Source organism: Paenibacillus sp. T2-29, assembly GCF_052921365.1.
Genome location: NZ_JBREVE010000004.1, coordinates 55,181 through 170,523, shown reverse-complemented (window position 1 = coordinate 170,523; position 115,343 = coordinate 55,181). Strand labels below are relative to the sequence as shown.

At 46.9% G+C, this 115,343-nt stretch carries 110 protein-coding genes and 2 riboswitches (1 of these 112 cut by a window edge); of the genes, 84 read left to right on the top strand and 26 right to left on the bottom strand.

Translation table 11 applies throughout. The features are described from left to right. A protein-coding gene (locus tag ACU1JV_RS13550; RefSeq protein ID WP_165079842.1) for a LacI family DNA-binding transcriptional regulator crosses the window boundary here: on the top strand, window positions 1-942 show its 3' portion. It extends 72 nt beyond the left edge of the window; 942 of the gene's 1,014 nt are visible here — the last part of the coding sequence; its start codon lies beyond the left edge, outside the window; it ends in the stop codon at window positions 940-942. Between the two features lie 180 nt (window positions 943-1,122). Here ACU1JV_RS13550 and ACU1JV_RS13545 read toward each other — a convergent pair whose 3' ends face one another. Beyond that, window positions 1,123-2,079: a sugar kinase gene (locus ACU1JV_RS13545; protein ID WP_013373616.1), complete on the bottom strand. Its 957-nt coding sequence runs from the start codon at window positions 2,077-2,079 to the stop codon at window positions 1,123-1,125. 340 nt (window positions 2,080-2,419) lie between these two features. Between ACU1JV_RS13545 and kduI the strand changes: the two genes are divergently transcribed. The 8 genes from kduI (at window position 2,420) to ACU1JV_RS13505 (ending at window position 10,994) form a co-directional block, all read left to right on the top strand. Beyond that, window positions 2,420-3,250, top strand: a complete 831-nt coding sequence (gene kduI, locus ACU1JV_RS13540; protein ID WP_013373615.1) for a 5-dehydro-4-deoxy-D-glucuronate isomerase — start codon at window positions 2,420-2,422, stop codon at window positions 3,248-3,250. 79 nt (window positions 3,251-3,329) lie between these two features. Further along, complete coding sequence (locus tag ACU1JV_RS13535; protein WP_013373614.1) at window positions 3,330-3,974, top strand: bifunctional 2-keto-4-hydroxyglutarate aldolase/2-keto-3-deoxy-6-phosphogluconate aldolase; 645 nt, start codon at window positions 3,330-3,332, stop codon at window positions 3,972-3,974. 49 nt (window positions 3,975-4,023) lie between these two features. Then, complete coding sequence (gene kduD, locus ACU1JV_RS13530) at window positions 4,024-4,800, top strand: 2-dehydro-3-deoxy-D-gluconate 5-dehydrogenase KduD (RefSeq protein WP_413987163.1); 777 nt, start codon at window positions 4,024-4,026, stop codon at window positions 4,798-4,800. Window positions 4,801-5,048: 248 nt separating this feature from the next. After that, on the top strand, window positions 5,049-6,287 hold the full coding sequence (locus tag ACU1JV_RS13525; protein ID WP_264216955.1) for a CynX/NimT family MFS transporter: 1,239 nt from the start codon (window positions 5,049-5,051) through the stop codon (window positions 6,285-6,287). Further along, window positions 6,268-7,419 (top strand): winged helix-turn-helix domain-containing protein, encoded by a 1,152-nt coding sequence (locus tag ACU1JV_RS13520; RefSeq protein ID WP_264216954.1) that lies wholly within the window; start codon window positions 6,268-6,270, stop codon window positions 7,417-7,419. The genes ACU1JV_RS13525 and ACU1JV_RS13520 overlap by 20 nt, the downstream gene beginning before the upstream one ends. Window positions 7,420-7,511: 92 nt before the next feature. Next, a complete protein-coding gene (locus tag ACU1JV_RS13515; protein ID WP_413987162.1) occupies window positions 7,512-8,879 on the top strand; it encodes an MFS transporter in 1,368 nt (455 codons plus the stop codon). Window positions 8,880-8,927: 48 nt separating this feature from the next. Continuing rightward, the gene (locus tag ACU1JV_RS13510; RefSeq protein WP_413987161.1) at window positions 8,928-9,518 is read left to right on the top strand and encodes a GNAT family N-acetyltransferase; all 591 of its coding nucleotides are present in this window, start codon (window positions 8,928-8,930) and stop codon (window positions 9,516-9,518) included. A 315-nt stretch (window positions 9,519-9,833) separates the two neighbouring features. Further along, entirely contained in the window at window positions 9,834-10,994 is a 1,161-nt protein-coding gene (locus ACU1JV_RS13505; protein WP_413987160.1) for a cation:proton antiporter, read from the top strand. Between the two features lie 111 nt (window positions 10,995-11,105). Here the strand turns inward: ACU1JV_RS13505 and ACU1JV_RS13500 are convergent, their stop codons facing one another. Continuing rightward, window positions 11,106-11,741 (bottom strand): NAD(P)-dependent oxidoreductase, encoded by a 636-nt coding sequence (locus tag ACU1JV_RS13500; protein ID WP_413987159.1) that lies wholly within the window; start codon window positions 11,739-11,741, stop codon window positions 11,106-11,108. Between the two features lie 260 nt (window positions 11,742-12,001). Here ACU1JV_RS13500 and ACU1JV_RS13495 point away from each other — a divergent pair, with 260 nt between their 5' ends. Further along, window positions 12,002-12,955 (top strand): alpha/beta hydrolase, encoded by a 954-nt coding sequence (locus tag ACU1JV_RS13495; protein WP_013373604.1) that lies wholly within the window; start codon window positions 12,002-12,004, stop codon window positions 12,953-12,955. 96 nt (window positions 12,956-13,051) lie between these two features. Here ACU1JV_RS13495 and ACU1JV_RS13490 read toward each other — a convergent pair whose 3' ends face one another. After that, a complete protein-coding gene (locus ACU1JV_RS13490) occupies window positions 13,052-13,549 on the bottom strand; it encodes a DUF1036 domain-containing protein (protein ID WP_058711218.1) in 498 nt (165 codons plus the stop codon). Window positions 13,550-13,856: 307 nt separating this feature from the next. Between ACU1JV_RS13490 and ACU1JV_RS13485 the strand changes: the two genes are divergently transcribed. The 3 genes from ACU1JV_RS13485 (at window position 13,857) to ACU1JV_RS13475 (ending at window position 17,888) form a co-directional block, all read left to right on the top strand. Further along, window positions 13,857-14,414 (top strand): glycerol-3-phosphate responsive antiterminator, encoded by a 558-nt coding sequence (locus ACU1JV_RS13485; RefSeq protein WP_019688909.1) that lies wholly within the window; start codon window positions 13,857-13,859, stop codon window positions 14,412-14,414. Window positions 14,415-14,465: 51 nt separating this feature from the next. Next, the gene (gene glpK, locus ACU1JV_RS13480; protein WP_413987158.1) at window positions 14,466-15,959 is read left to right on the top strand and encodes a glycerol kinase GlpK; all 1,494 of its coding nucleotides are present in this window, start codon (window positions 14,466-14,468) and stop codon (window positions 15,957-15,959) included. 225 nt (window positions 15,960-16,184) lie between these two features. After that, a complete protein-coding gene (locus ACU1JV_RS13475; protein ID WP_413987521.1) occupies window positions 16,185-17,888 on the top strand; it encodes a glycerol-3-phosphate dehydrogenase/oxidase in 1,704 nt (567 codons plus the stop codon). Between the two features lie 150 nt (window positions 17,889-18,038). Here ACU1JV_RS13475 and ACU1JV_RS13470 read toward each other — a convergent pair whose 3' ends face one another. Beyond that, on the bottom strand, window positions 18,039-18,716 hold the full coding sequence (locus tag ACU1JV_RS13470; RefSeq protein WP_013373600.1) for a CidB/LrgB family autolysis modulator: 678 nt from the start codon (window positions 18,714-18,716) through the stop codon (window positions 18,039-18,041). Further along, window positions 18,713-19,084, bottom strand: a complete 372-nt coding sequence (locus tag ACU1JV_RS13465) for a CidA/LrgA family protein (protein WP_013373599.1) — start codon at window positions 19,082-19,084, stop codon at window positions 18,713-18,715. The genes ACU1JV_RS13470 and ACU1JV_RS13465 overlap by 4 nt, the downstream gene beginning before the upstream one ends. Before the next feature lie 131 nt (window positions 19,085-19,215). On the opposite strand from ACU1JV_RS13465, the gene cidR reads away from it, so the two are divergent. Then, window positions 19,216-20,121, top strand: a complete 906-nt coding sequence (gene cidR, locus ACU1JV_RS13460) for a cidABC operon transcriptional activator CidR (RefSeq protein ID WP_413987520.1) — start codon at window positions 19,216-19,218, stop codon at window positions 20,119-20,121. 63 nt (window positions 20,122-20,184) lie between these two features. Here cidR and ACU1JV_RS13455 read toward each other — a convergent pair whose 3' ends face one another. After that, on the bottom strand, window positions 20,185-20,358 hold the full coding sequence (locus ACU1JV_RS13455) for an aspartyl-phosphate phosphatase Spo0E family protein (protein ID WP_013373596.1): 174 nt from the start codon (window positions 20,356-20,358) through the stop codon (window positions 20,185-20,187). Window positions 20,359-20,492: 134 nt separating this feature from the next. Further along, the gene (locus ACU1JV_RS13450) at window positions 20,493-21,569 is read right to left on the bottom strand and encodes a diguanylate cyclase (protein WP_413987157.1); all 1,077 of its coding nucleotides are present in this window, start codon (window positions 21,567-21,569) and stop codon (window positions 20,493-20,495) included. 167 nt (window positions 21,570-21,736) lie between these two features. Here ACU1JV_RS13450 and ACU1JV_RS13445 point away from each other — a divergent pair, with 167 nt between their 5' ends. The 3 genes from ACU1JV_RS13445 to ACU1JV_RS13435 are packed head-to-tail and all read left to right on the top strand — an operon-like array spanning window position 21,737 to window position 25,254. Then, a complete protein-coding gene (locus ACU1JV_RS13445; RefSeq protein WP_413987156.1) occupies window positions 21,737-24,109 on the top strand; it encodes an ATP-dependent DNA helicase in 2,373 nt (790 codons plus the stop codon). Continuing rightward, the gene (locus ACU1JV_RS13440; protein ID WP_040102632.1) at window positions 24,099-24,608 is read left to right on the top strand and encodes a MarR family winged helix-turn-helix transcriptional regulator; all 510 of its coding nucleotides are present in this window, start codon (window positions 24,099-24,101) and stop codon (window positions 24,606-24,608) included. Before ACU1JV_RS13445 ends, ACU1JV_RS13440 begins: the two co-directional genes overlap by 11 nt. A 37-nt stretch (window positions 24,609-24,645) precedes the next feature. Continuing rightward, window positions 24,646-25,254: a pentapeptide repeat-containing protein gene (locus tag ACU1JV_RS13435; RefSeq protein WP_025676762.1), complete on the top strand. Its 609-nt coding sequence runs from the start codon at window positions 24,646-24,648 to the stop codon at window positions 25,252-25,254. Window positions 25,255-25,331: 77 nt separating this feature from the next. On the opposite strand, the gene ACU1JV_RS13430 is transcribed toward ACU1JV_RS13435, so the two are convergent. Further along, window positions 25,332-25,925, bottom strand: a complete 594-nt coding sequence (locus ACU1JV_RS13430; RefSeq protein ID WP_025676764.1) for a hypothetical protein — start codon at window positions 25,923-25,925, stop codon at window positions 25,332-25,334. Between the two features lie 212 nt (window positions 25,926-26,137). Between ACU1JV_RS13430 and ACU1JV_RS13425 the strand changes: the two genes are divergently transcribed. After that, on the top strand, window positions 26,138-27,094 hold the full coding sequence (locus tag ACU1JV_RS13425) for a nucleoside hydrolase (protein WP_165079829.1): 957 nt from the start codon (window positions 26,138-26,140) through the stop codon (window positions 27,092-27,094). Window positions 27,095-27,229: 135 nt separating this feature from the next. Here the strand turns inward: ACU1JV_RS13425 and ACU1JV_RS13420 are convergent, their stop codons facing one another. After that, on the bottom strand, window positions 27,230-28,414 hold the full coding sequence (locus tag ACU1JV_RS13420; RefSeq protein WP_446724572.1) for a sensor histidine kinase: 1,185 nt from the start codon (window positions 28,412-28,414) through the stop codon (window positions 27,230-27,232). A gap of 371 nt (window positions 28,415-28,785) precedes the next feature. Between ACU1JV_RS13420 and ACU1JV_RS13415 the strand changes: the two genes are divergently transcribed. From ACU1JV_RS13415 to ACU1JV_RS13360, 12 genes are read left to right on the top strand one after another with little or no spacing between them, the layout of a single operon-like run. After that, window positions 28,786-29,391, top strand: coding sequence for a hypothetical protein (locus ACU1JV_RS13415; RefSeq protein WP_137079450.1), 606 nt, complete (start codon window positions 28,786-28,788; stop codon window positions 29,389-29,391). After that, a complete protein-coding gene (locus ACU1JV_RS13410; protein WP_090737809.1) occupies window positions 29,375-29,887 on the top strand; it encodes a hypothetical protein in 513 nt (170 codons plus the stop codon). Before ACU1JV_RS13415 ends, ACU1JV_RS13410 begins: the two co-directional genes overlap by 17 nt. A gap of 14 nt (window positions 29,888-29,901) precedes the next feature. Then, window positions 29,902-30,279, top strand: coding sequence for a DUF4280 domain-containing protein (locus tag ACU1JV_RS13405; protein WP_165079827.1), 378 nt, complete (start codon window positions 29,902-29,904; stop codon window positions 30,277-30,279). 52 nt (window positions 30,280-30,331) lie between these two features. Next, window positions 30,332-33,082, top strand: a complete 2,751-nt coding sequence (locus ACU1JV_RS13400) for an NlpC/P60 family protein (protein ID WP_165079826.1) — start codon at window positions 30,332-30,334, stop codon at window positions 33,080-33,082. A gap of 45 nt (window positions 33,083-33,127) precedes the next feature. After that, window positions 33,128-34,591 (top strand): discoidin domain-containing protein, encoded by a 1,464-nt coding sequence (locus ACU1JV_RS13395; protein ID WP_238791001.1) that lies wholly within the window; start codon window positions 33,128-33,130, stop codon window positions 34,589-34,591. A gap of 26 nt (window positions 34,592-34,617) precedes the next feature. Next, window positions 34,618-36,030, top strand: a complete 1,413-nt coding sequence (locus tag ACU1JV_RS13390) for an NADase-type glycan-binding domain-containing protein (protein WP_058830284.1) — start codon at window positions 34,618-34,620, stop codon at window positions 36,028-36,030. A 24-nt stretch (window positions 36,031-36,054) separates the two neighbouring features. Then, entirely contained in the window at window positions 36,055-37,173 is a 1,119-nt protein-coding gene (locus tag ACU1JV_RS13385; protein WP_058830283.1) for an N-acetylmuramidase domain-containing protein, read from the top strand. A gap of 53 nt (window positions 37,174-37,226) precedes the next feature. Then, a complete protein-coding gene (locus tag ACU1JV_RS13380; protein ID WP_058830282.1) occupies window positions 37,227-37,835 on the top strand; it encodes a hypothetical protein in 609 nt (202 codons plus the stop codon). Between the two features lie 28 nt (window positions 37,836-37,863). Then, window positions 37,864-38,997, top strand: a complete 1,134-nt coding sequence (locus tag ACU1JV_RS13375) for a hypothetical protein (RefSeq protein WP_058830281.1) — start codon at window positions 37,864-37,866, stop codon at window positions 38,995-38,997. A 17-nt stretch (window positions 38,998-39,014) separates the two neighbouring features. Continuing rightward, window positions 39,015-41,033: a DUF4163 domain-containing protein gene (locus tag ACU1JV_RS13370; RefSeq protein WP_413987153.1), complete on the top strand. Its 2,019-nt coding sequence runs from the start codon at window positions 39,015-39,017 to the stop codon at window positions 41,031-41,033. Between the two features lie 21 nt (window positions 41,034-41,054). Next, window positions 41,055-42,449 (top strand): hypothetical protein, encoded by a 1,395-nt coding sequence (locus ACU1JV_RS13365; RefSeq protein ID WP_165079822.1) that lies wholly within the window; start codon window positions 41,055-41,057, stop codon window positions 42,447-42,449. 28 nt (window positions 42,450-42,477) lie between these two features. Beyond that, entirely contained in the window at window positions 42,478-42,624 is a 147-nt protein-coding gene (locus tag ACU1JV_RS13360; protein WP_165079821.1) for a hypothetical protein, read from the top strand. Window positions 42,625-42,871: 247 nt separating this feature from the next. Here the strand turns inward: ACU1JV_RS13360 and ACU1JV_RS13355 are convergent, their stop codons facing one another. After that, a complete protein-coding gene (locus ACU1JV_RS13355; RefSeq protein WP_013373576.1) occupies window positions 42,872-43,216 on the bottom strand; it encodes a hypothetical protein in 345 nt (114 codons plus the stop codon). A 225-nt stretch (window positions 43,217-43,441) separates the two neighbouring features. Beyond that, window positions 43,442-43,798, bottom strand: a complete 357-nt coding sequence (locus ACU1JV_RS13350) for a hypothetical protein (RefSeq protein WP_016324872.1) — start codon at window positions 43,796-43,798, stop codon at window positions 43,442-43,444. Between the two features lie 82 nt (window positions 43,799-43,880). Here ACU1JV_RS13350 and ACU1JV_RS13345 point away from each other — a divergent pair, with 82 nt between their 5' ends. From ACU1JV_RS13345 to ACU1JV_RS13295, 11 genes are all read left to right on the top strand, one after another. After that, window positions 43,881-45,341, top strand: coding sequence for a lipase family protein (locus ACU1JV_RS13345; RefSeq protein ID WP_413987152.1), 1,461 nt, complete (start codon window positions 43,881-43,883; stop codon window positions 45,339-45,341). A 39-nt stretch (window positions 45,342-45,380) separates the two neighbouring features. Beyond that, entirely contained in the window at window positions 45,381-45,677 is a 297-nt protein-coding gene (locus tag ACU1JV_RS13340) for a WXG100 family type VII secretion target (RefSeq protein WP_013373572.1), read from the top strand. A gap of 504 nt (window positions 45,678-46,181) precedes the next feature. Further along, window positions 46,182-46,526, top strand: coding sequence for a hypothetical protein (locus tag ACU1JV_RS13335; RefSeq protein WP_013373571.1), 345 nt, complete (start codon window positions 46,182-46,184; stop codon window positions 46,524-46,526). A gap of 175 nt (window positions 46,527-46,701) precedes the next feature. Further along, window positions 46,702-47,775, top strand: coding sequence for an ABC transporter substrate-binding protein (locus ACU1JV_RS13330; protein ID WP_013373570.1), 1,074 nt, complete (start codon window positions 46,702-46,704; stop codon window positions 47,773-47,775). Then, a complete protein-coding gene (locus tag ACU1JV_RS13325; RefSeq protein ID WP_025676789.1) occupies window positions 47,775-48,704 on the top strand; it encodes a nucleoside hydrolase in 930 nt (309 codons plus the stop codon). Before ACU1JV_RS13330 ends, ACU1JV_RS13325 begins: the two co-directional genes overlap by 1 nt. Window positions 48,705-48,731: 27 nt before the next feature. After that, on the top strand, window positions 48,732-49,553 hold the full coding sequence (locus ACU1JV_RS13320) for an ABC transporter permease (protein WP_013373568.1): 822 nt from the start codon (window positions 48,732-48,734) through the stop codon (window positions 49,551-49,553). 6 nt (window positions 49,554-49,559) lie between these two features. Next, window positions 49,560-50,348, top strand: a complete 789-nt coding sequence (locus ACU1JV_RS13315; protein ID WP_013312456.1) for an ABC transporter permease — start codon at window positions 49,560-49,562, stop codon at window positions 50,346-50,348. Window positions 50,349-50,364: 16 nt separating this feature from the next. Then, window positions 50,365-51,423, top strand: a complete 1,059-nt coding sequence (locus ACU1JV_RS13310; RefSeq protein WP_137079442.1) for an ABC transporter ATP-binding protein — start codon at window positions 50,365-50,367, stop codon at window positions 51,421-51,423. A gap of 28 nt (window positions 51,424-51,451) precedes the next feature. Next, window positions 51,452-53,179 carry an adenine deaminase C-terminal domain-containing protein gene (locus ACU1JV_RS13305; protein ID WP_413987151.1) on the top strand — a complete coding sequence of 576 codons (1,728 nt, stop codon included), beginning with the start codon at window positions 51,452-51,454 and terminating at the stop codon, window positions 53,177-53,179. A 306-nt stretch (window positions 53,180-53,485) separates the two neighbouring features. Beyond that, window positions 53,486-53,962 (top strand): Dps family protein, encoded by a 477-nt coding sequence (locus tag ACU1JV_RS13300; protein ID WP_040102650.1) that lies wholly within the window; start codon window positions 53,486-53,488, stop codon window positions 53,960-53,962. A gap of 150 nt (window positions 53,963-54,112) precedes the next feature. Further along, window positions 54,113-55,276 carry a nitric oxide synthase oxygenase gene (locus tag ACU1JV_RS13295; RefSeq protein ID WP_413987150.1) on the top strand — a complete coding sequence of 388 codons (1,164 nt, stop codon included), beginning with the start codon at window positions 54,113-54,115 and terminating at the stop codon, window positions 55,274-55,276. A gap of 12 nt (window positions 55,277-55,288) precedes the next feature. Here ACU1JV_RS13295 and ACU1JV_RS13290 read toward each other — a convergent pair whose 3' ends face one another. Beyond that, window positions 55,289-55,462 (bottom strand): hypothetical protein, encoded by a 174-nt coding sequence (locus tag ACU1JV_RS13290; protein ID WP_172800021.1) that lies wholly within the window; start codon window positions 55,460-55,462, stop codon window positions 55,289-55,291. 121 nt (window positions 55,463-55,583) lie between these two features. On the opposite strand from ACU1JV_RS13290, the gene ACU1JV_RS13285 reads away from it, so the two are divergent. After that, window positions 55,584-56,042 carry a hypothetical protein gene (locus ACU1JV_RS13285; protein WP_413987149.1) on the top strand — a complete coding sequence of 153 codons (459 nt, stop codon included), beginning with the start codon at window positions 55,584-55,586 and terminating at the stop codon, window positions 56,040-56,042. A 69-nt stretch (window positions 56,043-56,111) separates the two neighbouring features. Here ACU1JV_RS13285 and ACU1JV_RS13280 read toward each other — a convergent pair whose 3' ends face one another. The 5 genes from ACU1JV_RS13280 to ACU1JV_RS13260 form a co-directional block, all read right to left on the bottom strand. Beyond that, a complete protein-coding gene (locus ACU1JV_RS13280) occupies window positions 56,112-56,549 on the bottom strand; it encodes an AbrB/MazE/SpoVT family DNA-binding domain-containing protein (RefSeq protein WP_013373561.1) in 438 nt (145 codons plus the stop codon). A 184-nt stretch (window positions 56,550-56,733) separates the two neighbouring features. After that, window positions 56,734-57,453: a 3-ketoacyl-ACP reductase gene (locus tag ACU1JV_RS13275; protein WP_013373559.1), complete on the bottom strand. Its 720-nt coding sequence runs from the start codon at window positions 57,451-57,453 to the stop codon at window positions 56,734-56,736. A gap of 119 nt (window positions 57,454-57,572) precedes the next feature. Beyond that, the gene (locus ACU1JV_RS13270) at window positions 57,573-58,424 is read right to left on the bottom strand and encodes a DUF4097 family beta strand repeat-containing protein (RefSeq protein WP_413987148.1); all 852 of its coding nucleotides are present in this window, start codon (window positions 58,422-58,424) and stop codon (window positions 57,573-57,575) included. A gap of 4 nt (window positions 58,425-58,428) precedes the next feature. After that, window positions 58,429-58,980: a DUF1700 domain-containing protein gene (locus ACU1JV_RS13265; protein ID WP_025676804.1), complete on the bottom strand. Its 552-nt coding sequence runs from the start codon at window positions 58,978-58,980 to the stop codon at window positions 58,429-58,431. Beyond that, window positions 58,973-59,302 carry a PadR family transcriptional regulator gene (locus ACU1JV_RS13260; RefSeq protein WP_013373556.1) on the bottom strand — a complete coding sequence of 110 codons (330 nt, stop codon included), beginning with the start codon at window positions 59,300-59,302 and terminating at the stop codon, window positions 58,973-58,975. The genes ACU1JV_RS13265 and ACU1JV_RS13260 overlap by 8 nt, the downstream gene beginning before the upstream one ends. 380 nt (window positions 59,303-59,682) lie before the next feature. On the opposite strand from ACU1JV_RS13260, the gene ACU1JV_RS13255 reads away from it, so the two are divergent. Next, on the top strand, window positions 59,683-60,216 hold the full coding sequence (locus ACU1JV_RS13255; protein ID WP_025676806.1) for a DUF6985 domain-containing protein: 534 nt from the start codon (window positions 59,683-59,685) through the stop codon (window positions 60,214-60,216). Window positions 60,217-60,304: 88 nt separating this feature from the next. Here ACU1JV_RS13255 and metE read toward each other — a convergent pair whose 3' ends face one another. The 4 genes from metE to ACU1JV_RS13235 form a co-directional block, all read right to left on the bottom strand. Then, a complete protein-coding gene (gene metE / locus ACU1JV_RS13250) occupies window positions 60,305-62,623 on the bottom strand; it encodes a 5-methyltetrahydropteroyltriglutamate--homocysteine S-methyltransferase (protein WP_413987147.1) in 2,319 nt (772 codons plus the stop codon). Window positions 62,624-62,781: 158 nt separating this feature from the next. Beyond that, a riboswitch (cobalamin riboswitch) is annotated at window positions 62,782-62,977 on the bottom strand. Between the two features lie 189 nt (window positions 62,978-63,166). Beyond that, complete coding sequence (nrdG, locus tag ACU1JV_RS13245; RefSeq protein WP_090737846.1) at window positions 63,167-63,664, bottom strand: anaerobic ribonucleoside-triphosphate reductase activating protein; 498 nt, start codon at window positions 63,662-63,664, stop codon at window positions 63,167-63,169. Next, on the bottom strand, window positions 63,661-65,610 hold the full coding sequence (locus ACU1JV_RS13240) for an anaerobic ribonucleoside triphosphate reductase (protein ID WP_413987146.1): 1,950 nt from the start codon (window positions 65,608-65,610) through the stop codon (window positions 63,661-63,663). Before ACU1JV_RS13240 ends, nrdG begins: the two co-directional genes overlap by 4 nt. Before the next feature lie 292 nt (window positions 65,611-65,902). Continuing rightward, window positions 65,903-66,373 (bottom strand): AbrB/MazE/SpoVT family DNA-binding domain-containing protein, encoded by a 471-nt coding sequence (locus ACU1JV_RS13235; RefSeq protein WP_013373551.1) that lies wholly within the window; start codon window positions 66,371-66,373, stop codon window positions 65,903-65,905. Between the two features lie 233 nt (window positions 66,374-66,606). Between ACU1JV_RS13235 and ACU1JV_RS13230 the strand changes: the two genes are divergently transcribed. Continuing rightward, window positions 66,607-69,528 carry a glycoside hydrolase family 3 C-terminal domain-containing protein gene (locus tag ACU1JV_RS13230; RefSeq protein WP_413987145.1) on the top strand — a complete coding sequence of 974 codons (2,922 nt, stop codon included), beginning with the start codon at window positions 66,607-66,609 and terminating at the stop codon, window positions 69,526-69,528. 66 nt (window positions 69,529-69,594) lie between these two features. Further along, window positions 69,595-70,092, top strand: a complete 498-nt coding sequence (locus ACU1JV_RS13225) for an Rrf2 family transcriptional regulator (protein ID WP_413987144.1) — start codon at window positions 69,595-69,597, stop codon at window positions 70,090-70,092. A gap of 87 nt (window positions 70,093-70,179) precedes the next feature. Here ACU1JV_RS13225 and ACU1JV_RS13220 read toward each other — a convergent pair whose 3' ends face one another. Continuing rightward, window positions 70,180-71,271, bottom strand: a complete 1,092-nt coding sequence (locus ACU1JV_RS13220; protein ID WP_413987143.1) for a diguanylate cyclase — start codon at window positions 71,269-71,271, stop codon at window positions 70,180-70,182. Between the two features lie 224 nt (window positions 71,272-71,495). On the opposite strand from ACU1JV_RS13220, the gene ACU1JV_RS13215 reads away from it, so the two are divergent. Genes ACU1JV_RS13215 through ACU1JV_RS13205 form a run of 3 tightly spaced genes read left to right on the top strand, consistent with a single transcriptional unit; the run spans window position 71,496 to window position 75,476 of the window. Then, window positions 71,496-73,130, top strand: coding sequence for a spore germination protein (locus ACU1JV_RS13215; protein WP_330706272.1), 1,635 nt, complete (start codon window positions 71,496-71,498; stop codon window positions 73,128-73,130). Further along, window positions 73,108-74,349, top strand: a complete 1,242-nt coding sequence (locus ACU1JV_RS13210; RefSeq protein ID WP_413987142.1) for a Ger(x)C family spore germination protein — start codon at window positions 73,108-73,110, stop codon at window positions 74,347-74,349. Before ACU1JV_RS13215 ends, ACU1JV_RS13210 begins: the two co-directional genes overlap by 23 nt. A 26-nt stretch (window positions 74,350-74,375) precedes the next feature. Further along, window positions 74,376-75,476, top strand: a complete 1,101-nt coding sequence (locus tag ACU1JV_RS13205; RefSeq protein ID WP_413987141.1) for a GerAB/ArcD/ProY family transporter — start codon at window positions 74,376-74,378, stop codon at window positions 75,474-75,476. Between the two features lie 120 nt (window positions 75,477-75,596). Here the strand turns inward: ACU1JV_RS13205 and ACU1JV_RS13200 are convergent, their stop codons facing one another. Then, entirely contained in the window at window positions 75,597-75,914 is a 318-nt protein-coding gene (locus ACU1JV_RS13200) for a hypothetical protein (protein ID WP_043921433.1), read from the bottom strand. A 188-nt stretch (window positions 75,915-76,102) separates the two neighbouring features. On the opposite strand from ACU1JV_RS13200, the gene ACU1JV_RS13195 reads away from it, so the two are divergent. The 6 genes from ACU1JV_RS13195 (at window position 76,103) to ACU1JV_RS13170 (ending at window position 81,411) form a co-directional block, all read left to right on the top strand. Then, window positions 76,103-76,498 carry a Fur family transcriptional regulator gene (locus ACU1JV_RS13195; RefSeq protein WP_013373543.1) on the top strand — a complete coding sequence of 132 codons (396 nt, stop codon included), beginning with the start codon at window positions 76,103-76,105 and terminating at the stop codon, window positions 76,496-76,498. Beyond that, window positions 76,474-77,313, top strand: a complete 840-nt coding sequence (locus tag ACU1JV_RS13190) for a winged helix-turn-helix domain-containing protein (protein ID WP_413987140.1) — start codon at window positions 76,474-76,476, stop codon at window positions 77,311-77,313. Before ACU1JV_RS13195 ends, ACU1JV_RS13190 begins: the two co-directional genes overlap by 25 nt. A gap of 145 nt (window positions 77,314-77,458) precedes the next feature. Beyond that, the gene (locus tag ACU1JV_RS13185; protein WP_413987139.1) at window positions 77,459-77,872 is read left to right on the top strand and encodes a BlaI/MecI/CopY family transcriptional regulator; all 414 of its coding nucleotides are present in this window, start codon (window positions 77,459-77,461) and stop codon (window positions 77,870-77,872) included. Window positions 77,873-77,875: 3 nt separating this feature from the next. Then, window positions 77,876-78,736: a M56 family metallopeptidase gene (locus tag ACU1JV_RS13180; protein WP_413987138.1), complete on the top strand. Its 861-nt coding sequence runs from the start codon at window positions 77,876-77,878 to the stop codon at window positions 78,734-78,736. 120 nt (window positions 78,737-78,856) lie between these two features. After that, window positions 78,857-79,264, top strand: coding sequence for a DoxX family protein (locus tag ACU1JV_RS13175; RefSeq protein ID WP_413987137.1), 408 nt, complete (start codon window positions 78,857-78,859; stop codon window positions 79,262-79,264). 158 nt (window positions 79,265-79,422) lie between these two features. Next, window positions 79,423-81,411 (top strand): methyl-accepting chemotaxis protein, encoded by a 1,989-nt coding sequence (locus ACU1JV_RS13170; RefSeq protein ID WP_413987136.1) that lies wholly within the window; start codon window positions 79,423-79,425, stop codon window positions 81,409-81,411. 85 nt (window positions 81,412-81,496) lie between these two features. Here the strand turns inward: ACU1JV_RS13170 and ACU1JV_RS13165 are convergent, their stop codons facing one another. Further along, the gene (locus tag ACU1JV_RS13165; RefSeq protein ID WP_413987135.1) at window positions 81,497-82,483 is read right to left on the bottom strand and encodes a DMT family transporter; all 987 of its coding nucleotides are present in this window, start codon (window positions 82,481-82,483) and stop codon (window positions 81,497-81,499) included. Between the two features lie 179 nt (window positions 82,484-82,662). Here ACU1JV_RS13165 and ACU1JV_RS13160 point away from each other — a divergent pair, with 179 nt between their 5' ends. The 19 genes from ACU1JV_RS13160 to ACU1JV_RS13070 all read left to right on the top strand — a co-directional run bounded on the left by ACU1JV_RS13160 (window position 82,663) and on the right by ACU1JV_RS13070 (window position 102,454). Then, entirely contained in the window at window positions 82,663-83,520 is an 858-nt protein-coding gene (locus ACU1JV_RS13160) for a LysR family transcriptional regulator (protein ID WP_064961617.1), read from the top strand. A gap of 69 nt (window positions 83,521-83,589) precedes the next feature. Beyond that, the gene (locus tag ACU1JV_RS13155) at window positions 83,590-84,303 is read left to right on the top strand and encodes a pirin family protein (RefSeq protein WP_025675828.1); all 714 of its coding nucleotides are present in this window, start codon (window positions 83,590-83,592) and stop codon (window positions 84,301-84,303) included. Window positions 84,304-84,318: 15 nt separating this feature from the next. Beyond that, window positions 84,319-84,657 (top strand): hypothetical protein, encoded by a 339-nt coding sequence (locus ACU1JV_RS13150; protein ID WP_013373533.1) that lies wholly within the window; start codon window positions 84,319-84,321, stop codon window positions 84,655-84,657. 179 nt (window positions 84,658-84,836) lie between these two features. After that, complete coding sequence (locus ACU1JV_RS13145; protein WP_058830265.1) at window positions 84,837-86,465, top strand: spore germination protein; 1,629 nt, start codon at window positions 84,837-84,839, stop codon at window positions 86,463-86,465. Then, window positions 86,465-87,682, top strand: coding sequence for a Ger(x)C family spore germination protein (locus tag ACU1JV_RS13140; protein ID WP_016324850.1), 1,218 nt, complete (start codon window positions 86,465-86,467; stop codon window positions 87,680-87,682). Before ACU1JV_RS13145 ends, ACU1JV_RS13140 begins: the two co-directional genes overlap by 1 nt. Further along, window positions 87,675-87,899 carry a hypothetical protein gene (locus ACU1JV_RS13135; protein ID WP_013373530.1) on the top strand — a complete coding sequence of 75 codons (225 nt, stop codon included), beginning with the start codon at window positions 87,675-87,677 and terminating at the stop codon, window positions 87,897-87,899. Before ACU1JV_RS13140 ends, ACU1JV_RS13135 begins: the two co-directional genes overlap by 8 nt. A gap of 43 nt (window positions 87,900-87,942) precedes the next feature. After that, window positions 87,943-89,100, top strand: coding sequence for a GerAB/ArcD/ProY family transporter (locus ACU1JV_RS13130; protein WP_016324849.1), 1,158 nt, complete (start codon window positions 87,943-87,945; stop codon window positions 89,098-89,100). A gap of 101 nt (window positions 89,101-89,201) precedes the next feature. Beyond that, entirely contained in the window at window positions 89,202-90,059 is an 858-nt protein-coding gene (locus ACU1JV_RS13125; protein WP_013373528.1) for a uroporphyrinogen-III synthase, read from the top strand. Between the two features lie 198 nt (window positions 90,060-90,257). Further along, a complete protein-coding gene (locus tag ACU1JV_RS13120) occupies window positions 90,258-90,812 on the top strand; it encodes an LOG family protein (RefSeq protein WP_413987134.1) in 555 nt (184 codons plus the stop codon). A 57-nt stretch (window positions 90,813-90,869) separates the two neighbouring features. Continuing rightward, a riboswitch (cobalamin riboswitch) is annotated at window positions 90,870-91,055 on the top strand. A 308-nt stretch (window positions 91,056-91,363) separates the two neighbouring features. Beyond that, complete coding sequence (gene cobJ / locus ACU1JV_RS13115) at window positions 91,364-93,172, top strand: precorrin-3B C(17)-methyltransferase (RefSeq protein ID WP_090737877.1); 1,809 nt, start codon at window positions 91,364-91,366, stop codon at window positions 93,170-93,172. A gap of 92 nt (window positions 93,173-93,264) precedes the next feature. Next, entirely contained in the window at window positions 93,265-94,335 is a 1,071-nt protein-coding gene (locus ACU1JV_RS13110; protein ID WP_413987133.1) for a sirohydrochlorin chelatase, read from the top strand. Next, on the top strand, window positions 94,332-95,111 hold the full coding sequence (gene cobK / locus ACU1JV_RS13105; protein ID WP_025678201.1) for a precorrin-6A reductase: 780 nt from the start codon (window positions 94,332-94,334) through the stop codon (window positions 95,109-95,111). The genes ACU1JV_RS13110 and cobK overlap by 4 nt, the downstream gene beginning before the upstream one ends. A gap of 164 nt (window positions 95,112-95,275) precedes the next feature. Further along, window positions 95,276-95,920, top strand: coding sequence for a precorrin-8X methylmutase (locus tag ACU1JV_RS13100; RefSeq protein WP_013373522.1), 645 nt, complete (start codon window positions 95,276-95,278; stop codon window positions 95,918-95,920). 74 nt (window positions 95,921-95,994) lie between these two features. Further along, a complete protein-coding gene (locus ACU1JV_RS13095; RefSeq protein ID WP_025678203.1) occupies window positions 95,995-97,140 on the top strand; it encodes a cobalt-precorrin-5B (C(1))-methyltransferase in 1,146 nt (381 codons plus the stop codon). Then, on the top strand, window positions 97,133-98,389 hold the full coding sequence (gene cbiE / locus ACU1JV_RS13090) for a precorrin-6y C5,15-methyltransferase (decarboxylating) subunit CbiE (RefSeq protein ID WP_413987132.1): 1,257 nt from the start codon (window positions 97,133-97,135) through the stop codon (window positions 98,387-98,389). Before ACU1JV_RS13095 ends, cbiE begins: the two co-directional genes overlap by 8 nt. 29 nt (window positions 98,390-98,418) lie before the next feature. Then, window positions 98,419-99,135 carry a precorrin-2 C(20)-methyltransferase gene (cobI, locus tag ACU1JV_RS13085; RefSeq protein WP_025719607.1) on the top strand — a complete coding sequence of 239 codons (717 nt, stop codon included), beginning with the start codon at window positions 98,419-98,421 and terminating at the stop codon, window positions 99,133-99,135. Continuing rightward, on the top strand, window positions 99,132-99,926 hold the full coding sequence (gene cobM / locus ACU1JV_RS13080) for a precorrin-4 C(11)-methyltransferase (protein ID WP_013373518.1): 795 nt from the start codon (window positions 99,132-99,134) through the stop codon (window positions 99,924-99,926). Before cobI ends, cobM begins: the two co-directional genes overlap by 4 nt. After that, window positions 99,919-101,007, top strand: a complete 1,089-nt coding sequence (locus tag ACU1JV_RS13075; protein WP_013373517.1) for a cobalt-precorrin 5A hydrolase — start codon at window positions 99,919-99,921, stop codon at window positions 101,005-101,007. The genes cobM and ACU1JV_RS13075 overlap by 8 nt, the downstream gene beginning before the upstream one ends. Continuing rightward, window positions 101,000-102,454: a cobyrinate a,c-diamide synthase gene (locus ACU1JV_RS13070; RefSeq protein ID WP_413987131.1), complete on the top strand. Its 1,455-nt coding sequence runs from the start codon at window positions 101,000-101,002 to the stop codon at window positions 102,452-102,454. Before ACU1JV_RS13075 ends, ACU1JV_RS13070 begins: the two co-directional genes overlap by 8 nt. A 104-nt stretch (window positions 102,455-102,558) precedes the next feature. Here the strand turns inward: ACU1JV_RS13070 and ACU1JV_RS13065 are convergent, their stop codons facing one another. After that, entirely contained in the window at window positions 102,559-103,008 is a 450-nt protein-coding gene (locus tag ACU1JV_RS13065) for an AbrB/MazE/SpoVT family DNA-binding domain-containing protein (protein ID WP_013373515.1), read from the bottom strand. Between the two features lie 430 nt (window positions 103,009-103,438). Between ACU1JV_RS13065 and ACU1JV_RS13060 the strand changes: the two genes are divergently transcribed. The 10 genes from ACU1JV_RS13060 (at window position 103,439) to ACU1JV_RS13015 (ending at window position 112,087) form a co-directional block, all read left to right on the top strand. Further along, window positions 103,439-104,077, top strand: coding sequence for a ThuA domain-containing protein (locus tag ACU1JV_RS13060; RefSeq protein WP_017428602.1), 639 nt, complete (start codon window positions 103,439-103,441; stop codon window positions 104,075-104,077). Between the two features lie 105 nt (window positions 104,078-104,182). Further along, a complete protein-coding gene (locus ACU1JV_RS13055) occupies window positions 104,183-104,542 on the top strand; it encodes a phasin family protein (RefSeq protein WP_013373513.1) in 360 nt (119 codons plus the stop codon). A gap of 1 nt (window position 104,543) precedes the next feature. Next, a complete protein-coding gene (locus ACU1JV_RS13050) occupies window positions 104,544-106,214 on the top strand; it encodes an ABC1 kinase family protein (RefSeq protein ID WP_013373512.1) in 1,671 nt (556 codons plus the stop codon). A 23-nt stretch (window positions 106,215-106,237) separates the two neighbouring features. Then, complete coding sequence (locus ACU1JV_RS13045; RefSeq protein WP_025677527.1) at window positions 106,238-106,810, top strand: hypothetical protein; 573 nt, start codon at window positions 106,238-106,240, stop codon at window positions 106,808-106,810. Window positions 106,811-107,082: 272 nt separating this feature from the next. Beyond that, complete coding sequence (locus ACU1JV_RS13040; RefSeq protein WP_025677528.1) at window positions 107,083-108,531, top strand: SulP family inorganic anion transporter; 1,449 nt, start codon at window positions 107,083-107,085, stop codon at window positions 108,529-108,531. A 219-nt stretch (window positions 108,532-108,750) separates the two neighbouring features. Beyond that, window positions 108,751-109,416: an amino acid ABC transporter permease gene (locus ACU1JV_RS13035; protein WP_413987130.1), complete on the top strand. Its 666-nt coding sequence runs from the start codon at window positions 108,751-108,753 to the stop codon at window positions 109,414-109,416. Further along, window positions 109,397-110,074, top strand: coding sequence for an amino acid ABC transporter permease (locus ACU1JV_RS13030; protein ID WP_117288753.1), 678 nt, complete (start codon window positions 109,397-109,399; stop codon window positions 110,072-110,074). The genes ACU1JV_RS13035 and ACU1JV_RS13030 overlap by 20 nt, the downstream gene beginning before the upstream one ends. Before the next feature lie 17 nt (window positions 110,075-110,091). Beyond that, on the top strand, window positions 110,092-110,847 hold the full coding sequence (locus tag ACU1JV_RS13025; protein WP_117288751.1) for an amino acid ABC transporter ATP-binding protein: 756 nt from the start codon (window positions 110,092-110,094) through the stop codon (window positions 110,845-110,847). 18 nt (window positions 110,848-110,865) lie between these two features. After that, the gene (locus tag ACU1JV_RS13020; RefSeq protein WP_305165807.1) at window positions 110,866-111,741 is read left to right on the top strand and encodes a cysteine ABC transporter substrate-binding protein; all 876 of its coding nucleotides are present in this window, start codon (window positions 110,866-110,868) and stop codon (window positions 111,739-111,741) included. Window positions 111,742-111,979: 238 nt separating this feature from the next. Next, window positions 111,980-112,087, top strand: a complete 108-nt coding sequence (locus tag ACU1JV_RS13015; RefSeq protein WP_016822819.1) for a putative metal homeostasis protein — start codon at window positions 111,980-111,982, stop codon at window positions 112,085-112,087. Window positions 112,088-112,201: 114 nt separating this feature from the next. On the opposite strand, the gene ACU1JV_RS13010 is transcribed toward ACU1JV_RS13015, so the two are convergent. After that, window positions 112,202-113,437: a peptidase gene (locus ACU1JV_RS13010; RefSeq protein ID WP_413987129.1), complete on the bottom strand. Its 1,236-nt coding sequence runs from the start codon at window positions 113,435-113,437 to the stop codon at window positions 112,202-112,204. 411 nt (window positions 113,438-113,848) lie between these two features. Here ACU1JV_RS13010 and ACU1JV_RS13005 point away from each other — a divergent pair, with 411 nt between their 5' ends. Continuing rightward, complete coding sequence (locus ACU1JV_RS13005; RefSeq protein ID WP_413987128.1) at window positions 113,849-115,333, top strand: phytoene desaturase family protein; 1,485 nt, start codon at window positions 113,849-113,851, stop codon at window positions 115,331-115,333. The last annotated feature ends 10 nt before the right edge of the window (window positions 115,334-115,343 follow it).

Below are 115,343 nucleotides of genomic sequence, written 5' to 3'. Positions count from 1 at the left end.
AACAAACGATATAAATATATGAGCGACCAAACCAAGGACCGGATCGCCGAGGTTATTCAAGAGCTGAACTATCAGCCTAACGGGCTGGCCCGCAGCTTGAAGCAAAACCGGACGTTTATGGTGGGAGTCATTGTGGCCAACATTGATTATACGCTGTCGATTCAGTCTATCCGTGCGATTGAGGAGGAATTGCAGCGCTTTGGCATTCAGGTGATCATTTGCAACGCCGATGAAAACCCTGACAAGGAAAGCCAGTATATTGAGATGCTCAAGGCCCGTCAAGTGGACGGCTTAATCATCTTCCCGACAGGAAAGCATGCAGACATTTACAACCAACTCATTCGGGGAAAATATCCATTGGTGTTTTTGGACCGCCTGGTGGACGGTGTCAATACACGCAGCCTGCTGCTGGATAACGAAATGGCGATTAAGCTGGCGATTCAGGAACTTGTGGCTCACAAGCATGAACGAATTGCGTTGATTACTTTGCCCCTTGGCTTGAATCGGATTACTCCACGAGTGGAGCGGCTCAGCGGATATAAGAAGGCGCTTGAGGAGCATGGCTTGTCATTTCGTGAAGAATATATGCACAGTGTACCAAGAGAAGAAATCCAGCAGACATTGAAGGAACTGTTCCAACTGCCGGAGCCGCCGACTGCACTGTTGGCCGGGAATGATATCGTGTTGGCTGAGGTGTTGAAGTATGTGAATGCCCGCCGTATACGTATTCCGGCAGAATTGTCCATTATCGGGATTGACGATGCGGAGTTTGCCCATATTTACAATCCGCCCATTACGACCATTACACAACCGATTGCGGATATGGGGAAGCAGGCGGCAAAAACGCTGCTGTCCAGCATTGAGGAAGGCGGCGAATCGGTCCCGATTATTTATCGATTTGTGCCGGATATCCATCGGGGAGAATCCGTCAAAACGCTGTAGACGAGTATATGTCATATATATAAAAATAGCCCGTATTCCTTTGTACGACCTAAGTATGCGTATGCTGCTCAGATCGTACAAATGCGAATACGGGCTATTGGAAGTTAAGGCTGACTTAGGATTCGGCCTTGTTGAGCTTGCGCTCATAGCGGTGAAGGTTATGCGGGGAATGAACCCAAACTAATTGGTGCTGGCGCTGAGCAAAAAAGATTCCAATTCGGCTCGCGTCGGATAGCCGTCCATGTCTCCGGCTGACATGACAGCCAGCGCACCAAGTGCATTACCGCGCTTGACTGCTTCAGCCAGGGGTAATCCTTCCAGTAGTGCGCTGATAACACCTGCGGCAAAGCCGTCACCTGCGCCGACAGTATCCACGACATGATCTACGCGGAAACGCTTGACATATCCCTCTGCATCTGCGGATTTGTAATAGGCGCCTTCGGTTCCCAGCTTGATGATCACCAGCGAGGTGCCGCGATCGAGGTAGAACGAAGCGATATCTTCAGGCGAAGTATAGCCTGTTAGTATTTTACCTTCATGAATGCCTGGCAGCAGCCAGTCGCAACCCTCGGATGCTTCGTTAATCGCCTCCACCATGGTTTGTGTGTCAGGCCATAACTTGGGTCTGAGGTTGGGATCGAAGGATACTGTTTTGCCTGCCTTTTTCATAAACTGCTTTGCATGTCGGGCGAAGTCGCGGCATTCAGGGGAAAGTGCGACAGAAATACCTGTAAAGTGCAGGTGGCGAGCCCCGGCAAAGTAAGCTTCGTTAAAATCAGCAATGCTCAGTGTGGAAGCGGCGGAATGCCTGCGGAAATATTCGACCTCAGGGTCGCCGCTGGTAACTTTGGATTTAATCAGCATCCCGGTAGAGTGGTCTTTGGTAAACATGACATTTTGGGTGTCAATCTTCTCTTGACGCAGTGCATCGGCAATGAACTTGCCGAACGTATCCTCGCCAAGTTTGGTCACGAGTCCGGCTCGTAGTCCCAAACGCGACAAACCGGCCGAAACATTCGTCTCTGCTCCGGCCAGCGCTTTGGTGAATGAACGCACCTCATCCAGAGAGCCTGCTTCATTGGCGTAAAACATGGCCATGGGTTCTCCGAAGGTAACAGCATCCAATGTTGCGGTCATTTGAATTCCTCCTTATGTTTAGTAAACTAAATCTGTAAGCGTATGCACCACTTGAATAAAATGAAATTATCACATAAATCGGTTTTTCACAATGAGTAAGTTGATATATTTGCTAAAAACTTTTTGGTTAAAATAGATAAAAAAATATGTTCTTGTTTATCAAAAGGTAAAAAGTATGTAAAAATTCGCGAATATTAAGGATTTTTCTAGGAATGATGAAGTTTTGGGTTGACACCCTCTTAGATAATTATTACAATTCTAGCTAAGAAGTAGAGTTAGAAACCGCTTTTATAACAATTCCGTTGATAAAAAAGTTTATCTAAACAGGAGGAATGTTTTTATGGAAATGCGTTATTCAACTCATCCCGAACATGCCAAGCATTTTACAACTGAAGAGTTGCGTCAGCACTATCTGATTCAGGAGCTTTTTGTACCTGAGGAAGTAAAGCTGGTCTATACGCATGAAGATCGTGTCATTATCGGGGGCATTCACCCCGTGAATAAATCTGTTGCACTGGAAGGTAACGATCAAATCAAAGCGGAAACTTTCTTGGAGCGCCGTGAACTGGGTGTTTTTAATGTCGGCGGCAGTGGTACGGTCAAGGTGGATGGTGAAACTTACGAGCTGGCCACAAAAGACTGTCTTTACGTAGGTAAAGGTGCCAAGGAGTTGATCTTTGAAAGCGATTCCAGCGAAAAACCTGCGAAGTTTTATATCGTTTCAGCCTTGGCTCATACCACGTATCCGACGACGAAGCAGTCTTTTGCCGATGTTCCGTCTGAAAGTTTGGGTTCGCAGGAAACCGCCAATAACCGCACGTTACGTCGCTTTATCCATGATGAAGGCATTCAAAGCTGCCAGCTGGTTATGGGTATGACCACATTAGAGAACGGCAGTGTGTGGAACTCTATGCCAACACATGTTCATGACCGTCGCATGGAAGTGTATTTCTACTTTGAGCTGGATGAGAACGCCAGAATGTTCCACCTGATGGGTGAGCCGAACGAAACGCGCCATCTGGTCATGAAAAATGATGAAGCCGTTATTTCTCCACCTTGGTCTATCCACTGCGGTGCGGCTACGGGTAGCTATACCTTCATTTGGGGCATGGCCGGTGAAAATAAAACATACAAGGACATGGATCAGGTAGCCATGAGCGAGCTGCGTTAATCCGGTCATTGCATTGGAACGTAGACCTGCAAGCGGCTGAGGAACCATGGTCATCCCATTCGTGGAAAGGATCAGGAACATGACGAAAAAGAAAGTTTTGGAACATATCACTTCGGTTGGGGTTGTTGCAGTCATTCGGGGAAACACAGCGGAGGAAGCGTATCAAATGTCCAAAGCCTGTATTGAAGGCGGCTTGGATAATATTGAGCTTACGTTTACCACGCCGGATGCGGATCAGGTCATTCGAAGATTGAGAGACGAATTTAAGGATCGGGCCGTTATTGGTGCAGGAACTGTACTGGAGTCACTGACGGCGAGAATTGCTATTCTGGCCGGAGCAGAATTTGTTGTGAGTCCTTCTTTTGAAGAAGAAACAGCGAAGCTATGCAATTTGTACGCGATTCCTTATATGCCTGGCTGTATGACGCTGAATGAGATCAAGGAAGCCATGAAATTGGGCAGCGATGTCGTGAAGTTGTTCCCGGGCAATACGATGGGGGCGGACTTTGTTAAGGCCGTCAGAGGGCCAATGCCTCACGTACAGATTATGCCAACGGGTGGCGTTGATCTGGATAATATGGAAACCTGGCTGCGTAACGGATGTGTGGCTGTGGGAATTGGAGGCAATTTGACGGCTCCAGCCAAGGAAGGTCGCTACGACTTGATCACAGAAAATGCAGCGCGTTATGTAGCTAAATATAAAGAAGTACGTGCAGCGTTGTAGGCTTCAGGAAATATAGGTTTTTATACTAATTTGTGATGGAGGCGTAGGCATGGGTCTGGACAATTTTTCATTGGATTTTTTCAGTCTTAAAGGTAAAACGGCGATTGTAACAGGAGGCAACAGTGGATTAGGTCAAGGATATTCCGTAGCTTTGGCCAAAGCAGGCGCAAACCTGTTCATTGTAGCTAACAATGATGATTATGAAGAAACAAGACTTCTGCTGGAGCCAACGGGTGTAAAGTTTGCCTTTTACCAGGCTGACCTGACTGAAAAAGCATCCATTAAAAAACTTGTAGAAGAGTGCGTCAAGGAATTTGGCAAAATTGATATCCTTGTTAATAATGCGGGTACGATCCGCCGCGCTCCTTTGCTGGAGTATAAAGATGAAGATTGGGACGCTGTTATGGAAATCAATCTGAATGCTGTATACCATTTGAGCCAGGAAGTGGCGAAGATAATGGTAGAGCAAAAAAGCGGAAAGATTATCAATGTCGCTTCTATGCTTGCTTTCCAAGGCGGCAAGTTCGTTCCGCCGTATACAGCAAGTAAGCACGCAGTGGCTGGCTTGACCAAGGCATTTGCAAACGAGCTGGCGGTTCATAACGTTCAGATTAATGCGATTGCCCCTGGTTATATTGCTACGGCGAACACAGCTCCAATTCGTGCGGATGAAAGTCGCAATCAAGAAATCTTGTCGCGTATTCCTGCTGGTCGTTGGGGTGATCCGTCTGATCTGATGGGGGTTGTTGTTTTCCTTGCCAGTCAGGGTTCGAACTACATGAACGGTCATATCTTGGCGGTGGATGGCGGCTGGCTGGTACGTTAAGCAGCGCTACTCACATCGAAGTGATGAACTGAAAGCTGCCTCAAAAGGAAATCATCCTTTCAGGCAGCTTTTATTTGTTTAATGAAGCGATAAGCTGAACTTGAGATTGAGGACGCTGTGTCGATCCGTCCTATGCATATGACACGAATGCCTTTATAATTTAATGAGATAAAAATTGCCTAGGCTCCAGCCGTTACACTTGGTTGGAGCCTTTGAGCATAATACAGAATGGATTGGAGAATGGAGAGATGAGTTCACAGCAACACCAACGAGCTTTGGTATACAAATCTTTGTGGCATGCAGGTCCTTGGGTGCTTGCCGCAGGGATCATCCTGGTGGGTGCCAATCTGCGCGCCTCGATTACTTCGGTAGGACCTCTTATCGGTTTGATTAAGGATTCTTTGCATATTTCGAATACACTAAGTGGTCTGTTAACGACATTACCGCTGCTTGCTTTTGCACTGTTGTCGCCTTTTGTAGCCAAACTGTCGCGCCGCTTCGGGTCTTCCCTTATTATTTTTGCAGCCTTGCTGCTGTTGACCACAGGTATTGTGGTGCGCTCGACGCTGGGAGTGACCTCATTATTTGTCGGGACTGCGATGCTGGGACTGGCTATTGCTGTATGTAATGTTTTGCTGCCCAGTTTGATCAAAGAGGAATTTCCCCGCAACAGTGGACTAATGACCGGCGTATATTCCGTATCCATGAATGTGGTCGCTGCAACAGCATCCGGTCTGAGTATACCACTGGCACTGAACGGAGGAATGGGCTGGCGCGGTGCTTTGGGAATTTGGGCGATTGTCGGTGTCGTAGGTATTTTACTCTGGGTGCCCCAGCTTCTTAAGGCGCGCCGAACGGCTAATCAAGCGGCAGTGTCTGCCCGAACAGTGAATGTGTATAAATCGTCTTTGGCTTGGAAGGTGACGCTGTTCATGGGGCTGCAATCTGCCCTCTTCTATGTTCCTGCTGCCTGGTTTCCCGAAATGATGAGCGGACAGGGAATGGATTCAGAGACTGCGGGATGGATGCTGTCTGTGCTGCAATTTTCACAAATGCCATTTACTTTTATTGTGCCTATTTGGGCGGCGCGAGTGAAGGATCAGCGGCTATTGGTTCTGATTATGGCAGTGCTCTATTTTATCGGTCTGGGTGGATTTCTGCTCGGGGCTACACAGTGGAGTGTGGTTTGGGTCATTTGTATTGGTATAGCGGGTGGTTTTGCTTTTCCGCTAGTCATGATGTTCTTTAATTTGCGGACGCGAACACCGCAGCAGGCGGCAGAGCTGTCAGGTATGGCGCAATCCTTTGGTTATTTGCTGGCAGCGACAGGACCGACACTATTCGGTTATTTGCATGATGCGACACAAGGCTGGACAATTCCGCTACTTTTACTTTTGTGCCTGAGTGTGCTGCTTATGTTTATAGGCCTGGGTGCAGCCAAGAAACGATATGTCGGAGGCGAGGTGGATGATCAGGCTGCAATTTGATGCAGATGGCTACAGTGTGGTCTATAATGCAGATCGTGTTATGTTGTTGGCTAAAGAGTTTGCGTTGTTGCGCTTTCTATATGATAACCGGAATCAGGTGTTCACCCGGGAACAACTGCTGGATCGTGTGTGGCCGTTGGAATATCCAGTGGAGCGTACCGTGGATGATCATATCTACAGATTGCGCAAAAAACTTAAGGCATGGACTGGGCTTCGTATTCATACGGTCAGAGGGTATGGCTACAGCTTGACCTTGACTGACGTGCAGCAACAGAACCATCCGTCCTTGCACGATCAGGAGGTGCAAGACGCCGTACATGGACTATTCCGCAAATACCAGCTGTTGGGACAGGGAAATTCCATCGTAGCACTGGCTGCCCAGCAGGAGCAGATGGGTTTTCAAATGTCCTCCTTTTATCAAATGTATACCCGTTTTGTACAGGCAGATGTGGCTTGGTTCTTGAAGCAGGAGGATTTTGTACCCGCGGACCGTTTGTATTGGATGTTGCTGCTATATACGGGCACAGCAGGGGTAACGGATGAGGGGCTTGCTCTATGTGAGCGTGCGCTTGTCAGTGGATTGCTGTCCAGTGACCAAGAGCGCGAATTACGCATCCTCAATATCCTGGAGGCTTATGTGGAAAATGGACAACCTGAACGCGCACAGGAAGGTCTACCACTGACCTTAATGGTAATGGAGCGGGATGATCTCGATAAATTTGTGATGCCGGTTGCGCTCATGGAGATGTACATGCATCTGGTTGCCAATCATATGGGAAAGGCTGCTGAACTTTCTGATCGTCTGGAAGCCATGCTGTCGAAAGCTCCGTATTTACGTGAACTGGGTCGTTATCGCATGATGCGCGGACTTATGCTGCTGCGTACTGGAGATGTGGACAACGCCGAGCGGCTCATGGATGAGGGGCTAGTTACCCTTGATATGGCGAAACAGGAACTGCTAAAAATCAAGGCGATTTGCCAAATTCGCGGTTTTTTGAAGCTCTGCGGCTCTTATCCCATGTTGGAAGAGAAATACGCGGCTCAATATAATCGGCTTGATCGGGACAATAATTTAACATTGCATCGTCCGGCGCTAAGACGCTGGCTGGAGCAGATCCTTTCTGGGGCCTGACTTTTTTTAGCTGTCTGATTTTCCTCTGATATAGGCCCGCTAGAATGTTCTTATTGCTAAAGAAGCAGAAAATGAGAGCAGGGTGAGTAGAAATGAAGGAAAATAAAGAATTGCAGTCCACGCCTAGCATTTGGCGTAACGGCCATTTTCGGCGGATGTTTGCGGCACATACGGCTGCTTCCTTTGGTGATTGGTTTGATGCTATCGCCATTCAGGTGCTTGTTGCTTACCGCTGGGAAGCCGACCCCATGCTGATTGCGCTGATTCCGGTAGTCATGGCACTGCCGGGTCTGCTGCTCGGTTCCATTGCAGGCACGTTAGCCGATCGGGTGCATAAGGCCCGACTGATGATCATCTGCGATGCAGCTATCACCTTATTGACGCTGGCGATTCTCGCCGTCCCAGGTCCGGCGTGGCTGTTGCCTTTGCTTGGTTTGCGCGCGGCGGCTGGCGTATTCCAAATGCCTTCACAGCAAGGCTTGACCCGTACAGTAGTCGCCAGTAGCGACCTGTTCCGTGCAACCTCACTGAATGGGCTGGTCAATCAGGCCTCCAAAGTCGCGGGGCCCTTGCTGGGCGCCATGACCCTGACTGTGCTGTCTCCGCAAGCATGCATTATCCTGAATGCACTGCTGCGTCTCTGCTCCGGCCTGCTGCTCTGGCCGCTGCGTGGCATCGGTCCGGCGCTGGCCAGCACAGACCAGCAAGCGGTTGCTGGTGCTGACGCGCAGCTAAGGAAGTCGGCATCGCTTACAGCGGATGAGGCAGATGATGCCAAGATGCAGGGAGGGCCTGCTCACGCATCCCGTTTTTTCAGCCAGTGGCGGGAGGGCTGGGCGTTCCTCTGGCGCAGTCGAATGCTTTTGCATACGCTCATATTCGGCCTGTTCGGTTTGATCGCCATTCTTATGATCGACTACCAGTTCCCTACATTGCTGCGAGTGCTCGCTCCGGGCAACGAATCGCTGCTCGGTTGGCTGGTTTCAGCTATAGGTGCTGGCGCCGTCGGCTGCATGCTTGTGCTTAATCGCTTGAATCGTATAAGCGCAGGCTGGGGGCTCGGTGGAGGGTATGTGCTGGTTGGCGGAGCTATTGCCGCTTTGGGTTGGGCGCAACCCGGGACAGGACTCCCTGTTCTGCTTACGATCGGGGCCATGTTAGGTGTGGGGAACGGCCTGTACATTATCACCCAGAATTACATATTACAAGCCAAAACCCCTGCTGATATGGTGGGGCGCGTCTTTGGTATCCAAAGTACCGTGATTGGAGCGATCATGGTCATTTCGCCGCTTGCTGGGGGAGTATTGATCCGAATAGCAGGGGCAGGGACGGCTTTTGTCTGGATCGGAATGACTGTAGGAATCCTAGGTTTGGCAGGACTACTGCTTCAATCCGTAATTTGGCGCGAGTCTCTCGCTAATCCTACCCCTTCTACTGAACAAAATGTTGATCTAGCGTAATCGTTTGCTTCCATTCTAGCAATTTATATTTTTAGCATAGGAGAGATCATGTTGACTCAAAATTCTTCATCTACAACGCCAGTGGCACGACTACTTGAAGGCTCGCGGGTGTACTTGCGCCCCATTAACGTGGAGGACACCGAGCTATACTATAATACATTGTTCCATCAGGAAGTGCGGAGACTGACGGGCACACAGCGAAGCTTTACCAAAGAGCAAATTGCCCGTTACATTGAAGGTAAAGGGCAGGATTCCTCAAGCTTGCTGCTTCTCATTGCACTTCAGGAGGATGATCGTGTCATCGGCGATATTGCATTACAGGATATGGATAGCCTGAATCGCAGCGCCAACATCCGTATTGCGATCAATGAGCAGGGGGATCAAGGCAAAGGCTACGGCACCGAAGCGCTTACGTTAATGCTGGGCTATGGGTTCGGCATTTGTAACCTGCATCGGATTGAGCTGAATGTATTTGATTTTAATGAAAAGGCCATCCGCTGCTATGAAAAAGTAGGCTTTAAGCGTGAAGGTGTGCAGCGGGATGCTTTATTTTACAATCACCAATACCACGATTCGATTTTGATGAGTATGCTGCAGCATGAATATCGCGACAGATATGTGAAACAAGCAGAAAATTGATTCAATACGTTTACACGGGTTTGCAGAAGAGATATAATTAAAAGATAAAGTTACTTGTTTGCGCAAGGATAACCGACAACATCAAATGAATATATGAATTACCGGAGGAGCCTGTCACCAAGGCTCCTTTATGTCTTTTTAGGGGAACCTGTGCTGTATTCGGGTTTCCCTTTTTATTTTGCGAGTTGTTGGTCTGTTTAAGGTCAGACACATATTTTGGACGATTGTTCTGCATTTTATGATTATCCGGTTTCTTTAATGTTGTAGATGATGCGCAAATGAGGTCAAGGATTAAATAAAAGGAGGTTATTACCTATGCAATTTATATTGTATCTTCTGTTGATTCTGTTGTTTACAAAAGTAGCCGGTCATCTATCGGTTAAGCTCGGTCAACCAGCGGTATTGGGGAAACTGATCGCTGGTATCGTACTCGGCCCGGCAGTTTTGGGATGGGTGCAAAATGATTCGCTGATTCATGATATGTCTGAAATCGGCGTGTTGCTGTTGATGTTCATTGCCGGGCTGGAGACGGATCTGGATCAGCTTCGGCGCAACTGGAAGCCTGCGGTAGCAGTGGCGATCGGGGGGATTATTTTGCCGTTGCTCTGTGGTTTTGCAGTCGGTGAAGCCTTTGGATTTTCAGTACATGAAGGATGGTTTTTGGGGATTGTCTTGAGCGCTACTTCCGTAAGCATTACAGTGCAGGTGCTCAAGGATATGAACAAGCTGAATACTCGAGAAGGCTCGACCATTTTAGGTGCAGCCGTACTGGATGATGTGCTTGTCGTAGTGCTGCTTGCGGTAGTGATGAGTATATTCGGCATGGGTGGGCAAACCTCGCTGGGACTTCTTGTTGGCAAGAAGCTGATCTTCTTCGTGGGGGCTATTCTGGGTGGCTGGTTCGTTGTTCCATGGATTATGAAAATACTTGCCCCCCTCAAAGTGACAGAAGCTGTGATTACTGCTGCTATGGTTATTTGCTTCGGTTTTGCATATTTTGCAGATTTGATGGGTATGGCGGGTATTATCGGAGCTTTTGCTGCCGGGATTGCCATTTCGCAAACAAGTTTTAAGCATGTCGTAGAAGAAAAGGTAGAGCCCATCGCTTATTCCATCTTTGTTCCTGTATTTTTTGTCAGCATTGGCTTAAATGTATCTTTTGAGGGAGTGGGACAGCAGATTGGGTTTGTTGTTGTTTTGACACTGATAGCGCTGGTGACGAAGTTAGTCGGAGGAGGCATCGGCGCGCGGCTGACAGGTTTTAATACCCGTTCCTCGCTTGCGATTGGTTCTGGCATGATATCTCGTGGCGAAGTTGCACTTATTATCGCAGCCACCGGGTTGCAAACGGGTCTGCTGGCACAGCAGTATTTTACCTCAGTTATCATTGCCGTTATTTTGACGACGTTGGCTGCACCTCCAATTCTTAAGCTATGTTTTAGTGATCGCAAGACTGTAAGCCAGATTGAGAAGTAAGAGGTTGGACAGACTAGACATACAATAAGACCCTTCTGGTTCATTTTCCAAGCAGGATGGAAAGTGACCGAAGGGTCTTTTTATGTTGGAATGTTCGATTCAGCTGCAGAATTAGGACTCGGATACGACAGTGAAGCGTTGATTCAGATGTTGTGGTTTTTCAATTTCGTCTACTACGGCAACAGCATAATCTTCATAGCTGACATAGCTTGCACCTTTGGAATTAACCAGCAGGGTGTCTTTGCCCACTTGGTAAGAGCCTGTACGTTTGCCGAGAGCAAATTCTGCAGAAGGACTAATGAAAGTCCAGTTTAGGTCACTGGTACCGCGTAGAATTTCCAGGTTTTTTCCTTGGTTATGAGCTGTTGGATATACAAAATCAGGGAAGTCAGGAGTATCCTTTACCAAGAGTGTCTCGGATTCATCCGTAAACAAGCTGCCTGCACCACCTACAACAATCAGGCGAGTACCGGATACATTGCGGAGAGCCTCAATCAATACATTACCTGCATCTACATGCAGATGCTCTTGTCCAAACGGAGCGGCAAAAGCATTAACAACGACGTCAAAACCCTTCAGATCATCTGTTTTCAGGTCAAAAACGTCTTTTTGTACTACAGCAGCACGATTGTCCGTGACTTTAGCCGGGTCACGCACGATGGCGGTTACTTCATGCCCTCTGTCTAATGCTTCTTTTACGATATTACTTCCTGCTTTACCGCCTGCACCAATAACTGCAATTTTCATAATAGAATAGCCTCCTAAAAAATGATTTGGATGATTTATTTGCTTGATTCATGCGTTGCATGATGTTCATACTTGAACTTTAATATGTAACTATTATAGTTACAATACAAATTAAAAGTCAAGCTCTTCTGTTGGGCAAGATAGAGTCCTCCGATTGGAAAGAGAGGAACTCGTTTAAATATAAGATGATACTGAATAAGTAAATGTAAACCATATTGAATACATGTAGACCGCAGATCAGAAAGGAAGAGTGAAACGATATGAGTAAAAAAGTACAGCTGGAGCCCGCAGCGCAAAAATTTGCAGACGATAATGCCAAGCCTCCGTTTCTGTATGATTTGGGTCCTGAAAAAGGACGTGAAACGGTCAATGAAGTTCAATCCGGTCCAGCAGATAAACCTGCCGCAGACCTGGAGGACCTGTCGATTCCAGGTGGCCCTGGCGGTGAGGTGAAGGTCAAAATTGTTCGTCCACAACAGGTGACAGGCGATCTCCCGGTCATTGTATATATCCACGGAGCAGGCTGGGTATTCGGTAATGCTCATACGCATGACCGTCTGATTCGTGAACTGGCGGTAGGCTCACAGGCAGCCGTTGTATTCCCGGAATACAGCTTGTCGCCTGAAGCCAAATATCCGACGGCGATTGAGGAAATTTACGCGGTCGTTCAATGGGTGGCACAGCATGGGCGCGAGCATGGGCTGAAGCCCGATACGCTGACGATCGCCGGAGATAGTGTCGGTGGTAACATGACTGCAGCTGTAACTCTGCTGGCCAAAGAACGCAGTGGTCCTACCATTCGGCAGCAGTTGCTGTTCTATCCAGTGACGGACGCTTCTTTTGATACGGAGTCGTACCATGAGTTCGCCACAGGATATTTCCTGAGCCGCGAAGGGATGCAATGGTTCTGGGATCAATATACGACAGATCCTAACGAACGGGCGCAGATCACGGCGTCTCCGTTACGTGCTACCACTGACCAGCTTAAAGGGCTACCGCGTGCGCTGGTTATTACAGGCGAGGCCGATGTGTTGCGTGATGAAGGGGAGGCCTATGCGAACAAGTTGCGTGAAGCTGGGGTAGATGTAACCGCTGCGCGCTTTCAAGGCATCATACACGACTTCGTGATGCTGAACCCATTGTCGGAAACCGCGGCCAAGCGCGGTGCAATAATGCTGGCTACCTCGTGGCTGCGCCAAGGGTTTGAGGGCTAGTTTTATAGACGAGTAAAGGAATACACAGTTAGTATGTAAGGAAGCACCTCCCAGCTCATGGCTGGGGGTGCTTCTTTTGGTTCTGTTTATATCATTCTAGTTGCGTTTACCATATAGTGGTTTTCTAGTCTTGCCTAGTTTACCTATTCTTCCAGGTGATTTTATAAAGCTGAACTTCCCTAATTTAAAATTGGTTTTTCTTTTTTTCGCTACTAGAGTACGTCTTGACTTAGATGCACCTTGGGTACTATCTACAAGGTTTAGTGTGTAGTTTTCGAAATTGCCAACATTGATCTCATCGAACCCCACATTTCTACAGCCCTGGCCTTGGCAACCTGCTATCCAGCATCTTGTGAAAGCCTCTCTAGGAACATCTGTGTAGAAATTGCCACCCCACCAATTACCAAAACTGTCATGCCCGTAGACATAAAATGTTTGGTTTGCGGCTGACCCAGCTACAAGAAATGCGCGTCTACCGGGTTCTATACGGTACCAGCCTCTCTTAGCATAGGTGATGGGACTACAACCAGAATCATAGTATCCAACAGCAACCGAAATAGGATTAGGCGTACTGTTACGAACATAAAAACCCATTCTAATCACTCCATTCTTTGAAAGATTAATATCAATCTATGCGAATTTTCTGGAAAAGAAATGGACATGTGGACGATCAAAAAGTACAAAAAATGAATGCAATATCTCAATGTTTTTGTGGTAGGGAAGTAAAAGAGGTGGTAGTAATCGAGCGCACAATTGGAATATGGGGAGTTCGCGGTTTATAAATAAAGGAACATATGGAGTATGAAGGGGGATTCTTATGAGATCGCTTCACGTTCATCGAACAGAGTGATAATATAAAATTTGAACGAGTTTGACCGACTTCGGCCTAAGGGGGATATCCATGCCATTTCAGGGACAACGCATTTTACCTGCAGCTAAGCACATGAAGCAGTTGGAGGATATTTTGGACAGCTCTTATGAGTATGCTGTTTTTCTGGATACGCATGTAGCGCAGTTGCGCAACCTATATCAGATGGCAAGGAGCCGCAATAAGCAGATGCTTCTGCATGCCGACCTGGTGCAAGGTTTGAAGAATGACGAGTATGCCGCTGAGTATTTGTGTCAGGAAATTAAGCCATTTGGGATTATCTCGACCCGTTCCGGGGTGATTGCAACTGCTAAAAAAAAGGGGATTCTTGCTGTACAGCGAGTGTTCCTGCTGGATACGATTGCGCTGGAAAAAAGCTACGCACTGGTGGAAAAAACGCGCCCCGATTATATTGAGGTGCTGCCGGGTGTTGTGCCGCCGATGATTGCGGAGGTCAGTGAACGCACGGGTATTCCTATTTTGGCTGGCGGACTTATTCGTACCCCTGAGGATGTGGAAGCGGCGTTGGCAGCGGGAGCTGCAGCGGTTACGACCTCCAATAAACAACTGTTTGAGCACTATAAGCGATAGCTTTTTTTGAATCAAGTGGGCAACCTACATAATAAGCAAGGAGATTGGAAAATGACGGAGCAGTACATTCTTGCCTTGGATCAGGGCACAACCAGTTCGCGGGCCATCTTATTTAACCGGCAGGGAAAAGTAGTGTACAAGGCACAACGGGAGTTCCCGCAGTATTTTCCCCAGCCGGGATGGGTGGAGCACAACGCGAATGAAATATGGAGCTCTATTTTGGCCGTCATCGCCTCCTGTCTGTCGGAATCAGGTGTGAAAGCCAGCCAAATTGCTGGAATTGGTATTACCAATCAACGGGAAACTGTGGTGGTGTGGGATAAACATACAGGCCTGCCTGTATATCATGCGCTGGTATGGCAGTCACGGCAAACAGCCGGGATTTGCGAGGACTTGAAAAGCCGTGGGCTTGATCAAACATTCCATAGCAAAACAGGCCTACTCATTGATCCCTACTTTTCGGGTACCAAAGTCAAATGGATACTCGACAACGTTGAAGGAGCGCGAGCCCAGGCGGAGTGTGGAGAGCTGTTGTTTGGTACAATCGATACCTGGCTGATCTGGAGACTGTCCGGCGGTAAAGCGCATGTAACAGACTACTCCAACGCTGCTCGTACGCTAATGTACAACATTTATGAGCTGAAGTGGGATGAGGAACTGCTGGATATTCTCGGTGTTCCTGCGTCTATGCTGCCGGAGGTGAGATCGTCCTCCGAAATATATGCGAATACAGTGGATTATCATTTTTTTGGACAGGAAATTCCTATTGCCGGAGCGGCGGGCGATCAGCAGGCAGCTCTGTTCGGTCAGGGATGCTTTGACAGAGGCATGATTAAAAATACATACGGTACGGGATGCTTTATGCTGATGAATACCGGAGATGAACCCTGTGAATCGAAGCATGGACTGATTACGACCATTGCATGGGGGTTGAACGGTCAGGTGAAGTATGCGTTAGAGGGCAGCATTTTTGTAGCCGGGTCTGCTATTCAGTGGCTGCGTGACGGATTGCGCATGTTCCGCGAGGCCAAAGATAGTGAAGCGTATGCAGCGCGGGTGACCTCGACGGAGGGGGTATATTTTGTCCCGGCTTTTGTAGGGCTTGGCAGCCCGTATTGGGATAGCGACGTGCGCGGCGCGACCTTTGGCTTGACACGGGGAACGTCCAAGGAGCATTTTATCCGAGCGGTACTGGAATCGCTGGCCTACCAGACCAAAGATGTTCTAACCGCCATGGCGAGCGATTCGGGTGTACCTGTGCATTCATTGCGTGTAGATGGGGGCGCAGTGATGAACGAGTTCCTGATGCAGTTCCAGAGCGATATTCTGGATCTGCCTGTGGAACGACCTGCTGTGAACGAGACAACGGCGCTAGGGGCAGCGTATTTGGCAGGGCTGGCAGTTGGATTTTGGGACAGTCTGGATGAAGTCCGGGGGTATGCTCAAAGTGATCGAACCTTTACTCCAACCATGAGTGAAGATGTGCGGGCTGAACGATATGGTGGCTGGAAAAAGGCGGTCCATGCCGCAATGTCGTTCAAGTAAAGGTGACTTTACGAGAGTAGGCAGTCATCTGACAACAGGCAGATTCTCCTTTTCATCGTGTACTGTGTGTGCTACGATATAGATAAGTTAATACTCGTCAGGAGACTTGGAGAGACCATGAACCGCTCGGCATCCGCCGCAGCGATGTTCGTGGTCTTTTTTTGTACCTTTGATGATTCGGTGTCACATTGATAGCAGACATGTACAAAGTTGGAGGGATAGATGATGGGAGAACAGGGATTTGCTGCACAGGAGAGAACGGCCGTTTTGGAGCGTATGGGGCGTGAGCATTTTGATATTTTAATTATTGGCGGCGGCATTACAGGGGCGGGAATTGCACTGGACGCAGCGGATCGTGGTTTGAAAACGGCTTTGGTGGAAATGCAGGATTTTGCAGCAGGTACATCCAGTCGTTCTACCAAGCTAGTGCATGGTGGTCTTCGTTATTTGAAGCAATTTGAGGTTAAAATGGTAGCCGAGGTCGGGAAGGAACGAGCCATCGTATTCGAAAATGGTCCTCATGTGACCATTCCGGAGCGTATGCTGCTTCCTTTTCACCAGGGTGGCACATTTAATGCTTTCACCACTTCTATCGGGCTACTGGTGTATGATTTCCTCGCTGGCGTGAAGCGTAGTGAGCGCCGCTGCATGCTGGACATCCAGACTACGCTGGAGCGCGAGCCTTTGCTGAAGAGAGAAGGACTGAGGGGAAGCGGTAGTTATGTGGAGTACCGCACAGACGATGCTCGCCTAACGATTGAGGTGATGAAGGAAGCTGTTACACGAGGGGCGCTGGCCGTGAACTATGCCAAGGCTGACAAGCTGCTGTATGACAGCGGACGAATAAGCGGCGCCAGTGTAACCGATCGGGTAACGGGAAAGCCATACGAAATCAGGGCTTCGCTGGTCATTAACGCAGCCGGACCATGGGTAGATACGTTGCGGGAAATGGATCGCTCCAAAGAGGGTAAGGTGCTTCGCCTGACGAAGGGTATCCACTTGGTATTCGATGCTGGGCGCTTCCCGCTTCAACAGGCAGTGTACTTCGATACACCGGATGGACGCATGGTATTCGCGATCCCGCGTGACGGCAAAACCTATGCAGGTACGACCGATACGGTGTATGAGGGGGATACGGCGCATCCCCGGATGACCGCCGAAGACCGGGCGTATGTGCTTCAAGCGATCAACGGGATGTTCCCGGATGTGAAGCTGACGGTTACAGACGTGGAATCCAGTTGGGCAGGGGTACGGCCGCTCATTTATGAAGACGGTAAAAGCCCTTCAGAAATCTCACGTAAGGACGAAATCTGGGAATCCCGTTCAGGTCTGATCACGATCGCAGGCGGCAAGCTGACAGGTTACCGGAAAATGTCCGAACTCGTCGTGGATCGTGCGGTACGGGAATTAGGCCGCTTGCATGGGCAGGGCTTTCGGGCATGCCGCACAAGGCATATCCCAATTTCGGGCGGCAGTGTAGGCGGCTCGGCGGGCTGGGACGCTTTCGTGAGCAAGCAAGCCATAGCGGGCGCTGCGCTCGGTCTGCCGCCGGAGACCGCCAGAGCATGGGCTGTTCGCTATGGTTCAAATGTGGAGCGACTGTTTGCTATAGCGACACAGAGCATGAAGAACGCCACCGAGACGGAAGCGGCACTACCTGTGGAAGTGCGTGTTCCGCTTCTGTACGCGATGGAACAGGAAATGGCCGTGACACCGTCTGATTTTTTCATACGTCGCACGGGAGCACTGTTCTTCCAAATTGACGAGGTGAAGCGCTGGAAGCAGGCTGTCGTTACATTAATGTCCGAGCATGCAGGCTGGAGCGCCGAGCAAGAACGCCAATATACGACTGAGCTGGATACTTACCTGTATGAAGCTGTGACACCTGTAGAGATAGAAGCCGAACCCGGCGCCACTAAAGTCATCTGATACAGTGTGAGGGATGTGTATCCTTGACCGCTCTGCTTCTCTACAATTGTTTCGTTCGCATCACTGCTTTAAGCGAAAAAGGGGCCTACAAAACAAAAGCAGCGATCCTCTATTCATAAGAGAATCGCTGCTTCTTTGTATACAGATGGCTTACAGCATCAAGTGGAACAGGAAGGGCGCAGCCGCCAAGGTAAAGAGAGCGGCGAGCACCATCGAGATGCTGGAAATCGTGCCCGTCAGCGAACTGAACTCGAACGCTTTGGAAGTACCCGTACCATGAGCACCGGTACCGAGCAATACCCCGCGTGAAACTTCATTTTCGATACGGAACAGTTTGACGATCATCGGGCCGATAATAAGACCGCTCAATCCGGTCAGAATAACGAATACCGCCGTGACCGTCGGGTTACCGCCAATCGTTTGCGATACATTCATCGCAATAGGTGTCGTAATCGAGCGAGGAATCAGGCTGCTCAGCAGCGAGGAGTCCAGGTGCATCCACTTGGCGAGCGCCATGGAGGACAGCACGGCTACGACAGATCCAGATAGCACGCTAAGCACGATTTGGGCCGCGTGTTTTTTTAACACAGGGAAATATCGGTACAAAGGGACAGCAAATGCAATCGTAGCTGGCTGTAGCAGCATGGATAGAAAATGAGCGCCTGAATTATAAGAACGGTAGTTCACACCCGTCAGCGTCAAAATCAAAATGATAACCACAGGTGTAATGAGCAATGGGGACAAATACACCTTGGGCAATGTGCGGTACATGCGTTTGGCCATCCAGTAAATAGCAAGTGTTAATACAATACATAGAAGACCGGTCATGATGATTTATGCTCCTTTCGTTTACCAAGCAGACTGGCGATCATACCTGTGCAGGCCATCACCAGAAAGGTGCCGAGCAGCACGACCAGCATAATGCTCATGCCATCGTGTTCCAGCATCGGCCAATAATTCATAACGCCAACAGCGGAGGGAATAAAGAATAATAGCAACTCGGCCAGCAACCAGTTTGCGCCAACCTCGATCCAGCTTAGTCGGACCACACGGGTTTGCAGCAGAATAAAGAGAATTAGCATACCGACGATACTACCGGGTATAGGCAGGTGGAGCCAGGAGACCACCGCGTTCAGGATGAGCGAAAAGGCCATCAGGACGGCGATCTGAAGGACACCGCGTATGAAGCTTTTCATATATAAAGTCTCCTATCTTTGAGATCCGTTATTTTCAAACTGTAATGAAATTTTACATCACAAGCTTTCATGAGTAAAATGCATATAAAGAATGAAGTCTATTCCGTTTGTCTATGGAAGAAGGTGTAGCTTTGGATATCCGACATTTGCAATATTTTCTGGAAGTCGCGCGGTTGCGCAGCTTTACGAAGGCAGCCCAGAGCATGTTTATTACTCAGCCGACGATTAGTAAGACGATTAAAAGCCTGGAAGAAGAACTGGGAGTTACTTTGTTCGATCGGATTGGCAAAAGAATCGAACTCACGGATGCGGGCAAGGTCATTGAGCTTCAAGCACAAGCGATTGTGAAGTCCTTTCAGAGCTTGTCCTCGGAGCTGAGTGATTTGATGAACCTGAAAAAAGGACATATCCGCATTGGTCTGCCTCCTATGGTCGGATCGAGCTTTTTTCCGCGTGTCATTGGAGAGTTCCACAAGGCCTTTCCCGATGTGACCATTCAATTGTTCGAGGATGGAGCGAAGAAAGTGGAGCAGGACGTAGAAGCTGGGGCACTGGATATCGGGGTGATTGTGCTGCCTCCGGTTGGAGATATGTTCGAGACATTTCTATTTGTGGAAGAAAAGCTGAATTTGCTCGTTCATCCGACGCATGCATTGGCCGACTGCAAGGAGGTGCCACTATCTGCGTTAGCAGAGGAGGCGTTTGTGCTGTTCCGTGAGGATTTTACGCTACACGACCGTATCATTGCCGAATGTGTTCGTGCTGGCTTTCAGCCGCGTGTAGTCTATGAAAGCTCTCAATGGGATTTGATCAGCGAAATGGTTGCTGCCAACCTGGGAGTAGCGTTATTGCCGGAGGCGATATGCCGGGATTTGGATTCCGAACGCCTGCGCATTCTTCCATTGGTAGGTCCTGTCATTCCTTGGCATTTGGGGATGATCTGGCGGAACGATCGGTATCTGTCCTTTGCTGCCAGAGAGTGGATATCTTTCACACAGCGATTGTTGCGGACAGAATATGGCGGAAGTCGTCGGTGAGAAGGACGGATGTGGCTTACATCATAAAAAAGCTGCCCTGAGGGGCAGCGAAGTAGCTTGCTTCTATGAGTGTGTTTGGTTTATTGCGCGCTTGGTGTGAAGGTACTTGTCCATAATACGGTCAAGCCTGGAGGATTTGTCCAATACACGTTCATCTCTTAATCCGTGTAAGTCAGCCATGCGATTCAGTTCACGGCGTTCTTTTTCCATGAGTTTTTCCAATTGTTCGAGGTTCACAAAGCCCACCCCCCATGTCGATTGTAAGGCATGTCTCCACTAGCGGCAGCAGTTTTTTTGATAACGATGTTATTTCCATTTTACCACTTTTTATTAACATTAATCCAGCTTTCCTGACATTTAGCGACTAATAATTATGGTTTTGCCGATTCTACCCGATTGCGTCCTGATCGTTTAGCTTCATATAATGCTTCGTCTGCCTTTTCCAATAAACGTCTCGATACAATAGCAGGAGAGCTGCCTGCTCCGATGGATACGGTTAAGGAGATTATGGTTCCGTCATTCAAGAGAAAACATTCATTTTCCACAGCTTTTCGAATCTTCTCGGCAAAGCTTGCCGCCTTTTCGGTATCACAATCTCCGAGTAGAATTGCGAATTCCTCTCCGCCTTTACGGGAGGGGTATGCTCTCGTTGTAGATTCCCGATTTAACAAAATTCCCAGTTGGCTTAAGACGGCGTCTCCGTTCAAATGGCCATACGTATCATTAATTTTTTTAAAGTGGTCAATATCTAGCATCACAAGTCCAAAGGGTTTTTTTGTAGTCTTGGAAGCATGAAGTACCTCTTCGAACAGCGCATCAAAAGCACGCGGACTGTATAGCCCGGTTAAATGATCGCGGTTCGCAGCCTCTTCCAGCAGGTGAATAGCCCGTTCTGTTTTTTTGATATGGGACATCATAAAATAAGTGAACAAGCCGCCAAGAATCTTCACGGTTGTGATCATTATTATTGATTCTAAGTTGGGTGGATTAGCTACAAAGAAAGTAGATAACAGCGACACAACAACAGCTCCAAGCACGGCTGACATCCATTTGCTGAGTGTTAGCTTTTTTTCTCGAATAAAGATAAGTGAAACGACTAATGTCACGAAGCAATTGACCGTAGCAGTCAGAGAAATGTCCGTCCACCCCCCTGTGATGTAAATACGATACAAGATGACGATCAGGGTGGTCAGCAAACCGGATATCGTTCCTCCTATATAAACAGATATGATAATCGCCAATTGGCGCAGATCAACCACAAAGTGCCCATGGATCCATAAACCGGTCATCATTAACAGAATGCCAAACAGGCCCAGCATTAAACCGTTCATTACCTGATGAATGAGTGCGTGGTTTGTCAGGTAACGTTCATATTTCCGGGATAATAAATTTCCAAAGAATAAGAAGCTTGTTAATAACGCAAAATTGTTAATTAATTCTTTTAACATGTCCCTGTCCTTTATGCTGTAATGTGAGTTGTAGTATGTTGGGAATAAAGTAAAAGGCCTCGTTTCTATATTTCGGTAAAAAGTAGATATGAATGAATACCAATCGACCACAAACGATTCTTATGTCCCTTACGTTTCGTTGATCTACGTGGTACAGTGTAAGGACTATGACCGGAACGGGTGATCGCATGAAGGAACCAATTCACATTTCGGTGCGTCCACTTGTGGAATATGTGCATCGGAGTGGCAGCATTCAGAGCGGTTTTCGCTCGAATAGCAGTATGCAGGAAGGAACTCGTGTGCATCAGGCTATCCAGAAGAGTTACAAGGAGCATGATCGCAAAGAGGTACATTTACGTACCGAAATTTCGTATGAGGGTGAGTTGTTTATCATTGAGGGCCGCTGTGACGGACTGATTGAGCTGGATGGCGTATGGACGGTTGATGAAATTAAGTCGATCTCTCAGCCCCTGGAAGATATTCAGGGGGACGGCCAACCCGTGCACTGGGCACAAGCATTTCTGTATGCCTATATGATTGCTCGTGAGGAGCAGCATCATTCCATGCAGGTTCAACTTACTTATGTACAAGCACACAGTGAAGACATTCGTCGCTTCAGACGGATGCTATCTTTTGCAGAGCTGGAAGCTTTCGCCCAGGAGATGATTGCTGGTTATGCACCGTATGCATTCCTGCTGAGAGCACATGCGGCGAAGAGGGATGCCAGTATTGCTATGTTGGAGTTTCCTTTTGACACGTATCGTTCAGGTCAGCGAACTTTAGCGGGTTCAGTGTACAAGACGATTGCTGAAGGAGTCAACCTGTTTGCCAAAGCGCCCACAGGTATCGGTAAAACGGTATCCACCTTATTTCCTGCAATTAAGGCGATTGGCGAAAGGCTGGCTAGGCGAGTATATTATGTAACGGCTCGTACCACCACTCGGGCAGCAGCTGAAGAAGCTTATGCCCGAATGCAGGCTCAAGGGCTGCACATGCATGTGGTAACGTTGACGGCGAAGGATAAAATTTGCTTTAAGGATGAACATGATTGTGATGCTGGATCATGCAGCATGTGTGAGGGCTATTACGACCGGATCAACGGTGCAGTATCCGATATTTTGGCGAATGAGACGTTAATGACGCGGGCGGTGATTGAGCATTATGCGCGCAAGCATAAGGTATGTCCCTTTGAATTTTCGCTAGATGTGGCGTATGCCTCGGATGGTATAATCAGTGATTATAATTATGTTTTTGATCCACGGATTTCTTTGAAGAGATTGCTGGAAGAGCACAAGCGAAAAGGTGTTGTGCTGGTGGATGAGGCGCATAATCTGGTGGAACGCGGTCGGGACATGTTTTCGGCGGAAATCCTAAAATCTTCTTTTTTGGAACTGAAAAGAGAATTTAAGTTGCTAAGCCCGGAGGTTGCTACGACTGCGAGTGCAGTGAACGCACATATGATTACGCTGCGCAAGCTGCATGCAGATACAGGAAAAGCAGTGGAAACAGCAGCACCGCAAGAGGTGCTGGAGTTGTTGGTGCCTTTTGTGGAGGCCGCTGAACGTGAACTGGTGACGGGGAGCAGTACAAGTCGCGCAAGCAGTGAAAGTACGGCCTACGCATTGCTTTTGGATACGTATTTTACCGCCCAAAATATGCTGCGAATCGCTGCTTTATACGATGAACGTTACGTTACTTATATTGAAGCAGGGCGCAGTGAGGTGAGGATCAAACTGTTCTGCCTCGATCCTTCGCACTTGCTGGGACAGGCTGTAAAGAACTACCGCTCGACTATTTATTTTTCGGCGACGTTGACACCGCTTGCTTATTACCGGGACATGCTTGGAGCAAGCGAAGAAGACTATACGTTACAGGTCCCTTCCCCTTTCCATCAGGAGCAATGGGATGTACGTCTGCTGCCGCTCTCCATCCGTTATCGGGATCGTGAGCGTTCTAAAGGGGCGATTGCGGATATGCTGGCTGGATTGGTTGCGGAGCGGAAGGGGAACGTCCTCGTGTTTTTCCCGTCTTATCCGTATCTGCGAGAGGTATACGAGGAGTTCATGCTTCAGGACGTGTCTGCAGATACATTGATACAAAGTCCGGGTATGACCGAACCGGAGCGTGATCGGTTCCTAGAGGCCTTCCAACCTGGGCAAGAGCGCACCCTGCTCGGCTTTGCCGTACTAGGTGGTGTCTTTGCTGAAGGTGTCGATTTACCTGGGGATCGCTTGAACGGGGTAGTGGTCGTCGGCGTCGGCTTGCCGCAAATTGGAGCGGAGCGGGATGTGCTGCGGGATTATTTTTCGGAACAGGGACGAAATGGTTTCAACTATGCGTATGTATATCCGGGGATGAACAAGGTTCTTCAGGCAGGTGGCAGACTTATTCGCACAGAGCATGACGAGGGGCTGCTGGTCCTGGTAGATGATCGTTTTGCCAAGGAGCCATATGCCTCTTTGCTGCCAGATGAGTGGAAAAGCTACCGTTTGACGGAACAAACGGGATTAAGGAAGGAATGGATGGACTATGAATTTTAATTTTCATAATGATTCCATACGCGGGGTGCTGCGTAGCTTTGGACATGAGGATGCCGAAGTAGATAATATAGAGACATTTGTGACATTTGCGCGCTTGGCTAACGGTATTTTCAGAGAAATGGATACAGATTTGACCAAACTGGGGGCTTCTCAGGGTCGGATTATCGTTCTTAGCTTGTTGCATTGCCATGCGCCGCATCGCATGACACCATCGGAGTTAGCGGAAAAAGCGGATGTCACGCGTGGGACCATGACAGGACTGATCGACGGTTTGGAGCGAGATGGAATGATAGAACGTGTGGCTCACGAGAGTGACGGACGGATGGTGACTGTCGGATTAAAAGAGGCAGGACGAGAACTGTTAAGCAAAATAGTTCCTTATTATACGAAGCTGATTCGGTCATGCATGTCTGAGTTTACGCCACAGGATCATAAGATGATGAAGGGTTTACTGGGGAAAATGAAAGGCGGTTTTGAGCGGTCCTTGCCGAAAAGCTGAAGCCCTGATGTCGGGAATAAGGAATAGGAGAGGGAAAATGTTCTTTTATACAGATGAGGTCTATGAAGGCCGTGATTTTGGCTCAATGGATGCCAGAGAAGGCGAGTGGAGAAATTGCGAGTTTACCCGATGTCGTTTTCGGGGTGTGGAGATGAATGAGTCCCTTGTGGAAGACTGTACTTTTGTGGACTGTGATTTTACCGGAGCCATTCTGAATGCATCTCACTACAAGGAGTCCGCTTTTACCAATTGTCTATTCACCAGCGCGAATCTGTTTGTAGTCCGGTTTGATAACTGTAAGCTGGTAGGTTCAGACTTTGCGGGGGCGAATATGGATGGTATCACGATTACGGGCGGAGACTGGTCTTATACGAATTTGCGTCATGCAGATTTAAGAAAACAGGATTTGCGAAAAATACGATTCAAGGAAGCTGATTTATCCGAATGCCATCTGGAAAAGGCAGATTTGCGCGAGGCGGATCTTACCCGGGTAAGGCTGCACAAAGCCCACCTTCAAGGAACCGACCTGCGCGGTGCGAAGATGGATGGCGTGAATTTTAAAGATCTGGACATTACCGGAGCCAAGTTGGATATCGAACTGGCAGTAGCAGTGGCCCGCTCTTATGGTGCCAAGATAGATGGTTAAAAGCACGGAGATACAGGAGCTGTCTCGACCTGTGTTACCCCGTGCTGGAGAATTGGAGGAATACTAAATCTGAAAGATTAATCTTTATGGGATGCTGGCAGTAGCGGAATCGCTGCTTCTGGATTCTGATTTGGTAACTTATCGACACCTACAGGATCTAGAGGTTGCTGTGGTACCGTCCAGTTGCGTGCCGTATCTGCGGCAGTTTGCTGCTCCAGCAGGCGTTTAGCCACTTCGTAGCACTCATCGATATGCCGATTGCCAATGGTCCGCATCGCAGTAAAGCCAATCGCTGCGGCTAGTCCTTGCCCCAGTAGAGGGACAAACTTGCTAACCTGCTTGGTGGCGATGCGAATGCCCATTTTCTGCAAAATCTTCACGATGGCTTCTCGGGTGATGAGTCGCCCGATCAGCTTGCTGCCAATTGAAGTGATAAAGCCATACACCATCGACTTGGTTTCTGCATCCAGACCATCTAGCTGCTGCTCAGATAATCCGAATTTTTCATTAATGGCAGGCAGCAGCTGCATCAAAATGCCGACATCAGCAAGAACGTCAGCCCCCGGAATCGGGACCAATACAGCTCCTCCCGAAGCTGCAGCCCTTCTCGTTACCATGGATTTGCACTCTTTGCGGATCTGCTCCAACTCTTCTATTGTTCGGGCTGTCATATGCATCTCTCCTTCCTACGCTTCCGATTAGGACCCATGATTCTACCCTGTTATTACACACATTTCTACCTTGATTAAGCACGGAGCAAACAAAAAAATCCCTCATTCAGACGCTATCGCACATTTACTCCTGTGAAGCGATCAGGCATAATGAAGGATGGTTGCTGATAAGAACAAGCCTGTTTTACGGGGATAAAGGAAGGAAGAGACAGATGAGTCAGACAAACGTTTATTTTAATCATGATGGTGGCGTGGATGATTTAGTATCCCTGTTTATGCTGCTTCAGATGGAGCAAGTTCATTTGACCGGAGTATCGGTTATTCCAGCAGATGGTTACCTGGAGCCGGCGACGGATGCCAGCCGAAAAATTATTGATCGTTTTGGACAAAATAAAGGGCCTGTTGAAGTCGCCAAGTCTAATTCACGCGGTAAAAATCCGTTCCCTGCCGCTTGGCGTTTACATTCATTCTATGTAGATGCATTACCTGTGCTGAATGAATCGGGACGAATGGAAGCGCCGCTTTCATCTCTGCCAGCTCATCAGCATCTGATCGAAAAGGTACGCGGAGCTGAAGGTAAAACGCTGTTGCTATTCACTGGACCGCTAACCGATCTGGCACGGGCGCTGGATGAAGCACCGGATATTGAAGCCATGATTGAAAAGCTGGTATGGATGGGCGGCACCTTTGAAAAAGGGAATGTGGAGGAGCCGGAGCATGACGGTACCGCAGAGTGGAATGTGTTCTGGGACCCGGAAGCGGCCTATCGGGTGTGGCAAAGCGGCATCACGATTGATCTGGTGGCGCTGGAAAGCACAAGCAAAGTGCCGTTAACTCCAGCCGTACGCAATCGTTGGGCTGCCGAGCGCCGTTATGAAGGCGTTGATTTCCTGGGCAATTGCTACGCTGGATGTCCTCCGCTCGTGTACAGCGAGACGAACTCTACCTACTACCTGTGGGATGTACTGACCACTGCATCCGTAGGACGCCCGGACATTGTCAAGAAAAAGACGGTGCATTGCAGCGTTATTGCAGAAGGCCCAAGTCAGGGCAGAACGGTGGAACAGGCGGATGGACGCCCTGTGAATCTGGTATATGATACAGACCCGGAAGCTTTCTTTACGTATATGGCGGATTTGGCCAAGCAGGCTGCTCCCAAACGTTACTAAACCCAACTGTGTACAAATGTGTGGCATAAAGTGATCACACTGCCTAGTGCGTATTCATAGCAAAACCCGTGACGTTATCCGTCACGGGTTTTATTACTGTAATTGGCCCCACATGATTGCAAGCCTACCGTTTATTCAGGCTGACTCCTGATATGTTTTTAGGGTAAATTGGAGCGTTATCTCCGTCCCGTTACCAGGTTCGCTAACCCCTGTCATTGTACCATTCATTCGTTTCAACAGCTGTTTGGTAATCTGCCAACCCAAGCCGGGATTGCCATAGGAGGGAGAGGGCCCGAAGTCATGCTCCAGCCACATTTTTAGTTTATTTGGAGATATACCAATCCCCGTATCCTTTACCCTTACTTCCAATTCAGCCTTAGGCGCATTGGTCACGAACTGGGTATTTGCAGATAAGGTGACTGATCCTGTGCTTGTAAATTTCACTGCATTATCTACCAAATTGATCAGCATACGGCGAATTTTAGCCTCATCCCCGATAAAAATAGGCGAGCTTGCAAGATTCCAATCCAACCTCAATTCCAAATTCCGTTGCGCAGCTACCTCTGTGTACAAGCTCAACACATTTTCCATCATCGTTCTCAGATCAAATGGATCTTCAATGTCATCGATTTGCCCGGATTCAATTTTGCTGTAATCCAGAATATTATTCAACAGCATCATAAGCGAGCGACTGCTAGCTTCCATAATACTCATATATTGCTGTTGTTCCTCTGTTAACTCCGTGGTCATCATTAGATCCGTAGCTCCCCATATTTCAGTGAGCGAAAAACGAATTTTGTTACTCAGGGAAGAAATCAAATCCAGCTTGCTCATGGAAGAAGCTTCTGCATCGATCTTGTCTTTTTCCAGTTCAACCACATAACCCAGAAATACAGCCATAGCCTTGAGAGCCTTCATTTCTGTTTCAGTCAATTGTGCAGATGGCGCATCCAAAATACAAATGGTTCCATACCCCTGGCCATTTTTCATACGTATGGGTATTCCCGTAAATGAGTGATTTCCAATGGTTTTAGTCACATCTAAATCACGTGTTTGCGGATGAGTAGACGTTTCCGAAATGGCGAGGTGATCCGCGGAATGGTTCAGCACCAGACTGCAATAGCTAAGCTCAAAAGGAAGCTCCTCTCCATTACGAACCAGCACTTCTTCCCGGTTAAATGAATCTACAATTACATTGGTAACCCCGTCATTAGCGGCAATAAAAATGGTATTAACATGTAGAATATCACTCAACACATCAATGACATGTGCGGTAGCCTCTTGAATACTATTATAAAAACCTGTAGGTGAAGTAGTCATATGTCTCCAATCTTGATGCAAAGTGGTGGTGATCAAAACTCTAATAGTTTGTGTACCCCATTCCTGTTCCTCTGAATGTATTGTTGGAGCGTATCCTTAATTATACATCATTATTTCGTTATAAACCTGAGTCTAACTACTTCCAATTACCTATTCGTTTGCACAAAACTTCATGTCGTAGGCCGAATGCTAGCCTTTCTGGGAAGATTTTTGTTTGTATATTACACATTCACGAAAAAATATGATTATTTTCATTCTGTTTTCATAAATTCATATGTAATCTCATGATATGAAAATTGTGTAATAAAATAGGAGGATGGAACCAGTAATATCATGTAAATATTCTATATAATAGGTTCAGAGGTGGGATTATGAATAGACGGGAAGCCCTAGAACACTTCCATAAGACCTATGCAGAAGATATGTTGCATGAGAAATTATATCAGGTAGCGGTCTTGTATGAGCATAGAAAAGAGGAACTTATCTTCTCTTTTATCCAATCTTTTCAATCGATTTGCTTACAAGCCATTTCTGCAGAAGCGGACAAGACAACAATTGGATACATTACCTATTCTATGAGGCGTACGTATCTAAGGGAGCGCATTTATAACTATGTCATTGAGGTCTATGGTGCGAACTGGTACTTTGATCCTCTACCTTATCGTGGAACCTATGATGCAGGCTGGGCGTTCGGACTGTTGGCAGAACTGGAGGATGAATTGAGTCAGCTTCGAAAACCTTATATGAATAAGGTTATTCAGCCGGATGTCGAGCGATATGTGCTTCAGGCTGCGTGGGAATTTCATCACTACATTTTGAAATTAGCCAAGGACGCTATGCAGCAGGCTGTACAACTGCCTGAGTTCAAGGCGTTGAAATGCGAGGATGATTTGGAAATAAGAATAGGAGAGTACAAAGGGATCAGTGAGGCGGTGTATTCAACGGCTTATGGAGTATTACATGATTCAACACGATAATCGAATAACAGAGTATATGTTTCCAGTGGAGATACATCGTGGACAATTACGGGAATGGGCCGAAGGCTCACTATATACTGATGAAGAGTCTGTTTTGCAATGCTATGTATCGGGCGATGCAGACTATATTGATTTTATAGAGCAACCGGTAGCCATTGTTTCTGAACAACTAAAGGAAATCTTTGATATATATCAAGCCGGATTAAGCTGGAGGCTGATTGTTTTTGCCGATATGCAGCGTATGCAGCAAACGAGGTATTGGCTGGCTCATCCGCCTAGTCTGATGTGTTTATCACCACTTACTGAATATCATAGAGACGGTACACTGAAGAAAATCATTTTAGATGAATATGCAGTGGAGAATCATAAGATATTCAGGGTTCAGCATGGCAGTCAGCATATCATTGTGGATCTAGATGTGGCTGAATGTATTTTGAAGTTTAATCTGGCTGGCTTGAAATTACAAAAGGTCGATACGGAGAGGCCGTCTATATAAAGGAGAGTCCGATCATGAGTGAGAGCTATGTAGTGGATGGGGCGCAGATACACTGTACCTATGGAAGTCATTCGGGCAGGTTTAGTGTTTCAGCTAACAGGGGGATTAGTATTGGTGATAAATTGCAGGGAAATATTCAGGATTTTCACCCGCAGACGCATATCCCATCTTTCGGCATGTGCCGTAGTATGCACAATCCTGCAGTTTCTTCTGCTAGCAAGGGCAATGCTGGGAGAATCATTCCGCAGCCCTGCAAACCGAGCGTATCTATGCCTTGGTTGAATGGAAAGAAGGATGTATACGTAGATCAGTCTCCGGCTCTGATGAGCTGCTCCACGAATCTATGCATGTGGTGCGGGAAAATTTCATTCATGACAGATGGGCAGGAATAGCTAGCAGCTTACAAGGATTTGCATCACGTGAAGAGAAAACGGGGGGAAGAAGATGGGACTGGCTGGAACTGTGCTGACTTATGGAAATATTAGAGTAAATGCACCCTATGAAATTGTCCGGCTGCTGGATATTCAATTGACACAGAAGGTAAATGAGCACGGCAAAGTGTACATCACTGCTCTCATACCGGACGAAGATCATGCGAAATATGATGGTTTAGCGCATGATGAGGATGTGCTAGAGGTATACGAGATGGATGAAGATCGAGGCACAGTAAGCATCTTTAAAGGAATCGTCACCAATATTAGCATTGGATTCAAAAATGGTGTATATCACATGTACATAGAGGCGGCCTCTTTTACATATATACTGGATCGACAACGGAAAAATCGTTCGTTTCAAAACAGCAACTTGACGTATTATCAATTGTTTCGGGAGCTTATAGATAGCTATCCACACGGCGATTTTATTGACATGACGGACAGTAACCAAAAGCTCGGCGGCTTTACTATTCAGTATGGGGAGAGTGATTGGGAGTTTCTGAAAAGAATGGCCTCTCATTTGCACACTGGACTGATTGCCGAGATTACTTCTGTATTTCCAAGACTATGGTTAGGTACCTCGAAAGAACAGGTGAAAGGTGAACTACGCAGCATTAACTTTTCCCTCCAAAAAACAAAGTCAGGCCCCCGGTATACATATGCTGAAGTGGAGGATACGAAACGTTTTGAACTTGGAGATGTGGTCTCGTTTCGACGAAAGCATTGGGTTATTGATCAGGTTCATGCAGAGATGAAGCAAGGTATTATGACCTATGACTATGTTCTCGTTCCTGAAGAGGGTAATCCGAGGGAGGTTATACATAATCAGTTTATTAAAGGTACCTCTATTGAAGGGAAAGTTATTGATTTAAATAGTGAAAACGAATCCGTTAAACTTCACTTGTCCGTGGATTCTATGCAGTCCAAAGTCGAAGGGTGCTGGTTTTCTTATCCCACCATGTATACCGGGGATGGGATCGGTTGGCATTGTATGCCTGAGTTGGGGGATCATGTCCATTTGTATTTTCCATCCAACAATGAAAAGGAAGCCCGTGTAGTTCAATCCCTACGTAAGAGAGACTACAAAGGAGATGAAATCAGCCAGCCGTCAAGAAAGCTGTTTCATACCAAAACACAAAAAGTGGCGAGATTCGATGATAAGGAATTAGCCCTCTCCACCCAGAAAGAAAAAATACTTGTACGCTTAAACCCTGCATCCGGTATTCACGTGTATAGTCACCATGATCTCACCTTTCACGCCGATACAGACTTGGTGCTGCATGGCAAAAAGGTACAGATGAACGCTACTCGCGAAATATCCCTGACGTGCAAAACTAGCTATATCCGAACCGATGGGACACTTCATATCAAGGCTAGTAAGTTCATGAAAAATCAGGTGCCTGATGCGGAACTGAAAGCTTATCAATCCCTGATTCAAGAATTGAAGGGAAAGGGGTACCCGCAATGGGTGCAGGACTTGCTGCTTCAATATAAAACCGACTACTACAAAGCCGTAGCAGCAGGTGACAAAAAGGCTGCCAAGGAAGCAGCGGCCAAGGCCAAGCAATTACGTCAACAGGTGGCAGAAATAGATCGTATGCCTGCCTGGGCCAGAGCGCAAATGCATGAATACACGTCCCAGTGGTGGGAAGCGCACAGCACAAATGACAAGGCCAAGCAGAATCAGATGCATCTGCTCGCCAACCAACTGCGTGACAATGTGCTAATTAACGAGCTGATTCGTGGTCATTCAGCCAAATCCTACCTGGATGCGAATCGGCTGGAGGAGCTTTCCGGGCAATACGCCGATGCGGCTAACAAGCTGACTGTTGCCGATCAAAAGGCTATGGCTAAGGAAGCGGCGGCCCTGCGGAGTAAGTATGGCGTGAACAGTCAGCTTGCCAGAGAGAACTTGAACAAGCTTGCCCAAAAGTATCCGGACAGCTTCTCGTACAAGCTACCAACTACAGGCTATTGGGATCAGGAGCTTAATGCCGCTTTGCATGATTTTGCGAAAAAATACGGCCTGGAAAATAAGGGCTATGGTCGTGATGTGCTGGCCGTATACCTGCATCAAGTAGCCAATGGTATCCTTCCATGGCCTAAGGTTATCAAGGCTGCAACACCAACAGTTTCAACAACCACGACAACAACGAAAACGGAACCGGGTAAGAAGCCACCGACTACTCCTGAAAAGCCAGCGAAGGACAAAGCAAATGAGGAAATAAAGCCCACACCATCCAACAGTTCTGCTGAGCAGAAAAGGAAAGCCATTGTAGAATTCGCTAAGAAGTTTGAAGGTAGAATTCCTTATTGTATTGATACGGTAATTAGAACAATGATACTTGATGTGGATAATCCACCACCGTATATGGATTGCTCAGACTTCACCTCATCTGTCTATTTAACTGTACTTAATGAGCAAATAGGAGGTAACACTAAAGTTCAAATACACAGTGGCAAAGGGGTTAGCCACCAGAGCTTGAGATCCAGTGGAGATCTTAAGAATCTTAAACCAGGAGATCTGATTTTGTATAACTGGGGAAAAGATGACTATCCCAAAGTACAACCAGTACATGTAGGACTTTATATAGGTAATGGACAAGTTATTCATGAATCGGGTAGGAACCCAAATCCCAAAAAAGCAGATAAGAAAAATAAGAAGCAAAATGTGAGAATCAATACTCTTTCATCAAATTGGATAAATTCTAAACCTATGTATTCTTTTGTTATTTCAATTAGACGAATTATCCAAGATTAGTATCCTGAGGTTTAAACCTTAGTTTTTATAGAAAGTGGTGGAGAAGTGAAACTTATAAGATTTTTAATGACTATTGTTCTGGCAGTTATTATATCTTCATGTAGCCAGGTTGGAGAAAAAGGAACTGTTGCCACATTATCTAGGTCCCAAAAACCATCATCAGTCGAAAGTATTACTACGATGCAAAACGAGGCAAAAACTGAAAGAAAAGCACGGTGGCTTTTAAATGGGGAAGAAGATCCGGAACCTACTCAATTTTTGACCAATTTAGATGATCCTACAGGAAAGACCTATATACGAATCGATGATTTGGTAGATGCTATGCAAACTAAGGAAGAACGAATAAAATATCGCGGCTCCCAAGTAACTGTCAATAGAGTGTCTAGTGATGGGAGTCGAATGGCGATCGTAAGGACAATCTCTGATGTGGAAGAAGGGGATCGAAACCACATTCTTGAGGTATATGATCTGAACTCAGGAAGAAAGGAGTCCGAGTTTGAATTGCCTCCAACGTCTTACCCTATAGCCTCCCCTGATTTAAGTAAATATCTTTATGAGCTGAATGGGCAGGTATATTTATATGATGTACTAAAAATGAAAACGACAAAACTAAACCTTGGGAGATATAAACTAGATTTAAGTATGATTAGCTCAGGATTATTTTCTCCAGATGGTACTAGATTCTGTTTTGAAGAACATGACCAACCAGGCATCATTATGATAAATCTATCTGGTATTAGTGGAGCAAAACGTTTACTTGTAGATTCTAAGGCTTCGCTTTTGCAATGGGACCAAGAGGATAAATTGATTTATGAAGTTTCAGAAGAGGACGAAAATTATACACAAGATGTTTATTCACTGGATATAGAGAGCGGAGAAAAAAAGTGGATAACTAAATGCTCGGAACCATTTATACTATCACCTGACCAGAAGTTAGTGCTATCAGCAGAATACGAAGCTCCAAAAATGTATCTGGTTCATGTGAGCGATGGAAGAAAAGAAGATATATCCTCTTTTACCGAGAATCAGGGAGTACTCACTGTTCCAATACAATGGATCGATACAAAAATCAATTATATGAAGTTTGCCAACAAGGTCAAAGTGAAAAAAATTACGGCCTCTTCCACACTTCCTAATCGGAATAATTATTCTTTTAGCGTGAGCAATTTAACGGACGGTAATAATTTAACCCCTTGGTGTGAAGGGACGACGAAGGGAGGCGGAGTAGGAGAAACCGTAACTATAGATTTGGGCTCAATTCAAGAGGTCAGAGGTATAGAGATGATTGATGGAATTATGTGGGTTAACAATAAGTATATAGACATGAATACCATCCAGAGGATGAAACTTGATTTCTCGGATGGACAATCGACAGCGCTTGAGAACAATGACACACGTTTTAAGTTCGATGAACCTATACGAACTTCTTTCGTTAAGATTACCATCCTGAAAGTGAAAAAAGGCGCGGACTTCCCAAATACATGTATAGGTGAGCTGAAGTTATTGTGATGAATTGTAGAAAATGAGGAAAATCTATGATGCAGATAAATAAAATTGCGTTGCTCGTCTTGATCTTTTCTATACTAGGCGGGTGTATACAATCGAATGAGGGTCAAAAAGCGCAGGAGCAGAATGAAAATCATGCTGCTGTCTCTCAGCCCAAGAAACTTCCTCCAGCAAAAAGGCCCATAAATTGGTTGTTGTTTGAAGCGGAAAATGGAAACATGCCTATGGATTTTTTAGCTGACATGGATGATTCTACAGGCAATACCTATATTGATTTAGACGACATTATAGGTAAATTACATGCAAGTGAAGGTGAAACGTATCCTGAATCTGAGTTGTATCTGGATAGGTTCTCGGATGATGGCAGGCGTATTGCCTTGTGTAGAGAGTCAACCGAATTGAATTATTTAGTGATCAAAATCTTTGATCTATCTACCACAAAGAAATTATATGAATTTAAGGTGCCGAATAGGGACTACGCTATTATGTCTCCTGACTTACGCAAATGTGTTTACACAGATGATGATGCCGTTTTTTATTATATGAACCGAGGGCAGAAAACTGAAGCATTGGGGCGTTTAAATGATGGTCACTATCTCCATTTTCCAGTACTTTCACCTGAAGGTAGCCAATTTGCCCTTGTAGATCGTAAACATAATATATTGATCTATGACTTGTCTAAGAAAAAGCAAATTCAACAAATCAAGCTAGGGATAGACGGCATACAGATTGAACAGTGGCTTTATAACGATAGTCTACTGCTCTCTTCTTACGATCTTGATAAGACGTATTTACTCAATATCAGAACAGGAGAGAAGAGGTTATTAATGAAAGCCACAAACTCTCCTGTTATAACCTCGGATAACCACAGGGTTGCTTATTTGAACTCGAAGGGTGAAATGCAACAACGAGACATCCAAACAGATCTGCCTATAGAATACTCCAATGTGTTCCACAGGATAGGCTATAACGTGTCCCCTACACAATGGATACAAACTACAACGGATTTGATGAAATATCGGAAAAGCATTCCGGCACAGAAAATTGTTGCTTCATCTACACTTCCAGATCAGGCAGGGAACTCCTATGCTGCCCGTAATATCATGGATGGAGATGCGAGCACAGCCTGGTGCGAAGGAGTTAAGGGAGACGGGATCGGGGAGTGGATCAAAATTGATTTCGGCTCTATGCAAGAACTGAAGGGGTTTGAACTTATTAATGGTTTAGCTAAGTCATCCAAAGCTTTCCGAGCAAATAATAGAGTTAAACGAATGAAACTGGAGTTTTCAAACGGGCAGACCATGATGATAGATAATGATTTTATAAGCAACCAATTTCTTGATACCCCCATTCATACCTCTTTCGTGAAAATAACGATTGAGGCCGTAGAGAGAGGAAGCAAATATCACGATACCTGTATGTCAGAGATACGATTCTTTTAGTATTCGTAAAAAAGGAGAAGACATATGAAATGGAAAGAGCCAACGTTTGGTGCAACTCCTATGTTGAAAGCTTTAACAACTGCTAATGCACACAGGAAAGCACAGGCATTTGATCTTGCAGCAGAACAGAAAAAACAAAAACTAAATTACCCCGACTGGGCCCAAACCTGGATGCGTAAATACAAAGAAGATTGGTATATTGCTCAAGCCAATGGTGACGAGGTTGGTATGCGTAAAGCGCAAAAGCTGGCAGAGGGGCTGCGAAGCAAATTACGTGAAATAGCTACGTTCCCCAAATGGGCTCAAGAGCAAATGCAAAAAGAAACCGTTCGTTGGATGACTGCGGAGGCAAGCGGAGATATCAGGGAAAGGCTGGCTGCTGAGGGCACGGGACGAGCTATTCGCAAGAAGCTAGGTTTGATCGATACGAGTACTAAAGCGCCATCACCATCTGACGATACTAAGAAGACAGAAGGTGTTAAATCTTTAAATACACAGAAAACGAACGAAATTGAAACAGTAAAAGGTGATAAAAGTAGCTTTTCAACAGTTGCTGAATTCAAAAAAAAGTATGGGGATGTTATTAAGAAAATAGGAGCAGAGTTAAATGTAGATCCCAACATACTTGGAGGAGTAGTTCTTGTTGAGTCAGGAGGTTCTGGTTTTGAAAACGGTAAACTGAAAATAAGATTTGAAGTGCATCATTTTGTGAAACAATCAACATCACTATTTTTATTTGGTAGACCGAGATCCAAAGGGCACAAATATAGAGAAAGTGCTGGATTACCGTGGAAGGAAGTTCACACAAAAAATCAAAGTAGCGAATATGATGCTCTGGACTTGGCTATTACTCAAAATGAAGAAAAGGCGTATAGTGCTATTAGTATGGGCTTAACGCAAATTATGGGCTTTAACCACAAAGCGTTAGGATATAAATCGGCTAAAGAGATGTTTCAAAAATTTAGTACAGGGCACGAGGTACAAATTAGGGGGTTTGTTTCTTTTATAAAACATAAAAATTTAATAAAGGCGCTACAAAAGGAGGATTTTAATGCTTTCGTCTCAGCATACAATGGCAAAGGCAACGTGGAACAATATACAAAAAAACTAAGGAAAAACATTATTTTGTATAGAAATAGCTGAATGCATTTAATAGATATGTACTTAGAGGTTAAATTTGAATTTGAGGTGCTGTAATGAATAGAGTAGTTTTTGTTTTTTTCTTGACCTGCATTCTTCTCGGTATTTCTACAAATAAAAACTTATCTGATATTAAGAACTTCAGCAATTATACAAAAACAACAACTCAGAGTTTATTAGTGAATAATAAAATCAATCATAATCTAAAAAAATTGGATACAGAAAAGTATAACATCGATGAGGGCCAGTCGTTTGAAACCAGCTTTGAAGGGTGGGGGCGTGCCAAGTTTGTTTCAACTGATGCAATGATCGAAGAGACACCAGGGAATTATTTCTTTTTATTAGATGAGCAAAATTACATTTTATACTCTTTCCCTAAATTTTATGGTAATAATTGGTCTGGAAGGAATGGATTGGCAGCTGTAGCTTTTAAGGATGTAAATAAAGATGGACTAAAAGACGTCATTATTATCGCTTACGTCGACGCAGGGGCAGGGCCAAGTATAATTGAGCCTTTCCCCATTGCAGGTATCTACTTCCAGAAGGAAAATAAGACCTTTACTACACTCCCTGAACTTGATCAGGCCATCAATGATAAGGGGCATAATCAAACCATCAAGGATATCATTCAATACGTAAGCAAACAACGGATAAACGTGCGATAGGCAATACGAAAAGGGAGCTTTTTTTGAAATGAACTTTATAAAACAAGATATAATACTACTTTTAATCATGTTAATCGCCCTGCTACTAAATGGATGTTCCGAAAAATCTACGAATGAGAAGCAGCAGGCAGTTGCCCCCACGAAACCAAGCACTCAAGTGATAGGGCAAAAAGTTGAGACTGAGCCAGAGTCTGCTGCTCAAAAACAAGATCGAATTAGCAATAGTGTAAATCCGAAAAATAAAAGAAATGGAAATTACGTCGCAGATTCTAACACATTAGATCAGTTTATAAAGGAAATCCAACCCCCAAATGAGCAGCTTCAGAAAATGTTAAAAGAAGATTTGGACTTTGATGGAAAGCCGGAGTACGTGCTTGCTTTTGGATTAGAAAAAGAAGAAATTTACAATATATTTGTAGTCCGGGAGGAGAAACATGGCTATCACATCATTGATAAACTAGAGGACCCCGTTATAGTTGTGCATCTAAATACTGATGTGAAGATCATGAAACTGGATCAAACAGATCAAAAATTTATCGTTGTATACTCTATAGGCGACGGAGGGGCTTACTCAGAAGGATTCTCCATATATACTTTGGAGAATAATCATATAAAGAGCATAAATTCTGATTTTCCTAATGCTACTGGACAAGGAATTCGAACGTTAAGAGATACCGATCATGACGGTATATTTGAAAGTGTAGATTATTATGAATTTAGCGATACTCAGGAACATACCATCGTGGTCTATCAAAAATATGATGGAACAGGACCGGAAAAAAAGGAGATTTTGTATACAAATAAAAGTAAAAAATTTGTATATCCAACCGATCCTAAGGCTGTGATATTGAACTACTTGGAAGTTGATTATCTTATGAAGTGGTTTGATTTACCTTTTCCTGAAATGGATCAGCTCACCGATCCGGCAGCAAGGCAAACATATGATTTTGAGGATGCCATCGATTTATCCGGTTTAGCATATTTATCTTACCCGGTGTTGGAACTGAGTATTAATGAGGTTAGTAGCGATGATAACCGAAAAATATTTTTGGTAAAAGACGATTCATTAGAAGAAAGAGCGAAAAAGGAAATTACGTTTACGTTAGAAAAGCAGTCAGGCAAGTGGAGAATTATGAGTATAGAGATGAACGATAAATTGTAGAAAGCGTGATCTCCAGCATGAGTTACTTGAAGTATGCGCGAATTTGTTACGTGCTGTTATTACTCATTTCCTGTGTAGTGCTGAATGGATGCATGAAGGGACAGGATTCTCCAGCAACAGAAACAAATCATACACTTTCTCTCCAAAATGACGATAAAACGACTTCCTATTCGAAAAAGCTGGACACGCTTGTGAAAAAACTCCATATAGTCAACGATGAAAATAAGGATTCTGATATCAGACAAAACAAGCTTGAGGAGTTCACACAGGAACTTAATTTGTTGTTAAACGAGCTAGAAAGTGTAGAGATGAAGGATGAAGAATTAGTAGAAAAGTTCGATAACAATCTCACTATCTTAACAAAATCGTTTCAGTTAAAAAGTGGGCAGCTAAACGTTAGGGTTATGAATTATAGAGCACCTAAAACGGTGACAGGTACGATCGGAGATAAATACACATTTATTCAGTGGTGGAGTACGAAGCAACTTGTACATGCTCAGATGATTGAGGATGGCGGGCCAGAATTGACTACAGACTTCGTGGTTCGGGATTCAGACAAGGGAATACAGCTGTTGTTAGGGGGATATGTTTCAATATATCATCCAGATCCCGTATTTGTTGCGTTGTGGGAATTCTCCAGGGAAAAATGGACACAGAAAGAAATAGTAACAGATAAGATAAAGCTTCCGGATGCGTGGGAATTGAACGAGGATATAGATGAGTTTATTTTAGAGAATCGACAACATGATAGCATGAGTATCGGAGTTTTAGACCACGGCGATGGTTTCTTAATAAACAGTGATGATTCTGAACAGAACCTTATCATTGAGTTCTCCAAAAGTGGAGAAGTCCGTATTGATTCCGAATATAGCATCGCCTCGGATGCTCATAATGAACCGCAAAGCTATGGGCTCATTCAAGAGAAATATTCAAAAAATGGGATCGTGATTAAATACCCTCAAATTACAAAACTCAAGGATATTGCAAAGCAAAAATCTTTAAACCAAATTCTTAAGACTGATGCTTTAGAAGGATTACACGACTATGCGGATTCTAATTCTGGAGTCCATGTCGAAATTGATTATGAGATCAAACGACAAAGTGAACGATTCTTGAGCGTTCAATATATGGGTATTCGTTATGTGAAGGACGCAGCCTATCCTACTCATATGTTTTATACGACGAACCTGGATATGAAGCAGGCTTCAAGAATAAGATTGAGGGATCTGGTAAAGGTCGAGAACCCTTTTATTGAGCTTATAAAAAGCGGGAAGATTACAGCTGTTCAGCCGGAGCAACAAGGATTAATCGGTGATTTCACAAAAGATGATTTGATTCAATTGTTAGCAAACGCGGATGTAACCAAAGGTTCGATTGCGGAAGTAGAAATGGGATCGTTTAGTTATTTCACAAATGATTCATTGGGGATGAGTGTGCCTATGGCACATATGGTAGGGGACCATGCGGAGTATGAAATTCGTTTGGCACAAATTCCAGAGAATATCAGGCAGAATGAGGAACTATGGAGTGAACTAAGTTCTGTTGAAGATCAGTCTGTTTCCACAGTTGGCGGTGAAAAGTTGAATACCGACCAATATGAAATTGAAGAGTCGCAGTCTTTTCAAACTACTCTCGAAGGTTTTGGAAAAGTACGGTTTGTATCGACTAAAACAAGGGAAAATGAAATTCCTAAAAACTACTTTTTCCTATTAGATGACCGAGAACGTATTATATATTCATTTCCAGATATGTATGGAAATGAATGGTGGTATGCTGATGAGGGTATAGAAGCGGTAGCCTTTAGGGATGTAAATAAGGATGGTTTAAAAGACATTATCATTATTGCTTATTATGAAACGGGCACTGGACCAGATGGTGCAAAACCATTCCCTATAGCGGACATATATTTTCAGAAAAAAAATAAAACTTTTACCACAATCCCTGCATTAGATGAGACTCTTAACGATCAGGGACATAATCGAACCATTAAAGATGTCATTCAATACGTAAGCAAACAACGGATAAACGTAAACTAACCGACATAGAGGAGCGGTAACATGGGATATCCAATCATCAAGTATAATGGAACAGTTTTATCTCTTAACAATCCAAAAATTAAAGTTGTACAGAAAATGAATGAGCATGTGAAGGTCTTCTTGACAGGTGTGTTAACGGGTGCTCAAATGGAAGAATATACAGATCATATGGAAGCAGGGGCGAAGTTAGTTGTTTCTTATATGAATGACGGTCATAAACAGAGTGTGCTATTTCGAGGGCCAGTCACGCAGTTCAGAATCAAGATGGTATCCAATGTAGCTCATTTGGTTGTCGAAGCTCTTTCTTATACAAGCCAGATGGATGAAATACCTCATAGACAATCTTTTCAAAATGTAAAGATGAAGCTGCAAGCATTGCTTGAACACGTGCTCAAATCCTATCCCAAAGCCAATTGTACGAGTCGGTTGAAGGATCAACTTTTACAGGAATTTACGATGCAATTTGATGAGACGGACTGGTTGTTTCTGAAACGTATAGCGTCTCGGCTCGGTTGGGGACTAATACCTGATCCGGTTGGTGAAAAACCTCAGTTTTATTTTGGATTACCGGATGGTGTCAATCAGGGTGACCTCAGGCAGTATAACTACTCTATGACCAGAAAAACCAAACCAGGGGCCGGCAAGGACGACAACCTTTTGTATTATAAAGTGCAGACGACAGGGGCCAAAGATGTCCTGCTACAAATTGGGGCTGAGGTTAAATTTAAAGGGAAAGCTTTGTACGTCCTGCAGTCTGTTGCGTTTATACGACATAGTGCTTTGTGGCATGAATATGTGCTGACTACAGCAGATGGAATGAAGCAGGATTTGATTGTAAATGAAAGCATTCGTGGTATCTCGTTAAAATCGAAGGTTATTGGAATCGAGCAGGACCACGTGAAGGTTTTCTTTTATGAAATGGATAAGGTCAAGCCGAATGTCAAGGAAACCTACGCTTTCCCAACGGCTACATTTTATACATCGGAAGGGAATACAGGATGGTACTGCATGCCGGAGCTGTTTGACTTTGTAGACATTTACTTCCCGACCGCTAAGGAAAAGGACGCCATTGTAACTCATTCAATCCGCAAGAGATCCAAAGGGGGCGACTTTATTAAGGACCCGTCCACGAAGATCTTTATGACCAAGTACCGCAAAGCCATTATTTTTGAGAAAAATGAAATTTTAATCACGGGGAACGACGATGAAGTGGTGATTCGACTGCTGGATGACCATGGCATCGAATTGCGGAGTAAAAAGGACATCCGTGTTAAGGCTGATGGAAACCTAGTACTCAATGCGGGTAATACCATACAAGTCACAGCCAAAGATGCCATCGGTTTAAAATGTAAAACGAGTTTGGTCGAAATGGACGGAAACATCAAAATGACTGGAGAAAAGATAAAGACGCAGTAAATAAAACCACCAAGAGAGGGGAGAAAGCATGGCTAAAGTAACTATAGGAGCAATCGTGAATGAGAAACCGTCGACCCAGGAAGATATGGTCCAAGAATGGAAACGTAAAATAAGCAAAGGCGAATATCCTTTTATTCATATAAATCAGCCTCGCACCCAAAGTGAAAAACGGTAAATGTGTCAGGCAACGAGGGAATAAGGCTCCTAAGGAGCCTTATTTGTTCATCTATGCAATTTTCTCCTAACATACAGTTACAAAGACCTATTCCGCCTAAGCTATGTACTATGACCAGAAATACTGAATCCAATGACTTTATACTTATTTTTCCTCTCGGCTATATTGCTCGTAAATAGGATGCACTATAATTATACTACTTCTTAATTTGGGAAAAATTAGACGGTGAAATTTATAATAGCCCTTCTCAGGAAGAAGGGGTCTTGTATTTGGGAACTTCGCTGTCGATAAACCAATCTGGTCCAGAGACGTCGATTACTTCTTTGGTTTTATAACTGTAATAAATGGTAATTTTGCTGTCTTCGTGACCTTTAATGTACCCATACAGATATATTCTTGAGTGGACAGCAGGATCATCCACAGTATAATCCTTTAGTATAAAATCGGCATTATAGTGTTCTTTAATAAACTCCACGCCGATGGGAGTGGCAACGGTTATTAATTCTTTTTCTTGAGATACTGAGGACCCGCATCCTGCTAGAATAAGTGGCCCCATAAAAAGTATTAGACATAACTTAAAAGGTATGTTCATTTATGTAATCTTCTCCTAACATACAGTTACAAAGTCCCAATCGTTATTAGGTATGAACCACGACCAGAAATGCAGTAACCAACGACTTTATACTTATTTTTACTTATAACTATATCACAACTAAATGGGAAGTATTATAATGATTTCACTTCCTTAGATTGGAAAAATATATTCTTGAACTGGAATGAATCATATATGCTTTTTTTTGCATACAAATCTTGATTTTTAAAATGGTGGAACATTCTTTTTAGGGTATCGACTGTCAATGAACCAATCCGGTCCGGTTACACTAAGCACTTCTTTTTTTTCAAAATCGTAAGCAATAGATATCGATTGACCTTCATGTCCTTTTATATAGCCGATTAGATGAACTGTATTATTAACATAGCTACCTATATAGTCATAACTCTTAAATATGAAATCAGCCCTATAGTATTTTTTGATGTATTCTTTTCCAATAGGTATACCTGTTCTAACAGCTTCTTCTTTTTTTACATTTGATGCGTACTGCATGTAATAGAGAGCTCCTACTAGGATGAAGAATAAGATAAGAGCAGTAACCCAAAATTTTTTCTTTTTCAATTTTTAGATGCTCCTTTTTTTAAAGTATCAACTTTTTCTAACTTTATAATATATTAGGTGATTAGACAAGGTGGGGAATTAATTGCAGTATATTAGCGAAAAAACGTACTGGAAGATAGCAGATGAGGCTTACCAATTGGATATTGATCCAAAGACTTATAAGAATGAAGATATTCCTGGTTGGAGGGTTGTTGATTTAGACGAGAAACTAATACATGACACAAATGGTTCTGGATTCGATGCTACCGTTTTTCATAATGAGGATAGCAATCAGGTGATCATAGGGTATAGGGGTACAGAGCCAGGAGGAAGACCACTATGGAGTAGAATGATGGACATAGGAACAGACATCAACGATGTCATGGGTGGACGAGCAAAAAATCTAAATCAACTTCACGATTATTATGTAAATAATCAAGAAGAGATAGAAAAGCTCCCATTACAGGTACAAAGTTCATTTCATCAGTATGAAGCACAGTATCAGGATAATCAATTTACGAAAGCTCAAACACTGTACGACGAAGTGAAGAAGAAGTACCCCGCTGCCGAAATATCTACAACAGGTCATTCTTTAGGCGGTGCAGAAGCAGAATATGTTGCAGTGAAGAATGGTTTATCATCCGTAAGTTTTGCTGCTCCGAGCATTGTACATTTATTACCTGAAGATCTTCAAAAGAGAGTAAAAGCAGGAGAATTCAAGAAGACTAATGTGGCTTTTGCCCATCCCGGAGATAGCGTTGGTGGGGGAGCCACTAAGGCTAACCAACATGTGGGGGAAACGTACCATATTGGGAGTGATTATAAGACTGCCAATGTAGCCAAGTTTACTATTCCTGTTTCAATTCCCTTGGAAAGAAAAACCGAATTGGAAAGACTTTTTCTTGGCCCCAAGTGGACTCCCATTGTTTATGTTCCGATTACATTACCTATGATGCAGCAAGATGCATTCACCAAATTCTATAATTCTGTATTAGGTGGAGAGAAAACTCATGGCATGGAGCATTTCACATTTGATGAGAACGGCAATATCAGCAATCCGCTGTACACTATGGACGGACAATTGGTAGAAGGTAATCCGCGGGTGCAGGCGTACGAGCAAATGCTGGCCGCACAGGCAGAGCTTAAGCAAGTCATGGGTGATTTGGTCGAACGCTACGGGGGACAATTAGGCGCCTTCGGGCAGTTTGCTGCTAATGCACTGGGTGTGAATTTGATGGGAGCAGGCCAAAATGACCGCGCTAATGGTGGAGCTTATTTTGTAGGCAACAAAAATGGGGGCACAATTCAATTAACACCCGAAGAGCTAAAGCATGCGGCAAATCAGATGCGTTCTAGCTTACATGGATTTTCCAGTGATACCCGTGCGTCCATTCAGTTATTTCAGGCTCATATCGGGACAAGTGAAAGCCAGTCTTTGACCCCGCTTGCGCATAGTGCTACGGCGACACTGGATCGAATTAATCGCTGGTATCAGGAGTCGATCACAGAGATAGCAGAGTATATCGATCGTAAGGGCCAGGAATTTACGATGGTGGATCAATAAGAATGAGCAGCTGGAAGAACACAACGGGAGGCGAAAGAGATGAGTAGAATATCTTTGAGCCTGGGGGATCTGCGGAGAGCTGTACAGCAGTGCGAGCAGCTAAGGCAAAGACTTCAGCATCAGGAACAGCAGATGAAAAATATATATAGTCGTCTGCAAGACTGGCGAGGCGAATCGGCTGCTGAATTAACACGCAAAATGGAGGCGTTTCTCCAAGGAACCACATTACGGATCCACGAGTTGGATGAGCATAAAGAGCAGTTGAAACGTTATATTCGCAAAATGGAAGAAGCTGATCGGCGGGAAGAAAAGCGTAAACGAGCAGCGCAATGGTGACAGGCGTATATCATAGCTAACTTTATGCTGTTGTGACCAGCTACATAACTTACAAGAACCGTACTATCGCTAGGAGACTTCTGCGAGGTACGGTTTAATTGTGTGTACATAAAAACTACATATATACTACATATATAGTAGAAGGAAAAAAATATCTCACGGAATGCGGCGATAGTAATCTTGAAGTCTGCATCTTAAGGTTGCTGTTACTTTGGAGCATTGTTGTATGAGCTACAGTTAATGTAAGTTTCATCTGATCAATGGAAATAGTAAATTGTTTCCTTTCGTTGTTATCGGCCCTTTGGTAGGATGGATCTAAACCGAGATTTTTGAGATCAGTAAGTATAAAAATGTCGCAAAGCTACAAACTTCGACATATTGTTCGCTTTTTCGCGATATACGTTATTGAATCAGGGATTTTCGTTTGCTATTTAGCGTATATTTATGTATAATCTATCGTGTTAAGAGATTGATTGTACGTAATATGCTGATGAGGGTGGGTTCATGACGCTGCTCGACAGTAACGAAAGCAAAAAGCGGATGTGCCAGATTTACAATGAAGTTTCAAAGGAACTGTTCGGCTTCGGGACCACGCTGTTGCGGGCCACCGTTGAGAACAACATTGTTACCTTTGTAGCGAAGCACCGGCGTTCTCCACGCTCGGCGGCATTGGAAGTGGAAGCCCCCGGCTTGAAGCTGGAGGTGGATTTCCGAATGTCCATGCTGTATAAGAAGAGACTTCGCGAGAAGCTGATTGAGGATATGGAGCTCGATATAGAAGCTTTACTGCGCGACTATGATTCAGCAACGCAGTGGGCCATTACGAACATCATACTGAAAGAGTCCTAATAAAATTGGATATTCGGCTTTTCGCTTCGGATCTATCTGAGGGGAGAACCTGTTATAACGCGCAGCGGGATCAACTTATTCTTTGTTTACGAAGAAAAGTATTCTTGTTTTACAAGAGTACTTTTCTTTTTTGTGTCATAAGGTGTGCAGAATAAAAAAACAGGGGGAGTTTCATATGAAAAAGTGGTTTAAAGGATTTATGGCTGTGACCTTGGCATCTGTGGTACTGGCAGGTTGCGGCAGCAATGCTACTAGTGGTCAGACAGATGGAAAAGATGGCTCAGCTGATGGGAAAAAGAAACTAGTTATTTCCACATGGGGCTTCTCCGAGGACTTTTTTAATAAAGAAGTGTACGAGCCTTTTGAAAAGGAACATAACGTTGATATTGTTGTAGAAATCGGAAATAATGCGGAACGATTGAACAAAATCAGTCAAGGCAGCACTGATGTCGATCTGATTTATCTGTCTGATTATTATGCCCAACAGGGAATTCAACAGGGGCTATTCGAGAAGTTGGATCGCAGTAAAGTGCCGAACTTGAACCAAATTTATGATATTGCCAAAGCACCACTGGGTGAGGAATATGGCCCTGCTTATACAGTCGGACGCCTTGGTATTGCCTATAATCCAGAGCTGGTGAAAAAAGATGTAACCTCCTGGGCCGACCTGTGGGGCACTGAATTCAAAGGAAACGTGACTCTGCCGAATATTACGGCAACGGCTGGCCCGATGATGGTAGACGCGGCTTCCAAGGTAGCGGGTAGCAAGGAATTTAATGAAGACCAAGCCTTTGGGAAGCTGAAGGAACTGAGTCCGAATATTGTTAAGTTTTATAGTAAAACGTCCGAGTTCGTAAACATGTTTAGCCAGCAGGAAATTGCGGGCGGTCCGATTATGGAAATGTACTTCAAAGATTTGCAGGCAGCTGTGCCAGGTGCGAAATTTGTAGCTCCTAGTGAGGGTGCTTATGCAGTCATGAACACGATTAATGTAGTGAAAGGCTCCGACCAGAAGGAGCTGGCTGAGGAATTTATCAACTGGCAGCTGAGCAAGGAAGTTCAAGAAAAATCCGCCAAGGCAAAGGTTGATTCTCCGGTGAACACACAGGTAGTACTATCCGGTGCAGATACTCAAGGGATTACGTATGGTGCAGATGTAGTGAATAAGCTGACCAAGCTGGATATGAAATTCGTTAACGACCATATCAAGGCATGGACAGATCGCTGGAACCGGGAAGTTACACAATAATGAAAAAGATCATATTAGATGTAGATACAGGCATTGATGATGCGTTGGGTATTTTACTTGCGGCCAAAAGTGGTCAGCTGGATATCCAAGCGATTACTACGGTATGCGGGAATGTTTCACTTAAACAAGCAACACTGAATACATGCAAAATCCTCAACCTGCTGGAAAGACCGGATATTCCGGTCTTCCGGGGGGCAGAGGCTCCATTAATACGAAAAGGCCTGCACGAGCACCGTGTTCATGGAGAAGACGGCATCGGAGGTGCATTGAGTGGAATAGTCCCAGCCATCTCTGCATCTGAAGGTTTTGCACCGGATATCATCATTGAGACCGTGATGGCTCACTCGGGGGAAGTAACGCTGGTTTGCACCGGACCGCTCACCAATCTGGCGTTGGCGTTGCTGAAGTGTCCCGATCTGACGGATCACGTTCATGAGGTCATTTTTATGGGCGGTGTTATTCACGGGTGCGGCAATATTACACCTGTAGCGGAGTATAACATGTACGCTGATCCTGAAGCCGCACGGATCGTATTTCACGCTGGATTTAGTCGATTGATACAGGTTGGTCTGGATGTAACACGCAAGGCACTGCTGACTGCGGATCATGTTGCTCGTCTGACCCGCCCAGAGATTCGTAATTATGTAGCTGAAAGCACGGCCGTGTATACCAAGCGTTATGAAGAACGCAACGGCGTAAAAGCGTGTGCGCTTCATGACCCGCTTGCCGTAGGTGTGGCATTGAATTCGAGGTTAGTAGATACCTCGCTGTTATATGTGGACGTGGAAACCTCCAGTCGCATATGTGACGGACAAACGGTAGGAGATGTGCAGAACCGTCTCAATCATAGTCCCAATATGAACGTGTGCGAGCAGGTGGACAGTGAAGCTTTTCTGGAACTGTTTATCCAGGTGCTGAACAAGGAATAACATTTTGATAACCGCAAGGAGCTACCCATGAAGAAAACATACTTGTATTGGCTGCTGCTGCCAGGTTTGCTCTTTCTGGCGGTGTTCATGGTCATTCCGATTGTGTTGACGATCGGTTCGACCTTCGTACAGAACAGCTCATTCACCCTAGAAGGCTATCTCCATTTCTTCAAGGACCCTTATTTTCTGAAAATATTGCTGACTACGCTGGAGGTCAGTGTCGTAACGACCCTCGTATGCGTATTGCTCGGTTTTCCGACGGCTTATTATATTTCACAAAAGGCCCCGCGTCGTAAAGGGATTTTGCTGGCGCTGGCTATCTTTCCCTTGTTGACGAGTCCGGTGGTGCGGTCATTCAGCTGGATGGTCATTTTGGGTCGCAAGGGGTTATTAAACAACGTGCTAATGAGTTTAGGACTCGTGGATGAGCCGCTAAATATTTTGTATACTCCGGCAGCGATGATTATTGGTCTGGTCCATTTGTTTTTACCGCTGATGATTATTTCATTGATTGGTGTGCTTGAAAATATTGACGGTGATCTTGTCCATGCTGCTCAGAGTCTTGGAGCCTCCAGATTCAGCGCATTTCGTAAAATTGTATTCCCGCTGTCTGTTCCGGGTCTGATCATTGGAAGCATTCTTGTTTTCGTAGGCAGCCTGACAGCTTATACGACCCCAGCACTGCTGGGAGGGAAACAGCGGGTTATCGCTACATTTTTGTACCAAAATGCGATGACGCTTAACGACTGGTTTTTAGCCTCTGTTATCGCAACAATTATGATTGCTATTACATTTATCGTGGTCGGTCTCTTAAATAAGGCGGCCCATAAACTCAATCCGAAGGGGTAGGTGGATATGCGGGAGAAACATTACGGACTAGGCTTCTTTAGCCTGCTGGTCTTCATCTTTCTGCTCGGTCCGCTGTTGATCATATCGGTCACTTCTTTCGAGCCGGGCACGGTATTAAAATTTCCTCCGCAGGGCTTTTCCTTGCGCTGGTATGAAAATATTTTTGAAGTGGATTTGTTTATGTCCACGTTCAAAACGTCGATTGTCGTCTCTCTGCTGGGCAATATCCTGGCGTTGTTAATCGGTATGCCAGCCGCTTATGCGCTTAGTCGGTTTTCGTTTCGCGGGAAGGATGCACTGAATGCCTTGTTCCTTTCCCCGTTGCTTATACCGGGTATTGTGCTTGGATTTACACTGTTGCGTTATTTGATCATTGTGTACCATTTACCGGTATACGCTGGACTTTTGATCGGACATACGGTGATTATGCTGCCGTTCATTATTAGAGTCATTGCATCCAGCTTGTCTAACTTTGATTTTGCGATTGAGGAAGCAGCGCTTAGTTTGGGAGCTGGACGGCTGGAAACCTTTTTCAAGGTGGTTCTACCCAACATCCGCTCAGGCATTATTGCGGCTATCCTGATTGCCTTTCTGGAATCATTCAACAATGTCGACATTTCCGTCTTCATGACAGGACCGGGCTTCAGCACCCTGCCTATTCAAATGCTGACTTACGTCGAAAATTATTTTGATCCGACGATTGCAGCGATTTCGGTTATGCTGATGATTTTAACGGGTATCCTGATGTTCTTGATTGAACGACTGATGGGATTGTCTTACTTCACTAAAAGGTAATGGAGGCTTCAACCTTATGGCACTGCTTACTCTGGATCGCGTTTCGGTCGCTTATGACAACCAACTGATCTTGCAGGATTTCGATTTGCAGCTCGAACGAGGGCAATTGCTTTCGTTGCTCGGACCGAGTGGTTGTGGCAAAACGACTACACTTCGTCTTATTGCAGGATTTCTCGAAGCTAAACAAGGAACATTTTTGTTTGGTGATAAGGATTATACCCGGGTTCCAGTGAATAAACGGAACTTCGGTTTTGTATTCCAAAGTTATGCGCTTTTCCCGCACTTGTCGGTTTTTGATAATGTTGCCTTTGGTTTGCGGTTACGTAAAGTAAAAGAAGATGATGTGAAACGACGCGTTATGACTATGCTGGATACGGTTAGCTTGGGGGGATTCGAAAAACGTTTCCCTGGCGAATTATCAGGCGGGCAGCGTCAACGTGTCGCGATTGCGCGAGCGCTTGTAATTGAACCTGATCTGCTGCTGTTTGATGAACCTCTGAGTAACTTGGATGCTAACCTGCGTGTAAATATGCGCGTAGAAATCCGCCGTATTCAACAGGAGCTAGGCATCACCACCGTGTATGTATCGCACGATCAGGAGGAATGTTTTTCGATTTCTGATCAGGTTGCGATTATGAATAAGGGGAACATCGAGCAATTAGACGCTCCATCGACCATTTTTAAATATCCGACGACCGAATTTGTTGCCCGCTTTATTGGGTTTAATAATTTTCTAAGCTTTGACGAGCGCACTGAAGAAGGAGAACGTATTCGACTGAATACAGGCGACCTTTCGTTTAGCGTAGTGCGTAATCAGGGCACAGTCCAGCCAGGGGCTCGCCAAGGCGCTATTCGCCCGGATGATTTGGTCATTCGAACAGAAGGCAACGAGACAGGAGAAAATGAGCTTTCTGGTGTCATTAAGGTAAGTACTTACCTAGGGCGCAGCTATCAGTATGTGGTAGAGACAGCGAAGGGAAACTTTACGGCCAATCAGGAAATGGATACGCCTTACTTGAGTGGTCAACGGGTTACCCTGCATTTTCCGGCAGACAAAATGGTGCTGGTCCAATAATCAGCGGGTTCGATGAAGGAGATACATCATGCGTGCAGACAAAATGATTTTACAAGTTAAGGTGTATAACAGTTACTACAAGACGTTCGAGGTAGGCAATGTTGCTATACTTGACGGCAAGTTTATGTATATCGGTCAGCGTGGTCTGGAATCTTTCGAGGCTGCTGAAATTGTGGAGGGGCACGGGAAATATATGATTCCCGGCCTGATCGATATCCATTTGCATATCGAAAGTACAATGGTGACACCAGCAACCTTTTCCTATGGACTCATTCGCAATGGGGTCACGACGATTGTACCGGAACCGCACGAAATGGCGAATGTTTTCGGATTGGAAGGTATTCAGGAAATGATGGAGGCCAGCAAAGATTGCGTGGCTGATATGTTTTACGGGATTCCTAGCTCTGTCCCAGCGACGCCTTTGGAGACCTCAGGGGGCGAGATTGACATCCCCGAGATTGATACTTTATTGCAAACGGGTGAGATGATCTGCCTGGGTGAAATTATGAATTATGTAGATGTCATTCGTGATCCGGAGAGCAAGACGAACCGCATCTTACGCCATGTTCGTGAGCACTACCCAGAGCTGATCATTGAAGGCCATACGCCGCAGTTGCTTGATCTGGATCTGCATCAGTTGATCTATGCAGGAATAGGCTCAGACCATACCCACCAAAGCATTGAAGGTATGAAGGCAAGAATGGCCGCCGGGATGTTTATTGAGATCCAGGAAAAATCCATGACCCCTGAGGTGATGGACTATCTCATTCAGGAGGACGTGGCACAACATTTTTGCTTCGTAACGGATGATGTAATGCCGGATTCTTTCGTAGAGCGGGGACATCTGAACCATATTGTAAGTAAAGCGATCGGAATGGGCATGAAGCCTGAGGATGCGATTTATGCAGCTACGTTTACTCCTGCTGCCCGGATGCGCATGCATGATCGCGGGACAATTGCGCCAGGGAAAATAGCTGACTTTGTGCTGCTATCGGATCTGGAGCAGTTTGATGTGGAGCAAGTCTATAAGGACGGTCATAAGGTATTTGATAAATTTGAGGAATATCATCAGGCACAGGTAAAGTGCCAGTTCCCTGCCCACTTTTATCAAAGTGTAAAGCTCAATCCACTCACAGAGCAGGATTTTACTGTGAAGTTGGATGTAGCTGATGGCACACATCAATGCCGTATTATGATGGTCAAGGATGGATCAACTTTTACAAGCGAACGAATTGCACCTGCCCAAGTAGAGCAGGGTGAACTGGTATGGGAACATGGTGAACATGGACTCATTGCTACGTTTGAGCGGTATGGCAAGAACGGCAACCGTGCTTACGGTTTGATCGGGGGAGATACGATTAAACGCGGGGCCGTGGCAACCACCTATTCGCACGATAACCATAACTTGTTGGTCGTGGGGCATAACAAGCAAGATATGATTTTGGCTGCGAATACGGTTCTATCCAGCCAAGGGGGCTTTTGCGTAGTTGAAAATGGCAAGGTGCTGTCCCATTTACCGTTAACAGTGGGCGGAATTTTAACAGAAGGACCGCTAGAAATGGTTGCTGCCCACGTAAAGGAACTGCGTTCAGCCTTACTGTCGCTAGGCTATCGCCATTACAATCCAATCATGTCTTTAAGTACTCATTCTTTGCCAGTCAGCCCAGCTTTGAAAATTACCGATCACGGCTTGATTGATGTAAACGCAGGCAAAGTTGTACCCTTGATTGTAAGCCCTTCGGAAATGCAAGAATAAAAAAAAGAGTCGACCCTTTTACGGGGCGGCTCTTTTTTGCTGTGTTTAGATTATTGAGGTGGGTTGCGAATTTGTATGAAGCGTTTGCCTGTCCATCAATTCACGTAATCTTCATGATTTAACCATAATAAGGCCTTGCAAAACACATAGATAGTGTTATAATTAAAACAGGATTTAGATTAAGTCTAAATTAATCGCTGAATATTTTTTAGTTTCACGCATGGGATTTAGAAGAAAATCAGACACTACTGCTAGCGAGTATCACTCCAACTATATTAATGATAATAACGAGAGGGGATTTTACACATGAGTACATTAAATCATACGAACGCACCTACACAAGAGGCTATTCAAGAACTGCACAAGGCTTTAAACCGTCACGTGGCTACCTGGTCTGTACTGTACACAAAACTGCATTATTTTCACTGGTATGTAAAAGGACCTAAATTCTTCACACTGCATGCTAAATTCGAGGAGCTTTATAATGAAGCAACAGCTAATCTGGATACGATTGCTGAACGTTTGTTGGCTATTGGCGGTCGTCCTGCTGCGACCTTGAAGGAGCATTTGCAACTGTCAGCTATTCAGGAGTCCGCAGGCGAGCAGACAGCCGAAGATATGGTGAAGGCCGTTGTAGCTGATTTTAAAACGATTACTGTTGAATTGGCTAATGGTATGGAAGCAGCAGAAGCGGCACAGGACAAAGCAACAGAGGATCTTCTGAATGGCTTGAGAGAAGAAATGGATAAACATATTTGGATGCTTACAGCATATTTGGGATAAATTTCTGGGAGTGATTTCCACGGATATGGAGATCAGGTGAACAAGCTATACATCCCGTTGGTTCCAGCCTGCCGCTGGAGTATAATGACAAATAGGCATGGAAGACCATAGGCTCATAAGGAAGTGAGCTACCGGGATGGGGTGTAGGTTGTGGAAGTGAAACAACAGCTTTTGCATGAAGCGGAGCAGTTTATATATACATGTTATGAGGAGCTGGGCCGAAGCCGCGATGATGCGGAAGCCCGGCTTCTTGATATTCGTCACGACATAGAGACTATTGGAACGTACAATCATACTTACGAAGAGCTGGAACACGGGGCACTTATGGCTTGGCGGAATAGCAATCGTTGTATCGGTCGCTTGTTTTGGGACAAGCTTTTGGTCAGGGATGCACGTGGAGCGTCAGATGCGACGCAAGTAGTTCACGAGCTATTGGAGCATATCCGCATAGGAACGAATGGCGGTAAAATTAAGCCTACGCTTACTGTATTCCGCGCATCCCAGCCGGGCCAGCCGAATATTCGTATTTGGAACCATCAACTCATTCGTTATGCTGGATATGAAACGGATCAAGGGGTCATCGGGGACCCGATCTCGGTGGATTTTACGAATGCTTGTAGGGATTTGGGGTGGCAAGGAGCAATGACTGCTTTTGATATATTGCCGCTAGTTGTGGAAGCGGGAGGCCAACCTCCCAAGCTCTTTGATATTCCTGAACATTTGGTGATGGAGGTGCCCATTGAGCATCCGGAACTCTCGTATATAGCCTCTCTGGGGTTGCGCTGGTATGCTGTGCCTATGATTTCAGATATGACGCTGGAGATTGGCGGTATCATCTATACAGCAGCTCCATTTAACGGCTGGTATATGGGGACAGAAATCGGTGCCCGTAATTTTGCGGATACCTTCCGCTATAATATGTTGCCACAGGTGGCAAAACTGATGGGGCTGGATACGACGAGTGAAACAACGCTATGGTGTGATCGCGCGCTGGTAGAGTTGAACATTGCTGTGCTGCATTCTTTTAAAAAAGCGGGGGTCAGCATTGTCGATCATCATACCGCAGCAGCACAATTCAAGTTGTTTGAGGAACGGGAAACCAAGGCTGGTCGCGCGCTGACAGGTAATTGGACGTGGCTGATTCCACCGTTGTCACCAGCAACCACGCATATTTTTCATAGTTCTTACGATAATCGGCTTGTGAAGCCGAATTTCGGAGTTCAGGAAAAGCCATATATGACGAGACAGGCTAAACCAACAACAGATGCAGCGCTGCCGCAGAAGCCGCAAGGCTGTCCTTTTCATTCTGGATAACCTAACGGGAGACTAATTGTTGGATCTGGACTCCGGTTTATCCCATACAACGATCAATAGGGTCGCGATCGGCCCTATGAGTAGTGAGAGCACAAACCAGTTAAGCCTGCTCCGGTTTTTGGACTGTGCCAAGCCGGCATTAATAAGGGCAAGCGTTCCCCAGCCGATATAATAGTCTTCTGGCATGGTATTCTCCTTTGTAAAAAGGTATAATATCGTATTGTGTATTGTATGAGTACATTCATAATTTCATAAGTTATATCGTACATATAACTTTATATATCTTGGTTTGAGGAGCGAAGCTAAGTTGGAGAGAAATCAGGCAGAGCGCATTGTCGCTGAGCTTTTGGAACGAGCTGCTATAGGCGTAACAGTTAAGCTGGAGAAACGTTTTCCTGGTGGACGGCTGATTGGGGGCAAATATGCCATGCATGCTCACGCCATTACCATGTATACGGATGTTATCGAAACACAATGTTTACAGATGTTCGGCAGCGCAGATCGAGTTGATGAGTATTTTACGGTTGTGCTTGCGCATGAGATCGGGCACGCCGCCGATACTGAATTAGAGGGCCTCTCCGATGCGATGGAGCAAGAGAATAGGATCGGGACCCGGCAACGGCTTGCGCTACAAATTGAGGAAAACGCATGGAACTATGCGCTTAGACTGGTGCCTGAAATAGAAGCAACGTTTATTTCTGCCGTAATAGACGAGTCCCTGCTTGCCTATCGAGTCCCGATTATGGAGCAGTCTGACATTGCGTAATGATGAATGATCCAAGAGCCGTGAGGCTCTTTTTTATTAGTTTTTAACAAACGAGGTGGACAGACAGATTCAAAGGAGCAGCTTTTTAAGCTGTGATACACGACCTTGAGACAATTCCAGCATTTCGGCTAATTCTTTTTGAGAGACATTAGGGTATTCCTCCATGAGCTGCTTTAGTTTATTCAGGAGCTCATTCTGATTCCTGTAGCTTCTTCTTTTCTTCGGCTGGACAGGACGTGCTTCACTCAAATGACTGGAGGGATTATCGCTCTTCAGGTTTTCAATACAACTCTTGCAGATCAGATGATCTCTGAAATAGCTTAAATGATCAACGGCGCCACAAAAATAACAAGAAACCCCTGTATATTTGCGAATCATCAGTCCCTCTGGTGTAATAAAAAAATCGAGGGCATCTCCAATATTAATATTCATAGAAGTGCGTAGTTCTTTGGGTAGCACAATGCGTCCCAAATGGTCTAGTGGTCGTGTCATTCCTGTGTTCTTCATCATTTTTCCCCTTTCTTGGAATGCGCTTATGGTTGCAGGAATTGTATGTTATGTATGCTGGAAGTACAAAGCGCTTATATTAAAGTTTGTTTTGGTATAGCTATCCTAAAAAAGCTCCGGCATGACGAACAATTACGTCTGCCGGAGCTTGGTGCAGCCAATGAATCTAAGATGTCATGTCGAATTACTGTGGGTTGGTTGTCCAAATGCCGGCTACTTTTAATTGAACCCGTGGCGGCAGCTTTAATGCAGCTAACGTCAGATCGGCCAAATCCTGCGGCTGAAGCATGCGGTCCTCGTCACCAATAGGCAATCCCGCATTTACAGCCAATTCTGTATTGACCGTGCTTGGTGTCAGCGCGGTAACCCGAATGTTGGATTTGCGAACTTCCTGCATCAGTGCTTCCGTGAATCCCATCAAAGCAAATTTGGATGCGCAATATGCAGAGCCTGTTGCAAAACCTCGTTCTCCTGCTGTGGAGGAAATGTTAATAATATTTCCGCTCTGTTGCGCCAGCATGCTTGGAAGAGCGGCGTGTGTCACATAATAGGTTCCCATCAGGTTTACGCGAATAATACGTTCCCACTCTTCGGGGTCCATATCTGCGACTGTACCGAAGGTGGCGATGCCTGCATTGTTGATCAAAATATCGACGGCACCCAGTTCATGCTCCAGTGAAGCTACAGCGGCAGCGGCCTGTGTGCGATCGGATATATCCGCAACAGCACTCACCACTTTCACACCGTATGTACTCCCCAGTGAATCCTGCAGCTTTTGTAGGTCGGTCAATGTGCGTGAGATTAACCCCAGATTAACGCCTTCCTTGGCCAAGGTTTCGGCAATTGCCTTACCGATTCCTTTGCTGGCTCCTGTAATAATGGCTGTTTTGTTCTTAAGTTCCATCCAGTCTCCTCCTTATCACTATATAACGTGGTTGTGCATCTGAGCACATGGTTTCATTATACTAGGTTGAACCCCTTGAACCAAACTTCGCCTCTAATGAGGCATTCATTTAGAGGTCTCTATTTGGAAATATCAATATCCCCTGAAGTGGTTTCGACCTTAATCACGTTCACACTACCGGGAACAGATTCGGGAGTATTGATATTCCCAGAGTCAGAGCGGACATTATAAACACCTTTAAAATCGGGAGCTTGCTTAATCTTCACGTCACCAGAATCAGCATTCACTTCCAAGTTGGCTACGGCCCGTTGTGTAATATTTGTCTCCCCTGAGGTTAGGGAGAGAAGACCATTACCGCTATAATCGCGAATGGTAACATCACCTGAAGTAAGCTTTAACTCCATATCTGCTGCAAGCTGACTGGCTGTAAAATTGCCGGATGTTAAATTTGCGATCAGGTGGGTACTTTGGAGGTTTGTAATCTCGGCAGTGCCTGAAGTAGCGGTGATAGAAGTATTTTTCACAGAGGCATCTTGAAGTTTTACATTCCCTGAATGTGCATCTACCTGCAGATCAGTTAGTGTTTCGCCAGAGGGCATCTCTACGGTAATCGTTTGATCCAAATCAGGAGTGATCGAAAAGAATGACAAGGAAGGGGCCGGCTCCGATTGAATGGTAAGCTTACCGTTCTCAATTCGGGTATTATGAATTTGGTCGGCGACTTTTGTCTGAACTTCTCCGCTGATGCGTATCGTACCTTGGTCACCAGAGCCAGGAGTGAACAAAATAGAAACATCATCAGAACTGTCCACTTTCAGGTTTTGTAGCTGACCACGTGTGAATGTCCACTTTTTATTTATAGCTGTTGTTTCTTTCATTACTTGTTGATTCCATGGAGCACCGTAGGCCACCATTCCGGCTGCACCGATGACAATGCACAGACCTGCTGCAATAAACCACTTTTTATTCATGTTTTTAGTAAGCTCCCCTCAGGGTAGTCTGATTCCATTTCCAGTATCGTACTGTGCTCTTGACCATAAGGAGTAAGAGATAACGTACTCCAGGCAGCAGCAATAGACCTATACCCGTCAACGTGATAGAGAAAAAGAATTTGGCCGGGTAAAAGGTGCTGTTTAGCGCATAATCAGTAACAGCGAGAAGGGGGGCTACAATGAAGCTGATCGATACCACAGCCAATGAAGCCCATACTGCCCATAGGGTAGCCATAATCGGGATGGAGATTAGCAAATTGAGAAACAACAGCCCTAGGAAAGTAAAAATATTGCGAGCAAAGCTGCCCTGGCGAAGCGGAGGAGAAGCGTTCCAGGCTGCATTGGGAACATCCAACGCTTCTCGAGCAATATCTTCTGGGTTACCCAGCTCATGGGCAATCTCACTTTCGCTTTTGCCATTAACCAACCCGTAGTCAAAATGCTGGCTCAAATCACTAAGCAGCTCATGGCGTACCTCTGCAGGGAGAGGAGAAAGACGCTGTTCCACCTCTGTAAGAAACTGTTTTCTATTCATCGGAATTTCCTTCCTCCAGTAGGCTTGCGACATGATGGACAAAATCATTCCATTCCCGTGTAAGTAGTCTTGTATAATGGCTACCGGTATCGGTTAGCCGATAATATTTACGGGGCGGACCCTCGGTCGATTCCTGTAAATACGTCGTGCAGTATCCCTCTGATACCAGACGGCGAAGCAGTGGATATAGGGCTCCCTCTGCTACTTCAATATGACGGGAGACGGCTTGAGCCAATTCGTAGCCATAGCGGTCTCTACGTCCAATTAGAACTAGAACGCATAGTTCCAGTACCCCTTTTTTGAATTGGATGTTCACATTCACGAGCGATGCTCCCTTCCTGATGTAATCATAATTCATAGGTGTCGTTCGGAATAAGGGGAAGAAACGTGTGTTTGTGCATAATTTGTCACGGGTACTGATTATAAATCAGTAGTCAGGTATAATTTAACATCATGTACTGATTAATGCAAGGTACTAAATTTTTAAAAATAAAATCTTCGAGTCAAAATGGGCTGGTTTTCTTTCTTTAAGGCTTACATGAATAGCGAATCTTGTAGAATAAAGTAGTTTCATTTGGAAAATTCTCGATTTCTGGCTGGGTGGCCCCATAGGATGTTACTTTAATTTGATTCATTAAAATGATAGATTGTAGAGTGTTCAATAGAGTTAAAGATTACCTATGATGAAGAGGTGGATAAAGGATGGACTGGAAACACTGGTATAGGGAATTGGAACAGGATGATGAGACTTGGGATGTGTCGGAGGAGGTTGTACTACGTGGTGTGGTACATCTTGATTTTTGCGGGCAGCCATCGGAGGTAGAAGCTGAATTTATCGTGGGAGCCGACTCTGAAGAACAGGCACAGACTATAGAAGAACCTACAGAGCTGCAAAAAAAGACATGGGAGACGTATATGGCATGTTCGTCAGAGATCCATCCTCAAGTGTTGGAGTCCATACACCATTATTATGTAGACATAGTGGAAAAGTATCGGAAGGCATATAGCTCATGGGGAGAGGACCCTAATGAATATGCGCCTTATGTGGAGCGACCAGAGCAATTGCTGGATCGAATGCAGCTTATATCTATACTGATTTCCGACTCATCGGAAAAGGATGAACTATATTTGAATTTTAGTTGTTCCTGGGATCGAGAGCATGGCTTAGGTGTACATCTGAAGCAGATGAAAATCGGGCATATTCAAGGTGCATATACATTATATGACTTGGAATAAATAAAACCCCCTTCCGATCTCTAATAGAAAGACCGAAAGGGAATAGGATATGGTGGACATGATGACGCGATTGGATACGGTAAAAATATTAGTTGGATACAGACAGCACGGCACGGGCTGCTTGAGCCGCCTGTACCATTTGCCGCAATGCGGCAACAGATTCCTCCTTGGTACGGGTTTTCAGCCCACAGTCTGGATTAACCCAGAACAAATCTGATGGTAGTACGCGCAAGGCACGCTGAATCATGCTTAGCATTTCTGATACATCAGGAATGCGCGGACTGTGGATATCGTATACACCCAGACCGATGCCTTTGTCGTAAACCTGATCCTCAAAGCTAACAATCAGTTCTCCGTGGCTACGAGAGGTTTCAATAGAAATCACGTCGGCATCCATGTCTGAAATGGACTGGATCATATCCTGGAATTCGGAATAGCACATGTGTGTATGGATTTGGGTCGCAGGCTGAGCGGTGGCCGTGGTCACAAGGAAGGCTTGAACTGCCCAATCCAGATAGGCCTGCTGTTGTTCTTTTTTCAACGGAAGCCCTTCACGAATTGCGGGTTCATCCACCTGAATCATGCTAATACCCGCTTGTTCGAGTGCCTCTACCTCTGCCCGTAATGCCAGAGCTAACTGCAAAGCTACTTGCCTGCGTGGAATATCATTACGTTCAAAGGACCAGTTCAAAATGGTCACAGGGCCTGTAAGCATCCCTTTAACTGGCTTGGAGGTTAACGACTGAGCAAATGCCGTCTCTTCCACGGTCATAGGTTGATCGAACGACACATCTCCGTAAATGATCGGCGGTTTAACACAGCGGGAGCCGTAGGACTGCACCCACCCGTTTTGTGTAAAAGCAAAGCCTTTCAGCTTTTCGCCAAAAAATTCAACCATGTCGGTCCGTTCAAATTCCCCATGTACAAGCACATCTATGCCAATGTCCTCTTGGATATCAATCCATTCCTTGATCTGCTGTTGGATGAATGTCCGATATTGCTCGGCAGACCATTCTCCTTTGCGATAGTGCAGACGGGCCTTGCGGACCTCAGCAGTTTGCGGGAAGCTGCCGATGGTCGTCGTAGGTAGTGGGGGCAACTTCAGCCTATTTTGCTGAATCACCCGGCGCTCGGCGAAAGGAACGCTGCGTGACAGTGGCTCTTTTGTCAGCAGGTCGGCCAAATCGGCAGCTGTCTGTACCCTTGCCGTGGAGCGGTTGAAGCGGGCTACCGCATCCGAACTTTGCTCAAGCTTGGCAAGTGCGGATGGATCGTGCTTACCAAGTGCAGCCGTCAAGACTGCGATTTCATCCAGCTTTTCATCGGCAAAGGCTAGTGCATGCACCAGTTCTCGGTCCAGCTTATGCTCTGCGTCCAGACTGACCGGCACATGCAGCAGACTGCACGATGGCTGTACGATAAGCTGTGCGGCAGTGGTCTGTTCTGCTAATTGGTCCAACAGTGCAGCCACGGCATTCAGGTCGCTGCGCCAGATATTGCGTCCGTCAATGACACCAGCACCCAGCGTTTTCCCTTTAGGGAAGCCATGCTGGCATATATGCTGAAGATTTTCGCCATCATCGTATACAAAATCAAGACCCAGTCCCTGTACCGGAAGTTCAGTCAGACGCTCATAATGGTCCAGGCTGCCAAAGTAGGTTTGCAGCATGATGTTCAACGAGGGTGCAGCTTGGGTCAAAGCTTCATAGACCTCCTGAATAATCTCCAGATCCTCTGCCGGGAATGAGGTGGTCAGGACAGGTTCATCGATTTGGACCCATTGAACGCCTTCTGCTGCTAGCTCTGACAAGACTCGGGCGTATAAAGGCTGGAAGGTTCGTATAATAGAAGCGAGATCCTTACGATCATAGCCTTTGGATAAAACAACAAATGAATAGGGACCGATGAGAACCGGTTTACCTTCAATGCCTAGCTCCTGCTTTGCTTCACGATAAGCTAGTAATGGTTTGTTTTCAGTGAGCACCGGAGCCGCGTTCGCCAATTCGGGAACGATGTAGTGGTAATTGGTATTCATCCATTTGGTCATTTCACTGGCAGTAGCTCCCTTCTGCCCACGTGCGATCCCGAAATACACAGATAGAGGAACTGGACCTGTAAAACGATAGTTGAAGCGTTCGGGGACGAGACCAAACATCACGGATGTATCCAGCACGTGATCGTAATAGGAGAAGTCTCCGACAGGAATGCGATCAATCCCTTTGTCACGTTGCTTGCTCAGATGCTCCAGACGCAATCTTTTCATCTCACTATGCAGTTCGCTTTCGTCAATACTACCCTGCCAGAAGCGCTCCAGTGCTTTCTTCCATTCCCGGTTCCCACCAATACGCGGATAACCCAGATTACTGCTAATCAAACCCGACAATGCAGATCGTTCGTTAATGGACATGTAGGTTTCCTCCTAACTGGTAGCCAGTTTATTTTTACGTACCAAAAAAGGCATTCTGTCCCCAAGGCTAAAAATGAGTAGGGGAAAGAATGCCTCCGCGATTAAAATTCAAAAATACGGCGACTGCTCTTAACACCTCCCTATCTTCCGTAGGTACTGCGATGTTGTTAAAATAGGCAGGTCTCCTGACTTGCGGATCATGACGTTCAGCATCCCTTCCCGGTCTTTGGACCAGTGGGTGTATGAGTAGCTGAACATTCCCCGTTTACAGTGGCGGGACCGTCCCGGATTTGCACCGGCTTCCCTTTTAAGTCTGATCTGAATAGAACAGACACCTATTTCCAGGCTATGCGATTAAGGTATGACGAATAATTATGCACTCGTATACTTGTTCACCATCATAAGTGAAACTCACAGGATGTGCAATAGAAACAGTAATAGAAACTGGAGTGGAATCTGTTAGTTATATGCAAAAAAGACAATCCCAACCCATCGTGGGGGACTTGTCTTTTGTATAGCATCTTGCTAAGTAGAACATCGCCTTTAAGTCAATGAAACGGTGTAACCTGCTCGAGTACTGGCTTTGACATCTACCAGGCGCTGATTACGGCTGCCCCGAAAGGGGAGGGTCAGATCTTTTTGCTGTTCAACAAAACGGCCATCTACAATCACGTCACACAAAAGAGCTAGCTCCTGTCGTTCCGGATCCATGAGCAGATCCTCGTAAACAAAGCCTGTATAGGCCCATACGGTTCGGTCGGGACAAGCCGCGCGGAAGTCACGTACAAATTGCGAGCATTCTGCTGCTGAGAAAAAAGGGTCTCCCCCGCAGAGAGTCAGTCCGTCCAACAGCGGGTTATCCATGATATCACGGATAACCTCCTGTTGACGCTCAGGCGTGAATGGCTCCCCTGCGCGGAAGTTCCACGAAGCTGGATTAAAACAGCCGGGACAGGCATGGCGACAACCGCTAATGAATACGACGGTGCGCAGGCCGTATCCTTCATTCAGAGATTCCGGAATATAGCCGCACAAATTCACTTATGCTTCACCCGGTCGCGAACTTCGGCTTGCTTGGCAGCATTAAAACGAACGGTATAATCTCCTGTCAGATATCCGGTTACCCGACGTAAACGCTGAAAGTGCGTGTGCTCCTCATCTGTGCCGCATTGAGGACAGCTTGTCCCGATAATTCCTTCATAGCCGCATTCCGTACAACGATCTACCGGATGGTTGATGGAAAAGTAGCCGATGTTCTGTTGAAGTGCGTACTGAACAATTTTAAGAAATGCATCCGGGTTATTCCGTGCATTACCGTCCAGCTCAATGTATGAAATTGCACCCGCATTACATAGATTATGGAACGGAGCCTCCAAGCTGATTTTACGTGCAGCGGGAAGCTTGTAATACACCGGAATATGAAAGGAATTCGTGTAATATTCCCGGTCATTTACTTCAGGAATAACTCCGAAGTCACGTTGATCCAGCAATGTGAACTTGCCCGACAGACCTTCGGCAGGCGTCGCGAACAGTGTAATATTTAGATTGTAGTGCTCACTCATTCGATCACAATACATGCGCATGGAAGTGATGATTCGCTGTGCTTCACGGTATACAACATCATCTTCCCCGTGGTGTTTTCCATATAATGCTTTCATGCACTCAGCCAGCCCGATAAAACCAATCGAAAGTGTACCGTGCTTGAGGACGTTTCCCACCTTCTCATCAGGTGCCAGTTCTTTTCCGCCTTCCCATACCCCTTCGCGCATCATAAAGTCCGAGGCTTTGGCTGGCTGGCTGGTCTGGATATGATAGCGATGGATTAGACCGTCTACTGCAATTCGCATAACCTCTTCCAATCTCGCGTCAAAGCGATCACGGTCAGGTGTCAGACGCTTACCTGTGCAAATACCATATTCAATCCCGAGCCGTACCAGATTAATGGTATTAAATGAGAGATTGCCCTTGCCGCTCTGACGATTTCTGCCGAAACGGTCAGAAATGGTGCGGGTACGGCACCCCATCGTGGCAATGATGGTATCCGGGTCATCTGCGCGGTAATAGGGTAGGTTGAAGGTAGCATCCACATTCACAAAATTGGGATACATCCGCTTGCTGGAGCACTCTACCGCCTTTAAGAACAAGTCGTAGTTGATATCGCCCTCTGCCTGGTTGACTCCTTTTTTACATTGGAAAATATGTTGTGGAAAAATAGGAGTTTCCCCGCTGCCGAGTCCGCGAATTGTGGCTTCCAGCAGTGATTGCGAAACAAGCCGACCTTCAGCAGACGTACACATCCCGTAATTTAGTGAAGTGAACGGAATTTGCCCCCCTGCCCGGCTGCTCATCGTGTTCAGGTTATGAATGAGCGATTCAGCGGCCTGCCGGGTTTCTGTCTCCGTCTCTTCGCGTGCGAATGAGTATGAACGAGGACAGGTTTCTTGCAAATGGGTGTTGGCTAGATGCAGTTCTTCGTCAGACCAACGGGAGTCTAGCTCTTCCTCGAACAGCCGGAGTCCTTTGCGCAGATGCTTGCGGAAGGAACGAGCAACGTATGGAGCAAGGTCCCAATCTATTTTATTGGCAGAGACACCACCAAATTGGCTATTTTGTTGAGACTGAAATATGATGGCGACCAGTGCCATCGCAGACATAATTGTTTGTGGTGTGCGTACAGAGCCATTGCCTGTATTGAAACCGTCTTGTAGCAAACGACCAAATGGGATAAAGATACAATTTGTAGTTCCGAGCGCATATTGGTCCAAATCGTGAACATATACATACCCGTGGTCAATGGCGTCTGTCAATTCAGGCGGAAGTACACGCAAGCGCGCATACCATTTGGCATATTCCGAGCCAAGCTTGCTCATTTTGCCACTGAACGATTCTCCATTTAAATTTGCATTCTCCCGCAGCATGTCCAGATCTTGTGCCCCAATGACTCGCTCGCCGATGTCGTATAATTGATGTTCCTCCAGCACCTTCATCGTAAAACCCTCCATATAGTAAAAAATATATATTTTTCACAAAAACAACATATTGATGATATCTAGTGATAACCAATTGTTTCGATCTATATATTGTATATACGTAGACATGGAGAGTATGTGACTATTGTCACATTGATGGGAGCAGGAAGCACAAAAAGGCCAGGTATAGAATAAGAGACACATCCACAGATATGCGCCTTACTCTATACCTGGCCATCGCAGTTGCAACGAAATAAGTAGGTTTGCAAGTACATCGTATATGATACTGGGAAATAAACTTTTAGAAGGTTTAGAGCAGCTTTTTCAGTTGGGACACACGGCCTTGGGAAATATCGAGCATTTCTGCATACACTTTTTGTGGCAGGTTCGGATGTTCCTGAATCAGCTTGCGGAGCTTTTTTACCATTTCACCTTGCTGTACTCTGGATTGCTTGGGCTGCCAGGTTGTGTTGGCTTGGATCGGTTTGGTGCGTTCTTGAGCCTGGATGGCATCATTGCTTGTGGCATGTACATGTTCATCGTTCTTTAATAACTGAATGCAATCAGCGCAAATAAAGCTGTCCCGAAAATAAGTTAGATGATCCACTGCGCCGCAAAATTTGCAGGAGACACCCGTGTATTTCCTTAATACAAATCCTTCTTCATCTACGAAGAATTCAAGCGAATCACCGATATTGATATCCATTGTGGTGCGCATTTCCTTTGGGAGTACGATTCGCCCCAACTGGTCCAGAGGCCGTGTCATTCCGGTATTTTTCATCAGCGCTTCCTCCTTCAATGATATATCCTGATTATACCAAAAAATATCATTTTTAGCTTTATATATGAAAGGGAAAATGTAACTTTTTTTCTCGTATGCCGCAGTCTAACCTTCATCCAATTTAGGATGATTTCGGTATTGTTGCCGGTGTACTCCTTTTTCGCTATGATATATTAAAACGCTTTCGTGAGAGGACTTTTTATCATCTTAATGAAGCTAAGGAGATGACGGATTTGAGTCATGAAACAACGGGTATCGAATATTTATTTCAAGATCCGAAGATTCACCTGGACGAGCGTGTACGGGATCTCGTGTCGCGACTAACCTTAGAGGAAAAGATCGAATCTATGCTGCAATACCAGCCGGCCATTGACCGTTTGGGAGTTGCAGCTTACAAGCACGGTACGGAAGCGGCACACGGGATCGCCTGGTTGGGGGAGGCAACTTCATTTCCTCAGCCTGTGGGATTGGCCTGTACTTGGGATACGGAGTTAATGCGGCAGATCGGCTCTGTTATTGCAGATGAGGCGCGTGCCTACTATCGTCGTGACCCAAAATTGAACGGTCTGACCCTGTGGGCACCTACAGTGGATATGGAGCGTGACCCAAGATGGGGACGTAACGAGGAAGCCTACGGCGAAGACCCGTATTTGACGGGAGAATTGTCGAAGGAGTTAGTCAAGGGGATACAGGGTGATCATCCGGTATACTTGAAAGCGGTTGCGACACTGAAACATTTTCTCGGTAACAATAATGAAGTGGACCGGGGAGTCGGCTCCTCCAGCATAGACCCCCGAAACCTGCGGGAATATTATCTAAGAGCTTTCGAGAAGCCTTTTACGGAAGGCGGAGCCCAGTCGATGATGACTTCCTACAACTTGATTAACGGAACGCCTGCTACGTTGTACCATGGTGTTAACGATATTGTCAGAGGCGAATGGGGAATGGACGGCTTTGTCGTAAGTGATGCGGGTGATGTTATGGGGATTGTAAACGACCATCAATATTACGATTCCCATACGCCGGGCGTGGCTGAATCTATTCGCGCAGGAATTGACAGCATTACGGATGATGCGGAGCTCTCCAAGCAGGCAATTCGAGAAGCTTTGGAGCAAGGATTGCTACAAGAAGAAGACTTGGATCGGGCATTGTCCCATACGTTCCGTGTTCGTTTTCGTTTGGGGGAATTTGATCCGGCGGCAGACAATCCCTATGCCTCCATCGGCGAGGAGGCTTTAATGACAGAACAAGCCCGTGAATTGTCGTTGCGTGCGGCGAGGGAGCAGATCGTACTGCTCAAAAATGAGCAAGAACTTCTGCCATTAAACCCTACCCAGTGCGGCAAAGTAGCGGTCATTGGTTCGCATGGCAATGAGGTGTTTCGCGACTGGTATTCCGGTACGCTGCCTTACCGGATTACCCCGCTGGAGGCGATTCGTGCCAAGCTGGAAAGCGGGAGCGCGGAAGAACGTGTCGTGTACTCCGATGCCAAAGATCGTGTGACCTTGACGGCGGCGACTGATGGCGCGAAGCTCACAGTTAATTCTTCAGGCGATATGCGCCTGTCCCAGAATGGAGAGCCAACGGTATTGACCATAACAGATTGGGGCTATGGTAGCGTGACGCTGCATGATGAACATCTGGGTACCTATGTGACGAGCGACGAGGAGACGCTTCGCGTGACAGCTGATGAAGCGTATGGCTGGTATGTTAAAGAGGTCTTTGGACTGACTCCTGTGGAACAAGGAGAGCATCTGTGGACCACATGGAACGGTAAGCCAGTGATCGCAGGAACTGAGGGCTTATTAAAGGTGATGAAATCCGCAAGTCCTGCACCTAACGCCTCAGACTTCAACGATAAGACTTTCCGTATAGAGACGGTATCGGATGGCTTAGCGGAAGCGATAGCCGCTGCGCAAGCGGCAGATACAGCGATTGTATTCGTTGGAAATCACCCGCTTATTAACGGAAAGGAAGAGAATGATCGCCCAGGCTTGGAACTGGCTGCTTCCCAGCAACAAATTATCGAGGAGGTATATCGTGTCAATCCGAATACGATTGTGGTTCTGACGGGCAGTTATCCATTTGCGATTCCTTGGCTTCAAGAACATATTCCAGCGATCGTATACACGTCTCATGCGGGACAAGAGTATGGTACAGCCATAGCGGATGTATTGTTTGGAGATTATGCACCGGCAGGGCGTCTGAACATGACCTGGGTTCAGAGCGAGGATCAATTGGGTGATATCAAGGATTATGATATCATTCGCAGCGGTCGTACCTATCAATATTTTGAAGGTGAACCGTTATATCCATTTGGACACGGGCTAACGTATTCGCCATTTGAATATAGTGATCTGCGTACAGACGCCCATAAGGATAATGTTAAATCTATGGCTACACTTGACGCCGCGGATACTCTCCAGGTGTGGGTAGATGTGACGAACCGGGGCGAATCTGCTGGCGAAGAGGTTGTACAGCTATATGTACGCTCTGGAGCCTCGCGTGTAAAGCGACCATTGAAGACATTGTGCGGATTTCAACGCATTCGCTTGGAGCCAGGTGAGACGCGAACAATTACTTTTACGGTTCGAGTGAAAGATTGGGCGATTTGGGATGTCACGCGGGATGGCTATTGCGTGGAATCAGGTGAATATACCCTGCTGGCAGGCGCCTCCTCAGCAGATATTCGATTGGAGCATCCTGTGTACGTTCGGGGTGAAGTTATTCCACCACGACAAGCTGGACCTAGGATTCGAGCTGAAAATTTTGATGATTGCTTCGACATCCTGCTGGATGAAAGCAAGGAGCAAAAGGAGGCCTGTGTACGTCCCCGTTCACCGCAACGTTCCGGTTGGATCGCCTTTCATGGCGTAGACATGAATACCGTGAGTGTGGTCGAGCTCCAGTGCCGCGTGTCAGGCAACAGCAGTGATGCAGCAATCGAGTTGCATTTGGATGCGCCGGACAGCCCTGCTGTGGCACGCATCAACGTGGGCAATACAGGAGGGGCACAAGCATGGGTGACACTCTCGGAAAAGGTACAATCAGCGTCCGGCATCCGTGATGTATATCTGTCGCTCAGTGGGGAAGTGCGACTGGGTCATTTTACTTTGGGAGCTAGGGATCCAGAGGGTTCCGGCTTTCAGGCTTGAACTTACATCTGACATCACGTACAATGCATTCATCGAAGTTTCTACAGCTTAGGGGTGTCATCTCATTTGAATAGTGAAAAAAGACTACGCACCGCAACGCCCAAATGGCTTGGAATTGCGGTAAAGGCGCTTGTCTATTTGGAAAAACACGGGGAGCTTTGTGCCAGCGGTTCTATTGCCCGCTCCATTGATTGCGAAGTTACTTTGGTGCGCAGAGTGCTGACGCGGCTTGTGCAGGCAGATTTGATTGCAGCACGTGAAGGGCGCGAGGGAGGCTATGTGCTTACCCGTTCGGCGGATCATATTACACTTGCTGATATATACCACGCCATTGAAATATGTGATCCCATATTCCCGGGTATGATGCATGAACCAGAGACGAACCCTTTTTGCGGGGAGTTGGCGATAGCCGTATCTGAGATTTTAGCTGAGAGTGAACGTCGTATGCTGGAGGTATGGGAATCTCATACGCTTGCTTCGCTCGCCAAGCGTACATCGCTTGTGGTAGGGAATTGCAATCATACTGAAGATAAGGATGCCAAGTCATCTTTCCAAAGGGAGTAACATCTTTTCATTTAAAAGGATAATAGCCGATACGATCCTCAAGAGAGGGTTGTATCGGCTATTTCTGTGTAAGGGTCATGCCTCAAATTATATTTCATATGAGCAAACCCGGTTACGTCCTGCTTTTTTAGCTTCGTATAGTGCTTTGTCTGCCTGTTCCAGCAGGGCTGCTCCAGATATATCTTCTCCTGTACCAGGGAAGGTGGTCACGCCGATGGACACGGTGACTTTAAGAACAAGCCCGTCCGCTAAAATAAACTCGTGCTGATTTACTCCACTAAGAATCTGATTAGCTATGCGTAGTGCTTGCCGAAAAGCACAATTCGGCAAAAGTACGGTGAATTCTTCTCCCCCGCTGCGGGTGACTACATCATTAGTACGGCACTTTTCCATTAAAATCTGCCCAAGCTGGCGCAGCACTGCATCTCCTGCCGCATGCCCATAGGTGTCATTGACTTCCTTGAAGTGATCAATATCCAACACCAGTACAGATAAGTGCTCATGACGTTGACGAGCTTGAGGGAGCTGCTCTTCCAATGAGAACTCAAGCTGTCTTCTATTGCTTAAATTAGTGAGATGGTCTGTGTAGGAGGTACGCTCCAGTCGAAGTAACAGCTCATTGGATGTGTTGATAGATTCAGCAATGAGGTACAGAAGACATCCGCCGACCATCGAAATGAAGAATTGGAGCGGATACACGTGCAGAACATCATCGAGATTTTTCAAATTAATCATAAGGGGACAGAATATAATGCCCAAAGCAAAAACATTCATAATCATCAGCTTGGGTAAACGTGACCAGGACAAATGTGACAGTACAGTACACCCCAGACCGGCAAGCAGCATAAAAACGGCGCCTACGATAGCTTGATTGTTGATACCAAACAGCAAAAGTCTGCCTAGACATATAAAAAGCGTTGCCATGAGCGCAGCCGGGCCACCGATATAAGTTGCGGTAGCTACGATAGCCAGATGACGAAGATCAGCAATGGTATTAAATCCTACTGGAATAGAGTAGTACATGATAACAATGCCATAGCAACCGAAAAGAGCGCCTCCGATCCAATGCACCTTATGCGTTAAGGTGTGTAGACGGATTTTATACCTTTGTGAAATAAGGCCGGTTATGTACAAAAAGGTGACAAGGATACAGGTATTTACAAAAAACGTACTGAACAAGATGATAACCCTCCCGAGAGGCATATTCCTTCATTTTATCAAAAAGAACTGACATTAGGCTTAAAAAAGAAAAATTTATTAAAATTTATTACGTTAGGTTGACTTATAATGTTTCGATCATGTGCTTGGTGCATAACTGGGAATAGATTGAGCATACTCCAAAGATACATTAATTAGGAAATAGGTAGTGTTTACTGCTGCCATTTTGGAGATGAGGTTTGCTCATGATTCGCTATCCCTATCGCAAACATAATAGAAAATCGGGTGTGGATAAGAATAATGGAAATTCTCCGCGCTATTTAAAAATCGAGAATTGCTTGGAAACCAACCTGCAGCAAATTAAGAAATTGACATCAGATAGTCCGGATTTTCTGATTCGCCGCTTTAAAGTGGGGATTAGAGAGGATGTTCCCGCCGCTATTGTATTTCTGGATAGTATGGCCAAAACGGATACGGTGAATGAACTCATTATGAGATCCATGCTTAGCCGTCCATCTGCTGAAGTGGCTGTTGAGGCGGAGAGTCCAGAAGCGTTATACGCAAGAATACAGAGTCATGCGCTCGCACTGGGAGAAGTGAAGGACTGCGATGATTGGAGTTCCATGATGGAACAATTACTAATGGGGGACACGATCATCCTATTGGAAGGCTGCGAAAAAGCCATCGCGTGCGGCACACGTGGGGGAGAGACACGCGCAGTCAGCGAGCCAACAACGCAGACAGTCGTCAGAGGACCGAAAGAGGGATTTGTAGAATCCCTGTTCACGAATATTTCTCTGGTCCGGCGACGGATTAAAAGCTCCGATCTTACACTGGAGATGTTCCAAGTGGGAAGCACGTCCCTCACAAATGTGGCCATGCTGTACATGAAGAATATTGCAAATCCACGCATCGTAGATGAGGTTCGTAAACGGGTAGAAAGCATCAATATTGACGCTGTATTTGAGTCCGGCATGGTTGAGGAGATGATACAAGAAAATCATTTCACACCATTCCCAACGATCTTTAACACGGAAAGACCCGACACCATCAGCAGCAATATTATGGAGGGCCGAGTGGCGCTCATTGTAGACGGGACTCCATTTGTACTGGTGATGCCTACAGTATTTGCCCAATTTTTCCAGAATTCTTCGGATTATGAAGAACGTTACGACATGGCGACTGTTGTTCGGCTCATTAGATATATCAGCTTCATTATTCTTATTCTGGGGCCTTCTCTCTACATTGCCTTAACAACATATCATTATGAAATGATACCGACTCCACTGCTGATCAGCATATTGGCTCAGCGGGAGTCTGTTCCTTTTCCTGCATTTCTAGAGGCGTTTATTTTGGAGATTACCTTTGAAATTTTGCGTGAGGCAGGTATTCGAATGCCGCGTGCAGGTGGTCAAACGGTATCCGTTATAGGTGCGCTTGTATTGGGTCAAGCGGCCGTGGAAGCCGGGATTGTCACCCCGCTACTCACAATTGTAGTAGCCCTGACGGGAATAGCCAGCTTCGCAATCCCAGCCTATAACATGGCAGTGGCCGGGAGATTGTGCCGGTTTATTTTCATGATACTGTCTGCGTTTATGGGGCTCTACGGTATTACATTGGGGTTGATTGCGTTGATCGCTCATATGAACAGCCTGAGTTCCTTCGGGGTGCCCTACATGGCGCCTTTCAGTCCTTTTGTGCTAGAGAGCCAAAAGGATGCCGTATTGCGACTCCCATTCTGGATGATGAAGAAACGTCCTAAAAGCATTACGTCTAAAAATCAGAAACGAATGAAGGATGGAAGCGGGATTTCCTCTTCTGATAAAACCACACCGATGCAGGAGGGGGGCAATCAGGGTGTATCAGGGGAAGAGGAATGAACAAAGTGCAGTAACCTTTAAGGGAAGAATAGGGAGACTGTGTTTAGTCCTGTTACTGTTCGCTCCATTGTTATCCGGTTGCTGGGATTCTGTGGAGTTAAACCAGAGAGCAGTAGTAGCGGGGATAGGAATTGATATGGTGGGGGAGTCAGAATATGAGGTCTCCCTGCAAGTGATCGTGGCAGATGAAATCGCTGGAGCCAAAGCGAGAGGAGATACTCCTGTCGTTTTGTATCGGGAAAAGGGCAGAAGTCTGTTTCAAGCGATCCGCAAGGCTTCACAAAGGGTTCCACGGGTCATTTCTTTGGCGCATACCAAACTGGTCGTTATTGGTGAAAAGCTGGCGCGGGCTGGAATCGGCGATACGATGGATTTTCTGGAAAGGTCTACAGAAATCCGACTACCGGTGAAAATGCTGGTGGTACGTGGTAATACTGGGAAGGATGTACTGGCAATCATGACCGCGATCGGCCGTATTCCTGCCAATGATATTTCAGGAAAGCTGGAAACATCGGAGCGTTTGTATGCCGGGGATTACGCGGTGACTATCGACGATGTCATTCGCAGCCTGTCTCATAAGGGTGGCGGTCCTGTGCTGACGGGCATAGGGGTCAATGGGAATTTGGAGCAGGCCCCAAGCAAGAGCAATGTGGACAACATTTTACCGAAAGCTATTGTTCACATTAACGGAATGGGGGTGTTCAAAAAGGATCGGCTTGTCCGCTGGTTGGACGATGACCGGGCCATTGGACTGTCTATGATCAACAACAAGGTGAAAAGTGCCCAAACAACACTGAGCTGCGGGAAGAATAGGGAAACCATTGACATCGAAACCTTGTTTTCTGCAACCAATATACACACTCGGATGGAGCAAGGAGAGCCTATTTTTGTGATTAACTTAAAACAGACCGGGGCAATACAGGAGGCCGAGTGCTCGATTAACTTACAAAGTCCGGAGGCGATGAAAAGATTGCAGGAGCAATGGACAGAGGAGACGAAAAAAATGATCACTTCAACAGTCAGGGAGGTTCAGCGTACCCGCAGCGATGTAATAGGCTTTGGCCTTGCGCTGGAGAGGAGCTATCCCAAACAATGGAAAAGACTCTCTTCTGATTGGAGCCATTATTTTGCGGAAAGCACCGTTCGTGTTCAAGTGACTTCTGTACTGAAACACACTCAGTCGCGGACTAACCCATATTCCAAGGGAGAATCAGACTAGTGAAAATAGAACAAGGAGGGAAGGCCATGAAAAAAAAGGTGCAGATAGGTGCAAAAGAGATGATCTCTCTTATGGTGTTGTTTGAGATGGGCACATCCATGATGTCTATTCCCGGAAGGAATGCGGGCAAGGATGCATGGATCGCCATCCTCATTTCCACGGTTTTGGGGGCAATGCTTTTTGTATGCTATGGCAGCCTTCACCGACGCTTTCCCAACTTGCTAATGACACAGTACTGCAGAACCCTTTTGGGGAAGAAAGCAGGGAGTACGCTTGCTTTTTTATATATCGTGTTTTTTCTTTACGGCGGAGCACGGGATCTTCGGGACACGGGGATCTTGATTGCCGACCGGACACTTCAGCATACGCCGTTGACAGTCATCTGTGGTTTAATGGTTGTACTTGTCATGTATGTGGTGTATTTGGGAATCGAGGTTGCAGGCCGGACGGCCATCATCATGTTGATTTTGCTACTGCTGCTGGGCCTTGCTACGAATATATTAATTTTGTTGGCAGGCATTGTAGATATGGGCAATATATTGCCCATAGCCGAGCATGGCTGGCAGCCGATATGGCAAGTTGTTTATTCGCAAGCCGTGATGCTACCGTACGGCGAGATGGTTACGTTTGCGATGATTCTCCCTACATTAAAAAAGGAATACCGTGCCAATGGGATAGGGATTTCCGCTATATTGCTGGGAGGGCTGCTCCTGTCTATTATAACACTGTCCAATGTGCTTGCACTGGGAGAGGATGTGTTCAAACGGGCGACTTACCCGCTACTCACGATGATCAGTAAGGTCGAAATATCTGATTTTATCGACAGAGTCGATGTCATCGGCGTGATGAGCGTTATTATTTTTGATTTTTTTAAAATTTTGATTTTCTATTATGCCGCGGTTAAAGCCGCAGAGGATGTATTGAGAATACCTTACCATAAACTGATCCTGCCATTTGGTCTGATCATGTTAGTCTCTTGTGTATTGATGGCACTGAACTATCAAGATCACCTTCAAACAGGCGAGTTAGTGCTGAAATGGCTGTTTCCGATATTTGCCGTGTTTTTTCCTATCTTGCTGCTAATCGTGTCGTGGCTGAGAAAGACCTGGAATAAAAAAAGAGGGTAAAATATCTCATGAGTCATCATCTTGCCGACAAGAAAACATCGGTATCGGTCAAATGCTCATTTTGATGTTCCATTTTATTCTGGGAAATGCGGTCGTAAGGGTGCCTTGTTCTTTCATTCATTATTTGTTTGCGTTATCCCTTGTTTGTTCTTTCTGCTGGCTCTCTTGCGAAGAAGCAGAGGAAGGAGTAGAAACTTTGAGGAAACGTGACCATTGCGAGAACAGGAAGCGAAATGTGTTTCCTATTGGCTTTTTGCCCACATTTATAAAGAACACTATCAGCATTCCTGCCAGAACGACATATTCCGATGGTCGCATCGTGCGAAAAGCCAATGAAATAGGCTCCCAAGGATGACGGGCACCGAAAAGCCATTTTATCGATATACTTGTTCCGAGCATGAGCAGCATGAAAAGCGTGAATATCCACAGTATCTTCATAAACTATCCCTCCGATTGTAAATAGGCTAAGCATGTACTCCATGTATACATTGTGTTGCAAAGCGGCACAATTTATCCGATCTCATTGACTTGAAATAAATTAAGATTTATACTTATTCTAAATTAATTTTTATTGTGATTATAAGTTTATAATAAATATAATCTGCGTTGATTAAGGGAGATGCGGTATGAGAACTCTAAATTTAACTTCGCAGCGCCAAGCGGTATATGATGTGGTTCGTGAGGCCCACGATCATCCTACTGCTGCCGATGTTATGAATCGGTTGATGGAGCGCGGATATAATCTGGCCTATGGAACGGTCTATAATTCATTACGTTATTTAACGGATAAGGAATTAATCCGTGAGCTGAAACTAGGAGAAGCTGCTAGTCGTTATGACGGTCGAATGGACGATCATCAGCATATTATTTGTCAGGTATGCGGCCGAGTAGATGAAGTGATGAGTGAAGTCCCACACGATTGGATTGATACGGTTGCGCATGAAACGGGATATACCATTGCCCATGCCCATGTCGTATTCGGAGGAGTGTGTAAGGAATGTCAAAGCAAGCGAATCAAGTAACGAATCGTATTAAAGTGGCTGACATGCCTAGACGCGTGAAGGGCAGTTGGACATCGATGTTGTCTGCCCCGTCTACACCTGCGGTGCAGACGGTTCCTTCTAATGAACCTTTGTATTGTCCGACCACACGTCGCATCATTCTGATCAGTTCCGTGCCGGGTGTAGTCCACGGTGTGGTGCGTACGTTGTCAGATGCGTGTTTTGACGTGATGGTCTTCCATCGCTGGGAGCCTGAAGTGCAGCGTCATTTGGGGAGCGACCTCTTGATTTACGATTTGACCGCCACCGATCCACGGCGTGAATTGCTGAATATCCGCAATGACCTTGAACATGAATACATGAAAGATACACCAGTTATGTATGTAGTTCAGGATCGGAAGTCTGTACGTGCGCATGAGCTGCTTCCTTCGGAAGAGGTGCTGGTATGGCCACTGGCATCCAACCAAATGGTGCATGACATCGAGCGGATGATTGTGCGTCATCCGGTGATTTCCCGCCAGGTAGCGCAGACCAGCCGTCGTACGGTGTTCAAGGACATCTGGATTGATCGTGATAAAATGTTGGTATATAAGGAAGAGAATCCATTGAATCTGACCAAAACGGAATACGATTTGCTGCTGAAGCTGATAGATTCTCAAGGAAAAGTGATCTCGCGCGAGCAAATGATGCATGATATCTGGGAAACTGATTTTGTTGGCGGCAGCAATGTTGTGGATGTGCATGTCAAAAGTTTGCGTAAGAAGCTGGACGATCGACCTGCGGAGCCTGAATATATCGCTACCGTAAGAGGTGTAGGATACAGATTGGCAGACTAAACGGAAGGTTATGAATATCGATGAATTTCCGCCGGATGAAGACCATTCGGCGGTTTGTATATACGAACCCTAAAGTTGACACTAGGTGTGACAGTTGACTTTATCAGGATACATACACTACAATCGGTAGTGTGAGGTGCTTCTTATGAAACGACTGAATTTTAAAGCTGGCGAAACCGGACTTAACCGATTTTTTGGGCCTCTGGAAGCCAAAATCATGGATATTTTATGGTCCACTCCGGATCGGAGTATCAAAGAAGTGCAGACCGCATTGGAGGGGGATCGGGACTTTAACTTCAATACGGTAATGACCGTGATGAATCGTTTAGTGGAAAAGGGGATTTTGAGCAAAAGTATACGCGGGAGAACGTCCTTATACCGTCCTGTCTTAAGCAGAGAAGAGTTTATGGATGAGCAATCCAAAGAGCTGAGTCACGAACTGGTGGATGAATTTGGCCCGCTTGCTGTCAATCATATGATTGATGCTCTGGAAGTAGCTGATCCGATTTTGATCGAACGTTTGGAACAAAAAATTAAACAATGGAAAAAGGATATGTAGACGATGTGGAAAACACGTTCTAAATTACTGTTTACAGCAGGCGCCTTGATTTCGGGTTTTGCCCTTATGCAGATGGGGATGTACGCCGGGCAGCATGTTTTCGGCTGGAAATTGAATTTTAACGTGTTTCAAATTTGCAGAAGTTTGTTGCAGCACTACGGAATCGGCTACATGGTGGATGCGCTCAGCGGACTGGTTTTTGTAACCTTCGGTATCGCCGGAGGAGAAGCAGTCAGACAGTGCATGGCTACCAGGGCGGCTTTCCGCAGACTGCACCGAATGCGCGACCTGCCGTTGACCGAAGCACTGGGTGAGCGATATCGTGAACTCGGGACTGATCGGATTTGGGTCATTGATTATGCCAAGCCTGCTGCCTTCACCATGGGGTTATGGAAGCCGCGTATTGTATTGTCCTCTGCACTATTGTCCTTACTGGACAAGCATGAGGAAGAAGCGGTTATATATCATGAAGCATATCATATGAAACATTATGATCCATTGAAGACCTGGTTCCTGCAAATGTGCGCTACACAGCTGTTTTACTTGCCGGTGCTACGTCATATTACCAACCATTACAAGACGGCCCGTGAAATCTTGGCGGACAACGAGGCGATCCAGCGAGCCGGTTCACCGGTTGGGATTGGGAGCGCATTGCTCAAGCTTCTGAGTATGACACCTGCTAATGCCCGTCTGGTAAACTCCGCCGCTTGTTCCTCTTTTGCAGAAACGTCCATTAATTATCGTATCTCACGCATTCTAGACCCTCAACAAAAGCCGATCATTCAGATGCCTTGGCGTTCGATTATGTTTTCAGGCTATGTACTCGTCATGCTCACGCTTATGTTTGCCTTGGCGTTAATCTAGTTTGGCAAGATGTATCATAAAAGGTGGCGCCTTGTGCGCTACCGATTCTTGATACGCACAACACTACATTTTGTAGTGTTGATTATCTAATCTGTATACAACCTAAAAGGAGATGAGCTTATGAATCAAACGCTTGCGAATATTGGATTGTTATTGGTGCGAATTTTTACAGGAGTTATTTTTATTGTTCACGGTGCACAGAAGTTTCAGGGACTAGACGGAACCTCCGGCTTCTTCCAAAGCATCGGACTTCCTGGCTGGATGGCCCCTGTGGTCGCTACGGTTGAGCTGGTTGGAGGCATTGCACTGGTTCTGGGTATTGGAACACGACTGGCTGGAGCAGCATTGACCATCGTGATGACCGGTGTATTGCTCACTGCTAAAAAAGGACAGCCTTTTGGCTCGATTGAATTTGATCTCCTGATTTTGTTTACCAGTCTTCAGCAAGCCCTTGTCGGTGGACGCTTTCTGGCGGTTGATCAGTTGTTTGGCCGTAAAAAGGCTGAAAATAGTAACGTACAGGTCTAAATATTCATATAACCGCGTCCTTAGTCTCATAGGGCGCGGTTTTTGTTTTGCTCCTTTGTGAAATTTTCTTGTAAATCATTTGCTGCTTTCAACCGATATAACTAACATTGAATGTAATACAAATATATCGCTTTTTAAGCAAAGGGGAAGAAAGATACATGGGAACAAGGCGAAAGAGAAAGACAATTTGGACACTCAGGAACAAGTTAATTTTAGGTTTTTTGCTTGTTTTGCTGATTCCGAGTTTAAGTATTTCCATTGCAACCTATAAATCATCATATAATGCTATGGAAAAACAGCTTTATAGCAGTGCAAATCAGGGGGTAACGACAGCTAACTCCGTTATTGAATATGCAATCGCCAGTAAAATTGAAGATGTGGGATATTTGGCGGAACGCCTCGACGGTTCGATGATTGATGGGCCAAACAGTCCCTTGATTCAGCCCAAGCTGATCCAGTACATAGGCTTACACGAAGATGCGAAGGATATTTTCGTGGGAACACCGAAGGGGCTGATGATCCGTGGAGTGCCCAAAAAGGACGAAGGAACATTTGACCCTCGCACACGACCATGGTACATCGAAGCGATGAAGCAACCGGGCAAGGTAGTGATCACCCCTGTTATCATCAATTCATCAGGCATTCCTGTAGTCATCGTATCTCGGACGCTTTCCGACCAGTCTGGCGTGATCGGGGTCTCTCTGAATCTGGAAAGTGTACGTAAACTGGCCTCCATTAAAGTGGGCCAGGAGGGGTATATCGTCATTCTGGATCACACGAAGAAATTCGTAGTCCATCCTACGGCTAAAGCGGGTTCATTACCTCAGGATAATTCTCTTGATAGGCTGTACACTGCGCCGAGCGGGAACTTTAACTATATGTATGAAGGTCAGGAAAAATATTTGACCTATGTAACGAATGAGGATACCGGCTGGAAAATTGCGGGTACCTTCTATCGATCCGAGATTAGCGAGGCCACCGCTGCCATGCGTTATGTAACCATTATTGTGCTGGCTGCCTCGTTGGTGATTGCGCTTATTGCGATTTTCCTGATTACCCGTTCTGTTCTGGTTCCGATTCGTAAGTTGCAAAAATCAGCAGAACGAATCAGTGAAGGAGATTTGACGGGCGATTTGGAAACGGGAAAAACAGATGAGGTAGGCGAACTATCTGCTCATTTTCAAACCATGGTGGATAGTTTGCGTACGATGATTCGAAGCGTACGCGAAACAACTGATCGGGTAAGTTCTTCAGCGGAGGAGCTGGCTGCGGGTGCAGATCAGACGACCCAAGCCATTGAGCATGTTACTATTGCTATTCAGGAAGTAGCTGTAGGCAGCGAACGTCAGCTGCAAAGCGTCAAGCATGGCTCTGTGAGTATGGAGGGACTGGCTCAGCAAGCAGCGGATGTATCTGAGCGCATGGTGGGTGTATCTGAACATGTGAAGATGAATGCCGAGTCGGCACAGGAAGGCAGCAAGGCTGCTACGCAGGCTGTACAGAAAATGCATGATATCGACGAGACTGTTCATGATCTTGGACACGCTATGGACTCCCTGAGTGAGCGTTCAGGTGAAATCGTGAATATTATCAGTGTTATATCTGGTATCGCCAAACAGACCAATCTGTTGGCACTGAATGCATCTATTGAGGCGGCACGGGCTGGGGACCATGGTAAAGGATTTGCTGTGGTTGCTACAGAGGTACGCAAGCTGGCTGAAGAATCCGCCAAATCAGCTACCTTGATCTCGGAGCGCATTGAAGCGATGCAGGTGGATATGAACCATGCTTTAGGCGCGATGCAACAAGCACGGGTACGGGTGACGGAAGGTATTGATTCGGTAACCACATCGGAGCATTCCTTTGCGGAAATCAGTCAGGCTGTTGAACGCGCGATGGGGCATATCCATGAAATTACCGGAGTGACTCAGGAAATGGCACGGGGGACTGTAGGTGTCGTGGATATTATGAGCGATATTTCCCATATTTCGGACGAGGCGGCGAGCAACACCGAGTCGATCTCAGCAGCGGCTGAGCAACAGCTTGCTTCCATCGAGGAAATTGCTTCATCCACAGCAGACCTCAGTCAAATGGCAGAGGAACTGCGCGAACTGGTTGGACGTTTCCAGATTGAAGAGAAATCATAAATGGTAAAAAGCGCCCGGATAACGGAGGTTATATTCCGTATCCAGGCGCTTTTTGATGTTTTATTAAAACTTTTGGTTCGCAGGGTTAGAAGTCACCGTTGAACGACTTGCGGCGATTCAGACGGAAACGGGCACCCCGTGAGCTGTTGGACGGACGCAGAGAACTTCTCTGAAACATATTGTTCAGAATCAGTGCGAAAATGACCAGTACAGTCCCATACAGTTCATAACGGCTAATGGTATAGCCTTGGAAATACATAAGTACCAGCGTGGTAATCGGTACAAAATTAATAAATAGAATTCCGTTCAGCGGAGACAGCTTGCGGATTCCGGCATTCCAGCTCAGCAAGGCCGCTAGCCCTGGAAGCAGGATCATAAAGCTCATTTCATATTTGACTGACCATACGTGTTGCCAATCCGGCACTGTAATCCAGTTTAAAGCAGAGGCAAAGGTCACGACTACAAAAGAGACCAGAGTTCCAAGCAGGCAGGTCAAGGTTGAATATCGAAGCGTAGACCACCCTGCAAAATGACTGCCTCCTATGGAATATACGACCCATCCGACGACACCTACGAAAATAAGCAGCAGCGCCAATAGATGTTGTCCGGCAAGCGTGAAAAAGGTCCATTTGCCGTTCGTGATAACCAGTAATGCTCCAGCCAGCGCAATCAACATGCTGATTAATGTATATTTTGGAGGCATTTTACGGGTCATGACCCACACCATCGCAATGGAGATCATCGGCATTAGCACTTCCATAATGGAAGCAACAAGGGTACCTGCTGCCCCCATCGCGTGCTGTCCCTGGAAAACGGCCATATTATAAATGGTAAATCCCATAGTTCCGAAGAACAATAACACCTTGCCCTTGCCCTCAAAGCGAAATGCAGTCCGTCCCTCTTTGAGCCACAATAGCACAATTAATATGAGTGTAACCGATAAATAGCGCAAAAATGAAAAGTACAGTGGATTAATATGCTGTAATGCAATGTGCGAAACCGGAAACATCGCCCCCCAGGACATACTGGCGATCAGGCATAATAAAGATCCGGTCATGATCTGTTTGTTCATGGTGTACAAAAGCTCCTCCTTGCCGGTCTCAGCGGACATATCTATGGACACATCATAAAGGATAGGAAGCTGTTGGTAAAATGATTGAAAATAAACATTATGATCATTTAAAATGATGATAAGTGACAAGGCGCGTCAATTTTGGTGGCCCTTGCCCTTCACAATAAGGGGGAACAGTAGTGGATCTGAACGATTTAAACATTTTCCAGACGGTGGCTGCACATGGCAGTGTCAGCAAGGCTGCAGCCGAGCTTAGCTACGTCCAGTCCAATGTAACGGCCAGAATCAAGCTACTGGAAAAGGAACTGCAGACACCTTTATTTTATAGACATAAGCGGGGGATGATCCTCAATGCTGAAGGCAAGCGTCTGCTGCAATATACGAAAAGCATTTTATCGCAATTTGAGGAAATGAAGCATGCGTTTCAGAACACCTCCACACCTTCAGGGGTACTGGAGATTGGTATCGTGGAGACTGTCATTGCCCTTCCGGCCATTTTGCATGCTTACTACAGTAAGTACCCGGATGTCGAATTGTCCCTTAAGGCAGGGGTTACGGAATCACTGGTGCAGGAGGTTGCAGAAATGCGACTGGATGGAGCCTTTGTAACCGGACCGGTCAAGCATCCGCTCATTGAACAGTTTGATGTATTTCAGGAAAAGCTGGTCCTCGTATCTCAAGGAAGTGACTTTTCGGTTGACGATTTTGCAACTCGTCCGCTCCTGGTATATAAAAAAGGCTGCGGATATCGGGGAAGACTGGAAACCTGGCTCAAAATGGAGGGGATTATCCCCAAGCGGATCATGGAGTTTGGGACATTTGAGACGATTATCGGTAGTGTAGCAGCAGGCATTGGAATGACCGTTTTTCCCGAATCCTCGATCAGCGGGCTGGTGGCTCAAGGTCTTGTGTGCGGTCATGCCATCCCAGAGCCTTACAATGAAGTGACAACGGTGTTTATCCGCCGTAAGGAGGCCTTCGTTACCAGTACCTTGCAGTCTTTTATAGATGAAATTACTACTCAGACAGAAGCGTAGCTTTATCGCTTGGGCTCGGGTACAATGAGAGGGATTTGATCTCATTGTTCATCCTGAAGGAGGGCTATTATGTTTACAATATATCCGGCTGCTTCCCGATTCAGCTTCGATAAGGGATGGCTGCGGGGGAGCCACAGCTTTTCATTCGCGGAGTATCAGGATGAGAACAATACAGCGTTTGGTCCTATGCGTGTCTGTAATGACGATGTCATCACACCGGGCCGGGGCTTTGGGGCGCATCCGCACAGCGATATGGAGATTGTCTCCATTGTGCTGTATGGGGAGCTGCGTCATGAAGACAACCGTGGACATGTGGCGGTGACCCGTTTTGGAGGCATTCAGCGAATGTCAGCGGGCCACGGCATCATTCATACGGAGCACAACGCTTCGCAAACCGAGGATGTCAGTCTGCTGCAATTGTGGTTTAGTCCGCACACGAGAGGATTGCAACCTTCCTATGAGACTACAGCGTTCAATACGGAGCGTCTGCACGGTCAGCTTCTGCCTGTCGTTGCTGGAAAGCGTGTACCAGGCACGGAGGGTGAAATAGCTTCAATCAATCAGGATTTAACGATTTATTTAAGCAAACTTCAGCCCGGGGAACAAGTCGAATTCACACAGGCCGAGGGTCGGCGCGTGTTCTTGTTCGTCATCGAGGGCTCACTGCGTGTGAACGGTGAATATCTTCTGCAAGGGCGTGATTCTGCTCGTATAGAGGAGGAGCCGAAGTTATCACTGAAGGCAGAAGATTCTGTTTTTTATATGCTGATTGATTTGCCCTAAAAGGAGGTGCGCACAATGGCGCAGCAGGAAACATGGCTGATCAAGCATGCTGTCACGGGGCGAAGCTTTGCTGACAGCCGCAAGCAGCGTTTTGATTGTCGTTTGGAATTGGCGGACGGCGTGTTTCGCTTCACACTTCAAGAGTTGCCGCGTGAGGCAGCGGAGGCGATTGTGCGTTTCAGCGAGGAGCTGAACGTATTTCGCTTTGTAACGCCCGCAGACGGTGGACCCGTGGTAAAGCATTGGTATTACGTCACCCCGGAAAGTGTGCAATATCATGCTCAGATCGGTGAGCTTACGTTTGAAGCTGGTTCTGAGATTGAATACCATCCCGAGGAGTATTGGGGAGACTAAATCTTCTTAATCATAAATGTTCGAATGTATAATCGATTTTCAAAGGCTCTGCATCATTGCAGGGTCTTTTTGCTATGTGTTCAAGATGATGAGTTCATTGGATACATAATCCTTTGCAGGCTGGTACATCCTATATCTCATATTACCTGATCGGCTTATTCGTAAAGGGGGGACTAACGATGAAGAAAGGGCGCTTTCCCAAGTTGCCAAAGCTACCGTGGAGCCGGAGAGCGATTCCAACCGGTGAGCGCAAAACACGAAATTCTTCTCGTGTGCCTAAAGGGCTACCGGAGTCTTCATGGCTAGAAGAGCCACTGCGCAGCAGTCTGGAAGACAATAGGGTCGCATTGCGTGATATTTTCAAGGAATGCTCTGATATCGTCTACCGAGAGCTCATGATTTCCCCTGAACGAAAAGGGTTGTTGGCATATTTCGAAGGTACGGTAAAATCAGAAGATTTGCAGGATCATATCCTGCGGCCTGTCATCTTGGGCATGATGCTCAAGGACCCTGAAGTGAATGGCAAATTGGAGCCGCTGGATGAGACTCGTATTTCTATGTCCCAGACCAAAACGATGGACGAATGGAAGATGGTATCGGCAGCGATACTGGACGGCAATGCCGCTCTGTTCGTAGATGGAACGGCTCGTGCTTATATTTTCAGCGCCAAGGGGGGCGTCCGCCGTGGTGTGGAGGAACCGCAGACCGAAGCTGTTATTCGCGGGCCGCGTGAGGGCTTCACTGAGACACTTCGCGTGAATACGGCACTGCTACGATTCAAGCTAAAAACCTCCAAGCTCAAGATGCACAGCATGACCCTCGGAACAGAAACCCAAACGAGTGTCGTCCTTACCTATATCGAAGGGATCATAGATCCGAAGCTGGTGGAGGATGTTAAAAAGCGCCTCAGCGATATTAAAATTGATGGTGTTCTGGAGACTGGATATATTGAGGAACTGATCGAAGATCACCCATATTCGCCGTTTCCACAAATGGAATACACTGAACGTCCGGATACCGTCACCGCGCAATTATTGGAAGGACGTTTTGCCATTTTTGTGGACGGAACCCCTTTTGCCCTGATTGGACCAGTCACGATGTGGCAAATGATGCAAGCGAGCGAGGATTATTACGAGCGCTTCTTCATCAGTAATATGGTGCGCTGGATTCGGTTTCTTTTTCTCATCATGGCTCTCTTTCTGCCAGCATTATATGTAGCGGTGACAACCTATCATCATGACATGCTGCCGACGACGCTCATCTTGAGTATTGCGGCGGCTCGGGAATCCATCCCTTTTCCAGCACTGGTGGAAGCGTTGATGATGGAGATTTCCTTTGAGGCGTTGCGAGAAGCTGGGATTCGTCTCCCCAAAACGGTCGGTCAGGCCGTCAGTATCCTGGGCGCGCTCGTTATTGGGCAGGCCGCAGTACAGGCAGGGATCGTATCGGCGCCAATAGTCATTGTTGTGTCGCTCACAGGTATTGCCTCGTTTACCATACCGCGTTTTAATTTTGCCATTACGGTTCGTCTACTGCGATTTCCAATCATGCTGATGGCTGGTTTATTTGGATTGTTTGGCATCATTATTGCGACAACGCTGATTGCAACGCACCTAACCAAGCTAACATCGTTTGGTGTTCCTTATATGAGTGGATATAGCCCGTACAACCATATGGATCAAAAGGATATTATCGTCCGTGCACCTTGGTGGAAATTGACCAAACGTCCTTCATGGATTGGTAAAGACAACAACAAACGAGCGAAGAAAGAGATGAATGGATCGCCTAAAACCGAGGAGGGATGGTGATGAAGCCCACATCGAATACACAGCAAATGCGTAAAGCAGCTGTACTCTGTTGTCTACTGCTTTGTTCTGTTCTTTTGGGAGGATGTTGGGATCGTCGTGAAGTGAATGATGTGGCCTTTGTGATGGGTACCGGGCTTGATAAGGAAGGCGATCAATACCGGGTAACGATGCAAATTGCTCTGCCCGGACAGCTCGGATCTTCGGGCAGCACAGGAGGAGGGGGAGGTACAAGTGGTACGAAGTCCTACTACCTGGAGTCCAAAACAGGTCCAAGCTTTCGGGGAGCAAGTACTGAGGAACAGCGAGAGGTTTCGCGGACGCTGAATTATTCTCATCGACGGGTGCTGCTGCTCGGGGAGACGCTGGCACGAGAAGGGATTAACAAAATGATGGATGTCATTGCACGTATTCCGCAGAACCGCCTGTCTTCCCTTGTTGTTATCACAAAGGGGTCAGCGATGGAAATGCTTCAGGCAGATGCTCCGATTGAGCAATATCCAGCGGAAATGGTGCGTGAGCTTAACTTTTCCTATATGAAGAACCCTCGTTCCGTTAAATTGCTGATGAATTCCGTCCTGCTGGAAGGCATTGATCCGGTAGTGCCGGTAATGTCTCTGGTGAAGAATGGGCCTGATAGTCTTAAAGACAAGAAGACAAATATTCAGGTCGATGGACTGGCTGTCTTTCGACAAGACAGGTTAACAGGGGTTATTGATAATCACCTCAGCCGGTTTCTACTGTTGGGTATGGAGCAAGCCAAGGAAACAGAAATTTTTATCCCCCCTCCCAAAGGTAGAGGTTACATATCTGTGCATCTCATCGAAAATAAAGTCCATATCAAGCCCTTTATTCGGGGGAACGAAATTCGAATGACTATTCATATGAACTGCAATGGGAATGTGAAGGAAAATGAGACGAGCTTCGATATTTCCAGAGAGGAAAATTTGAAGTGGCTGGAGCAGCAGACGGTCGAGGAAATCAAGAGGGAGCTGGGAGAGGCCGTCAAGGAAATCCAGCAAAAGTATCATTCAGACGTGCTTGGCTTGGGCCGGGCTATAATTACGAATCACCCGGATGAGTGGAAACGGATTAAACCTCAGTGGGAGCAATTGTATCCCAAGGTGGAGGTCACCATAGATCCGGTCGTCCATATTGAGAATATCGGTGCGGTCACCAAACCATTCGGGGTCAAAAAGGAGCAAATCCAGAATGAATAAAGTATTTCTATTACCTTTATTGCTGGCTATGCTCTTCATGTATCTGATTGACCGTAAACGTATTAGCAATGCACCTGCCGTCAATCGCTGGGTCTCCCGCGTACTGTATGTCATTAGCATTGGTATCTGGATTTACGGCACATCGACGAAGAGCACTGTTTATGTGGCTACTTGGCTGACCCGATTTATTGACATGTGGCTCCCCACCGCGTTGTAAATCGTGTAATGGATGCCTGCGGGAAAAAGGAGGATGTACCTGCATGAAACAGTTCACAACCAGACAAATTGTGCTGCTTGGTATATTAATGGAGGTCGGTATTACTCTTATACATGCTCCAGCGCAGGCAGCAGATCACGCGAATCAGCATGCCTACTGGACCTGTGTAATTGCGGCTATTGTGCTATGCTTGCCGATTTGGGCGATGTTGAGACTCAAGCGGCGCTTTCCTGATCAGGATCTGATGCAGGCGATGGTAAGCTCTCACCCTGTGCTGGGGCGTTTACTGCTTGCAATTTACCTTATTTTATTCCTGATCATTTTTGCGCGGGATTTGAGGATTATTACCGATCTGGTGGAGGTGGTGCTTTTGCCGCTGACTCCGATTGTGGTCGTATCTCTTATTGTGCTATTGACTATGGTATTTATGGTTAAAGGTGGAATGAGTACACTCATCAATATGACCGAGATTTTTGTCCCGTTGTTGATTGTGACGCTGTTGACTATGCCGCTTTTTTTTGGAGGTAATATGGATTTTTCAATGCTGAGACCCTATTTACATCCGGAGGTAGATGGAGTGATCAAGGGTAGCTGGCGCATGCTCGGATATATGGCCGATATCATGATCGTTCCCTTTGTGATTTCTGGGAAGAGCTATAATGGACGTAGTGCATGGTTTGGGCATTTACTCGGAACCGCTATTCTGATCATGCTGGTGTTGCTGTCGGAGTTAGTGATTGGAGTTCCTATCTTGTCACGACTGTTTTATCCATCGTATGAACTGGTGCGTCAGTTGCAGCTAACGGACTTCCTGGATCGGTTCGACTTGTTCGTGGCAGCACTGACCGTACCCACCTTTCTTACGAAGATTGGAGTTGATCTGTACGTTACCAGTTTGGCGGTAAAGCGTATGTTTGCCCATGTCTGGGGGAGTCTGATGGTTTGGCCCGTAGGTTTGTTAGGTTATGTCTGTTCGTTTATGCTGTTCTCCAATATCGTACAAATTTATGATTTTAGCCGGGAATGGACTGCGGTGATGGTCATTTTTTTTGTATTCATGCCCTTCTTGCTGTGGATGTTGCTACGGCCCAAATTTAAAGGGAGTGGCAACGATGATAAGTCCTCATCTGGTAGGGAGAGGGATAGAAGTGATCAGAAAGAAGGCCAGCAGGAAAGCGAAACAGGACACACCCACTTATAAGATTACTATATTTATCGAAAAAGTAATTCTTATTTGTGTTTTGCCTCTCTGATTGTATACTTGGTAGAAAGAAATATGACTTCTACAAGGGAGGCAACAGCATGGCACAACGCATGGCAGGTAAGAGAGTCGCTCTTGCCGGTCCCCGTAAAGCAGAAGAAATGGCACTGCTAGTTATGAAGATGGGGGGCGAGCCAGTAGAGCGTCCGGCCCAGGGGACTGTTTTTCTAGATGATATCGAGCTGCGCAACGCTGTTGTATCATGGGTGAAGAACCCTCCGGACTGGTACATCTTCACGACCGGTATGGGACTGGATGCTCTGTTCGATATGGCGGAGGATATGGGCGTGGCCGAGCAGATTATAGAGCTGCTGCAATCCTCCAACATTGCAGCACGGGGCTACAAGACGGTCAATGGACTCAAAAAGCGTGGCTTTACGCCAGCAGTACGGGACGAGGACGGAAGTTTGATCGGATTGACACGGGCCTTTGCCCCATATGATCTGAAGGGGAAGGAAGTGCTGTTGCAACTGCATGGAGACCCGGCCCCCCGGTTGGTAGAGTGGCTGGATGAGCAGGGCGCAGTGACCCGCCAAGTACTTCCTTATAAGCATATCCCACCTGAAGAAGCAAAATTGCAGGCGTTACTAGATGATGTTATAAACCGTACGATTGATGCCGTTACGTTCACGAGTGGCCCGCAAATCCGATTTTTGGCCCAATATGCCAGAGAGCAAAATCGATTTGAGGATTTACTGGAAGCTTTTCGTGAAGATGTAATTGCTGTATCGGTGGGCAAGGTGACCGCACAATCCATTTTGGAAGAAGGGATTGAACGAATCGTGTTTCCAACTGAAGAGCGCATGGGTGCGATGATGGTGGAGCTGGGCAAATATTTTGAACATAGTGATTCGGTGCATGGCTGTGGTCTGAAAAGCGTGAACGGTCATTTGAAATGAGCTAGAAATGATAATGCAGTAAGCTAAAATGAACTTATATTTACTAATAAAGCGTAAAATAGAGATAAGGGCCTACGAGGTCTTTATCTTTTTTTGTTGGACATGCATCGACAAAGTTTTTTGTTATAGCGAAAATATTTATCTAATATAATGAATAAGTTTCGATGCATGATATTGAGGACAGGAGCTGAGACGTTTATGAATTCTATTTGTGTATTTGCAGGGTCCAGACCTGGACATTCATCGGTATATGTTGAGGCCGCAGGCAAGCTGGGTGAAGCTATGGCTCGCCAGCATATCCGTCTAATTTATGGTGGCTCCAGCAGGGGGCTGATGGGTAAGGTGGCGGATGAACTACTGGCGGGTGACGGTCAGGTCACCGGCATTATGCCCATCCTATTATTCGATGCAGAGATCATTCATCGGGGAGTTACCGAGTTTATTGAGGTAGCAAGCATGCATGAACGTAAAGCGGCGATGAGCGAGATGGCCGATGCGTTTATAGCCCTTCCGGGTGGGTTGGGAACCTTTGAGGAGTTGTTCGAGGTATTGTGCTGGGCGCAAATTGGCATACATCGCAAGCCCATTGGGCTGCTGAATGTGAATGGATATTTTGACCCGTTGATAGAAATGGTACGTCATAGCGTGCAGGAAGGGTTTACCGGAGCTGATCATCCAGCACTACTGAGTATCTCTGCGGACCCGGATGAATTGCTGCATATGCTGAAAAATAAGGCAGAGAACTTGAAATAAAGCTTTTTTCGTGCTTGCACAACTGATTGAGGCAAGGTTATGATAAGACCCATAATCAAATAGCGGACAGACAAGGTGCCTTTGCGGTTGAGCAAAGGGTAACAGGGAATCGGGTGCAAGTCCCGAGCGGTCCCGCCACTGTAAGGAAGAGGATTCTTTTAAATGGTCACTCGTACAAAACGGGGAAGACGAAAGAATCCGTTGATGCCAAGCCAGGAGACCTACCTTGATCTGTATGCACCGTTAACCTTCGCGGAGAGGATGGGTGTACGAAATCAGGAAATCAGGCACACGTTGCTTTTTCCATGTTGGTTACAGGCTTGCGTGGATATGAACGTGTAGCAGCGTTTGAAGCGCAAACAAAACAGATGGAAAACAACGGCAGATTGGAGGAAGACAAGACTGTCCTCTTACGCTGTTTCGTCTGATGAGAGAGATACGTACATAGGAACCCCATCCGGGCAGGATGGGGTTTTTTCGAGTTACAGGATGCCACAAATTATTGAAATAGATAGTATAGCTGCCCTGAAAAGGATGATAGGAGGAGCACGATGAGCCCATTAGGAAAATTGCTGGTGATTGGATTTGGACCAGGAGATATGGAACATATCACAAAACGTGCGTTGGATGCGCTGGCCGAAAGTGAGGTCATTATCGGCTACAATACCTACGTTGATTTGATCCGTCCGTTGTTGAACGGACAGGAGATTGTACGCACAGGGATGACAGAGGAAGTGAGCCGTGCGCAGGAGGCGGTTCGCCAAGCAGAGATGGGCAAGAAGGTAGCCGTCATTTCCAGTGGAGATGCTGGGGTCTATGGCATGGCAGGTCTGGTGTACGAAGTGCTGATGCAAAAAGGCTGGCGTCGCGAGGACGGGGTTGAGGTGGAGGTTGTGCCGGGGATCTCGGCTATTCAATCCTGTGCTTCGTTGTTGGGAGCGCCAGTTATGCATGATGCTTGCACGATCAGTCTGAGTGATCATCTGACCCCGTGGGAAACAATCGTGAAGCGTGTAGAAGCTGCGGCTTCGGCTGATTTTGTGATTGCATTATACAACCCGCGTAGTGGTCGGCGTACCCGCCAGATTGTGGAGACGCAGTCCATTTTGCTTCGTTACCGTGATCCGCAGACTCCGGTTGGGCTGGTGAAGAGTGCTTATCGTGAACGTCAGCAGGTTATTGTGACGACGCTGGAAGATATGCTGAACCATGATATCGGGATGCTGACGACCGTAATCATCGGCAATTCCTCGACGACAGTGTATGACGGCTTAATCGTGACTCCACGCGGCTATCAGCGTAAATACACGCTGGACGCGACCGAACAGGTGCTCAAACCGCATCAGCGGCTTCGCACGGAAGCGGAGCCGTGGTCGCTGGGCGCGCAAGAGGATCGCGCGCTGGATGCACCGCAGGGAGGCGGAGCTCTGACTGCGCCTACCGGGCCTTCCGCGAGCGGTGCTGCGGTTGCCACGCAGGCACGCCCGCAAGCGATGGCTGCTGTACAGGTGCCGCCTGCGAAGCAAACCGGGGCGACCCCAGCATCGCTGGCAGCAGAGGCGCTCGGTCGTCTTGCTGTTGGCGGCAAGCTGCCAGGCGAAGCCAACGCTCGCTGGAGCGGGCAAGCGCCTACCGCCCAGAGCGCCGTTGGAACGGCAGCAGGGGCCGGAGCAGGAGCTGCGGCTGCGAAGGCGTCAGGCGGCTTTGGCAAGCCTGCGCTGTTTGAGGTGGGGGTTTCCCCTGGCGTGGGAAACAAGAAGTTCACTGCTCGGCAGATGGCACTGCTCGCCGAGGTAGCGGGTGATGATGGCGAGCTGGAATACACGCCAGATCATCAGATCGTGCTGCGCGTGCCGTGCCTAGACCCTGAGGAACTGGTCGGTCGGCTGCGGGATGAACGATTCATTGTCATGCCGCTCGGCGATGTGTTTAAGGTCAAGGCGTGCGACTTCTGCAATATGGAGAAAGATGACGCTGTGCCTGTGGCTGAGCACCTACAGGTTGTACTCGGCGGATTACAGGCACCCAAGGAAACGAGCATTGCTTTGAACGGATGCGGCATGGCCTGCTATGGAGCGGTGCTGGAGGATATCGGAATTGTCTACCGCAAGGGAGGATATGATCTTTTCCTCGGCGGCAAAAAATTTGGCCGTAATGCTCATGCCGCTCAGCCCGTAGCGGAAGGGATTCCAGGTGATCAGATTACGGACATCGTGGAGAATATTATCGCTGAATACAAGGAAAAAGGGCATCCGAACGAGCGTTTTCATAAGTTTTTCAAACGTGTAGGCATCGTTGCGGGTTTCCGGCATGAAGATTCACCGGCAACAGTAGAAGTGAACGCGGTTTGTGGTGATTAATAGGTTTGTAGGCTTGATGAACCGGATACAAGCATATATATAAAATAGGGCGTATGTAGACTATCCCTATAAATGAGGAGGAACAAACAGCAGTGGATGCAATATTGTTGGTTGGACATGGAAGTCGGGACCCAGAGGGTAATCAGGAACTACTGGAATTTGCACAGGCGGTGGCAGATCGGGCGCCAGGTACGTGTGTAGAGACCTGTTTCCTAGAGTTGGCACGCCCTAGTATTGCCGAAGGAGTACAGGCGTGTGTGGAGAAAGGGGCGACACGTGTCGTTCTTATTCCGATTATTTTGTTCGCAGCAGTGCACGCCAAAATTGATATCCCGATGGCTATTGATCGGGCAAAGACAAAATATCCGCAGGTGGAATTTGTATACGGACGCCCGATTGGCGTTCACGAGAAAATCGTTAGCATACTGCTGGACCGCTTGAAAGAGACCCGTCCGGTTGCCGTTCCAGCGGGGATGCATAGCACGGTGGAGGCATCTGCCGAGGTATCCAACGAAGAGACAGCGGTACTTGTATTAGGACGCGGAAGTAGCGATCCAGATGCGAACAGTGACTTTTTCAAAATCACCCGTATGCTGTGGGAGAAGCTTTCTTATACATGGATAGAAAGCAGCTTTATCGGTGTGACGCAGCCTTCTTTTCCCGATGGCTTGGAGCGTTGTGTACGATTGGGGGCCAAAAAGATTATCGTGCTTCCGTATTTTCTGTTCACGGGGGTGCTGATTAAGCGCATCGAAGAAATGACCCAGGAATTTGCTGAGGCTCACCCTGCATTACAAGTGGAAATGGGCGGATATTTTGGCTTCCATCCTCAATTGGTTGAGCTGGTGCTGGAGCGAGCTAATGAAGGCTTGTTCGGTAAGGTTACGGCTAATTGTGATAACTGCCAGTTCCGTCTGGAAGCCCAGGAGCATCACCATCATCACCACGACCACGACCACCATCACCAGCATGATCACGATAACGACCACGACCATCATCACGATCATGATCACCATGCACGTGAGCATGATCATCATCACGAGCACCATACACATCATCACGCTCACGATCATGTCCATGCTCACAGCCATAATGACCATGATCACGATCATTCACATACGCCGTCTGTAGTGAACGTAACCGGGCAGGTGAATGGCTCATGATTTTCATGCTGTGTGGAACGAGCGATGCACGGGAATTGGCGCTGCAAATTCGTGACATTGGCTTTAATGTATTGACTTCGGTCGTAACCGAAAGCGCGGCGGCCAGCTTGTCCGAAGCAGGACTGGACGTGCGTATAGGCCGAATGACAGCCGACGAAATGGGTGCAATGATTCGGGAGAAGGGGATAAAGGCTGTTGTTGATGCCAGTCATCCTTTTGCAGAGGAAGCACATGCGAATGCGATGGCAGCCGCTCGCGAGTCGGGGGTTCCTTATATCCGCTACGAGCGGACGGGACTAGTGTATGACAATCATCCGTTGCTCCATATCGTTCCTTCCTATGAAGAAGCGGCATTAGAAGCGAAGCAACTCAAAGGCTCTGTCATGCTTACGACGGGCAGTAAGACGCTTGGCACGTTCACCAAGCATTTACTCGGAGATCCGGAGATTCGTCTGGTTGCACGTATGCTGCCGCGTCTGGACAATATGGAGAAATGTGGCGAACTGGGGATGGAGCAAAAAAATATTATTGCTATGCAGGGACCCTTTTCCCGTGAGCTGAACGAAGCATTGTACAAGCACTTTGGTACGACCGTGATGGTCACCAAGGAAAGCGGACGCACAGGAGCAGTGGATGAGAAGGTTCAATCTGCTCTGGACCTGGGTATCCACGTCATTTTAATTTCCAGACCGGAAGTGGAATTTGGAACGGTATTTGATCATTTCGACGGAGTAATTGATGCACTGCGCACAGCAACCGGGAAGATTTCAATTTGAGTTGAGTCAAGTTCCTACAGGTTCAGTTAATCCAGAACGACTGCTGGCATGTATCTAAAATATAGTCATCTTAAAATACGTGTTTTAATAGAAATATCTGTTATTTCAATACACGAGCAGTTATTTTTCCTAAACTAATTTTCCATAAGGGAGTGGTCGATACCATGGACTTTAAAACAGATTTTAAACCGCTAACGGTACAGCCGCAGGAGATTGAGGGTAAAAGCTTTGCGATGATCACAGAGGAATTGGGAGAGCATCCATTTACAGCAGAGCAATATCCCGTTGTACAGCGTGTCATTCATGCATCTGCTGATTTTGAGTTGGGCCGCAGCATGGTATTTCATCCGAAAGCAATTGAAGCCGGAATTGCAGCTATTCGCGCAGGGCAGCCGGTGGTGGCAGATGTGCAGATGATTCAGGCGGGGCTGAGCAAGGATCGCATCCGTCAATTTGGCGGGGATGTTCATGTGTACATATCTGACCCGGACGTGATGGAAGAAGCCAAAAGGCTGAACACGACGCGCGCCATTATTTCCATGCGCAAAGCGATTCAGGCGGGCGAAGGTGGAATCTATGCGATTGGCAATGCGCCTACAGCGTTGCTGGAGCTGATTCGTTTGGTGAAAGAAGGAGCGGCTAAGCCCGGACTGGTAATTGGTATGCCCGTAGGTTTTGTATCGGCGGCAGAATCCAAGGATGAGCTGCGCAAGCTGGATATTCCGTTCATTACGAATATTGGACGCAAGGGCGGAAGTACGATTGTCGTAGCGGCATTGAATGCGATCTCCTTAATGGCTGTCCGCTAGATGCGGTTGTCCGTTTGCTGTATCATGAAATGAATTAGAGCATGATCAGCAGAAGAGGTTAAGGAGGAATTGGCATGGAAAAGGAAGCGGCGTCCGCCGACAGGCCCAAACGGATGAAAAGTGGTGAAGCTCCCACGCCGGACAAGCCGATGCGGTCAGGCTTTACGACGGGGGCTTGTGCGGCTGCAGTAGCCAAAGGAGCGGTACAACTGCTCATTACGGGCATTCCGCCGAAGGAAGCGGTGATATCGCTGCCCGCGGGCTTCGATCATGCGTTTGAGCTGATCGAGCCAGTGTTGGATGCGGACGAAGCTTCCTGCACGACGATCAAGGACGGTGGCGATGACCCGGATGCCACGCATCAGGCGAGAATTAGCGCCTCTGTTAGCTGGCGGGAGGAGCCGGGTATTGAGCTGGATGGCGGCGTCGGAGTAGGGCGGGTAACGAAGCCAGGTCTGCCTGTGCCTGTCGGGGAAGCAGCGATCAATCCAGTGCCGCGCCGGATGATTACGGAAGCCGTATCTGGCGTGCTTGAGGAGCACGGATCGGCCAAAGGTGTCCGTGTCGTTATCAGTGTGCCGGACGGTGAAGAAATCGCCAAGAAGACGCTGAACGGACGGCTTGGCATTCTTGGTGGTATTTCCATACTAGGTACACGCGGTGTGGTTGTTCCGTTTTCCACGTCTGCTTATAAAGCCAGCGTGGTGCAGGCTATATCGGTTGCACAAGCGATGAACTGCGAGGAAATTGTCCTGACCACAGGCGGCAGCAGTGAAAAATATGCAATGCAAATGTATGATCAGCTGACGGAAGAAGCCTTTATTCAGATGGGTGACTTTGTCGGCTTTGCAGTCAAGCATGGTAAACGATTAGGAATGAAAAAAATTATTCTCGTCGGTATGCCTGGCAAGCTGTCGAAGATTGCTCAGGGCGTCATGATGGTTCACTCCAAGAGCGCTCCGGTGGATTTTGGATTTTTAGCCGAGGTTGCGCGTGAGGCAGGTGTGGACGAGTCGCTTGCAACGGCAGTAGCTGAGGCGAATACAGCTACGCAGGTAGCGGATATGATGACCGAAGCGAATGCGCTGAGCTTTTTTGAAAAGTTATGTACCTATGGGTGTCAGCATTGCCTGGAGCATGCAGGTGGTGGAATCACCGTAGAAATGGTACTGGTAACGATGAAAGGGAACGTGCTGGGGAGGGCGAGAGTCGGTGAGTAGAGTGATTCGTGTCATTGGTATCGGTGAAAATGGAACGGCAGGTCTGTCGCAGGAGACGCTGGAACAAATTGAGCGTGCCGACCTGCTGGTTGGTGGTGAGCGCCAGCTAGCCTTTTTTGAGGCAGCCGCAGGAGAAAAACGAACATTAAAGAGCGGCTTATCCACCGTGGTGGAAGAATTGGGACGGTTGCGTGAGCACAAGGATATTGTCGTGCTTGCGTCAGGAGATCCGCTTTTTTTTGGCATTGCAGGCTATTTGTCTGCCAAGCTGGGGGCTGAGCGCCTGGATATTTTACCTCATCTCAGCTCGGTTCAACTGGCGTTTGCGCGTCTTGGTGAAAGCTGGCAGGATGCGGTGTTGGAAAGTGTACACGGCCGTCCGATGACCGGACTAGCGCAGCGGATCGACGGACAGAACAAGATCGCGCTGCTGACGGACGACCGCAATCATCCCGCCGCGGTTGCCGCTTATCTGCTGCATTTTGGCATGACGGAATATGATGCCTTTGTCGGCGAGCATTTGGGAGGACCGGATGAGGTATATCGGCATTATACGCTGGAGGAGATGTCGCAGGGAACCTTCCAACCCCTGAACGTGGTTGTTTTACGCCGCCGTAAGGGGGAAGGCGTACCGGCGATTCGCCGGGGATTTGGCTTCGAGGATGCGGAATTTTACCAGCGCAAGCCGGAAAAAGGACTGATCACGAAGCGTGAAGTGCGCGTATTCAGCTTGTCCGAGCTGCGACTGACCGAGCGAAGCATCGTATGGGACATCGGCGCAGGCTCAGGTTCTGTAGCTGTGGAATGTGCCCGGCTGGCCAAGTACGGGCAGGTATTCGCCATTGAAAAGAACGAAGGCGATTTGGCTAATGTGGAAGCGAACAAGATCAAGTTCCGTACTGATTTTCCAGTGATCCATGCCAAAGCACCAGCCGGGTTGGACGAGCTGCCAGACCCGGATGCCGTGTTTATTGGCGGGAGCGGTGGAGAACTGGCAGAACTGATTCGTCTGTGTGCTTCGCGTCTGCGTAAGGATGGACGAATTGTAGTGAATGCTGCAACCATTGAGACGCTGCATGACGGTATGAAGGCGATGCAATCAGCAGGACTCGAAACCTCGGTGACGTTGCTGCAAACAGCGCGTAGCAAGCCGATTTTAAATATGACTCGTTTTGACGGACTCAATCCAATATATGTCATTACAGGGCAGCCGTCGGTGGACGTGGCTGACGGAGCAACAGGGGAGTAAGCTGGTAAATCAAGAGGGGGAGAGACAGCATGAATACGGCGGCAACAGGAACACTTTACGGCGTAGGTGTGGGGCCGGGTGATCCCGAGCTGATTACGGTCAAGGCGTACCGCATGATTCAGGAATGTGCAGTTGTGGCTTATCCGAAGAAACGCCGGGGAGGCAAATCGTATGCTCACGAGATTGTGGAATTATACGTTAACCCGGAGGAAAAGGAGATGTTGGGACTCATTTTTCCAATGACCAAGGACCCAGTTGTACTGGAGCGGGAGTGGAACAAAACGGTGGTTGCTTGCTGGGAGGCTCTGAGTCAAGGAAAGGATGTAGCCTTTGTCACAGAGGGAGACCCTAATCTGTACAGTACCTTTATTCACTTGGCGCGTCTGATGAAGGATCTTCATCCCGAGGTGCCGATTGTATCTATTCCGGGCATCTCCTCTGTATTGGGAGCAGCGGCAGCCCTGGAATTGCCTTTGGCAGACGGAGATCAGCAGGTCGGTATTATTCCGGCTACGGATGATCGGGAAGCGATGAAGCGGGCAATTGAGAATCACGATACGGTTGTATTTATCAAGGTTGCCAAGGTACTGGATTTGATTTTGGATGTACTGGACGAGCTCAACCTCGGGGATCGTGCATCTGTCATTACCAAAGTCACTTCACCTTATGAAATGGTATGGCGTAACGCCCGTGAGCTGCGTGGACAGGAACTTGAATATTTGAGTTTAATGGTGGTGAGCAAATGACGTTGGAGCCAAAAGTATATATCGTAGGAGCAGGTCCTGGCGACCCGGAGTTGATTACGGTCAAAGGCTCACGGATTCTGCGCACGGCAGATGTGGTGTTATACACGGATTCACTTGTGAACGATGAGCTGATTGCTACGGCCAAACCGGAGGCGCAGGTACTGCAGAGTTCAGGCATGGATCTGGAACGGCAGGTTGAGATTATGAGCGAGGCTGTGCAAGCGGGGCGCAGTGTAGCCCGCGTACATACAGGTGATCCAGCAGTATACGGTGCGATTTTGGAGCAAATGGTGCTGCTGAAGCAGCGCGGAGTAGCCTACGAAATCGTACCGGGCGTCAGCTCGGTCTTTGCTTCTGCGGCAGTGCTGGGTGCAGAGCTAACGGTGCCTGACTTGACGCAGACGGTCATTCTGACGCGTGCCGAAGGCCGTACACCTGTACCGGATCGAGAAAAACTGCGTGATCTGGCATCCCACCACTGTACGGTGGCGCTGTTCCTTAGCGCAACGCTGGCGAAGAAAGTGGTCGTCGAGTTTCTGGCGGCTGGCTGGAGCGAGGACACGCCTGTAGCAGTTGTGCAGCGCGCAACCTGGCCGGACCAAAAGATCGTGCGCACGACGCTTGCCCAATTGCCAGCTGATTTGCGCGCAGCGGGTATTACGATGCATGCCATGATTTTGGCAGGCTGGGCGCTCGACCCGGGGCTGGTGGACAAGGACGCGCATCGTTCCAAGCTGTATGACAAGTCGTTCACCCATGGCTACCGGAAAGGAGTGAAGCCTGGTGAGTAATCCGTTTGCCGCTGTGGCGATCACGAAGCATGGAGTCGAAATGGTCCGCGATTTGGGAGCCAGCTTTCCGGGTACGGACGTGTATTACATGTCCAAGTTTGAACGTGGTGACGAGCAGGAGCGTGGCATTCAATTGTTCGAAGGTTCGGTCAAGCTGATCTTGCCGGATTTATTCAAACAATATAACGGTATTATTTTATTTATTTCCCTCGGTGCGGTGGTTCGTATGATTGCACCGATTTTGGTGGATAAAAAGGTAGATCCTGCCGTGGTCGTCATTGACGATCGCGGAGAACATGTCATCAGCGTACTGTCTGGGCATTTAGGCGGCGCGAATGAATTGACCCGTCATGTAGCCGCTGTACTCGGCGCACGTCCGGTAATCACGACCGCATCGGACGTGCAGGGCACGATTCCGGTAGATATGTTGGGCCGGGAATTGGGCTGGGTGGTCGATAGCTTCGACAAGGCCACGCCTGTAAGCGCCGCTGTTGTGAACGAAGAGCCTGTTGCCTTCATACAAGAGACAGGCGAACGGAACTGGTGGCGTTATGACAAGCCTGTACCTGCGCATATCAAGGTATATGCCTCGATGGCAGAAGCGTTACAAGAATCGTTCAACGCCGCGTTGGTCGTGAGTGACCGCTTGTTGGAGCCTGAGGAAGAGGAGAGGTTTCTTTCTAATGGCGTGCTGTATCGCCCAAAAAGCTTGGTGCTTGGCGTTGGCTGCAACCGGGGAACTGCATTGGAGGAACTGGAGGCGGGTGTGCTGGACACCTTGCAAGAGCTGCGTTTGTCTGTAAAAAGCGTACGGAATATGGCTACGATAGACCTGAAAAAGGACGAAGAGGGCTTGCTTGCCCTTTGCGCCAAATACGGCTGGGAGCTGGTAACGTACACCCCGTCAGAGCTGAACACGGTGCAGCTTCCCAATCCATCGGATACCGTCTTCAAATATACCGGGGCATATGGGGTCAGCGAACCCTCAGCCCTGTTGTCCTCCGGTGCAGACCATTGGCTGCTGGAGAAGAAAAAAAGCGGCAATATGACGTTGTCTGTAGCGCGGGTTTCCTATGGCTGACGGTATGAAGCAGGCTGTTCAGCCTGATCTGTCTGCCGTTGCGCGCAGAAGTCGTATCGTTGTTGCCGGTACGGGCAGTGGTGCGGGCAAAACAACGGTGACGCTCGGGCTGATGAAGGCGTTCGCCGATAGCGGCTTGCGAGTGCAGGGATTTAAGTGTGGTCCGGATTATATTGATCCGACCTATCATACGGCCGCGACCGGAACGCCTTCCCGTAATCTCGACTCCTGGATGACCTCACCGGATACGGTGCGTGAAACCTTTATCCGCGCATCCGAAGGTGCAGATCTCTGCGTGATTGAAGGCGTCATGGGGCTATATGACGGCAAGGACCCGCTCAGCAATATTGGGTCGACCGCTGAAATTGCTATGCTGACGGATAGCCCGGTATTGCTGGTCGTCGACGTGCGCAGCATGGCCCGCAGCGCGGCCGCTATTGTGCTCGGCTTTCAGCGCTTGGAGCCCAAGCTGCGCATTGTGGGCGTAATCGTGAATCGCTGCGGTAGCCAGGGGCATTACGGCATTGTCAAAAAGGCGATCGAGCAAGAGTGCGGCATTCCTGTGCTCGGCTGGTTAAAGCGCGATGACGGGCTGGATATTCCCGAGCGTCATCTGGGCCTGGTGCCTGCTGTAGAACGCGGCGAGCTGGAGCCGCTTTTCCAACGGACGGCAGAGCTGATTCGCGCGGGTACGGATCTGGATGCACTTCGGGCATTAGCGGATTCGGCTCCGCCGCTCAGGCTGCCCGAGCACCCATTATTTCCTCCGGATCGGCTTCCAACAGCAGGGCATGAAGCCGAGACTGGAGAACGTCCCGTCATTGCTGTCGCCAGAGATGCGGCGTTCAATTTTTACTACCCGGAAAATATGGATTTGCTGCGCCATGCGGGAGCAGAGATCGTCTATTTTAGTCCGCTGGCGGGAGAACGCGTCCCTGAGCACGCCAACGGCCTATATCTGGGTGGCGGCTTTCCTGAGGAGTTTGCGGCAGATATCGCTGCCAATACAGGATTTCTGCAAGATATCCGCAACGCAGTGAGCCAGGATATGCCTGTATTCGCGGAGTGCGGTGGTTATATGGTATTGGCCCGGACGCTTACGGATCGTGCGGGTCACGCCCATCACATGGCCGGGGTTATCCCTTCGGACGTTCGCATGCAGGAGAAGCGGGCTGCATTAGGATACCGGGAAGCAACCGCATTGCAAGATTGCTTGCTGCTGGAGGCTGGAGAGACGATTCGTGGACATGAATTTCATTATTCGGTCATGAGCTATGATGAATCTGCCGCCCCCTATCCCTTTGCCTATCAAACCAAGGGGATGCGCGGACTTCAGAGTGAAGGTTATGCCAAAGGGAACCTTTTGGCAGCCTACACACACATTCATCTCGCTTCTCTACCCAAGGCAGCAGTACGCTGGGTTGAAAAATGTCGGGCTTACCACTAAAACACAAAAAAGCCGGGTCCCTATAAGGGTCCGGCTGTTCTAAATAAAGTGAATTAAATCTTACATATCATGGAAGCGTATACATTGTTTTTTGGACGATTCGCCTACATAAGTTTTTTCAGTTGGGAAATCCTTCCCTGACTCACGCCAAGCATGGAAGCAAGTTGTTTTTGTGAAGATGCCGGATGTTCTTCCATAAGCTCTCTCATTTTCTCCAAAATAACATCCGTGCGCTGGTAAATCTTTTTCATATGCATGTTTTGCTTCAGTGGAGGTGACTGGGTTTCAGTCGCTGTGACTGGAAGTAAATCTTCCGTTTTCATCGAGGTGGCACATGCATCGCAGATAAACTGATCTTTAAAATAGGTGTTGGTATCAACCGAACCGCAAAATATACAATTGGTTGATTTGTACTTACGGAGCATGAGTGTTTGGCCTTCAATAAAAAACTCTAATGGATCGCCGATGTCAATCTCCATCGTCATGCGCAACTCTTTAGGAAGCACAATTCGTCCCAAGCTGTCCAAGGGCCGGGTCATTCCAGTCCTTTTCATTCATGCAACCTCCCCAGTGTTTTAAGATTTATAGAATGTATAAGCTTTGAGGCAATTCTTATCAATTCTATAACCGCAAGCATAGATTTCTTACGAAAAGCGGCCCCTCATTGCTAATAGAGCATGGACGCACTTTTTTTCTTACGAGTATACCATAAACGGGCGGAATCGCCAGCGTTCATGTTTATAAATTTATAATTAGTTTATTACGAGCGAACATATATGCTATAATCTTCTGCTAAAGGATTTAATAGGCCGTCTGTAGAATTATTTATATATGCCGTAGCTTGGACAACGATGGCGGTGTTATGGGAAAAAGATGAGGGCCAAAGGAATTTTTTAGAGCTTTTTGACCCCACAAACAAGAGACCGTTGGCACGGGACCCGCCTTTAAAGTCCTTATATACAAGTCAGGCAAGGAGGATTTATGATGGAAAAAAGAAAAGCATTGCTGCTAGGAGATTATTCATATCCAGAGTTTCATCCGCTACAAGGGGTGGACGAAGAGATTAGCCATATTTTACAAGATTGGATGACGGTACAATGCAGTGAAAATCGTAAAATGCTGCTCAAGGAAAATCTAGCCTCATTCGATCTATGCATCTCGTATTGTGATAGCCGTAAGGAGGTTCTGTCTCCTCAACAAACAGCAGGACTGCTGTCCTACGTCAGCGGCGGAGGTGGACTGCTTGTGCTGCATAACGGAATCACATTGCAAGGACGTTATGAAATAGCACAGCTCATGGGAGCGCGCTTCCTGCGGCATCCGGCAGCGGAGCAGCTTTCCTTCAAGGTAACAGAGCCGGATCATCCAATTATGGAAGGGATCGAGCCGTTCGAGATTCAGGAGGAGCCGTATCGTTTTGATTTTGACCCATTCACCGAAAAAACACTGTTGATGGAATACGAGTATGAAGGTCAGTGGTGGCCGGCTGCATGGTCATTGTCCTATGGCTTGGGCCGGGTCGTCTACCTGATGCCTGGACATAATCAGCCAAGTTTCCAGCACGAGGGATACCGTAAGCTGCTGCTTCAGGCTGCTAAGTGGGCCGGACGCTTTCCGGGTTAAGTATAATCATTCATTCCAACCATTATGAGAGGGGAGCTGCGAGCTTTATGCGGCTCCCCTTTTCAGGTTATACTATAGGTAATCACAGGTAGGGGAGGATATATTATGAGCGATTTGTTCAAAAAAGCCATCTCATTGGGGTGGGGCCTCACCGTTGTCAGCAAAGAAAAGGTGGAGAAAGCCGTCGAGGATCTTGTAAATCGGGGAGAACTTGCGCCCTCGGAATCCAAAGCGCTGGTCGATCGTCTGATCGAACGAGGAGCAGAGGAGCAGGGACAATTCAAAACCATGATCCGCGAGCAGGTTAGCCGCATTTTGCAGGAACTGGAAGTGCCTACCGAAAATGATGTCACAAGTTTGGAGCAGCGTGTGGCATTGTTGGAAAAACAGGTAGCGGAGCTGGAAAAAGAAAAGGCGGCGCTTACGGGTTCGAGTGACGCTGAAGAAGCGAACCGGTTGGATTAAAATGGCCGTTCGCATGAAGCACGCCGGTCGTTACCGGGAAATTGCCATGGCGCTGGCGCGTCATGGCTTTGGTTATATGGTGGAAGAAATGGGACTGTTCCAGCTGCTATCCCTGCCCCGCAAGTGGCTGACGAGAGAAACCCCCGAGTCGAAAACGCTAGGTGAACGGATTCGGCTTGTGCTGGAGGACCTGGGGCCTGCATTCATCAAGCTTGGACAGTTGGCAAGTACACGTGCTGACCTGCTGCCAGAGCCTATTATTCGCGAACTGGTTAAGCTCCAGGATCAGGTACCGCCTTTTTCGCCTGAAACAGCGCGTGGCATTCTGGAACAGGAGCTGGATACGTCATTAGAGAACATACTGGTTCGTTTTGACGATGATCCGCTGGCGGCTGCTTCGATCGGGCAAGTGCACCTGGGCAAGCTGCACAGCGGCGAAATGGTCGCCATTAAAATCCAGCGTCCAGGCGTTAATCGCATCATCCGGCGGGATTTGGACATTTTACGGGAACTGACCGCAATGGCAGCCAAGCGCTGGGAATGGGTGGAGCGTTATCAGCTTCGCCAGATGGTGGAAGAGCTGGGGAGATCGCTCATTCAGGAGCTGGATTACAACCATGAAGCCCGTAACACAGAGAAGATTGCGCTCCAATTTGAGCAGGACCCACATATCTATATTCCGAAAATATACTGGGATCATACCTCCTCACGTATACTGACCATGGAGTTTCTGGACGGGACTCACTTGGGGAGTCGTGAAGAGTTATTACACCGTGGTTACAACTTGAAAGAACTGGCGCAGCGGCTGGTCAACAGCATGCTGCATCAAATTTTTATAGAGGGCTTTTTTCATGCCGATCCCCATCCGGGCAATTTGCTCGTCCTGAGAAATGGAAGTCTCGCCTACTTGGATTTTGGCATGGCGGGTAGGCTGAGCGAAGAGATGAAGAATCATCTCGCTTCCCTCATGATCGCCCTGATGCGCAAAAATACCGATGCTATGGTTCGGGCCATCGAACGACTGGGGCTGGTCGACCCGGATGCTGACCTGAATGCGCTGCGAGCTGATCTGGACAAAATACGCGAAGATTACTCGGATGTTCCTTTCTCACAGGTCAGTATTGGCGATGCCTTGAACGACCTGTTTGGCGCAGCACAGCGCCATCGGATTGGTTTGCCATCGGATGTCCTGCTGCTTGGCAAAGCGCTGCTGACACTGGAAGGGGTCGTAGAGCATTTGGACCCCGATCTCAGTATTATTGCTTTGGCCGAGCCTTTTGGCAACAAGCTGCTGAAGGAACGCTTCAGCGGTCGTCGGATTCGGGGCAAGCTGTTGGGTGGTGCGACCGAGCTGGTGGAGACACTGATGGAACTGCCGAGACAGACGAGGCATCTGGCCTCAATTATCAGCAAGGGTAAGCTCAAACTGGAAGTTACTGTACCAGAGCTGGAACAGCTTTTGCGCAAGCTGGATCAGATCAGCAATCGCTTGTCATTCAGTATTGTGCTGTTGGCGTTCAGCATCATTATGGTCGGACTGATTATCGGTTCATCACTAAATCATCAGGCGACCATGCTGTGGAACGTACCTGCGATTGAAATTGGTTTTGTCGTAGCGCTCTTAATGGTTGCCTTCTTACTATATTCTATTTTTAAATCAGGAAGATTCTAGATACCGACTACAAAGGAGGCGTCATGGATACTCATAAGACGAACACAGCCTTAATGAATACTCTTGAAATTACAGATGTACCGTGGCACCGCCTGACTACTCCTTATGGTAGGGGGACGGACTTGCCGCATTTAATATTCAATGGGGAGTATGCAGCCATCGCTGATCTGATAGAACATCAAGGTACATTGTGGCAGGTTACCCCATGGGCGCTACTATTCTTATTGCGGAATATGCATGCGAGAAGACCGGAGGATATCACGCTGAGTGAGTTGGAGTTGTACCATACGGTTGTTCAAGCATTGGACATAGAAAATCTACAAGCAGACTCACAGGAGTCTGTGGAATCCTTGACCATGCTGCTAGATGAGAAATATTTATGGCCGGCAGACAGTGACCCAGAAGAAGATGAACTGGAGTGGGAAGAGGAAGAAGCACGTGGCTATGATCCGGTAGCTTTTTGGAGCTATTATGACTGGAGCTGTCGGCTACTAAAGCAAGCGCTCCCTGATTTTGAGAGCTTGCTCCAGCGCTATGCAGACTCTGAGATTGCTGAATCCCTATCGGAGCTTGTGCAGCAATTGCAAAAATTTTAAATATAAGAAAACGAACCAGATAAAGAAAACGGGCGATATTTCAAGTAAATATATGTTTTCTTTCTGTAAACAGCCTTTTAACTCATTCGTCTCTACAATTCCCTTGCGTTATAATGATGGACTGGATGTAACGGAACGGGTTCGTTTGAGAGAGACGAGCTGAATGATAGGAGAGCCTTGGCGATTGACCGCTGGACGGATGCCCAAAGCAATATCGGGTTGCAGGTCAAGATGCTGTTCTCTGTGAATATAGGAGGCTGGAACGAAACAGTATGAATCTTAAACAACAATGGTTCGGTAATATCCGGGCTGATATACTTGCGGGCATGACCGTGGCGCTGGCATTGATTCCGGAGGCGATTGCCTTCTCAATCATTGCAGGTGTCAACCCCATGGTCGGACTGTATGCCTCCATCTCGATGGCCATTGTCATTTCTTTTGCAGGCGGACGTCCGGCGATGATCTCGGCAGCAACCGGGGCTGTAGCTGTACTGGTTGTGGGTCTGGTCAAGGATTATGGCGTGGAATATTTATTTGCAGCTACTATTTTGGCTGGGATCATTCAGGTGCTGCTGGGTGTTTTGAAAATAGGTCGCTTTATAAGCTTTATTTCGCAGCCGGTCATGACCGGGTTTGTGAATGCGCTGGCGATCCTCGTCTTTATGGCGCAGCTCACCCACTTTCATGGAGCGAATTGGATCATGTACGCGATGGTAGCGGGAACATTGCTCATTGTGTATATTTTACCGAGGTTTGTGAAAAGCGTTCCCGCTCCATTGACAGCAATTATTATCATGACGATCATTACGTATGTATTTGGATTGAATGTCAAAACGGTAGGAGATATCGGTACGCTAACCAGCTCGCTGCCTTCATTCCATCTGCCGCAAATTGAGTGGTCGTGGCACACGTTGCGGATTTTGCTGCCGTATTCCTTTACGATGGCGCTAGTTGGACTGCTGGAATCACTGCTGACAGCCAGTATTTTGGATGAAATGACCGAAACGAAAAGCAATAAAAACCGGGAAGCCCGTGGGCAAGGGATTGCCAACTTTGTAAATGGCTTTTTTGGGGGCATGGGTGGCTGTGCTATGATTGGACAATCCGTCATTAATGTCAGCTCAGGCGGAAGAGGACGTCTATCCACTTTCACGGCTGGGGTGTTCTTGGCCTTTCTGCTGCTCGTGCTTGGTGGTGTTGTAAAGGAAGTGCCTATGGGCGCATTGGTGGGAGTCATGTTCATGGTGTGTATCGGAACCGTAGATTGGAAGTCACTCCGAAACATCGCCAAGGTACCCAAAGCAGATACGTTTATTATGGTAATCACGGTCATTATCGTGGTGGCTACGCATGATTTGTCCAAGGGTGTGATCGTAGGTGTACTGTTGAGTGCCCTGCATTTTGGCTGGAAAATGGCTAAAATCCGTATCAGTACGACTGAGGATCATGAAGCAAAGGTGTACCATGTCAGGGGGCCGATGTTTTTCGCCTCAACGACTCATTTTGTCGATCATTTTGAACCTTCGGATGATCCGGAGCGCGTTGTAGTCGACTTTAGCCATTCACATGTGTGGGATCACTCGGCGGTTACTGCCATTGGCAAGGTGCTGCAAAAATACAGAAACTCAGGTAAATCCATTATCCTGCAAGGGCTAAATGAGGAAAGCCGTTTAATTGTGGAGAAGCTCGGTGGTCCTGTAGTTACAGAGCCGATCATGTGATGAATCATATAGCATAAAGCAAAGTCTGAAATGGAACTTATCCATTTTGGGCTTTTTTTATTTATTTCTGAAAAAAAATAACGGTTTTCTTTCTTAATCATAGATAAATATGACAAATTTTCATCAAAGTATTGACGTAATAAATGGGCAGGAATACAATCATTGTTATTAAGCAAAGCAAATACATAGGAATAATTGAAAATTGAAAGGTATACGCATATGAACTTAGACTGGGAGTTTATTGTAGAAAGCTTGCCGCTGTATGGAGAAGCCATGTGGCTGACGTTGAAGATTGCCTTTTTTGCTATTCTGTTTTCACTAGTCGTTGGTTTGCTGTGCAGCATCGTGCTGTATTACAGGGTGAAAGGAATTAGCGGAATCATTGTAGCTTATATCGAGCTTTCCCGGAATACGCCGCTGCTTGTACAGTTATATTTTTTGTACTACGGCTTTACCAAAATAGGCCTGCATATGAGCGAAATGACATGTGCGGTTGTGGGTATGACCTTTTTGGGTGGTGGCTACATGGCTGAGGCGTTCCGCGGTGGAATTGAAGCCGTGAGTAAAACCCAAACGGAATCCGGGTTGAGCCTCGGACTGTCCAAGATACAACTGGCGAGATATGTTATTTTGCCGCAAGCATTTAGCATTAGTATTCCGTCCTTAGGAGCGAACGCGATCTTTCTACTCAAGGAGACCTCCATTGTGGGTGCCATTGCTTTATTGGATCTGATGAATGTGGCCAAAGACCTGATCGGCATGTACTACAAAACGACAGAATCGTTGATTCTGCTGGTATTGGCATATCTCGTGCTGCTTTTACCTTTGTCGATGCTGCTGACGTGGGTGGAAAGGAAGGTGCGATATGCTGAGTTCGGGGATTAATGTGCTGTTTGAGGGATCGAATTTCGAGCGTCTGTTAGGGGGATTGCTCGTTACACTGGAGATTGCATTAATTTCCATTATTATTGGTACGCTGCTAGGCATTCTGATGGGTCTGCTACGCACCTTAAAATCAAGACCGATTCGATTTGTGCTGAGATTCTATTTGGAGACATTCCGCATTATTCCGATTTTGGTATGGTTGTATGTCGTGTATTTTGGATTTACGCCTTTACTGAATGTGGATATCAGCGGAGAGTTGACGGCAGTAATCGTATTCAGTCTGTGGGGAGCAGCGGAAATTGGCGACATCGTACGAGGTGCATTGGAATCACTGCCCAAGCATCAAGTGGAATCCGGTCAGGCCTTGGGGCTGACCTATTGGCAATTATACCGTCATGTGCTTATTCCCCAGGCGGTGCGCCGCATGCTCCCGGGTTCTATTAATCTAGCGACACGGATGATCAAAACCACGTCACTTGTGGTGCTGATCGGTGTTGTGGAAGTGGTCAAGGTCGGGCAGCAGATTATTGAACTTGGTGTAATCAAGGCGCCTTCGGCATCCTTTTGGGTGTATGGTTTTATCTTTATATTGTATTTTCTTGTATGTTATCCGTTATCCAGACTTTCCAAAAGATTTGAACGCAGATGGCAAAATTAGCAGGATGGGGTGGTGTCATGGGAGAGGCTGTTGAGGTTTTATTGGAAATTCGAGGACTGGAAAAAAGCTTTGGCGACCGAAAAGTACTGCAGCAGATTAGTCTGGACGTAAGGAAAGGGGAAGTTGTGGTTATTCTCGGCCCTTCAGGATGTGGTAAAAGTACGCTCCTCCGATGTCTTAATGGTCTAGAGCCCGTCCAGGGGGGAGATATCCGTTACAGAGGACAGGATCTGACGGATACAAAAGTGAATTGGCGTGAGGTGCGGCAGCATATCGGAATGGTGTTCCAAAACTATGAGCTGTTTCCGCATATGACGGTCTTGGAAAATATATTGCTTGGTCCGCTTAAAGTTCAGCGGAGAAACAAGCAGGAGGCGCTTGCGCAAGCGGAGCAGCTATTGGAGCGAGTCGGTCTGCTGGACCGCAAGGATGCGTATCCACGACAATTATCAGGCGGGCAAAAGCAACGCATTGCAATTGTTCGCGCTCTGTGTATGAACCCTGAGATTATGCTTTTTGATGAGGTCACCGCATCTTTGGACCCGGAAATGGTCCGAGAGGTGCTGGATGTCATGCGAGAGCTGGCCCAACAGGGGATGACGATGATTATCGTGACGCATGAAATGGGATTCGCGAAGTCGGTAGGAGATCGTATTGTTTTTATGGATCAAGGACAGATATGTGAAATGACTACGCCACAGCAATTTTTTACCCAACCGGAAACAGAGCGTGCCCAGCACTTTCTGGATATATTTCAGTACGAAACGATATAAACAGGGGGATGAATACAGATGAGAAAAGGAATGAAGTTCACAACGTTATTACTGGTTTTGAGCTTGCTGCTCGTCGGTTTGGCAGGATGTGCAGGAGCTGGAAACACCAATGGTAGTTCGGGTTCGGCTAAATTCGCCTCAATTGAGGACATTAAAAAGAATGGCAAGATTAGAATCGGTGTTTTTGCGGATAAGCCGCCTTTTGGCTACGTGGATTCTGAAGGGAAGAATCAGGGCTTTGATGTGTATATCGCGAAACGATTTGCCAAAGATCTCTTGGGCGACGAGTCCAAGGTGGAATTCGTTCTGGTGGATGCCGCCAGCCGGGTTGCCTATTTGGAGTCGAACAAGGTAGATATCATCATGGCTAACTTTACTGTGACCGATGAGCGTAAAGAAAAAGTCGATTTTGCTAACCCGTATATGAAATTATCCTTTGGTATTGTGTCACCCGACAGCGCTCCAATCACCACGATCGACCAATTGAAGGGTTCGGATCAAAAGCTGATTGTTGCCAAGGGAACGACGGCTGAAACTTATTTCACAAAAAATTATCCTGACATCAAGCTGCTCAAATTCGATCAATACACCGAAATTTTCTCGGCTCTCAAAGACAAACGCGGTGCCGCCATTGCCAACGATAATACAGAGCTGATCGCTTGGGCCAAGGCCAATCCTGGCTTCACCGTAAGCATTCCAGCCTTCGGTGGCCAAGATACGATTGCCCCCGCAGTAGCGAAGGGAAATAAGGAACTGCTGGACTGGATTAACAACGAGCTGGCTACGTTGGGCAAGGAAAATTTTGTCCATAAAGCCTATAAGGACACACTGACCTCTGTTTACGGAGAAGGCTTTACGGATCAATTGGTTGTAGAGGGCGGAAAGGTGAATTAATCATCGTATAAGTTGCTATTAAGCATAAAGAAGCGTTGGGCTTGCTGTCCCAACGCTTCTTTAATTTGGGAAGAGGGAGCTTTGGCAACTTCTTATCAAGATAATACTTCCCCAAAATCTCTTGCATGCTCATAAATTTCATTATATAATTTTAAATGATTATGATTCTCATTATCATTTAAGTCTTTAGGCGCAGACTCCCAATATGAGCCTAAGTGAATAGGATGGTGCTTTACACATGGCTAAAACGGATGTGGCTACTGCCAGAAGACAGCTCAGCAGTCCGAACAAGGTAACGCGCAGACGGGCTTTGAGAACGATCAAAGCTGCGAAGCGCGCGAAGTAACAAGCTTCAAGTTAACTGCAAATGCAATACCAGTGTCAAAATTTTTAGTCTCCTCGTTTTGATATTGCACCTGCTTTCCTGATGGTGGTACACAGGAAGGCAGGTGCCCTTTTTTTATTTCTTTTGTGCAAATAACCATTCAATCATATCCTGATTTTGTAGAGCCGGAACCCAGGAGAAGTGTCCTGTAGGTTTGATAATCCCTGCTTCGTATTCAGTGAAGTGAATGAGGTTTCCGTTCTGTGCTTTAATGGCAGCGACCATTTCTTGAGAGTTCTTAGGACTTACTGTCGTATCGTCTGCAGCATGGAAGGCCCAAATCGGAACGTTTTTCAACACTTCAACGTGTGCAGGGTCAACAGGAGCATACATGTTCACAGCTTTTTCATAGTTGGTCAGACCGGCAATCGGCACGCCCGCAGCGAACAGATCAAGATTTTTTTCTAACAATCTCCATGTCCCCATGGCACCTTGAGAAATACCTACGATATAGATGCGGTTGGTGTCGATCGGATATTTCAAGGCCGTTTCACGTACCAAATCGGCAACAGCGCTGTTGCGTGGTTCATCTGCCCAAATAAATTTATGCTCCAAGTCAATTGGGCTTTGGGGAGCGATGACGAAGGATGGGTGTTTGGCTTGCTGCTCAGGGGAAGCCCAAGTGACAGCACCAGCATTTGCTAACAGGTTGACTCCATTTCCATCACCACGTTCGCCGTTTCCGTGTAGGAATACAACCAATGGGTAGGTTTTGCCAGGCTCTACTTTAGGTTCAAATGTAAAGTAGTTCAGTTTGAAGCCATCTTTATTTTCAAAGGTGTTTTTTTGGAAATCGTCTACAATGGGTGTCACTTTATCGGTTGCTTTTACAGTCTGTGTAGAAGCTGGAATGACTGTTTTCTTTGAAGTTGCAATATCTTTCTTTTGGCTAATGTAATAGTTCAATGGATTGATGCGGTTGACTGCGCTTGTGGAATCGTAAGTGAGAGTGCTTGCATTTTTGTCCTGTGTATCCAGCTCGATCACGACATATTTGCCATGAGTACTTCGGTTGGTGATGGCGCCGGTATCGTTGGTATATACGCCGGTCACGGTTCTGTCCGTGTATACATCATTGAGTACAGATTGAACCTGAAAGCTGGATGTGGACAGGGATGCTCCGTCAATATTGGTGCTGTATTTCAGTACAACGGCAGAAACAACCTCACCCAGAGGCTGTACCTGGGTAAGCAGGGTAGCCTGTGGTGCTGGAACATCGGCTGCTGCCGCGGCAGAACTGGAGGATGGATAAAAGATCGTAAGCAGGAGCACGAGAGATAGTAGAACAAGGGCGAAACGTCTTTTTTGCATAAGATAATCTCCTTTGGTGTTTATTTTTAAAGCGCTTACTATATGATCGGGATGCTTGACTGTATGCTATGGAACTCATACAAATCAAAAAAAGGCAAACTCCGGGTACACAAGTGTACTCGGGTTTTGCCTTTTCAGTAACAATCCCACTTGAAGAATAGCATCCTCCTTGGAATCTGACAAGTGAAAGCGCTACAATTTTGGATGTTTTTATAATATATATTTACCTTCGCAACGGGAGACTACTAAAATCTCTTGAGTGACTTGTGCTGAGCAATATGAAGATTGTGCTCATTGTTCTATAGCAGGAAACAAGAAAATAGAGCTTTTCAACGGGGATACGGTAGTATATAATCTCCTTAACTTAACACTGTTAACTTATATAACGACGTTAACAAGGGAGATGAAATCATGAACCAATATGATGTTATTGTCATTGGTGCCGGGCTGGGTGGATTGTCTTGTGCAGCCAGACTTTCTGCGTTGGGTTACCGGACAGCTGTGTTTGAAAGTCATACTTTGGCTGGCGGCTTTGCTACTGAATTCACAAGAAAGGGATATACCTTTGATGTCTCCTTGCACGGCGTCGGCGGACTCGAAGAAGGCAGCTTCGGCCGGCTGTTAAAGGACTGCCATGTGGACCAGCAAATCGTTCCTCTACGCAAAAAGCATCCTTACTCCATTCGCTGGGAAGGACAGACCATTGATATCCCATCTGATGTGCAGGAGTATACGCAGCTCCTCAAAGGCATGTTTCCTGCTGAGACAGCAGCCATTGACAAGCTTTTCGCAGGTATTCACCGTTTTGAGGCAGGCTTTTCTGCTTTTTCCTCCCTAACTTCCTGGCGTAAGATGGCGGGCCTGCTCAAAGCAGGCACCTTCTTCCGCTGGACGCAAATGACTACCTGGGAGGCTGTAAGCCAGTTTGGCTTGTCTGACCGATTCACGGAATTTTTCACCGCCCTATGGGCTTATTATGGTTTGCCCCCGAAGAGGCTTGCGGCCTTGTATTTTTTCATTCCTTGGATGGGCTATCATCTGGAGGGGACGTATTACATTCAGGGAGGTGCACAGGCCTTGTCCAATGCGCTGGTCGAAGCTATTCAATCAGCTGGAGGAGAAGTTCACCTACGCAGTCAGGTGTCTGAAATCATACTTAAACGCGGTAAAGCAGCTGGTGTACGTCTGAACAAAGGGGATGTATATAAAGCCAACTGGGTTGTGTCTGGTATCAGTCCTCATCATACCTATGGTCGTCTGCTGGAAAATCATCATGCCGCCCGTCGTGAGCTGGAGGCTGTCACCAAAATGGAGACTGGCACATCTCTTACTCAGCTATACCTAGGGCTATCATGCGAGCCTCGCGAGCTTGGGATCACCGAAGAAGACTTAATCCTATATAACGAGCCGGATTCGGAGACGGATTATGAAGTCATGATGAGCGGCCAGTATACGAAAGGCAACTGGATGCTCACAAATTATAACGCCATGGACCCTACACTCAATGAAGCGGGAAAGGGTGTCATCACCGTTACATTTTTGGACAGATTGGAGAACTGGCCTAGCGCACGTCCCGAATATAAAGCCAAAAAAGAAGCAGTAAAACAGCAGATACTGGAACGCCTTGAACAGCTATACCCTGGTTTTAGCAGTAAAGTGGTAGTGGCAGAGTTGGGCACACCACGCACAATGCAGCGGTATACCGCTAATCCCGGCGGGGCTGTTTACGGCTTTGCGCAAACGGTGCGGCAGTCCGGTATACACAGACTGAAGCACAAATCAGTAGTGAACCGTCTGTCATTGGTAGGGGCCTGGACACAGCCTGGGGGCGGGTTTCAAGGAGCTATGAACTCGGGTATAATGGAAGCTGATCGTATCGCCGCCAAATTGAGATAGGCAGAAAGGG

Bases quoted from the DNA above. Each gene is read 5' to 3' on its own strand.
- ACU1JV_RS13545 (WP_013373616.1), bottom strand. From the start codon at position 2,079: ATGACCGCAACATTGGATGCTGTTACCTTCGGAGAACCCATGGCCATG.
- kduI (WP_013373615.1), top strand. From the start codon at position 2,420: ATGGAAATGCGTTATTCAACTCATCCCGAACATGCCAAGCATTTTACA.
- ACU1JV_RS13535 (WP_013373614.1), top strand. From the start codon at position 3,330: ATGACGAAAAAGAAAGTTTTGGAACATATCACTTCGGTTGGGGTTGTT.
- kduD (WP_413987163.1), top strand. From the start codon at position 4,024: ATGGGTCTGGACAATTTTTCATTGGATTTTTTCAGTCTTAAAGGTAAA.
- ACU1JV_RS13525 (WP_264216955.1), top strand. From the start codon at position 5,049: ATGAGTTCACAGCAACACCAACGAGCTTTGGTATACAAATCTTTGTGG.
- ACU1JV_RS13520 (WP_264216954.1), top strand. From the start codon at position 6,268: ATGATCAGGCTGCAATTTGATGCAGATGGCTACAGTGTGGTCTATAAT.
- ACU1JV_RS13515 (WP_413987162.1), top strand. From the start codon at position 7,512: ATGAAGGAAAATAAAGAATTGCAGTCCACGCCTAGCATTTGGCGTAAC.
- ACU1JV_RS13510 (WP_413987161.1), top strand. From the start codon at position 8,928: ATGTTGACTCAAAATTCTTCATCTACAACGCCAGTGGCACGACTACTT.
- ACU1JV_RS13505 (WP_413987160.1), top strand. From the start codon at position 9,834: ATGCAATTTATATTGTATCTTCTGTTGATTCTGTTGTTTACAAAAGTA.
- ACU1JV_RS13500 (WP_413987159.1), bottom strand. From the start codon at position 11,741: ATGAAAATTGCAGTTATTGGTGCAGGCGGTAAAGCAGGAAGTAATATC.
- ACU1JV_RS13495 (WP_013373604.1), top strand. From the start codon at position 12,002: ATGAGTAAAAAAGTACAGCTGGAGCCCGCAGCGCAAAAATTTGCAGAC.
- ACU1JV_RS13490 (WP_058711218.1), bottom strand. From the start codon at position 13,549: ATGGGTTTTTATGTTCGTAACAGTACGCCTAATCCTATTTCGGTTGCT.
- ACU1JV_RS13485 (WP_019688909.1), top strand. From the start codon at position 13,857: ATGCCATTTCAGGGACAACGCATTTTACCTGCAGCTAAGCACATGAAG.
- glpK (WP_413987158.1), top strand. From the start codon at position 14,466: ATGACGGAGCAGTACATTCTTGCCTTGGATCAGGGCACAACCAGTTCG.
- ACU1JV_RS13475 (WP_413987521.1), top strand. From the start codon at position 16,185: ATGGGAGAACAGGGATTTGCTGCACAGGAGAGAACGGCCGTTTTGGAG.
- ACU1JV_RS13470 (WP_013373600.1), bottom strand. From the start codon at position 18,716: ATGACCGGTCTTCTATGTATTGTATTAACACTTGCTATTTACTGGATG.
- ACU1JV_RS13465 (WP_013373599.1), bottom strand. From the start codon at position 19,084: ATGAAAAGCTTCATACGCGGTGTCCTTCAGATCGCCGTCCTGATGGCC.
- ACU1JV_RS13450 (WP_413987157.1), bottom strand. From the start codon at position 21,569: ATGTTAAAAGAATTAATTAACAATTTTGCGTTATTAACAAGCTTCTTA.
- ACU1JV_RS13445 (WP_413987156.1), top strand. From the start codon at position 21,737: ATGACCGGAACGGGTGATCGCATGAAGGAACCAATTCACATTTCGGTG.
- ACU1JV_RS13440 (WP_040102632.1), top strand. From the start codon at position 24,099: ATGAATTTTAATTTTCATAATGATTCCATACGCGGGGTGCTGCGTAGC.
- ACU1JV_RS13435 (WP_025676762.1), top strand. From the start codon at position 24,646: ATGTTCTTTTATACAGATGAGGTCTATGAAGGCCGTGATTTTGGCTCA.
- ACU1JV_RS13430 (WP_025676764.1), bottom strand. From the start codon at position 25,925: ATGACAGCCCGAACAATAGAAGAGTTGGAGCAGATCCGCAAAGAGTGC.
- ACU1JV_RS13425 (WP_165079829.1), top strand. From the start codon at position 26,138: ATGAGTCAGACAAACGTTTATTTTAATCATGATGGTGGCGTGGATGAT.
- ACU1JV_RS13420 (WP_446724572.1), bottom strand. From the start codon at position 28,414: ATGACTACTTCACCTACAGGTTTTTATAATAGTATTCAAGAGGCTACC.
- ACU1JV_RS13415 (WP_137079450.1), top strand. From the start codon at position 28,786: ATGAATAGACGGGAAGCCCTAGAACACTTCCATAAGACCTATGCAGAA.
- ACU1JV_RS13410 (WP_090737809.1), top strand. From the start codon at position 29,375: ATGATTCAACACGATAATCGAATAACAGAGTATATGTTTCCAGTGGAG.
- ACU1JV_RS13405 (WP_165079827.1), top strand. From the start codon at position 29,902: ATGAGTGAGAGCTATGTAGTGGATGGGGCGCAGATACACTGTACCTAT.
- ACU1JV_RS13400 (WP_165079826.1), top strand. From the start codon at position 30,332: ATGGGACTGGCTGGAACTGTGCTGACTTATGGAAATATTAGAGTAAAT.
- ACU1JV_RS13390 (WP_058830284.1), top strand. From the start codon at position 34,618: ATGATGCAGATAAATAAAATTGCGTTGCTCGTCTTGATCTTTTCTATA.
- ACU1JV_RS13385 (WP_058830283.1), top strand. From the start codon at position 36,055: ATGAAATGGAAAGAGCCAACGTTTGGTGCAACTCCTATGTTGAAAGCT.
- ACU1JV_RS13380 (WP_058830282.1), top strand. From the start codon at position 37,227: ATGAATAGAGTAGTTTTTGTTTTTTTCTTGACCTGCATTCTTCTCGGT.
- ACU1JV_RS13375 (WP_058830281.1), top strand. From the start codon at position 37,864: ATGAACTTTATAAAACAAGATATAATACTACTTTTAATCATGTTAATC.
- ACU1JV_RS13370 (WP_413987153.1), top strand. From the start codon at position 39,015: ATGAGTTACTTGAAGTATGCGCGAATTTGTTACGTGCTGTTATTACTC.
- ACU1JV_RS13365 (WP_165079822.1), top strand. From the start codon at position 41,055: ATGGGATATCCAATCATCAAGTATAATGGAACAGTTTTATCTCTTAAC.
- ACU1JV_RS13360 (WP_165079821.1), top strand. From the start codon at position 42,478: ATGGCTAAAGTAACTATAGGAGCAATCGTGAATGAGAAACCGTCGACC.
- ACU1JV_RS13355 (WP_013373576.1), bottom strand. From the start codon at position 43,216: ATGAACATACCTTTTAAGTTATGTCTAATACTTTTTATGGGGCCACTT.
- ACU1JV_RS13340 (WP_013373572.1), top strand. From the start codon at position 45,381: ATGAGTAGAATATCTTTGAGCCTGGGGGATCTGCGGAGAGCTGTACAG.
- ACU1JV_RS13335 (WP_013373571.1), top strand. From the start codon at position 46,182: ATGACGCTGCTCGACAGTAACGAAAGCAAAAAGCGGATGTGCCAGATT.
- ACU1JV_RS13330 (WP_013373570.1), top strand. From the start codon at position 46,702: ATGAAAAAGTGGTTTAAAGGATTTATGGCTGTGACCTTGGCATCTGTG.
- ACU1JV_RS13325 (WP_025676789.1), top strand. From the start codon at position 47,775: ATGAAAAAGATCATATTAGATGTAGATACAGGCATTGATGATGCGTTG.
- ACU1JV_RS13320 (WP_013373568.1), top strand. From the start codon at position 48,732: ATGAAGAAAACATACTTGTATTGGCTGCTGCTGCCAGGTTTGCTCTTT.
- ACU1JV_RS13315 (WP_013312456.1), top strand. From the start codon at position 49,560: ATGCGGGAGAAACATTACGGACTAGGCTTCTTTAGCCTGCTGGTCTTC.
- ACU1JV_RS13310 (WP_137079442.1), top strand. From the start codon at position 50,365: ATGGCACTGCTTACTCTGGATCGCGTTTCGGTCGCTTATGACAACCAA.
- ACU1JV_RS13305 (WP_413987151.1), top strand. From the start codon at position 51,452: ATGCGTGCAGACAAAATGATTTTACAAGTTAAGGTGTATAACAGTTAC.
- ACU1JV_RS13300 (WP_040102650.1), top strand. From the start codon at position 53,486: ATGAGTACATTAAATCATACGAACGCACCTACACAAGAGGCTATTCAA.
- ACU1JV_RS13290 (WP_172800021.1), bottom strand. From the start codon at position 55,462: ATGCCAGAAGACTATTATATCGGCTGGGGAACGCTTGCCCTTATTAAT.
- ACU1JV_RS13280 (WP_013373561.1), bottom strand. From the start codon at position 56,549: ATGAAGAACACAGGAATGACACGACCACTAGACCATTTGGGACGCATT.
- ACU1JV_RS13275 (WP_013373559.1), bottom strand. From the start codon at position 57,453: ATGGAACTTAAGAACAAAACAGCCATTATTACAGGAGCCAGCAAAGGA.
- ACU1JV_RS13270 (WP_413987148.1), bottom strand. From the start codon at position 58,424: ATGAATAAAAAGTGGTTTATTGCAGCAGGTCTGTGCATTGTCATCGGT.
- ACU1JV_RS13265 (WP_025676804.1), bottom strand. From the start codon at position 58,980: ATGAATAGAAAACAGTTTCTTACAGAGGTGGAACAGCGTCTTTCTCCT.
- ACU1JV_RS13255 (WP_025676806.1), top strand. From the start codon at position 59,683: ATGGACTGGAAACACTGGTATAGGGAATTGGAACAGGATGATGAGACT.
- metE (WP_413987147.1), bottom strand. From the start codon at position 62,623: ATGTCCATTAACGAACGATCTGCATTGTCGGGTTTGATTAGCAGTAAT.
- ACU1JV_RS13240 (WP_413987146.1), bottom strand. From the start codon at position 65,610: ATGAAGGTGCTGGAGGAACATCAATTATACGACATCGGCGAGCGAGTC.
- ACU1JV_RS13235 (WP_013373551.1), bottom strand. From the start codon at position 66,373: ATGAAAAATACCGGAATGACACGGCCTCTGGACCAGTTGGGGCGAATC.
- ACU1JV_RS13215 (WP_330706272.1), top strand. From the start codon at position 71,496: ATGATTCGCTATCCCTATCGCAAACATAATAGAAAATCGGGTGTGGAT.
- ACU1JV_RS13205 (WP_413987141.1), top strand. From the start codon at position 74,376: ATGAAAAAAAAGGTGCAGATAGGTGCAAAAGAGATGATCTCTCTTATG.
- ACU1JV_RS13200 (WP_043921433.1), bottom strand. From the start codon at position 75,914: ATGAAGATACTGTGGATATTCACGCTTTTCATGCTGCTCATGCTCGGA.
- ACU1JV_RS13195 (WP_013373543.1), top strand. From the start codon at position 76,103: ATGAGAACTCTAAATTTAACTTCGCAGCGCCAAGCGGTATATGATGTG.
- ACU1JV_RS13190 (WP_413987140.1), top strand. From the start codon at position 76,474: ATGTCAAAGCAAGCGAATCAAGTAACGAATCGTATTAAAGTGGCTGAC.
- ACU1JV_RS13185 (WP_413987139.1), top strand. From the start codon at position 77,459: ATGAAACGACTGAATTTTAAAGCTGGCGAAACCGGACTTAACCGATTT.
- ACU1JV_RS13180 (WP_413987138.1), top strand. From the start codon at position 77,876: ATGTGGAAAACACGTTCTAAATTACTGTTTACAGCAGGCGCCTTGATT.
- ACU1JV_RS13175 (WP_413987137.1), top strand. From the start codon at position 78,857: ATGAATCAAACGCTTGCGAATATTGGATTGTTATTGGTGCGAATTTTT.
- ACU1JV_RS13170 (WP_413987136.1), top strand. From the start codon at position 79,423: ATGGGAACAAGGCGAAAGAGAAAGACAATTTGGACACTCAGGAACAAG.
- ACU1JV_RS13165 (WP_413987135.1), bottom strand. From the start codon at position 82,483: ATGAACAAACAGATCATGACCGGATCTTTATTATGCCTGATCGCCAGT.
- ACU1JV_RS13155 (WP_025675828.1), top strand. From the start codon at position 83,590: ATGTTTACAATATATCCGGCTGCTTCCCGATTCAGCTTCGATAAGGGA.
- ACU1JV_RS13150 (WP_013373533.1), top strand. From the start codon at position 84,319: ATGGCGCAGCAGGAAACATGGCTGATCAAGCATGCTGTCACGGGGCGA.
- ACU1JV_RS13145 (WP_058830265.1), top strand. From the start codon at position 84,837: ATGAAGAAAGGGCGCTTTCCCAAGTTGCCAAAGCTACCGTGGAGCCGG.
- ACU1JV_RS13140 (WP_016324850.1), top strand. From the start codon at position 86,465: ATGAAGCCCACATCGAATACACAGCAAATGCGTAAAGCAGCTGTACTC.
- ACU1JV_RS13135 (WP_013373530.1), top strand. From the start codon at position 87,675: ATGAATAAAGTATTTCTATTACCTTTATTGCTGGCTATGCTCTTCATG.
- ACU1JV_RS13130 (WP_016324849.1), top strand. From the start codon at position 87,943: ATGAAACAGTTCACAACCAGACAAATTGTGCTGCTTGGTATATTAATG.
- ACU1JV_RS13125 (WP_013373528.1), top strand. From the start codon at position 89,202: ATGGCACAACGCATGGCAGGTAAGAGAGTCGCTCTTGCCGGTCCCCGT.
- ACU1JV_RS13120 (WP_413987134.1), top strand. From the start codon at position 90,258: ATGAATTCTATTTGTGTATTTGCAGGGTCCAGACCTGGACATTCATCG.
- cobJ (WP_090737877.1), top strand. From the start codon at position 91,364: ATGAGCCCATTAGGAAAATTGCTGGTGATTGGATTTGGACCAGGAGAT.
- cobK (WP_025678201.1), top strand. From the start codon at position 94,332: ATGATTTTCATGCTGTGTGGAACGAGCGATGCACGGGAATTGGCGCTG.
- ACU1JV_RS13100 (WP_013373522.1), top strand. From the start codon at position 95,276: ATGGACTTTAAAACAGATTTTAAACCGCTAACGGTACAGCCGCAGGAG.
- ACU1JV_RS13095 (WP_025678203.1), top strand. From the start codon at position 95,995: ATGGAAAAGGAAGCGGCGTCCGCCGACAGGCCCAAACGGATGAAAAGT.
- cobI (WP_025719607.1), top strand. From the start codon at position 98,419: ATGAATACGGCGGCAACAGGAACACTTTACGGCGTAGGTGTGGGGCCG.
- cobM (WP_013373518.1), top strand. From the start codon at position 99,132: ATGACGTTGGAGCCAAAAGTATATATCGTAGGAGCAGGTCCTGGCGAC.
- ACU1JV_RS13070 (WP_413987131.1), top strand. From the start codon at position 101,000: ATGGCTGACGGTATGAAGCAGGCTGTTCAGCCTGATCTGTCTGCCGTT.
- ACU1JV_RS13065 (WP_013373515.1), bottom strand. From the start codon at position 103,008: ATGAAAAGGACTGGAATGACCCGGCCCTTGGACAGCTTGGGACGAATT.
- ACU1JV_RS13060 (WP_017428602.1), top strand. From the start codon at position 103,439: ATGGAAAAAAGAAAAGCATTGCTGCTAGGAGATTATTCATATCCAGAG.
- ACU1JV_RS13055 (WP_013373513.1), top strand. From the start codon at position 104,183: ATGAGCGATTTGTTCAAAAAAGCCATCTCATTGGGGTGGGGCCTCACC.
- ACU1JV_RS13050 (WP_013373512.1), top strand. From the start codon at position 104,544: ATGGCCGTTCGCATGAAGCACGCCGGTCGTTACCGGGAAATTGCCATG.
- ACU1JV_RS13045 (WP_025677527.1), top strand. From the start codon at position 106,238: ATGGATACTCATAAGACGAACACAGCCTTAATGAATACTCTTGAAATT.
- ACU1JV_RS13040 (WP_025677528.1), top strand. From the start codon at position 107,083: ATGAATCTTAAACAACAATGGTTCGGTAATATCCGGGCTGATATACTT.
- ACU1JV_RS13035 (WP_413987130.1), top strand. From the start codon at position 108,751: ATGAACTTAGACTGGGAGTTTATTGTAGAAAGCTTGCCGCTGTATGGA.
- ACU1JV_RS13030 (WP_117288753.1), top strand. From the start codon at position 109,397: ATGCTGAGTTCGGGGATTAATGTGCTGTTTGAGGGATCGAATTTCGAG.
- ACU1JV_RS13025 (WP_117288751.1), top strand. From the start codon at position 110,092: ATGGGAGAGGCTGTTGAGGTTTTATTGGAAATTCGAGGACTGGAAAAA.
- ACU1JV_RS13020 (WP_305165807.1), top strand. From the start codon at position 110,866: ATGAGAAAAGGAATGAAGTTCACAACGTTATTACTGGTTTTGAGCTTG.
- ACU1JV_RS13015 (WP_016822819.1), top strand. From the start codon at position 111,980: ATGGCTAAAACGGATGTGGCTACTGCCAGAAGACAGCTCAGCAGTCCG.
- ACU1JV_RS13010 (WP_413987129.1), bottom strand. From the start codon at position 113,437: ATGCAAAAAAGACGTTTCGCCCTTGTTCTACTATCTCTCGTGCTCCTG.
- ACU1JV_RS13005 (WP_413987128.1), top strand. From the start codon at position 113,849: ATGAACCAATATGATGTTATTGTCATTGGTGCCGGGCTGGGTGGATTG.